The following is a 115,343-nucleotide window of genomic DNA, read 5'->3' on the forward strand; positions in this document are numbered from 1 at the left end:
TTCCACTTACGTGATTTAGGTAATACCGTTATTGTTGTTGAACATGATGAAGATGCGATACGAGAAGCCGACCATGTAATTGATATCGGCCCTGGTGCTGGAGTTCATGGTGGTGAAATCATTGCACAAGGCAGCCCACAAGACATTATGGATGAACCTAATTCGATAACCGGTCAGTATTTGTCGGGGACTAGACAAATTGCCATTCCTCCTGTTAGAACGCCTGTCGATGAGAACAAATGGTTAACACTTAGTGGGGCGACTGGTAATAACCTTAAAGACGTAACACTTAATATACCTTTAGGTTTGATGACCTGTGTCACTGGCGTATCAGGTTCTGGTAAATCTACTTTAATTAATGACACCTTATATGAAATTGCTCATCGTGAATTAAACGGTGCAACTACATCGGAACCTGCACCATACAAAGATATTGTCGGCATGGATATGTTAGACAAAGTTATCGACATTGACCAAAGTCCAATAGGAAGAACGCCACGTTCTAACCCTGCCACTTACACTGGTATATTTACTAATATTCGTGACCTGTTTGCTAGCACCCAAGAATCTAGAGCTCGTGGTTACAAAGCGGGACGTTTTAGTTTTAATGTCAAAGGCGGACGATGTGAAGCTTGTCAGGGTGATGGCTTAATAAAAGTCGAAATGCATTTTTTACCTGATGTATATGTACCTTGTGATGTTTGTAAAAGTAAACGTTATAACCGAGAAACATTGGAGGTTATGTACAAAAACAAAAACATCCATCAAGTGTTGGACATGACAGTTGAAGACGCTCATGAATTTTTTGATGCCATTCCTGCAATTGCTAGAAAACTAAAAACATTAATGGATGTTGGCCTCAGTTATATTCGTTTAGGTCAAAGTGCGACGACCTTATCTGGTGGTGAAGCGCAACGAGTTAAGTTATCTAAAGAGCTCTCTAAACGTGATACTGGTAATACTTTATATATCTTAGATGAACCTACAACTGGTCTTCATTTTTATGATATTGAACAATTACTAGGCGTACTTCATAGACTTAGAGACCAAGGTAATACTTTGGTTATTATTGAACATAATCTTGATGTGATTAAAACCGCAGATTGGATCATTGATTTAGGTCCTGAAGGAGGATCGGGCGGTGGCGAAATTTTAGTAGCGGGTAAGCCTGAAGATATTTGTGATAACGAAAGGTCACACACAGCTAAATACTTAAAACCACTTCTTAGATAACAAGTTAAGGCTGGCGAATAAATAATATTAAAAAGGTGAGTAAATAGTTACTCACCTTTTTTCGTTTAATATAACTTGGATTAAGTAAGGCTAATTACCCGCGGCTAAAAACTTTTCTAACTCATCTGCAGGCATTGGCTTGGCGTGGAAATAACCTTGTACTTCATCACATCCGAGCTTTGCAACAAAGTCGAGTTGAAATTGTGTTTCTATTCCTTCAGCAATCGTTTCTAACCCTAACTTTTGACCTAAATTAATAACAGTTTCAGCTATAATTCCATCTCCGCCTTCGCCTATATCCTTAATAAATTCTCTATCAACTTTAATTCTATCTAAAGGTAATTGATGTAAGTAACTTAACGACGAAAAGCCGGTGCCAAAGTCATCAATGGCAATACTAAATTTATTGGCTTTTAACTGTTTTAACGCTTTGACTACAATTTTTGGATCATCCATCACCACACTTTCTGTGATTTCTAATTCTATTAATTCAGGTTTAACGTCAAACTTTTCTACGGTCGTGATAATACTTTGCACAAAATTACTATTTCTAAATTGTGGCATCGACACATTAATCGCTACTCTTAAATTATCGTAGGAAAGTGACTTTAATCGTTGTAATTCTCGGCAAGATTGTTCAATGACCCAAGCACCTATTTCAACAATTAGACCTGAATATTCAGCTAGTGGAATAAAAGTGATTGGGGGAATATAACCACCATTACCATCAGGCCATCGCAGTAATGACTCCATGCCAATAACTTTGCCTGACTTTACGCACAATTGTGGTTGGTACCAAACTTGGAGCTTGCCATCGTGGAAATCTGCCGTTAATTTTCTGATCATTCCTAAACGCCAGCTCGTTTCATCTTCCATTTCAGGGCGATAAAAACTGTAACGAGAACGAATGTCTTTTTTCGCTCGGTTCAAAGCGATATTCGCGTGTTTCAAAACCACTAAACCAGATTTATCATTTTCTAATTTTCGGCAGTACCCGATAGAAGCGTTAACAGGAATAATGTGTTCTTCAGCTTTAAATGCTGATTCAAAAAGAGCTAACAGTACTTCAGAATCTAGCGTTTCTTCATCACCGATTAAGCCAAATATATCTGCGCCAATTCGACTAACAATCACTGATGGGGCTAAATGCTGCTGTAACCTAGAGGCGACTGATAACAATAAACTATTGCCGACTTCTTGACCTAATCCATCATTAATATCAGAGAAGTGATCTAAGTCGACTAACGCGACTGTGTTACCCGGGATTTTGCCCGCTGTGTATTCATCTAATAACTGAATAAAACGAGTTCTATTAGGTAAGTTAGTTAATCCATCACAATAAGCTATGTTACTTACTCGTTTTAGTAATAACGAATTATCTAAATCCGATGCAACATTAGACACAAACGCTTGCAACAACTGAGGAGGAATATCGCATCTTGCCGAGCAATTAAAATATAAAACTCCAGAGCAGGATTGCGCATTGATATATATAACCAAACCATCATCTTCAATGACATTCACTTTTTCAGTTATAGCGGTTGTAATTTGTTTGATCACTCTACTGTCTAACGACTTTTCATAACGTTGCCCAATGCTCTTAGAAAAACGTTCAGTTCCATAAGCAACCCAATGACCTTTTTCAGACACTTCGTTTTTTTCAATAGGATGGTCAATAAGTAATAAACCACCTTGGCTGAGATCAAATAACGAAGCCGATTTTTTGACTAAACACTCGACAAAGGAAGGTAAGTCGGACTGAGAAAGCAGATCTGTATTTAAACTATTTAAATTATTTAAGAAGTTTCTAGAATGACGTATTTCTACTATTTGTGAGTACGATCGGATTGCTGAAAATATTGAGGTGAGTAATTTGTTTCTAGTAAGTTCTGTTTTGGTTCGATAATCATTTATGTCATATTGCATAATGACTTGTTCTTCAGGCGCATAACCTGGCTGACCGGTACGTAGAATAATTCGCACATCTATCAGTCCTAATTCTTCCCGAATGCGTTGACATGCTATAAGTCCAGAATCATCACTTTCCATTACAACATCAAGCAGTATAACCGCGACATCAGGTTCATTTTTTAGCAGCTCTATGGCTTCACTACCTGAGTATGCATGCAAAAACTCCAACCGTCGGTTTAACAGAATTAAGTTATCTAACGCGAGTTCTGTGACTTTATGGATTTCGGGTTCGTCATCCACGATCAAAACACGCCAAACTCCCTGCGTAGTATCTTGCTCTTCAATATCAAGGTGATTTTCATGCCCTGCAAAGAGATACATATTTTCATCAATCACATTATTCGCCGACATCTAATAATTTTCACCTATTTAGTAAAACCCACTCGTTAATTTATACCAAATTTTAATCTGTTCCCCTAGTTATTAGTTTAGAAAAAAATCAATTTTTTCAACTAAATAGAAAATTTGCTATTACACTTTGACAAAGCTAATAATTTCATTAGTTTAGTTATATTAATAACGGAAATATTATTGCGGCCATGTCAAATTCTATACTGCATCCATCTCGTGACAAGTATCTATCTTTGTTGAAGCAAACAACGAGTATAGATTTTGTTATTGTTACATCTGATGACTTAACAGAGTCAGAGTCTATTGTTCGAGAAGTCGCAAGCGGTGATAAAGTAATTCTCAAAAACAACGAATTTACTAGCTTCCAACGTGCACAGAGACGGAATCAATTAGTCGCCTCCAGACAACAAAATAACCTAGAAAAAATATTTAGCCTTGCATTAGAGTATATTAACCAAGATGCGCAATTCGATAGATTGGATTTAGATTGGATGATGAAATTCACTGAATTGGCTAAAAACTGCTATTCACAAACCATGCATGAATTATGGGCTAGGATTATTGCGGTTGAATTAAGTAAGATCGGAACATTTTCTTATAAAAGTTTAAAGGTATTATCTGAGTTAAGTACCAAAGAGGCATTACTCTTTTATAAAGCCGTTAATCTCACAAGCCGTATTGGCGAAGACAAAAGTGCAAAAATACTGACTGGGGTTTATAAAAAACCAACTTTTATGTCTATATTTTCCAATAACAATAGAAAAACGATTAATTTAAATAAGTTTGGCTTGTCTTACCCGCAGATAATTTCATTAGCTGAGATAGGTTTAATTTACGAACAAGAAATTGAATCGGCCCCTTACTTACACAAAGAATCAATACATTTATCTTATGTCGGAAAAAGTTATCAACTTAGAGTTAAACAAAAAGAGGTAATTCTAACCTATTATAAATTAACTCAAACAGGAAATGAGTTATGTAAACTCATCACCACTGAGTTTAATAAAGGTTATTTAAATAGTTTATTATCCGACTTCAACTCTCTATTAGACATTACATCAAACACAGATTCATTAGTTTAAAAACGAACCTCTACGCCAACAAAAAGCTCTTGCCAATCGAGTTGAGTATATAACCCATCTAAATTTGTGAACTCAAATGTTTGAGTTCTGACGCCTACTTGTAAGTATGTTTTAGCTAATTTTGTGGCGTCAAATTCATAACTTACTCCGGCTTGAAGGTCGTAACTATTTTTATTTACAACACTGGTTTCAATGAATGCGCTTATACTTAATAAAGGTAAGTTTACCTTACCAGCAGCATAAGCTAACACCTCTAAATCAGACACTTTATTGCTAACAGATTCACTTTTATCATTTTGATTGGTCACCTGAGTGTGTATTGAATGTTGCCTAAATGTAATACCGAGATCTAATTCTAATGTTCTATTATCAAATATTTCAAAATAAGTGATCACATCCAGTTGGTCATAATCTGCAGTCACATCTAATGCAGAAGCAACACGAAAAATGGAACCATTGGATACAAAGGTTTTGTCTAATGTACTGCTTGAGTTATTCGAAGTGGCCGTTTTTGAAAGCTTAATATTTGGAGCTAATGGAAAAGGATGTTCTATTGTTAAGTAATAACTTGATTGTACGGCAGATTTTTTATCTAACGTAAGCACTGAGTCAGCGGTCTCCCCAAAGCTGCCATCGGGAGTTGAATTCCAAAACGAAATACCAGCTGACAATTGTAATAAATTGTCAGCTGTTGCAGGAAAGCTACTTAAGCAAACTAAAAGTATATAAAGACAACTTATTTTATGCCGCATTAATAAATAACTACCCCTGAATTAATAACTTGTTTAAGTCGATTATCGCCGCATTTGCTCGTGAAATATAATTAGCCATAACTAAAGAGTGATTGGCTAATAATCCAAAACCACTTCCGTTTAAGATCATAGGACTCCAAACAGACTCTTGCGTTGACTCTAACTCTCTAATAATTTGACGAAGACTCGTTAATGCATTTTTCTTTTGTAATGTGCCAGCAAAGTCAATTTCAATGGCTTTTAAAAAATGTAATAACGCCCAACTAGCACCACGAGCTTCATAAAATACATCGTCAATTTTCCACCAACTGGTTTTAACCATTAAGTTATTTGATGTTGCTGTTGATTGACTAGCTTCAGCATCACCAGATAAATCCGTATTGATCCTATCTTGACCAACACTGGCACTTAATCTCTGACTCAAACTGCCTAAACGCTTTTCAACTTCACCAAGCCAATCTCTTAGATTATCTGCACGAGCATAAAATTGACCATCACCTTGTTTGTTATCGGCTAATGTATCTCGATATTTAATTAATGCTTCAATAGCTTTGTTATATTCTGATTCCGCACTAGGCCAAGCCCATGATTTTGAATCAATATTAAACTGTGGTTGAGCTATTTTTAAATAAGGATTTTCTAACGATTGTGACTGTGAACGACTAAAGTCTTTACGAAGCGTTAGCGCTAAATCACGGATCATTTCCAACGCACCAAATTCAAATGCAGGTATGTTATCTAAGAATACACTTGGAGGCATAATATCATTAGATAAGTAACCGCCAGGTTTATTTAAGATCCTTTGAGTGACTTCAATCAACGTATTTGTAGTCGTAAAACCTGTAACAGGTGCAGAATTCAAGCTTTTCGCTTTTTCAATTGATGACTGCTCTACATCAAAATTATCAGGCATGAAGCTCCAATATTGGGCAATTAAAAATAACAAAACAACAAAACTAATAACGCCGGCACTTAACCACTTATACATTTTTAATTCCTACTCTATTTTAATGGTGGTGATGTTGTTGGTGAATTGATTTGACGTTAAACACGCCTATTTTCTTTGTTCCATCTTGAAAAACAAAAGATACATCAACTGTTTTTGGTAAATCTTTAGATTCATGTAAACCGATGAACATTAAGTGTAATCCACCAGATTCAAAAATTTTTGTTTCGTTTGCTTTAATGGATAAATCATCTAATTTAACCATTTTCATAACACCATCGTTCATGATGTGATTATGTATTTCTACTTTTTCAGAAAAAACAGAACTTGCTGCTATCAGCTTAATATTTTTATCACTCAAATTACTTAATTTCATATAAGCAACGGTATTTTCCATTCCTGGAATTGGTGCTCTTAACTCCCCATCCGTTATTTCTATACTTTGGGCAAAAGTATTTTGACTGAAAAATCCAATTAACATTGTTAATAAAGCTAGCAATTTCATTAGGCGCTCCTTTTTAATTATGCCGCTACAATAACAAAATCAATTAATCACGCCTATTTAATCCTACACTTTTTGACTATTAGGACTTTTTAAAATCCAGTATATCGCCAACCCTGCGAACAATATTGGCCATGAGAATGACATACCAACAACCAATAAGGTAAACGCTACTATAAATATAGTCACTAAAACGGCTCCGATAAGGCTAAATAGCATAATAATTAAACCTAATACTGCCATGATAGATAGCGGAATAAGAACACCTGTAACGACAAATGTTTCTGAAAGATCAACGTTACTTTGGGTGATTACTATCATTTCTGGCAGTGGGCTCAAATTCCATAAACAAACGAAACAGATAAATACAAACAAAACTTTTAAAACTGTATTCACAAGATCTCTCCTTATAACTAATAACGACTAGTAGGCATTAGCAATGTGGCGAGTATGTATGCAAATATCGTTGGCATTGGTAACATAATTCCTAAAATAATTGTCACGGCTCTAACAGCTATGACTGGTGTATTATAATGCTTGGCTATACCAGAACACACACCTGATAATTTTCTATTTAATAAGTCTTTTGTAATAGGGTTACCTATGTATTTTGTTTTCATAATTTTCTCCAATGGCATTGATCAATTAAAATCTTCTGTTATCAACGTAATGTAGTAATACGCCAACAACCTTAAACACAATAAGTATTTACAATCTACATGCCATATATATAAAACCTTAACTCATTGTATTTATTAGCATAAATAACATCTCCTAATAAATAATAAGTTCGTATGGTTAAATCCACCACTATTTTAGTCTACATCACCTATATATGACGATTGTAGGATTGTAGGATTGTAGGATTGCAGGATTGCAGGATTGTAGGATTGTAGGATTGTAGGATTGTAGGATTGTAGGATTGTAGGATTGTAGGATTGTAGGATTGTAGGATTGTAGGTCAATTTAAATTGTACGTATCGAGCAACATTATTTTACACGCTTGGGACTAGGTAACTGCTTAATACCTAATCCGGCTTCGAATGTGACAAATACAGCATATGCGATACCTAAACTAACTACAGGTGATAACGCTAATATGAATAATGTTGCGATACTAAACATCATTATTCTGCAGCCAATTCATAAGAGAAGCTAATTTCTACATCATTACTAGCTGTAGCTATAGCATGTTTAGCTTGATACAAAAATGTATCTTTAGCAGATATGGCAGCATTATTTAATACCGTGTTACTTACTAAACTTACTTGTGTTTGAATATCATTATGTAAATCTTGGGCTGTACTAAAAGTAGTAATTGGTGCAGTTGGTGCTGATAAAAATATACTTGTTGCTAAAATTAATGTTTGCATGACTCTCTCCAAATTTGATTAATTAGTTATTTAATTAATTACTTAGTCGAGTCATATATTACAAAGGTTGTGCCATCAAAGAATTATTTCGTATACTATTGTTTTATAACGACAATTTTAAATGAGTTAGATCGACGTTGATTACAACAGATAGTCGCAAAACTTAATGTTAGTAATTTTAACCACTATTTAGTCAAATTTTCAATGCGGTAAAAACTACTTGCATCGGCTAATAATTGGGCACCAGTTTTATCAGATTTAACACCATTTATACTAAGACTACGGCGCCAGATTTTAGCCCCTGGTAAACCTTGGAATAAACCCATCATATGTCTTAGTACATGCCAAGCACGGCCACCTTCTTTTTCATGCTCGGTGATATAGCTAGCCACTTTATCCATGACTTGAATTCTAGACAGCACTGGATAATCTGTATCTTGGTATATAACTGTGTCGACTTCGGCCAACAAATAAGGGTTACTATATATCTCCCTACCAAGCATCACACCATCAACATGTTTTAAGTGTTCAACACTTTCGTCTAACGTCTTAATCCCGCCATTTATAATTATTTCTAATTCAGGGAACATACGTTTAATTTGATAAACACGATCATAATCAAGTGGAGGAACGTCTCGGTTCTCTTTTGGACTTAAGCCTGTTAACCATGCTTTTCTGGCATGAATGATAAATGTTTCACACCCAGCATCTTTTACTACTGTGATAAATTCAACTAAGAACTCGAAACTATCAAACTCATCTATACCAATACGTGACTTAACCGTTATAGGAATGGAAGTAACTTGTTTCATAGCTCTTACACATTCAGCGACCAACTCAGGTTTAGCCATTAAGCAGGCACCAAACATACCATTTTGTACTCTGTCTGATGGACAACCTACATTTAGATTCACCTCATCATAACCACGTTCTTCAGCAAGTTTAGCGCAATGTGCTAAAGCATCGGGATCGCTCCCACCTAATTGCAAAGCTACAGGCTGTTCTGAGGTATTAAATCTTAGATAATCACCTTTACCGTGGATTATAGCGCCTGTCGTGATCATCTCTGTATAAAGGACAGTATGTTTACTCATTTGGCGGTAAAAATAGCGGCAGTGGCGATCGGTCCAATCAAGCATTGGAGCAACACAGAATCGGCGATCTATTTTTTTGGCTATCATCAAAAAGGTCCTAGCGGTAATTACAGTTGTAAATATATACATTTATCTAACAAAAAATGTACAAAATATATATCAAGACAATAAAAAACCCCACACTCAATGAGCATGGGGTTGGTATGGGAGTCTGGCGGTGAGCTACTCTCGCATGGCGACTGCCACACTACCATCGCCGCAACTGCGTTTCACTTCTGAGTTCGAAATGGATTCAGGTGGTCCCACAGCGCTATTGCCACCAGACAAAAGCGTTATTGCGTATTTAACAATGGAAAGCTTCTTAACCGAGTTATCAGTTAAGTAACGACCTACAAGGATGTAGGAAGTACTGAATATTGTCAGGAACAATATCAGTAAAAATAAAGGAAATTTGTATCAGCGTTCAAGAACACTTAAGCGTTGTATGGTTAAGCCTCACGGGCAATTAGTATTGGTTAGCTTAACGCCTCACAGCGCTTCCACACCCAACCTATCAACGTTGTAGTCTTCAACAACCCTTTAGGACAGTTAAACTGTCAGGGATGACTCATCTCGAGGCTCGCTTCCCGCTTAGATGCTTTCAGCGGTTATCGATTCCGAACGTAGCTACCGGGCAATGCCATTGGCATGACAACCCGAACACCAGCGGTTCGTCCACTCCGGTCCTCTCGTACTAGGAGCAGCCCCTCTCAATCATCCAACGCCCACGGCAGATAGGGACCGAACTGTCTCACGACGTTCTAAACCCAGCTCGCGTACCACTTTAAATGGCGAACAGCCATACCCTTGGGACCGACTTCAGCCCCAGGATGTGATGAGCCGACATCGAGGTGCCAAACACCGCCGTCGATATGAACTCTTGGGCGGTATCAGCCTGTTATCCCCGGAGTACCTTTTATCCGTTGAGCGATGGCCCTTCCATACAGAGCCACCGGATCACTATGACCTACTTTCGTACCTGCTCGACATGTCCGTCTCGCAGTTAAGCTTGCTTCTACCATTACACTAACCGTACGATGTCCGACCGTACTTAGCAAACCTTCGTGCTCCTCCGTTACTCTTTGGGAGGAGACCGCCCCAGTCAAACTACCCACCAGACACTGTCCACAATCCCGATAAGGGACCAATGTTAGAACATCAAACATACAAGGGTGGTATTTCAAGATTGGCTCCACAAGAACTGGCGTCCTCGCTTCAAAGCCTCCCACCTATCCTACACATGTAGGCTCAATGTTCAGTGTCAAGCTGTAGTAAAGGTTCACGGGGTCTTTCCGTCTAGCCGCGGGTACACAGCATCTTCACTGCGATTTCAATTTCACTGAGTCTCGGGTGGAGACAGCGTGGCCATCATTACACCATTCGTGCAGGTCGGAACTTACCCGACAAGGAATTTCGCTACCTTAGGACCGTTATAGTTACGGCCGCCGTTTACCGGGGCTTCGATCATGAGCTTCTCTTGCGATAACCCAATCAATTAACCTTCCGGCACCGGGCAGGTGTCACACCGTATACGTCATCTTTCGATTTAGCACAGTGCTGTGTTTTTAATAAACAGTTGCAGCCACCAGGTCACTGCGACCGGCTTCAGCTTAGGGAGCAAGTCCCATCACCAATGCCGGCGTACCTTCTCCCGAAGTTACGGTACCATTTTGCCTAGTTCCTTCACCCGAGTTCTCTCAAGCGCCTTAGTATTCTCTACCTGACCACCTGTGTCGGTTTAGGGTACGGTTCTTAATCATCTGAAGCTTAGAGGCTTTTCCTGGAAGTATGGCATCAATGACTTCATCACCTTAGTGACTCGTCTCGTGTCTCAGCCTAGTGAATTCCCGGATTTGCCTAAGAATTCAGCCTACACACTTTCACACGGACAACCAACGCCGTGCTCACCTAGCCTTCTCCGTCCCCCCATCGCAATGATTAAAAGTACAGAAATATTAATCTGTTTCCCATCGACTACGCATCTCTGCCTCGCCTTAGGGGCCGACTTACCCTACCCTGATTAGCATGGGATAGGAACCCTTGGTCTTTCGGCGTGGGGGTTTTTCACCCCCATTATCGTTACTCATGTCAACATTCGCACTTCTGATATGTCCAGCAAACTTCTCAATTCACCTTCAACCACTTACAGAACGCTCCCCTACCTAGCGTAATAAATTACGCTACCGCAGCTTCGGTGTTATGTTTAGCCCCGTTACATCTTCCGCGCAGGCCGACTCGACTAGTGAGCTATTACGCTTTCTTTAAAGGGTGGCTGCTTCTAAGCCAACCTCCTAGCTGTCTAAGCCTTCCCACATCGTTTCCCACTTAACATAAACTTTGGGACCTTAGCTGGCGGTCTGGGTTGTTTCCCTCTCCACGACGAACGTTAGCACCCGCCGTGTGTCTCCCGGATATTACTTTACGGTATTCGGAGTTTGCATGGGGTTGGTAAGCCGGGATGGCCCCCTAGCCCAAACAGTGCTCTACCCCCGTAAGTATTCGTCCGAGGCTCTACCTAAATAGATTTCGGGGAGAACCAGCTATCTCCCGGTTTGATTAGCCTTTCACTCCTAGCCACAGGTCATCCCCTAACTTTTCAACGTTAGTGGGTTCGGTCCTCCAGTTGATGTTACTCAACCTTCAACCTGCCCATGGCTAGATCACCGGGTTTCGGGTCTATACCTTGCAACTATTTCGCCCAGTTAAGACTCGGTTTCCCTACGGCTCCCCTATTCGGTTAACCTTGCTACAAAATATAAGTCGTTGACCCATTATACAAAAGGTACGCAGTCACAGAACAAGTCTGCTCCTACTGCTTGTACGTATACGGTTTCAGGTTCTATTTCACTCCCCTCACAGGGGTTCTTTTCGCCTTTCCCTCACGGTACTGGTTCACTATCGGTCAATTGGGAGTATTTAGCCTTAGAGGATGGTCCCCCTATCTTCAGTCAAAGTTTCTCGTGCTCCGACCTACTTAATGTGTCCAATATGCTGCTTCGTGTACGGGGCTATCACCCTTTATTGCGGAACTTTCCAGAACCTTCCACTACAACATACTGAATCGGCTGTTTCCCTTTCGCTCGCCGCTACTCAGGAAATCTCGGTTGATTTCTTTTCCTCCGGGTACTTAGATGTTTCAGTTCTCCGGGTTTGCTTCGCATAGCTATGTATTCACTATGCGATACTGCACAAAATGCAGTGGGTTTCCCCATTCAGAAATTCTGGTCTATAACGGTTTTTATCACCTTAACCAGACTTATCGCAGATTAACACGTCTTTCATCGCCTCCAATTGCCAAGGCATCCACCGTATACGCTTATTCACTTAACCATACAACCTTAAATGCTCTCGCACTAAAGTCGTCGGTTATGCCATTTTGATTGCGCTCGCTAAAAGCAACAATCGACATAAATAACGCTTGAGTTTTCTCTTACAGTGATACAAATTACTTGTTATTCATTCATAAGAATGTCAAACAAGGTTTATACCTTTATTTTTTATTCAGCTTTCCAATTTGTTAAAGAGCAATTGAGTCATTAAAAACTCAAATAAATAAACACTGAAGTTAAACAACTTAATGTATATTTATTTGAGCTCATGTTCATTCGAAGAAGAAGTGGTGGAGCTATGCGGGATCGAACCGCAGACCTCCTGCGTGCAAGGCAGGCGCTCTCCCAGCTGAGCTATAGCCCCATTTATTTCTAAATGGTTCTCATCCGATTAATCAGACAAGTCCAATCTTTTCTTATCAAGGCATTTAATGAGGACGTTTAGTACACTAAACGACGAGTTAAATAACGCAGAGAAGGAATGATTGGTAGGCCTGGGCAGACTTGAACTGCCGACCTCACCCTTATCAGGGGTGCGCTCTAACCAGCTGAGCTACAGGCCTATATTTGTGAGTCACAAGCGCTAACTTATGCCACTTTCCTGTAACTTCTTCTTGCTCACAATTCGTAATTAATTATCTGTGTGGACACGAGTAAATCTCATAACTTTATGTATAAGGAGGTGATCCAGCCCCAGGTTCCCCTAGGGCTACCTTGTTACGACTTCACCCCAGTCATGAACCACAAAGTGGTAAGCGTCCTCCCGAAGGTTAAACTACCTACTTCTTTTGCAGCCCACTCCCATGGTGTGACGGGCGGTGTGTACAAGGCCCGGGAACGTATTCACCGTGGCATTCTGATCCACGATTACTAGCGATTCCGACTTCATGGAGTCGAGTTGCAGACTCCAATCCGGACTACGACAAGCTTTATGGGATCCGCTTACTCTCGCGAGTTCGCAACCCTTTGTACTTGCCATTGTAGCACGTGTGTAGCCCATCTCGTAAGGGCCATGATGACTTGACGTCGTCCCCACCTTCCTCCGGTTTGTCACCGGCAGTCTCCTTAGAGTTCTCAGCATAACCTGCTAGCAACTAAGGATAAGGGTTGCGCTCGTTGCGGGACTTAACCCAACATTTCACAACACGAGCTGACGACAGCCATGCAGCACCTGTCTCAGAGTTCCCGAAGGCACTAAAGCATCTCTGCTAAATTCTCTGGATGTCAAGAGATGGTAAGGTTCTTCGCGTTGCATCGAATTAAACCACATGCTCCACCGCTTGTGCGGGCCCCCGTCAATTCATTTGAGTTTTAACCTTGCGGCCGTACTCCCCAGGCGGTCTACTTATCGCGTTAGCTTCGCAAAACAGCGCTTAAGCGCCAAGCTGCTAGTAGACATCGTTTACGGCGTGGACTACCAGGGTATCTAATCCTGTTTGCTACCCACGCTTTCGTACATGAGCGTCAGTGTCGACCCAGGTGGCTGCCTTCGCCATTGGTATTCCTTCAGATCTCTACGCATTTCACCGCTACACCTGAAATTCTACCACCCTCTGTCGCACTCTAGCCATCCAGTTTCAAATGCAGTTCCCAGGTTGAGCCCGGGGCTTTCACATCTGACTTAAATGGCCGCCTGCGTACGCTTTACGCCCAGTAATTCCGATTAACGCTCGGACCCTCCGTATTACCGCGGCTGCTGGCACGGAGTTAGCCGGTCCTTCTTCTGCGAGTAACGTCACATCTGATGGGTATTAACCACCAAACTTTCCTCCTCGCTGAAAGTGCTTTACAACCCGAAGGCCTTCTTCACACACGCGGCATGGCTGCATCAGGCTTGCGCCCATTGTGCAATATTCCCCACTGCTGCCTCCCGTAGGAGTCTGGACCGTGTCTCAGTTCCAGTGTGGCTGATCATCCTCTCAGACCAGCTAGGGATCGTTGACTTGGTGAGCCTTTACCTCACCAACTATCTAATCCCACTTGGGCTTCTCTAAAGGCGAGAGCCGAAGCCCCCTTTAAGCCGTAGCTATTATGCGGTATTAGCAGTCGTTTCCAACTGTTGTCCCCCACCTAAAGGCAAATTCCCAAGCATTACTCACCCGTCCGCCACTCGTCATCAAACTAGCAAGCTAGTTTATGTTACCGTTCGACTTGCATGTGTTAGGCCTGCCGCCAGCGTTCAATCTGAGCCATGATCAAACTCTTCACTTTAAAGTGTTTCATTTAATCGCTACTCATTAAATACTGTTCAAATAAATAAATTTGTTTGTACAGACACTTAAGAATAGTAAATCTTAATTTGTTACTATCACTTACAAGTGCCCACACAGATAATTAATTACAAGTTGTTAAAGAACATTTCGAACCCCGAAGGTTCTGGTTAAGACTGACTATCAATTTAGTCGCTCAGGGCTGTCTCAACCGGGATGCGCATTCTACACTTCCCAAACTCCCTGTCAACACTATTTTGAAATCTTTTTCTTAAAAGTTTTTACAAACTTCTCTAAGATTTCTTGCTCCAAACCCTAATTCAAACTTGTTGTTTTAGCGGCTTGGTGTCTTCCTGACAACGTGGGGCGCATTATAGGGATCTTTATTTAACGCGCAAGATCTTTTTTAACTTTTTTGTTTGTTTGGTTAAATAACATGCAAAACTAGGTAGATTAATGCTTTAAAGGTACTTTTTGATGAAATATTGAACGGGTTTAACAAATAAACAGCTTAGTTTTAAACTTTACTAGCTGTACGCTAAATAGAAGTTATGTATGTATATAGGAGGAGATATATAAAAGAAGATGTATTGTTATAAACATTTTAATCGTAAAAAAGAAAAAAGCCGGGTAAACCCGGCTTTTCTTTATTCTTCAGTAGCTTCAACTACTTCAGCATCTGCATCAAGTTCTGGTCTTTCAACCAGTTCAATGTAGGCCATTGGTGCTTTATCACCAGTACGGTAGCCGCACTTAATGATACGTGTGTATCCACCTGGGCGTTCATTGTAACGTTGACCTAATTCACTAAATAACTTACCAACTACTTCAGCGTCTCTCGTACGAGCAAACGCTAAGCGGCGGTTAGCTACGCTGTCTTGTTTAGCCATTGTGATCAATGGTTCAACAACACGACGTAATTCTTTAGCTTTTGGCAAAGTTGTTTTGATGATTTCATGCTTCACCAAAGAACCCGCCATATTACGGAACATCGCTTGACGATGACTGCTGTTGCGGTTTAATTGACGACCACTCTTACGATGGCGCATGAGCTTTTCCTTCTAACTAATTCGTTTAACCGTAATTCGGTTTAGTCATTTTCTAACAGACTAGCTGGCGGCCAATTTTCTAGACGCATGCCTAGTGACAACCCGCGAGACGCTAACACGTCTTTTATTTCTGTTAGAGACTTTTTACCGAGGTTAGGAGTTTTAAGTAACTCAACCTCGGTTCTTTGAACCAAATCGCCGATGTATTGTACTTGTTCAGCTTTCAAACAGTTAGCTGAACGAACAGTCAACTCTAGATCGTCCACTGGACGTAATAGAATTGGATCAAATTCTGGTTTCTCTTCTTCTTGCTGCACTTCAGTAACATCACGTAAATCTACGAACGCTTCTAATTGCTCTGCTAAAATAGTAGATGAACGACGGATAGCCTCTTCAGGATCCAATGTGCCGTTCGTTTCCATATCAATGATCAATTTGTCTAAATCAGTACGTTGTTCTACACGAGCACTTTCAACATTATAAGCTATACGCTCAACAGGGCTGAATGAAGCATCAAGTAAAAGACGACCGATTGGACGATCCTCATCGTCAGAGGACACACGCGCAGATGCAGGAACATAGCCACGGCCACGCTGCACTGTAACACGCATTGAAATTTCAGAACTTGCGCTCGTTAAATTACAAATAACGTGTTCAGGGTTGATAATTTCTACATCACCATCGTGCTGAAAATCACCAGCTGTAACAGGGCCGTTACCTGACTTAGTTAAAGTCAAAGTTACTTCGTCTTTCCCTTCTACGCTAACTGCTAAACCTTTAAGGTTTAACAATATTTCAATCACATCTTCCTGTACGCCTTCTTTTGCACTGTATTCGTGCTGAACACCGTCGATTTCTACTTCGGTCACTGCACAACCAGGCATAGAAGACAACAAAATTCTGCGCAACGCATTACCTAAAGTATGACCAAACCCACGTTCTAGTGGCTCTAGTGTTACTTTAGCGCGAGTTGGACTCACCTGTTCTATATCTACAAGCCTTGGCTTAAGGAATTCAGTTACAGACCCCTGCATTATATATCCTCTTATGTTTCAACTTTACTTAGAGTAAAGTTCAACAATTAACTGTTCGTTAATCTCTGCAGATAAATCAGTACGTTCTGGGTTTGATTTATAAACACCAGACATAGCTTTATTATCTACTTCAATCCAAGTAGGTTTTTCACGTTGTTCAGCTAACTCAAGAGCTGCAACAATACGTCCTTGCTTCTTCGATTTTTCACGAATAGCAACAACATCTTCTGCAGACACTTTGTAGGAAGGAACGTTCACTACGCTACCGTTAACAACAATTGCTTTGTGGCTAACTAGTTGACGAGCTTCTGCACGAGTAGTTGCATAACCCATGCGATAAACAACGTTATCTAAACGGCTTTCTAAAAGTTGCAACAGGTTTTCACCAGTATTACCTTTAATACGAGCCGCTTGTTTATAATAGTTACGGAATTGTTTTTCTAAAATACCGTAAATACGACGTACTTTTTGTTTTTCACGAAGCTGCAAACCATAATCAGACAAACGAGGCTTACGAGCTCCGTGTTGACCTGGTGCAGTATCGATTTTACATTTAGATTCTATAGCACGTACGCCACTCTTAAGGAACAAATCTGTTCCTTCGCGACGACTAAGCTTTAGCTTTGGACCCAAATATCTAGCCATGTTCTTTCTCCACTAACAGTCGTTATACACGACGTTTTTTAGGCGGACGACAACCGTTATGAGGAATAGGTGTCACGTCAGTAATGTTAGTGATCTTGAAACCAACGCCATTTAATGCGCGGATTGCAGATTCACGACCAGGACCAGGGCCCTTGACGAAAACTTCAATATTCTTCAAACCGTACTCTTTTGCTGCTTCGCCTGCGCGTTCAGCCGCTACCTGTGCAGCGAATGGTGTTGATTTACGTGAACCACGGAAACCTGAACCACCTGCCGTAGCCCAAGACAATGCATTGCCTTGACGGTCGGTTAATGTAACGATTGTGTTGTTGAAAGACGCATGGATATGAGCCATACCATCAGCAACCTGCTTTTTTACCTTTTTACGTGAACGAGTTGGAGCTTTTGCCATTTCTTGCTACCTCCGCCTTATTTTGAAATAGGTTTACGTGGACCTTTACGGGTACGCGCATTAGTTTTAGTGCGCTGACCGCGTAGAGGAAGACTGCGACGGTGACGTATGCCACGGAAACAACCTAGATCCATTAAACGCTTAATATTCAATGTTACTTCACGGCGAAGATCACCTTCTACAGTGTACTTGCCTACTTCTTCACGTAATTTATCCAAATCTTCTTCAGATAAAGTTCCGATTTTCGTATCTTCTGCGATACCGGTTGCTACACAAATAGCTTGTGAGCGTGTTTTACCGATGCCGTAAATCGCTGTAAGTGCGATTACAGAATGTTTACGATCGGAAATGTTAATGCCAGCGATACGGGCCACTAACACATCTCCTATAGTTATGGGTCAGTCGAAAAGCCCGTTAGGATACTCGACCTCTGACCGATTGTAAATAAGGGCGAGAAATATTCTCGCCCATCAAGTTTATGTCGTATTAACCCTGACGCTGTTTATGCTTAGGGTCTGTACAAATTACGCGAACAACACCTGAACGCTTAATTACTTTACAGTTACGACAAATCTTCTTAACGGAAGCACGTACTTTCATTGCTTATACTCCGCAATTTTAGCGGCTATAACCTTTCAGGTTAGCTTTATCTAAAGCGTTTCCTGCTAGGTTTGCCTTTTTAAGAACAGATTCATATTGATGAGACATCAATAACGTTTGAACCTGAGCCATAAAATCCATGACAACAACAACGATGATTAACAACGATGTGCCACCAAAATAAAATTGGACGTTCCAAGCTATCATCATAAATTCTGGTACAAGACAAACAAATGTGATGTACATAGCACCAGCTAGTGTCAAACGTGTCATTACTTTATCTACGTATCTCGACGTTTGTTCACCAGGTCTGATACCCGGAATAAATGCACCTGAGCGCTTTAAGTTATCAGCTGTTTCTCTCGGGTTGAAAACCAACGCCGTATAGAAAAAACAGAAGAATATTATAGCAGCCGCATACAACATTACATATAGGGGTTGCCCTGGAGATAGAGTTAAAGACATTTGCTGCAAGAAATCTGCAACAGCACCTTCACCTGTACCGAACCATGCCGCTATTGTACTTGGAAACATGATAATACTACCAGCAAAAATTGGTGGTATTACGCCAGCCATATTTACCTTAAGCGGTAAATGTGAGCTTTGTGCTTGAAACACTTGGCGGCCTTGTTGACGTTTAGCGTAGTTAACGACGATACGACGTTGTCCACGTTCAACAAATACAACAAAGTATGTAACTGCAAAAACAATAACTGCAATCAACATTAGAACTAACAAATGAATTTCGCCCTGACGAGCTTGTTCTGCTGTTTGTCCTATTGCTGAAGGTAACCCTGCAACGATACCAGTAAAGATCAATATTGAAATACCGTTACCAATACCACGTTCTGTAATTTGTTCGCCTAACCACATTAAAAACATGGTTCCAGTTACTAAACTTACAACAGCAGTAAAATAAAAACCTGGCCCAGCATTAATTACTAGTCCCGGCATCATAGTTGGTAAACTGGTAGCAATACCAAACGACTGGAATGTCGCTAGCACCAGCGTAAAATAGCGCGTGTACTGACTGATTTTCTTACGACCAGACTCACCCTCTTTCTTTAGCTCAGCTAAAGAAGGGTGCATTACCGTTAACAACTGCATAATAATAGAGGCAGTTATATACGGCATGATACCTAACGCTAATACTGAAGCACGCTCAAGCGCACCACCGGAGAACATATTGAACATTTCTACGATGGTACCCTTTTGCTGCTCGAATAAATCAGCTAGTACTGCGGCGTCAATCCCAGGAATTGGAACAAATGAACCCAATCGAAATACAACGATTGCAATCAATACAAACCATAAGCGTTGTTTCAACTCGGCAAAGCCGGTTTGTCCGCTTTGTAGGTCTAATCCTGGTTTAGCCATAATGTACTTATCCTTATTCTACTTTTCCGCCAGCTGCAACGATAGCTTCTAACGCACCTTTAGTAACACGTAGACCAGCTACAGTTACAGCACGAGAGACAACACCAGACATTACAACTTTTACGAAAAGTACGTCTTTCTTCACTAAACCTGCCGCTTTTAGCGACTCAAGGCTAACTACGTCACCCTCAACTTTAGCGATTTCAGACAATGTTACTTCATCAGTAACCAACGATTTACGAGAAGTGAAACCGAATTTCGGTAGACGACGTTGTAAAGGCATTTGACCGCCTTCAAAACCAGGTCTTACACTTCCGCCAGTACGAGATTTCTGACCTTTGTGTCCACGACCACCAGTTTTACCTAAACCAGAACCGATACCGCGACCTACGCGTTTCTTATCTGTTTTAGCACCTGGAGCTGGAGATAGAGTATTCAAACGCATCGATTACCCCTCCACTTTAATCATGTATTGAACTTGGTTTACCATACCACGTACACAAGCAGTGTCTTCCAACTCTACTGTGTGGTTGATACGGCGTAAGCCCAAGCCACGTAATGTAGCTTTATGCTTCGGTAAACGACCGATAGAGCTACGTATTTGTGTTACTTTAATCGTTTTCTTAGCCATGGTTTATTACCCCAAGATTTCGCCAACGTTAAGACCACGTTTAGCAGCTACTTGTGCAGGAGATTTCATTCCAGCAAGAGCATCTACTGTAGCGCGAACTACGTTGATTGGGTTAGTAGAACCGTAACATTTTGAAAATACGTTATATACACCTGCTACTTCAAGGACGGCACGCATTGCGCCACCGGCGATGATACCTGTACCTTCAGAAGCTGGTTGCATGTAAACTTTAGATCCAGAGTGACGACCCTTAATTGGGTGTTGCAATGTACCATTAGTTAACTCTACATTTACCATGTTACGACGCGCTTTTTCCATTGCTTTTTGAATAGCAGCTGGAACTTCACGCGCTTTACCATAACCAAAACCTACACGGCCGTTTTTGTCACCAACAACAGTTAAAGCAGTGAACGAGAATATACGACCACCCTTAACTACTTTTGATACACGGTTAACCGCGATAAGCTTTTCTTCGAATTCTGTTTGTTTTGTATCTACATTAGACATGAGCTACTCCTAGAACTGAAGACCGGCTTCGCGAGCAGCGTCTGCTAACGCTTTCACACGGCCGTGATATTTAAAACCGCTACGGTCAAATGACACTTTCTCAACGCCATTTTTAACCGCACGTTCTGCAATTGCTTTACCAACAGCAGCCGCAGCTTCAACGTTACCTGTAGAAGAAACCGCTGAGCGGATATCTTTTTCTACAGTAGACGCCGCCGCTAACACTTTACCTTCAGGAGAAATTACCTGAGCATAAGCGTGGCGTGGCGTACGGTGCATTACTAAACGAGTAACACCGTTTTCAATAAACGTTCTGCGAGTGCGTTTGGCACGACGTAAACGAGCTGTTTTCTTATCCATCGTCTTACCCTACTTTTTCTTAGCCTCTTTGCGACGAATGATTTCATCACTGTATCGGATACCCTTGCCTTTATAAGGCTCTGGCTCACGATAAGCGCGAATATTCGCTGCAGTTTGACCAATTAGATGTTTGCTAGCACCCTTAACCAAGATTTCTGTCTGGGTAGGTACTTCGATAGTTACGCCTGCTGGCACTTCGAAATCAACTGGGTGAGAGAAACCAAGTGATAAGTTAAGTACGTTGCCTTTTAAGGCTGCACGATAACCAACACCGTTTAAAATAAGTTTCTTTTCAAAACCAGCACTAACACCAACAACCATGTTGTTAATATTAGCTCGAGCAGTGCCCGCCTGTGCCCATGCGTCAGAAAAACCTTCGCGTGGAACAGTGGTAACTACGTTGTCAACAACAACCACTTCAACAGCAGGGTTAACACTTATAGCTAACTCGCCTACTTTACCTTTAACTTGTACGTCCTGACCATTAACGGCGATTTCTACACCGGCAGGAACATTAATAGGTGCTTTTGCTACACGAGACATTATGACTCTCCTATTAAGCTACGTAGCCGATGATTTCTCCGCCGATGCCCGCTTTACGAGCAGCACGGTCAGTCATCAAACCTTTCGATGTTGATACGATAGCTACGCCAAGTCCACCCATTACTTTAGGTAGATCACCAGTCTTCTTATATATACGAAGACCAGGGCGGCTAACGCGTTTAATTGTTTCTATTACTGGATTACCTTCAAAGTATTTCAAAGTAACGTTTAGCTCACGCTTAACATCACCAGAAACTTCGTAATCAGCAATAAAACCTTCGCTCTTCAAAAGTTCAGCTAACGCTGTTTTCAACTTTGATGAAGGCATAGTAACGGCAACCTTGTTAGACATTTGGCCGTTACGAACGCGGGTGAACATATCCGCGATAGGATCTTGCATGCTCATCTTTCAATACTCCCAGATTCTTACCAAGAAGCCTTTTTAAGGCCTGGAACTTCACCACGCATAGCTGCTTCACGAAGTTTAATACGGCTTAAGCCGAACTTACGTAAAAAGCCATGAGGACGACCGGTCACGTTACAACGATTACGTTGACGTGAAGGACTTGAATCACGAGGAAGCTCTTGAAGTTTAAGCACTGCTGCCCAACGGTCTTCATCAGACGTGTTAACGTCATTGATAGTAGCCTTTAAGTCGGCACGTTTAGCAGCGAATTTAGCAACTAATTTGGCACGTTTTACATCACGTGCTTTCATTGATTGTTTAGCCATAACTCTACACCTTATCCTTTAAATGGGAAGTTGAAAGCAGCTAACAAAGCGTGACCTTCCTCATTTGATTTTGCTGAAGTAGTAATAGTGATATCTAAACCACGTATCTTATCTACTTTATCATAATCAATTTCAGGAAAGATAATTTGCTCGCGTACGCCCATACTATAGTTACCACGACCGTCAAATGATTTCGGGTTTAAACCACGAAAGTCACGAACACGAGGAAGTGCTATTGTAATTAGACGCTCTAAAAAGTCCCACATACGCTCACCGCGTAGAGTTACCTTGGCACCGATCGGGTATCCTTCACGGATTTTGAAACCAGCAACTGATTTACGAGCTTTAGTTACAACAGGCTTTTGACCAGCAATAGATTGCATGTCAGAAGTTGCTGCTTCTAAAACTTTCTTGTCAGCTAGGGCTTCACCCAGACCCATGTTCAGGGTAATTTTCTCAAGTCGAGGGACTTGCATGACAGATGTGTAGCCGAACTGTTTCATCAATTCAGGCACTACGCTGTCTCTATAAGTATCATGCAGTTTCGCCATCGTATACTCCAAGATTAGATAGTTTTACCATTAGATTTGAAGAAACGAACTTTTTTCCCATCTTCAAATTTAAAACCTACACGATCTGCTTTCCCAGTTTCTGGGTTAACAATCGCAACATTTGATACGTTGATTGACGCTTCTTTCTCAATAATTCCACCAGGCTGCTGTAGTTGTGGTACAGGCTTAGTGTGTTTCTTGATCAAGTTGATCCCTTCAACGATTACTCGTTCAGTACCAGCGATAACTTTTAAAACTTTAGCAGTTTTACCTTTATCTTTGCCGGCAATTACGATGACTTCATCATCACGACGAATTTTGCTTGCCATGTTTAGCTCCTTAAATTACTTCAGGTGCCAAGGACACGATTTTCATGAACTTGTCGTTACGTAATTCACGTGTAACAGGTCCAAAAATACGAGTACCAATTGGCTGCAAGTTGGCGTTCAATATAACAGCTGCATTGCTGTCGAAACGGATGGATTGACCATCTGGACGACGTACGGCTGCTTTAGTGCGAACTACCACCGCGTTAAGAACATCACCTTTTTTAACTTTACCGCGAGGAATTGCTTCCTTAACAGTAACTTTAATGATGTCGCCTACACGGGCATAACGTCGGTGAGAGCCACCTAGAACCTTAATACACTGTACGCGACGTGCACCGCTGTTGTCAGCCACATCAAGCGTAGTTTGCATTTGGATCATGTTTAGTGCTCCACTATTAATTTACTTCTACTGCCCTTTCGGACAAAGCTACGTTCCAAACCTTTACAAGGTTACCCTCAAAAAGGGCGCGCAAGTGTAACTGAACCTCCTAACGAATTCAACCTAAGTTTTGGAATTTGTTTTAGATTTGTATTCAATTACGATTTAAAACCACACTATTGACCGACTGGTCGCGAAGTAAGGGTTAAAATACAGATTCATTATTACTCTGTATTTGTATAAAAAAAACCGGAGCTAAGCTCCGGTTTTCATTAAGAAGTTCTTTAATCAGATTAAAGAAGCTTTTGCTTTTTCTATTACGTCTACTAACGTCCAAGATTTATTCTTAGATAGTGGACGACATTCACGGATTGTTACCGTGTCGCCAGTTCCACATTGGTTAGTTTCGTCATGTGCGTGCAACTTGGTTGTACGCTTAACAGTTGCCGTAAATAGGGTGTTTTACCTTGCGTTCCGATAGCAACAACAATAGACTTGTCCATTTTGTCGCTAACTACGCGGCCTTGTAATGTACGGATTTCGCTCATTACGCACCTGCCTTAGTTTGTGCAATTACTGTTTTAACACGTGCAATGTTGCGACGTACTATTTTCAGTAAATGTGATTGAGCTAGTTGACCCGAAGCATGTTGCATGCGCAAATTGAGTTGCTCACGTAACAAACTTAGTAGTTCAGCATTTAGCTCTTCTACAGATTTATCTTTAAGTTCGCTAGCTTTCATTACATCACCGTTCTAGTTACAAAAGTGGTTTTGAATGGTAATTTACGTGCTGCAAGTTTAAATGCATCACGTGCTAGTTCTTCACTAACACCATCCATCTCGTAGAGTACTTTACCAGGTTGAATTTCAGCAACCCAATATTCTACATTACCTTTACCTTTACCTTGACGAACTTCTAACGGTTTTGCCGTAATTGGTTTGTCAGGGAAAACGCGGATCCAAATTTGACCTTGACGCTTTACTGCACGAGTCATAGCACGACGAGCTGCTTCGATTTGACGAGCAGTCATACGGCCACGGCCAGTAGCCTTAAGACCGAAAGTACCAAAGCTAACTTTGTTACCGTTTTGTGCTAATCCACGGTTGCGGCCTTTATCGCTGCTTACGGAATTTTGTACGTTTTGGTTGTAACATAGTCTACTCCCTACTTAGCTTTCTGGCTACGACGCTTCTTCGCTGGCTTTGGTTGCTTTGGCTCTTCAACTTGAACAGAACCGAAACCACCTAGTACTTCACCTTTAAAGATCCATACTTTCACACCGATGATGCCGTAAGTAGTTAATGCTTCAGAAGTAGCATAGTCGATATCAGCACGTAAAGTGTGTAGAGGTACACGGCCTTCACGATACCATTCTGAACGTGCAATTTCTGCTCCGCCCAAACGACCACTAACTTCAACTTTGATACCCTTCGCACCAATACGCATAGCGTTTTGTACCGCGCGCTTCATAGCACGACGGAACATAACACGACGTTCAAGCTGGCTAGAAATGCTGTCAGCTACTAGCTGTGCATCTAACTCAGGCTTACGAACTTCTGCGATGTTGATTTGAGCAGGTACACCTGTCAATTTAGCAACAACATTACGAAGTTTTTCAACGTCTGCGCCTTTCTTACCAATAACAACACCTGGACGAGCCGTGTGTATTGTTACTTTGATAGATTTAGCAGGACGTTCAATCGTAATCTTTGATACTGAAGCGTTCTTTAATTCTTTAGTCAAAAATTGGCGGACTTTTATATCGCCATTTAAGTGACTCGCATATTCTTTAGTATTCGCGTACCAGGTAGAAACCCATGGTTTAGTGATACCTAGGCGAATACCCGTAGGATGTACTTTTTGACCCATTAGTTAATCTCCTAATCCGCTACTACAACAGTTATGTGTGAAGAGCGCTTAAGTACGCGATCAGCACGGCCTTTTGCACGAGTCTTGATGCGTTTCATTGTAGGACCTGCGTCCACAAAGATTTTCGCAACACTAAGTTCATCGATATCTGCACCGTCGTTATGCTCAGCATTGGCGATTGCAGATTCTAAAACTTTCTTCACTAACACAGCTGCTTTCTTGTTGCTGTATGTCAATACTTCTAACGCTTTGTCCACTGGTAGACCACGAATCTGGTCAGCTACCAAGCGAGCCTTCTGTGGAGAAGTACGGGCAAAACGATGTTTAGCTAAAGCTTCCATTTTCTACTCCTACTTCTTCTTAGCTTTCTTGTCAGCCGCGTGACCGCGGTACGTACGAGTTGGTGAAAATTCACCTAACTTGTGTCCAACCATTTCGTCAGAAACATATACTGGAACGTGTTGACGACCATTATGGACAGCGATGGTCAATCCAATCATATCAGGAATGATCATTGAGCGACGAGACCAAGTTTTAATTGGTTTCTTGTTCCCGCTTTCCAAGGCTGCTTCAACCTTCTTCAGCAAGTGTAGGTCTATAAAAGGACCTTTCTTGAGAGAACGTGGCATGGTATTACCTCACTAATTATTTATTACGACGACGAACAATAAACTTGTCCGTTGACTTATTCTTACGAGTCTTAGCACCTTTAGTCGGTTTACCCCAAGGAGTAACCGGGTGACGACCACCAGAAGTACGACCTTCACCACCACCATGTGGGTGATCTACCGGGTTCATTACAACACCACGGACAGTAGGACGTACACCGCGCCAACGGCTTGCACCAGCTTTACCAAGCTTGCGAAGCATATGTTCAGCGTTACCAACTTCACCTAACGTCGCACGACAATCAGCAAGTACTTTACGCATTTCGCCAGAGCGAAGACGTACTGTTACATATTGACCATCAAATGCTAAGATTTGTACGTAAGCACCTGCAGAACGAGCAAGCTGTGCACCTTTACCAGGTTTCAACTCAACGTTATGTACTGTGCTACCTACAGGCATGTTACGCATAGGCATAGCATTACCAGGTTTAATCGGGGCATCGATACCAGACATTACTGGATCACCTGCTTTTAGACCTTTAGGCGCGATGATGTACTTACGTTCACCGTCTGCATAAAGAACTAATGCAATGTTTGCACTACGATTTGGATCATACTCAAGACGTTCTACTTTCGCAGGAATTCCGTCTTTATTACGCTTAAAGTCTACAACACGGTAATGTTGTTTATGACCGCCACCAATGTGACGAACAGTAATACGACCGTTATTGTTACGACCACCTGATTTAGATTTTTTCTCTAAAAGAGGAGCGTATGGTGCGCCTTTATGTAACTCAGCATTAACTACTTTCGTTACGTGACGGCGACCAGGAGAAGTTGGTTTACATTTTACTAAAGCCATTTTTTAGTCTCCTATTACTCGGCTGCGCCGTCTTCAAGATCAAGAGAAGCACCTTCAGCAAGTGTCACGTAAGCTTTTTTCCAATTCTTACGACGACCCATGCGTGCACCAGTACGTTTCGCTTTACCTTTCACATTAAGTGAATTTACTTTCGTAACTTCAACTTCGAAAAGTTTTTCAACAGCAGCTTTAATTTCTGCTTTTGTAGCGTCTACAGCAACTTTGAATACTAACGTGTTGTTAGCTTCATTTGCCAATGTGCTCTTTTCAGAAACATGTGGAGCTACTAATACTTTTAACAAACGTTCTTCGCTTATCATGCTAGCATCTCCTCAATTTGTTTCACGGCACCAGCAGTTACTACAACTTTATCAAACGCGATTAAACTAACCGGGTCGATTGTTGCAACGTCACGTACATCAACTTTATATAAGTTGCGTGCTGATAAGAATAAGTTCTCAGATACTTCTTCAGTTATGATAAGTACATCTTTCAAGCTCATTTCGTTTAATTTAGCAGCTAGTGCTTTAGTTTTAGGCGTTTCTAATTCGAAACTTTCTACAACTACGAAACGTTCTTGACGAACTAATTCAGATAGGATGCTTTGGATAGCACCACGATACATTTTTTTATTCACTTTTTGTGAATGGTCTTGTGGTTTTGCAGCAAATGTAACACCACCAGAACGCCATATTGGAGAACGAATAGTACCCGCACGAGCACGACCTGTTCCCTTTTGACGCCATGGTTTTATACCACCACCGCTAACTTCTGAGCGAGTTTTTTGAGCTTTAGAACCCTGACGAGCGCCTGCAGCGTATGCAGTTACTACTTGGTGAACTAATGCTTCGTTGAACTCACGACCGAAGGTAGCTTCAGAAACTTCAACAGCGCCCTTAGCGCCAGCAAAATCTAATTTCATCACTATTCTCCGGATTACGCTTTAACAGCAGGTTTAACAATGACGTCGCCGCCAATTGAACCAGGTACAGCGCCTTTAACTAATAGTAAGTTACGCTCTGCATCTACACGTACAACTTCAAGATTCTGAGTTGTTGTACGTACGTTACCCATTTGGCCAGCCATTTTCTTACCTTTAAATACACGACCTGGAGTTTGGTTTTGGCCAATTGAACCCGGTGCGCGGTGAGAAAGTGAGTTACCGTGAGTTGCGTCTTGCATGCTGAAATTCCAGCGCTTAACACCACCTTGGAAACCTTTACCTTTTGACGTGCCAGTAACGTCTACTAATTTAGCGTCATTAAATACTTCTACAGTAATTTCGCTACCAATTACGATATCGTCGCCTTCACCTGCAGCTAAGCGGAATTCCCACATACCACGACCAGCTTCAACACCTGCTTTCGCAAAATGTCCTGCTTGTGCCTTAGTAACGCGGTTCGCTTTTTTAGTGCCAGCAGTAACTTGCAATGCGCGATAACCATCGGTTTCTTCGTTACGGATTTGAGTAACACGGTTAGGTGTCGCTTCAATAACCGTAACAGGAATTGATACACCATCTTCAGTGAAGATACGTGTCATTCCTACTTTACGTCCGACTAGACCTATAGTCATTTTGAAACCCCTTTAATCTCTCGATTAACCCAGACTGATCTGAACATCTACACCAGCAGCAAGATCTAAACGCATTAATGCATCAACAGTTTTTTCTGTTGGCTCAACAATGTCGATTAAACGCTTGTGCGTACGAATTTCATATTGGTCACGTGCATCTTTATTTACATGCGGAGAAACCAATATAGTGAAGCGTTCTTTACGAGTTGGCAGTGGAATAGGACCACGAACCTGCGCGCCTGTACGCTTAGCCGTTTCTACGATTTCTTGTGTTGACACATCGATTAAACGATGGTCGAACGCTTTCAATCGGATACGAATACGTTGACTGTTCATTACTTACCTCAAAAGAGCATTTTAGAAAGAGCATAAAAAAACATCGCATTAGCCTTCTTCATCAGAAATCTAAGCGGTGTAAATTTATCTATTTAGTTGGATTCCCAATCGGAACCCCTGTACTGATTAACATATCGCTAATCTTTCAAACCAATGAAAAGAACATTTTTAATTATTGGTTTGCCCATATGCCTGCAACTAGTACAGACGGGAGAGCGCATTTTATAGATCTTGACTATAAATGCAACAGTTTATTTGTATAAATTGTATTTTAATCGGAGTCCATGCATTCCAGCATTACGCATACGTATGGCTGTTTCATCAAGGCAAGTTTTCAGACACTCTTAGATGCATTAATTACATCATTCAATGGACGTTATGATTAAGTTATTCAAATCAATTACATTAATAGCCACACTAGTCCTTTGGAGTCATGCCGCACTTTCAGCCTCGGTTAACGTTATGGGTCCTTTATGGTTAGACACTCAAGAACAATGGCATTACTTTCGTGACGATCTAAAAACCGCCAAACAAATGGGCGTCGAAGCAGTCACTGTTGACGTTTGGTGGGGAGCCGTTGAAAAGAATGGAGATCAGTTGTTCGACTGGTCTTATTACGACAAAGTTTTTGCGGCTATTTTAGAAGCAAAACTACGAATAGTCCCCATAATGTCTTTTCATCAATGTGGAGGTAACGTTGGTGATGTCTGCAACATTCCTCTTCCCAACTGGATTTGGCACCACTTTAATAACAAAGGTACACCTCCAGCGTTGAATACGAGTGAGTCAAATGTCCAAGCTTATGACCTCATGTACAAAAGTGAACAAGGTAATTACTCCAACGAATATGTTTCGCTTTGGGCGGACAAATTTGTGATCCCACAATACATAGAGTTTATGTCTGCTTTTGAATCTCACTTTAGTCGTATGGCTCCAAACTTTGATGAATTAAACATAAGTATGGGGCCCGCGGGAGAGTTGAGATACCCTTCTTATAATAGCCACGACAACAACACTGGATATCCAACACGTGGTGCGTTTCAATCTTTTGGTCGTTTGGCCATTATTGACTTTCAACAATCTATGCTTAGAAAATATCAACAATTAACTAAAATTAATGAAGCATGGAAAACCTCATATTCATCACTTAAGCAACTCGCGTTGCCAAAAAATATGGTGGAATTTGTAATAACTGGCCAACACCTTAATACAACATATGGTTTAGATATATTAGATTGGTATCATAAAGCTTTGATGCAACATGGTGAACGAATGCTATCCGCAGCTTCAAATGGTTTCTCAACAGCCTTTAAGCATATTGATTTAGGTTATAAAGTGCCAGGTATACACTGGTTAATGTCAGCACCTTTGCCTTTAATGCGAGCAGCAGAGTTAGCTTCAGGTGTGATTTCACCCGGCTTTAATTCGAGTAAAATGCAAGTTGAAGGTCATGGATATCGTGCAGCTATTGCTTTAGCAGCCAAATATACAACTGATGAACGCCAAGTTATTTTGCATTTCACCTGTTTAGAAATGTCAGATCAGCCAGTTGCTCCTGCTTTTTCATTGGCAAATACACTTGTCGCTTGGGTTGGTAAAGAAGCAAAAGACAAGGGGTTACTGTTAAAGGCGAAAATGCTCTTTCAGCTGGCACTTCGTCACTAACAGGTTGGCACAATATAACGGATGCACTACTTAATGATGGGTATGACGGGATAACGATCCTCAGGTTAAACCACGTGACTCAAGACCTTGGAAGAACTCAATACCCAGAACTTATTAAGAAACTTAATAATTGATTATAGTTTGATTAGACGCCAGAGAATAAGACAACTTCTGTCGGCTTTGTCCTAACTTACATATCCTTATGGTGTCGGCATTGTTTCCTGATTGACCTTCCGGCCACATCCATGTAGCCGTTTATCAGGCAATTAAAGGCGTTTTGTTGACGCTAAATAATCTAATTTTTATGAAGTTAATTATTATTGCTAGAAATCTTCGACATTGTGTGTGAACAACATATCTGCACCGGACTCTATTTGTAATTTCAAACTCATTATCTTCGGTAATATTCTGGCAAAATAATATTTACCCGTTTTTATTTTAGATTGTGATAAAGCTTTATCTTCAACATTTTTAGCGGCTACCATCATTTTCGCCCACATATAACCAAACAAGACATAACCAAATAGATGTAAGTACTCAACTGAAGCGGCACCAAGTTCACTTGGATTACTTGATGCTTTCTTTAATACGTCTACAGTTACCGCTGATAATAAGTCTACCGCTGCTATAAGCTGATTCAGCTCGTCTGGAAATTCCGCTTCATGATCTTTGGCAAATTGAATAACTTCTTTAGCTAATACATTTGCAGTATTACCATTGTCCATTGCTACTTTTCGACCGATTAAATCAAGTGCTTGAACGCCATTAGTGCCTTCGTATATTTGCGTAATACGACAATCCCTAACTAATTGCTCTTGTCCCCATTCACGAATATAACCGTGCCCACCAAAGACCTGTTGACCGGCAACACATGAATCAAAACCCATATCAGTGACAAATGCTTTGGCGATCGGTGTTAATAGTTGGCCTTTTAAATATGCAGCTTTTGCAACTTCCGAATCGTCGGAGAACTTAGCAATGTCTAATTGCATAGCAACATATGTATTAAATGCCCTTGCCCCTTCATTTAATGCCTTCATGTTTAATAACATTCTTCGAACATCTGGGTGCACAATAATAGATTCTGGCTTTTTATCCGCCGTTTTTACCGAACCCTTACCTTGTTTTCTATCTATAGCGTATTCCAGTGCATTTTGATAAGAACGCTCTGATGCGCCTAATCCTTGAATACCTACAAACAAACGCTCATAGTTCATCATTGTGAACATACAGGCTAAACCTTTGTTTTCTTCGCCTACTAGATACCCTTTAGCTCCGTCAAAATTCATGACACAAGTTGAGCTACCATGTATACCCATCTTATGTTCTATTGAACCACAACCTAATGCGTTGTGTTCACCTAATGTTCCGTCCTCATTTACGTTATATTTTGGAACAATAAATAAAGAGATCCCTCTTGAACCTTCTGGAGCTCCAGGTAATTTTGCTAATACTAAATGAATGATATTTTCAGTTAAATCATGTTCACCACCAGTGATGAATATTTTACTGCCTGTGATGTTATAACTGCCTTCTTCATTTTTTTCGGCTTTCGTTTTGATTAACCCTAGATCTGTACCCGCATGTGCTTCTGTTAAACACATGCTGCCTGCCCATGTTCCTGCATACATATTAGGTAAGAAGGTTTCTTTTAATTGATCCGAAGCGTGGGCATTAATAGAAACACATGCACCGGCAGTTAGCCCTGAATATAAAGAGAAGCCAAGATCCGCGCCGCACATCATTTCTTCATGCATAGCCGATAACATTTTGGGCATACCCATACCGCCATATTCAGGGTCGCCAGCTAAACCTACCCAACCGCCTTCTGCAACTACATTATAAGCCTCTTTAAACCCTTTAGGTGTTGTGACAAGGCCATCATTCCAAGTGACACCTTCTTCATCCGCATTTCGGCTATTGGGGGCAATTACACTCTCTGTAACTTTTGCACTTTCTTGTAAAATTGCATTCGCCGTTTCACGATCAATATTTTCTGCCAATGTGGCATTTGATTGCCAAAATTGGTCTGCCTTAAATACGTCAAATAATAAAAAGTTCATGTCATTTACTGGGGCAGAATATTTACTCATTTTCTTCACTCATTGATCAAAAGTTAACAAACTATACATCAAGAACAAATTAAAACAAACGTTTGAATTTATTTTTAATGCCCTAACAATACCCACAAAATATAGACCATGCTTATCATCTTTCTCATTTTTTATTTGATAAAGAGATAGATAAATCATTAAAAATAAAACAAAATTAATACTGACCGACATGATCAAAGATGAATGACTATAACTATGACAATTTGGATAGATGCAGACGCTTGCCCATTACCAGCAAAAGAGATTTTATTTAAAGCGGCTGAGCGCACGAAAACGCAGCTAATATTGATAGCCAATCAATATATCAATATTCCACCTTCTAGGTTCATTAAAATGATCCAAGTACCAAGCGGATTTGATGTTGCAGATGATGAAATTGTCAAACGTGTACAACAAGATGATCTCGTTATCACTTCGGACATTCCACTTGCATCGGAAGTCATTGATAAAGGCGCCTTAGCATTAAACCCACGAGGTGAGCTTTATACCAGTCAAAACATTAAACAAATACTGAACATGCGTGACTTTATGGATACGATGCGCTCAAGCGGAATAAACAGTTCTGGCCAGGCGAAATATGGTGATAAAGATAAACAACAATTTGCCAACCAACTAGATCAGTGGTTAGCAAAGGCTGTTAAGTAATATAAGCCTGCAATTGCTATTAATTGACTAATCTGTTTTTTTGGCATCACCACATATTGACCAACAAATTTAGCGACAGGCGTCATATCATCTAACACTTCTACTTGAACGGTTATACGCGCCTTTTTGTTTTCTTCTAATGGTAAAAAGTCACCTTCTATATTTTCAAAGTTTGCAATGGAACGAGGGAGCTCAGTCACCGGTTTATGATAATGAATATCGGCATCAGCTAAAACGATATCACCTTCGATTTTTTGCTCCTTCATCATCAAATGTACAAGTCCCCACCCCGTTAATGTTGCAAGAGAGTAGATACTGCCAGCGAACATAGTGCCATGAAGGTTCATATTAGGATTTAACGCTGCTCTTGTTTCAAACGTTGTGCCCGTATATTGATAAACACGTATTCCCATAAGTTGAGTTATTGGGATCTGTTGGTGCCAAATATTTTGTAGATCCAAGCACCATTGAGGGTTACGGATGATGACTTCAACTTCATCTAATGGTTTACACATTTGTACATGAGGGATCTGTCCAAAAATCTCAGGGGCGTCACCGGTAACTTGGTAACCTAGATTTTCGTAAAAGTTAGTTGCGCTGGTTCTGGCATTTAATATGACTCGTTTTACACTTTCTTGACGCGCAATGGCCTCTAAAGACTCAAGCATTACCGTCGCTAATCCTTTGCGTCTATGCTGTTCAATCACAGCCATATATCTTATCTGGCCTTCATCGGTACTAACCAGATGTAATCTTGCGACCCCTACTACATTACCTTGTTCGTCTATTACCATTCGATGCCAAGCGTGTTGCTCATATTCATCTTTTTCTGAGCCACGAGGTTGTTGCAATGGCGCTCTTAAAACTTGCCAGCGGATCTCATAGTAGTGTTCCCACTCTTGCTCTGTTTGTGGTGCAACCACTTGGTACATATTTTTCCCCTCAATAACAATAACGCATTAATGTTTTATCTATATTTTTCTTATTATTTACGTTACAAATAACTATTGTTTCAACCATTTAAGACTATTCATGAACTTAGCGCAAACACTATCTCCAGATACAGAAGCTAAAATAATATATATGAATAGTTCTGAAAATGGTCGAATAATTATATATAAAAACGAAAAGTATACTTGGTTGGTGGTGGATGACGTCATTCAAAGTGCCATAGAAAATACACTGCCTTACCGTCCTGTATTATCATATTGTTTTGTCATGTTATTACCGATTATTCACCACAAAGTACCTGATTCGATTCTAGAGTTAGGGGCAGGTGGTCTATCTATTCAGCGTTATCTCAGCCATGCTTACCCATCTATTAAGATGACCAGTATAGAAAATAATCAAGAAGTATTATCGGTTGTTGATGAGAATTTTCCAGCCATAAACAACCCATCCGTGATTAAACAAAACGCTTTTAACTTTATTGAATCCGCGCTTGCCAACACAGAAAAATTTGATTGGATTATGTGTGATTTATTTCAAGGTGATCAGTCACCAGTATTAATCAAAAGCCAAACATTATATAAGCAACTGTTTGAATTAATTAATCCGAATGGTTGGTTAATCATTAACTGTTTAACCCAGATCGATGAAGAGATTGAGCAACTAGGTACGTTTTTAAAACACACATTTAACAATAAACATTACGTGTTTTCCGTGCCAGAAATGATGAACAAAGTGTTAATGGTGAATAAAATAAACCACTTTTCTTTTCCCGAAGGCATAGAAGAATGCAATGAAGCTAAATAACACCTACAACCAATAAACACTGATTACTCATCACAACAGCACTATTTACCTGCAATAACACTTACTTGTTTTTTAGCTCTTCAACCACTTGTTCAAGTTGATCTAACTTAGCACGAGTTCTAGCTAACACTTGGGTTTGCACATCAAATTCTTCTCGGCTAACAACATCCAGTTGAGTTAATTTAGCTTGTAACACCGCTTTCACTTTATCTTCAATATTGTCGGCCATGTTTTTTACACTTGGCGGAATAACATTGGTTATTTGTTCGGCCAACTGTTCTATTTTTTTAGCATTGATCATTTATCTATTTCCTTTTGTTAGCTACAAATACGATTATTATAAATTTTGAATTATATTACACAATTACCATGTGATCATAGTTTGAAAACCAGCACCAACTCTATCTTTTGCCGCTTGCAAACCTAAATCAAATTGAACTGGGCCTAAATAAAGTCCAGCACCTAATGTGAGGGTATCTGCGTTATTTGAGGATGAATTAGATCCTAAGACGTCACTGGCTCTAATTAAGTTATGGCGATAACCCACTCTTAACTCAACAACATCCCATGCATTAATGACCGCGCCTACACTAGCAAATTGGGAACCCTGAAAAAACTCAGAGCCATCAGCGAATTGTGGTCCTTTAGACTCAGTGACATCTATATCAGCAGAAACTCGAAACCAAGTTGCGTTATAACTCGTTCCTAATCTGAATTGGGGTTCAACTTTAAAAAATAAAGACGCTTGCTCTTCATCCAAACGCACCGGATTACTTTCTATTTCAGTGCCCATAATATTTTTAACACTAATACCAACACGCCATCTGTTCGCTCTATCTAAGCTTAAAATCATACCTAAATCTGCAGTAAAAAAGTCTTTAGAATTTCGGTAATCATCACCATCTATCTTATCTTCGTCAAAAGCCGTCGCTGACGCTTGATAATCATAAAACTCTAAATGAACTGATTTTAATGTGGTGCCGACACTTAGTGTTCGACCACTTTTATATTTCCAATTACTGCCAATTGTCATACTAGCTTCAAACCAACCGATGGCAGCAAAGCGTGCATTAGACTTTAAATCATCACTATCGAACTGCACACTGTTGGTATCAAAATCGAAAATATCACCATATTCTTGGTATAATTTTTCTTCAGTAGACTTGGCTTGGTCGACTAATAACAATGCCTCATCATATGCAACTTGCGCATTAGTCGCAGTAGCTTGAGCGGCATCAAGGTCGGCTTGTGATACGCTATCAGGGTCAGTTTCAACTAATTGTTTAAACTCTTCTAATTCAGCAGCAGCAAGTGTTAAGTCGCCTTCTAATCTATTTTTATCATCAAATAATGGGCGAACATCATCTAACAAAAATTGTCCCAAATGACTAAAACGTCGAATTAAGTTAGTGTCCGCTGGGTCAACTATTGCTGTACCACCAAAGCTAAACTGAGAATTTAATTGAAATGAAACGGCAAAACGGTCAAAAGCCATACCTATTCCAGCATTGCCACCTAAGTCTATGTTGGCACCAATTCCATTTAACTTATCCACCGCATCAGCAATAGCATTAACGGTATTAATATTGTTTTGTAATAAATTAATATCGCCTTCTAACAAATCTTCATTAGAGAACTCATCGAATTGTTCAGTCTCTTGCACAAAGTCATCTAACGTTTTGACTGTGTTATCTTGATCCACGGCTTGACCACGAATATTAAAAACTAAGAAAAAATCATTTGATGTTCCCGCCGCAGTGCCAATTAAGGCAGGGTTATAACTTCCCGCTGCTGACCAATGAGCAGAACTAGTACCGGCACTGCCATATCCCAGTGACCTGCCAGTTTGAAAAAAATGATCATATGCCAATGCCGACGTACTTGTTAGCCCCAGTATTGTTGCAATAGTTATCAACGACTTGTACATGAATTTCCTTTGAATAAACCAACGTTTTACTGATGTGATTGTTGATAAGTCCGAAACTTAGAATTTTATAGTAAAAAATTAACTTGTGTTGATTTAAAGTTATTTTTTATTGTCACCCATATTTGTTAATATCCCGCCCCTAATCAAAAGGGTGCCACGTGAAATTAAATCCAGAACAAGAATTAGCCGTAACATACGTTGACGGTCCATGTTTAGTACTAGCTGGAGCCGGTTCAGGCAAAACCAGAGTTATTATCAATAAGATTGGGCACCTGATTGAAAATTGTAATGTTCCTGCCAATAAAATCGCAGCCGTGACTTTCACCAATAAAGCGGCACGAGAAATGAAAGAGCGGGTAAAACAATCAATTGATAAAGATAAGGTGAAAGGACTAAAAATCTCTACTTTTCACACCTTAGGTTTAGATATCATAAAAAAGGAAATTAAGATCCTTGGTTATAAATCAAACTTTTCGTTATTTGATGATCAAGATTGTTTTGCGTTATTAAAAGAACTAACCGAAACGGAACTAGGCGAAGATAAAGAAAGCATTTACCAACTGATAAATAAGATATCTAGTTGGAAAAATGAATTAATGTTGCCACAAGCTGCCATCAGCCAAGCCACCGACCCAGAAACCGCACTTCTTGCTGAATTATACCAAAGATATCAATCACAAATGCGTGCCTACAATGCCCTTGATTTTGACGATTTGATATTAATACCCACGTTATTATTCAGAAACTACCCTGAAGTTATTGAGCGTTGGCAAGACAAAATCCACTATCTATTAGTGGATGAATATCAAGATACCAATACTAGCCAATATGAATTGGTTAAGATGTTGGTGGGTAAACGTGCGCAATTTACTGTTGTTGGTGACGACGACCAATCCATTTATTCTTGGCGTGGCGCTAAACCACAGAACTTAGTTTTATTAAGTAAGGACTTTCCTAATCTTAATCTGATTAAACTAGAACAAAATTATCGTTCTGTAGGCTGTGTATTGCATGCAGCTAATGTATTGATTGATAAAAATCCACACGTGTTTGATAAAAAATTAAAAACCAACATGGAATATGGTAATCCAATACGCGTCATTCAAACTAAAAATGAAGACAATGAAGCTGAACGTGTAATCGCTGAAATTATCGGTCACCGATTTACCAATAAAACCCACTATGGTGATTACGCGATTTTATACCGGGGCAATCATCAAAGTCGTATTTTTGAAAAATTACTAACCACCAATAGGATCCCTTATAAAATCAGTGGTGGTACGTCATTTTTTTCTCGCTCTGAAATTAAAGATATTATGGCGTATTTACGTCTTGTGGTTAACCAAGATGACGACAACGCCTTTTTACGTATTGTAAATACTCCCCGCCGACAAATCGGACCGACAACATTAGAAAAACTTGGTCATTTAGCGAATGACAAACACATTAGTTTATTTGAAGCTGCATTTGATAGTGCATTTATTGGTATGGTTACCGGACAAGCTAAATCGGCCATGCAATATTTCACGCGTTGGATTGTTGAAATAAGCGATCAAGTATTACGTAGTGAACCGTTAGATGCGGTAAAAGAATTACTAAAAGGCATTCACTACGAAGATTGGTTATTCGAAACAAGTTCTAGTCCTAAAGCCGCCGAAATGAGAATGAAAAACGTCAGTGAGTTATACAAGTGGGTTACTCAAATGTTGCAAGGCGACAGTGAACACGAGCCGTTAACATTAGCGGAAGTTGTAAACAAACTGACATTACGTGACATGATGGAACGTAATGAAGACGAAGATGAAGGTAACAACCAAGTTCAATTAATGACAATGCATGCGTCCAAAGGTTTAGAATTTCCTTACGTATTTATGGTTGGTATGGAAGAAGGCTTTCTACCACATCAATCAAGCATTGACGAAAACAACATTGAAGAAGAACGACGCCTTGCTTATGTAGGTATCACTCGAGCACAAAAAGAGTTGGTATTAACTTACACCAAAGAAAGAAGACAATACGGTGAAACCGTCATGAGTGAACCATCTCGATTTATTGAAGAACTTGATCAAAAAGATCTTAGATGGGAGAAAAGCGGACAAGCGGTACCAGAAGCGCAACGAAAAGAAAAAAACAAAACTAATATAGCAAATTTAAGAGCCATGCTTAAAAAGTAAATTTACGGCTTTTTTATTATTAAGATATTAAATCAGAACGTAAATTATATAGATGAGATGAGATATTATTAACCTTTCTCCTTATAAAACTAAGTGCAACTAAGTAGACTAAAAGTAAATTCATTGAGCCTCCACTACTTTTCTTTATGATTGTAGCTTGCTGTATTATAGAATCCTTGGCGGCATCATTATCGATAACGGTAAGGGTCACTTCATAATCACCTGAATCCGAAAACTCATGCCATACTTGGTTACCTGAAGTGCTTGAGCTCCCAGTAAAAACCCACTGATAATCGACAATTGAACCATCACTATCGGTTGAGGCTCTCGCATCAAACCGACATTTTAGCTCAATACATGAATAGGTAAATTTAGCTTCAGGTGCAACGTTAGGGGGAGGTCTCCTTCATCTGGGTTTACTCTCGCATAATATCCCTGCCAATCCCAATTTATACCAGGATCTGTGTGAGTTTGATCTGGATAATGTTGATGCCCTTTTACCGATATTTCGTACTCCAAAGTAACAACATTATGGTGCGCTTGCTCTTGATAAGCCTTGGAACAATCAATGTTTTTTCGACTACATAAATCGAGCGAAAGATCAGCCGAAGATTGATACATAGCCTCGGTATACCAACTGGCATTATCAACCCAACCTTCATGTTCAATACCAATACTATATGGATTCGCTGTCCTTGCGTGCCATGCTTTATCATTTTCTCTGACCATTTGAGTAACTTGCCCATCAGAGCTTCGGATTATGTAATGTGCTGACACTTGTGAGGCGGGATTAATTAACCAATTAATTGAACCTGAATACGAACCTTGGGTCGTGTGAATTACGATATGACTTATTTGACTACCACTACGAGAACTTTTGTTTGGACTTTCTTTCCAAATTGCACCTTCATAATCGACAACTACTGAGCTAGTTTGATACTTATTATCTGATGTTTTGCTAGATTTATTAAATGATTGATTCTCTGGCTCTTGTTCTTGTTTAATTGATTCTTCAATAAAATCTTCTGACTGCCTAACTCTAATACTCTTTTTACTGGCATCTAAAATCATATGTGGCGCTTGTAACTGCTGTAATTCTTTTTTATTAAAAGCAAGTGACCAATCAATAGCTTGTGCTTTGATCATAATGCCATCTTTTAGAATACCGGTATTGGCGATTAATAAAGCGTCATAAGCATAACTTTCTCGGGCATAGTTATTAATTTGAGTTGAAGCGCTTATCCCCGACATGTGTTCTAACACTTTGCGAGTACTAGCCAGTCCTTTACCTATACTTTTTGAAGACTGTAATTTGTGAGCTAAAAAAGAAGCCGTAGCAAAAATATGTTCTTCAACATTATCGATTAGACGTTGCTCATCTACTCCGCTATGTTTGGCTACTTGAGATAGAGTATTTACAAATCCAAAGTTATTTGTGTTGTACAAACCAAAAAGACCAATGGATTGCGGACGCATATCATGAATAATAGAATCAGAAGGTATTCGATGCTGCCAACGACTTGCGGTATAAGCCAAACTCTCCAATATACCATCAGGCAAATTAGGATAACGCGTATAAGCTAAGTCAAAGTAGTATTTATATTCAGCTCTGTCTTGAATTAACTCACTTTGAAAGTTCTGATTTTCCAGATGTTCAACACCTAATGTAGAAGCCAATACATTAGAACCGCAGCAAAGCAATATTATGAAACAACCAATTTTTCCCAACCTATCCATTTTAGTTTTCCTTTATGACAGTGATACTTTTAACCAAAACACGTCCCTTTAAATAGGTTTAAACACTCAAACATTGTATGTTTTTCACCCACTGGGAATATTTTACCAACACTAAAGATAGGGGTAGGAATATAATATTCCCTATTTGGGTGTTTTTCTAAAGATTGACTAAATGATTAGCTATTGAACCTAGTAAAAAGACTAAGTCGAAGAAGGTAAGGTATTTTAATATTTTGGTTTAAATATCCGCTCTATTGAATATATAAACATTAACTTAAGAGAGTTGTAGATAAGGTTTAGGGGAACTGTTCATTAATTGTTAAAGCTGTAAATTCCTATAGTTTAAATTGTGTATATCCGTGCTCTTGGCCATAAAAACAAAATTTTTAGTCGGCCAGCAATCAATTTATAGCAATCCGTCCATGTTATCCGCATCAGGCCTGTTTAAATGCATCCATAGATCGCAGTCTGTGGTATACAGTGATCTTGAGAGTCAAAAAATAAGTAATAAAAAAGGGCAATAAATGCCCTTTTTTATCAATTGAATTAATTCAATTATTTTAACATAAACTCAATAGCTGCTTTAATTTCATCATTTGAACAAGCCATACATGTTCCTTTTGGCGGCATTGCATTAAAACCGTTAATAGCATGATCTAACAATGTGCTCATACCTTTCGCTTCTCTTGGTCCCCATGCTGCAGCATCGCCTTTTTTAGGTGCACCCATAGCGCCAGTACCATGACAAGCGAAACAGGATTGTTGATAAACGTCTGCACCAGATTTAGGTCCTGCAGGTTCTGCTGGCTTTGCAGGTTCTGCTCCAGCAAGATACACTTGTCCAACTGGCTGAATTCTTTTCTCAACATCATTTTTAGTTGGTTCAGTTGCAAGAACTGATGTTATAGACAGAACAGTTAAAAGTGTTACAAGTATTTTTCTCATTGTGAGCTCACCTATTATTTAAGATACAAACGTATTGTACCTTGTAATTTCTATCGATTGAATATCCACTGCGATATTATGGGTTTATAACCCCTACCAAATCAAGTAAATGCCTATATTTATTTATTTTTTTATATGGAATTAACTACTTAGACTGTAGTCAGCTGTGTTTAAATATTATTATTGTAAAATAATATAAAAAAGAGCTAGATCCAACTCAATTTTATGTGTAAGTTATCTGTCCTGTTTTTCACAAACAGGACAAAAAGTGACCCGTTAGAGGTTCACCAATGGAATATAATAATAACAATATCGGAGCCGTCATAGACGCTTATATACAATTAATACATCTTTATATATTTAAAACATTTGCTTAACTAAGTAGATTTTTATTCACCTACTTATCCACAAGTTTAAAATGTTATTCACAAATTTAATATCATGTTGAACGCTATGCCTATAGCGGTTTTCGACATTTTATGTCATTCTTATTCACTAATTTATTCAAAGTAATCTGGAAATAATCCACATGACTACTGATCGCATTTCAGACCCTAATTTGCCTTTAATTTTAGTTGATGGTTCTTCGTACTTATTTCGTGCTTATCATTCACCTCCACATTTAACTAATTCTCGTGGCGAATCAACCGGTGCTATCTATGGCGTGATCAACATGCTTAAAAGTTTAGTTAGACAGTACTCACCTCAACAAATGATAGTTATATTTGATGCTAAAGGTCCAACATTTAGAAATGATATGTATGCTGAATACAAAGCAAACAGACCGCCAATGCCTGATGATCTTAGATATCAAATAGAACCTTTACATAAAATAATTGAAGCTATGGGGTTACCCATTATCGCTATCGAAGGCGTTGAAGCCGATGACGTCATTGGAACCATTGCTCACGAACAATCTCAATTAGGCAATAAAGTATTGATCAGTACGGGCGACAAGGACATGGCACAACTTGTTAACGAACATGTCACGCTTATTAATACCATGACAAATACAATCTTGACCCCTGAAGGGGTTGAGACCAAATTTGGTGTTAAACCAGAATTAATCATAGATTACTTGGCATTAATGGGTGATAAGGTAGACAACATCCCGGGGATTCCTGGCGTTGGTGAAAAAACTGCCGTGGCCCTTATCCAAGGATTAGGCAGTATCAAAAACATCTATCAGCATATCGATGATGTCGCTGCATTAGGGTTCCGGGGCTCAAAGACAATGCCGACTAAGCTTATTGATAATAAAGAGCAACTAGAGCTTTCTTATCAACTTGCCACCATTAAACTCGATGTTGATCACGGTATTTCTGCTGACAACATGTTTATACAGTCGCCAAATAAAGAAAAACTAGCTGAGTTATATAAAGAGTGTGAATTCAAGCGTTGGTTAGCCGAAGTTCTTGCTGGTAATGATAACTCTGAGCCACCTTTGGTTGGTTCTATTAAAAAACCTGAACCAAGTGAACAAGACGCACCTCAAATCAATGCCCCAACGATTGATAAAAGTTTATACCAAACCATTTTCACTTTGCCTCAATGGCAATCCATCCTAGATGAAGTTAGTCAGGCTAAATTAATAGCTTTTGATACCGAAACCACATCTATAGATTACATGGACGCCGAACTTGTTGGTCTATCAATAGCTTATGAATTCAACGATGATATCAAAGCGGTTTATGTCCCCCTAGCACATGACTATGAAGGCGCGCCTTCACAAATAACGTTAGAAGAGATCACGCCTAGTTTACAAACATTATTGGCAAATGATTCCATCCATAAAGTAGGTCAAAACCTTAAATATGATATCAACGTTCTCGCAAAATATAACTTAGTTATTAATGGCGTAGTCGGTGACACTATGTTGCAGTCTTATGTGTTTAATAGTACCGCGACAAAACATAATATGGACAGCTTAGCGTTAAAGTATCTTGGCCATAGTTGCATTTCTTTTGAAGATATTGCTGGCAAAGGAGCCAAGCAATTAACCTTTAATCAAATTCCCATTGAAACTGCCGCTCCATATGCCGCAGAAGATGCGGATATAACGTTAAGGTTATTCAAATTCTTTAATGAAAAACTCCAACACATTTCGCCTTTGAATGAGTTAATGAAAAACATTGAATTACCTTTAATGCCAATTTTATCTCATATCGAACACAACGGTGTATTAATTGATGCAGACCAAATGCATGCATTAAGCAGTGAGTTTTCACTAAAACTAGAACAGTTAGAACAAAAAGCACATGAAATTGCAGGTGAAGCGTTTAACTTAGCTTCACCAAAACAACTGCAAGTTATTCTATTTGAAAAGTTAGAGCTGCCAGTTATTAAGAAAACACCAAAAGGTGCACCTTCCACAGCTGAAGAAGTGTTATTGGAACTTTCTCATGATTACGACTTGCCAAAAGTTATTATGGAATTTAGAGGGTTAAGTAAACTCAAATCAACATATACCGACAAATTACCATTAATGATAAAACCAGCTACAGGCCGTGTACATACGTCTTATCATCAAGCTATTGCGGCAACGGGTAGACTTAGTTCAACTGATCCTAATTTACAAAATATACCGATTAGAAATGAAAACGGCCGTCGTATTAGAGAAGCTTTTGTTGCCCCAGCAAATACCAAAATCGTTGCGATTGATTACTCTCAAATTGAACTGAGGATCATGGCGCATCTAAGCAACGACCAAGGCCTATTAACGGCGTTTGCTAATAACTTAGATATTCACAAAACGACCGCTTCAGAAGTGTTTTCAACACCATTTGATGACGTCACAACTGAACAACGACGAGCAGCTAAAGCCGTTAACTTTGGCTTAATTTACGGAATGTCTGCTTTTGGTTTAGCACGCCAATTAGGTATTAAACGTGGTGAAGCACAATCATACATAGATAAATACTTTGAAAAATTCCCTGGTGTATTAACGTATATGGAAACCACTCGGGTTAATGCTGAAAAACAAGGATATGTAGAAACTTTGTTTGGTCGACGTTTATATTTACCAGATATCACAGCTCGTAACGTGCCTCGTAGAAAAGCTGCGGAACGTGCAGCAATTAATGCGCCTATGCAAGGTACCGCAGCAGACATCATAAAAATGGCTATGATTAACGTTTATCAATGGTTAACGACTAATAATATTGCCGGGGTGAAACTTGTCATGCAAGTTCACGATGAATTAGTTTTTGAAATTAATCAGGATCTAGTAGAACAATATTTGCCAATCTTAACAGACCTAATGCAAAACGCAGCAAGTTTGAATGTGCCATTAATTGCAGACTCAGGTATTGGAGATAATTGGGACCAAGCACATTAATTAAAATAAAATTACATTTAAACAAGCGGTTTTGTAATTTAATTACAAGACCGTTTTTTTTGCCTCATCCACTAAACATAATCATATACAAATAAATTTTTGTGAATATATCACTGATTAATGTCAAAAATTTCTACGATTTATCGAACAAACTATTAGAGTAAATTATTTAATTATTTAAATTTAATTTAACTAATAATTATCATACCCCTTTAAAATAGAGGCGTTGATCAAGGTATAAAAACTCGATTTTTTTAGAGTAAAGACTTTACTTTTAAATTTAAAGCGTTATTATGTCTACAGTCTCTCTAACGAGTTGACCCTGTTGATATTTGACGAGAATTTATAGCCTCTCCCCAATTTGCTATGACCGACGCCTTTAAAGCGTCGGTTTTTTTTTGCTTTTTATTTGGTTTTAAAACTATTTTGTAATTTGATTACAGCCATTAACTTATTATTAATAGCTGTAAGTGTTGCCAATGGAAATTAAAGCTCAGAATCTTCAGGTACAGGAGGGATTAACTCTTCAGCATCAAACCAAATGTCTAACTTTTTAGATAACTGTGGGATCCCCAGCTTTTTCAAAGAAGAAAAAGTTTCAACGGATACATCACCATTGAACTCTTTTGCCATCTCTTTAATTCGTAATAACTCAGATTTACGTTTGCCCGATTTGTATTTATCCGCTTTCGTCAATAAAGCCAAAACAGGTAGATCAACTTCAACCGCCCAATGGATAAGGTCTTTGTCCAAGTCTTTCATCGGATGGCGAATATCCATTAAAACAATTAACCCTTTTAAACAGTTACGTTTTTGTAGGTATTCAGTAAGGGATTTTTGCCATTTTAATTTCATCGCTAATGGCACTTTAGCAAAGCCATATCCTGGTAAATCTATCAAACGACGTTCATTGCCCACATCAAACACATTAATTAATTGTGTTCGCCCAGGCGTTTTACTGGTTCTGGCTAATCCAGTTTGATCGGTTAATGTATTTAACGCACTTGATTTGCCCGCATTTGATCGACCAGCAAACGCAACTTCGTATCCTGAATCGATAGGCAAGCGGCGAATATCAGGCGCCGACGTTAAAAAAGACGCTTTGGTATAGTTAATAATTGATTTAGACACCGCATTTCCTCTATATATTTGTTATCTAACTTTAATAATTCAACAACTTGAGTTAAATATACTCTCTAAGAATGTTTCACATTCTCACATTTGGTGTAGAATATCCTTAATTATACTCTTTGCGTGAACTGCTTCATAGACAAAGGATTTGAGATAACTTAAATAATAGAGACAATACTATGAGAAATATTGCATTTACACTTACCATGTTAGTTGGACTCATTGGTTCAGCTCAAGCAACTGAAGGAAATGCCGAAGCCGGTAAAACAAAATCTGCTACTTGTGCTGCTTGTCATGGCGCCGACGGTAATGCAGCTGTCGCTATTTATCCCAAAATTGCTGGCCAACATGCCGGATACATATATAAGCAGTTAAAAGAATTTAAATTAGGCATGACCTCTAGTGGTAAAGAAGGACGTTATGACCCTGTCATGAGCGGAATGGCAGCACCTTTGTCAGATCAAGATATGAAAGATGTGGCTGCTTACTTTGCATCTCAAACTATGAGCTCAGGTAGTACACCAGAAGATGTCGTAGAAGTTGGTCAAGACTTATACCGCGGCGGCGATATGGAGCGTGGAATTCCAGCTTGTTTAGCATGTCATGGTCCTAGAGGTGTTGGACACAGCCTTGCGGGCTTTCCAAAAATTTCTTTTCAACACCCTGACTATATTAAAGCTCAACTTGAAAAATTCAGAGATGGCACTAGAACTAACGACATGAATGGTATGATGCGTGACATTGCTGTTAAATTAACAGATAAAGACATTGAGATATTATCTAAATACATGTCTGGACTTCACTAGTCTGTTTGATCAAATTGTTTAATTAAAAAAAGCGTCCTTTTGACGCTTTTTTTATATCGATTAATTGTAATCCATTAACCAATACATTTTGTGAGATATTAACCATTACTTTATGTAAGTCATTGCTGATAAAAATAATCGTATATTAATTAACCTTATGTAAAACAACAATATTTTGTATTTTTTATGATCAAGGTGTAAAAAAAGTAAATATTTACTTGTGACTTTTATCAATAAGAGTACATTAACCCCCGTTACCACGTAGCAAATAAAAATATGGATGCGACTCAAGGAAGTGGGTGTGGATACTAACTAGCGGAGTATTGTATGGGCTCCCAAGGAAGAACTAATAAAGTGTCAAGATGACCAATAATTAATAAAGACATATACGGATATTAAATAAAAATAAAACGGATTATTAAATGAGTGACTAGACAAGGTTGTCATGCGTTCGGAAGGAATAATCGAAGTTAAATAGAAGAGGTGTCAAACTCAGTTTGAACACAATCACAAATTCAAGGCGATAGTTGTCACACTGTCGCCTTTTTTATTGCCTGTTATTCCATAAATACAATTTCTTCAGTAAACTCACATTAACTAAATACCCATATGTCGGATAAATAATGACACGCCAGAAAAAAAGCAGAAAAGTAGCTGAGATAAGAGTTAAGAGTAAAGATACTCGCTCTGAAAAGCCTACTCAAAATCGTCGTAAAAAAACACCCAAAGGCCAAAAATCAGGAACTAGAAATAGTCTAGTTGAAGAAAGTAAAGTTCATATTGCCGGCACTACGACTAAAAAAGATCCAAAGCACGGCAGCAAAAAACCAATACCGCTTACAGGTGAAGTAAAAAAAGATCTTGTTGAAAAAGAAATCAAGCATTCGACAAATCAACCTTCTGCAAAATTAAACAAAGCAAAAATGGATGTTATACCACCGGATGTTGAATTAACGGATATTGAATCTGATGGAGTGTTAATCGGTTTAGTTGAACGAGTTGAAGACGGTGAATTACTGACAGGAAAAGAAGCTAAATACTTTAATAAGCTAATGGATCGTCATGCTGAATTACTTAAAATTCTTGGTGTTGAAGACGACGAAAGTGATTTTGACGAAGACGTAGATCCAATTGAAGGCCTTAAGTCTAATCAATGGGATGACTTACTTGACGACAAATAGGTAATCAACTTTGTATATTATTATTACATTAGCTGTTGTGATCATTGCCGGTCTTTCTTACTACGCAGGTACTTTGATTTGGCAAGTGAAACAACAAAAGAAAACAGCAGCGGCAGAAAAAACAAAACGACTTAGTTATATCACAGACAGCATTTTCCATATTGCTAAAGCAATGCAAGCTGAACAATGCGAGCCGTCTGAGGGTGTGTTAAGAATTTGGGTATTGTTAGAGCATTATAATAATGACCAGCCAGAACCTAAGTACTATCAAGAAGTGTATCCGGGTTATTGGTCGTTATATTCTGAGATAAAAGATATGCCTACCCATGACGCTAGAAAGAAGTTTAATAAAAAAGAAATATTAAAATTAGATCTAGAGCGAATGGAAGCGGAACAAAAATACGCTGAACAAATCGTAGTAGATACTAATCACTTATTAACCGAGTTTGATATTAAAAGTAATTAAGCTTGGGCTACAAAGCAAAAAGGGAAAAACTATGTTTTTTCCCTTTTTTAATTCTACAAAAGCCTAATACTAATTATTGGTTTTGCGCTTGTAGTTTCAATTGCTCAAGTGTTTTCTCTTTTTGTTGCCACAACCCCGACACCCAATTATGAATATATTTTTTATATTCTTTATCAGTAGAATAATCACCTATTAACTCTTTGTTAATGTCATGGATGTCTACATGCATGAATACTTCTTTTACTTGGCCTGACAAGAAGTTATAAAAAGTTGGAATTTTATTGGGGTAATATATCGTTACATCCACGACTTTATGTAACTGCTCCCCCATCACTGTTAATACAAAACCGACTCCACCTGATTTTGGTTTTAATAAACCTTTAAACGGACTGTTTTGCATGTCATGTTTTTCATCCGTATATCGAGTACCTTCCATAAAGTTCATTATCGATACTGGTGTATGTTTAAACTTCTCGCACGATTTTTTTGTCGTTTCTAAGTCTTTGCCTTTTAGATGTGGATTTTTTGCTAAAAATGATTTGCTATAACGCTTCATAAACGGAAAATCTAACGCCCACCACGCTAAACCCAATAATGGTACATAAATTAACTGGTGTTTTAAGAAGAACTTTAGAAATGGTAATTTACGATTAAATACACGCTGTAAAACAACAATATCAACCCACGATTGATGGTTAGCCACGACAAGGTACCAATCTTTATTGGATAATTCATAATTACCTGACACGTTTACATTCATCCGACTGAATATGCGTTGGATAAAATAGTTTACCGTTACCCAACCGGTGGCACAGGTATCTAATACTCTTCCGATACTTGCTCGTAACCAAGTAATAGGTATTAACTTAAAAACAGACAGTACAAATATAGGAATGCACCAAAATATAGTATTCAATATATAGAAACTTAAAGAAATTATGGCTATAAATAATCCAGCTAGATTTTTTAACAGGTTCTGCACGTTGTTACTCTTCACTTCTTAATTTAAAAATAGACGTTGAATTTGGTAAGTCGATATCGATGACTGTGTTGTGTTACTTGAGTATTTTACTTAACTCGCTATTGCTTTAGAAGTGAAAATAAAACATTTGTTTAAAAGTCAGTTTCAATCCAAATTGAACCTGTGTAATGCTCAAACTGTAAAATGAATTGATGTTGGCCTTTACGGTATCTTACCTGGTGTCTATCCATACCTATATCCTGTGCTATCAAGGTTGCACTTTCATGATCAATAAATAACTCGACAAATTGATCAAACTCTTCCCAATCAGGATGAGGTGTCACTACCACATTGGTGACCTCACCTTCTTTCACTAATTTATATGTATATTCTTGTTTCACATTTATTTCTTATTAATTTGTGATGGTCTTGACCATATAAAGGAAAATACCAAAAACATAATTCCAGCAATTATTAACTTAACGGTATTATTCATATCTACAAAATAGAATGAAATAGTAAGCATAATAATAACACTACAAGTTGCTGTGATTTTGGCTCTTAAAGTGATAACCCCATACTTTTCCCAATTTTGGATCATATTGCCAAAAACTGAATGAGATAATAACCACTGATGAAATCGAGGTGAGCTTTTAGAAAAACTAAAAGCGGCGAGCAGTACAAATGGCGTGGTTGGTAATAACGGCAAAATAACTCCGACGATGCCTATTATTAGACTTGTCCAAGCTAATACAAAATACCCTATTTTATTCAACGAATACATCTGCTAGACCAATTAATATTCCGCATTGGCATATTATGCTACGATTCATGGACTATGTCAGAATAATTAAAGGAAGCACAATGGATTTAAATGATTTGGTCAAGCAGATTGATGCACTCGAATCTTCTCCTCCATTTGAGTTATGGAATCCACCAAATTGTGGCGACATCGACATGGTTATTAAGTCAGATGGCAGTTGGTGGTATATGGGCACACCGATAACCAGAGAGAAGTTAGTGAAACTGTTTTCTACCGTTCTGATCAACGAAAATGCTAATTATTTTCTTAAGACCCCAGCTGAGAAAATCGGAATAAAAGTAGAAGATGCACCTTTTATCATTACTGATTGGCAAACCTTAAAAACCAACAAAGAAGATGCAATACAAGTTATATCAAATCTTGGCCATAAGGCTATTTTGTCATCAACGCATCCATTAACAATTCATAACGAAGAGTCACAACAAGCCAAGCTTTATGTTGAATTACACCGTGGTTTAAAGGCAAAAGTGCATAGAAATGTATATTACCAGTGGATTAATACGGCTCAGGAAAAAACAATTGAGGGGGTCACTCATTTAGGTATATTCAGTGGTGGAACCTTTTTCTCAATGGGAGCGATTGACTAAATTAAACGAGCTATTTTTTCATATATTTTAGCGGCTTGGACCGGAGATAAATTTCCTCGTATATCACTTTGTCCTGTCGTGGAGCTCACTCTCACTTGTTCCGATTCTATCTGTGGTTCTTGTGGTAAATTACCGGAGATATGTACATTTTGACTATTTTGTCTTGTTAACTCTGCCGCTGTTGGGATCTGACTTACCTTATCGATGATTTCCGCTTGTTTAGTGCGTACCGCAACACGAGAGGCAACTTTAGTTTGCTCTACTCCTGCAGTGACAGAATAATTAGAAATCGACACGGTTCACTCGCTAACACAAATATTTAAGGCAGTTATAATTATAGTTCAAATTACTGGGTTCACCGTCCAATATCAAATATTTCAAACACAAAAAAACCGAGCCTTAGCTCGGTTTTTAATAATAGATTTACAACAAAGTAACTTCTATTTCTGCATACCCAATTTTTTCTAAATAGTGAATGTTTGTTCCACCATTTTGGAAATGCTCATCATCCATAATGCGTTGCTGTAAAGGGACATTAGTTTTAATGCCTTCAATCAACAGCTCGTTTAATGCATGTTCCATACGCTTAATAGCTATGCCACGGTTTTCACCGTAAGTAATAAGTTTACCAACCATTGAATCATAGTTTGGCGGCACTTTATAATTGGTATAAATATGAGAATCCCAACGAACACCTAAACCACCTGGTGAATGGAAACGAGTAATTTCCCCAGCACATGGAATAAATGACTCCGGATCTTCAGCATTAATACGACATTCAATAGCGTGACCACGGATCACGATATCGTCTTGTGTAAGCGATAACGGCTGACCTGCAGCAATGCGTAATTGTTCTTTTATTAAATCAACACCTGTTACCATTTCCGTAACTGGATGTTCAACCTGAATACGCGTATTCATTTCAATAAAGTAGAATTCGCCATTTTCGTATAAAAATTCAAAAGTACCCGCACCACGATAACCAAGTTCAATACAAGCTCTAACACAACGATCACCAATGTATTTTCGCAAGTCAGCAGTGATACCTGGCGCAGGCGCTTCTTCTACTACTTTTTGATGACGACGTTGCATTGAACAGTCACGCTCACCTAAATGAACGGCGTTGCCTTGACCGTCGGCTAATACTTGAATTTCAATATGACGAGGATTTTCAAGGAATTTTTCCATGTAAACCACATCATTATTAAATGCAGCACCGGCTTCTTGTTTAGTTAACGCTATTGAGTCAATTAGTTCTGCTTCGCTTCTTACCACGCGCATACCACGACCACCACCGCCACCAGCCGCTTTTACGATCAATGGATAACCAATGCGTTTAGCAATTGATTTATTAACTGCTGGATCATCACCAAGTTCACCATCTGAACCAGGAACACAAGGAACGCCTGCTTTTTTCATGGCTTCAATTGCAGATACTTTATCACCCATCAAACGAATGGTATCGCCTGTTGGCCCGATAAAAATCAAACCGCTTTTTTCAACTTGATCAGCAAAATCGGCGTTTTCAGCTAAAAATCCATAACCAGGATGTATCGCCACCGCATCTGTTACTTCTGCAGCTGCAATAATACGTGGAATATTTAAATAGCTGTCTTGAGCTGATGCTTTACCAATACAAATAGTTTCATCTGCAAGTAATACGTGTTTTAGGTTTTTATCGACAACAGAATGAACTGCAACAGTCTTAATCCCTAGCTCTTTACATGCGCGCAAAATACGAAGTGCTATTTCACCTCGGTTTGCAATAACGACTTTATCTATCATGTGAAGCCCCTACTTATTCAATTATGAATAAAGGTTGATCAAATTCTACTGGGTCTTCGTTTTCAACAAGAATAGCTTTAATAACACCAGCCTTGTCAGATTCGATTTGATTCATCATTTTCATCGCTTCGATGATACACAATACATCACCAACTTGAACAGATTGACCAACTTCAGCAAATGCAGGAGAAGAAGGAGAAGAAGCTCTGTAGAAAGAACCAACCATTGGTGATTTAACTTGATGACCAGATGCTACAGCAGGAGCTGCATCAGCAACTGGAGCGGCAGGTGCTGGTGCTGGCGCAGCGGCTTGTTGTGCAGGAGCAGCAACAATTGGTGCAGCTTGCATTACTGGAGCTGGCGCTGCAGCAGAAATACGTATTGACTCTTCGCCTTCAGTGATTTCAATTTCACCAACGCCAGATTCAATAACCATATCAACTAATGTTCTTATTTTACGAATATCCATCTTAATTACCTACTTATAAAAAGCTAATTTATTAAATACTATTTTGATAAATGGTTCATCGCATGCACTAATGCGTAGCGGTAACCATCTGTCCCAAGTCCACAAATCACGCCCTGAGCAATGTCAGATAAAAACGATTTATGGCGAAATTTTTCTCTGGCGTGAACATTTGAAATATGTACTTCAATAAACGGAATGTTCACTCCCAACAATGCATCACGTAATGCAACGCTTGTGTGTGTAAAAGCAGCGGGATTAAAAATAATAAAATTTATCTTTCCCATCGCTTGATGGATAGCATCTATCAACTCAGCTTCCGAGTTGGATTGTTTATGGAACAGTTGTACATTATTAGATGACGCTTGCTCTTTAAGTTCTGCAACTAACTCATCTAACGTGCGCGCGCCATATATTTCAGGCTCACGTTTGCCCAACAAATTTAAATTTGGCCCATTTAACAATAAAACGCTGCTATTTGTAGTCATCTACCCACCTTTTTCTCTTATCATGCATTTTTATTTATTTTTTGTTATTCCACCTCAATACTGACTGGAAAACAAGCATGTAAAGAAATTAACTAGGTATTATAGAGAAATCAACACAATTAGCAGCAAAATACTGGTCTAATGACACGGAGTGGGAGTTGAGGCGGTTAAAACCACAGGATTAAAGTCGAATGCCTCACCATTTTGGCATCGTTTTGTTTGTCAGAACCTAATTTTAGGCTCAACCATGACTCTCTAGTTTATTAATTAAGTCGATAAACCAGAGAGTGTCTTTGAAGTATTGAAGTGGAAGAGCCGAAGGATAAACGGTCTATTTTTCAGTAATCACTTTTAAGTGCTGGTTAAATAAAGTTGCATTCATAAAACCTGTCACTCGGTTGTTCGTTAACTCACCTTTTAAAGGGTCAAAAAACATAATAGTAGGCAAACCTAGAATATTATAATACTCGAGTATTTCTAAATCTTGATCTGTATTTTCAGTCATATCAACTTGTAGCAATACAAAGTCAGCCATCTTAGCTTTTACGTCAGTATCAGAGAATGTATAAGCTTCAAACTCTTTACATGCCACACACCAATCCGCATAAAAATCTAACATAACTATTTTATTCATTGCGGAGGCTTGAGCAACTTGCTGCTGTATTTCTTGTAAACTAGTTAGTTGAATAAAAGTATCTGTATGTGTTTCCGTAGTTTGTGCATTACCGGCATAAGTGAGGTTACCCATCCAAGGTTTTGCCACTAAAACAAGTCCACTTAGCAACAGTGTGATTGAAAGCGTCCAAAAAATACTTTTAGCCTGATTACTGCCATTGTTTAAATATTGGAATCTTAAGTAAGCAGCTAAAATAACTAACAGCACACCTGCTAACTGAAGCACAACCGACAACTCAACAATACGTTCTAATAATATAAGCGGAATAGACAATAAGATAAATCCAAAGATAACCTTAACCATATCCATCCATGCGCCCGCTTTTGGCAGTAACTTCCCGCCAGATGCACCAATAACCAATAATGGTAATCCCATACCAAGACTTAAGACATATAAGGTAATAAAACCAATAAACAAATCACCGGTTTGCGCTACGTATAATAACGCACCGGTCAAAGGTGCAGTGGTACAAGGCGAAGCAATAAGACCACTTAATAAGCCCATGGCAAATACGCCAAACACATTGCCTGACTTTTGTTTGTTGCTTACTTCTGTGAGTTTCGAAGTCCAAGACGCTGGGAGTTGTAAATTAATCCAACCAAACATAGCACACGCTAACAGCACAAAAATGATACTGGTGGCAATCAATACCGATGGGTGTTGGAGATAAGCTTGGAACTGCACTCCCATACTTGCAACAACTAAGCCTAATAAAGAGTAAGTTAACGCCATCCCCTGTACATATATAAAGGCTAGGTATAATCCTTTTTTTATTGTCAGGTTTTGTTGGCCAGCAATAATGCCTGATAAAATAGGAAACATTGGAAAGACACATGGAGTGAAAGCCAAGCCAACACCTAACCCAAAGAAGATCAATAAACTAACCAGAAAACTGCCACTGTTTAAACTCTCCGCTAATTGGTTTTGCTGAGAGCTTGAATTAGCCGCTGTGGAGTCACTATTTGTTGATGCGGCGGCATTGTCCACGGTGTCTAGATCTACCACCTTAGTCACAGGGTTGTAACACAAGCCTGCATTGGCACAACCTTGGTAACGAATCTTAATTTGCGCACCCGGTTCAATGTTATCTAATTCAAGTTCAATGATAGCTTCAAAAAAGTAAACTTCTGTGGCACCAAAGAACTCGTCTTCAATTTGACTGCCTTCTGGTTGGCTTTGTTTAATGATAGTTGCGTTTTCTGCTGCAAATTTAAACTTATCTTTATATAAGTAGTAGTCCGTTGCGATAACCCAAGACAAAGTTAACTTTGTGCCTTTTTGTTCAAAATTGAATAAGAAAGCTTCATCAACCTCTAAAAAACTTTGTTGTGATGCAAAGATATCTTTTAAAGGATCTTTATCTGGACTTGGAATTGCGATTGATGCTGTAGCGAACATCAATGTCATCAATAATAGAATTGGGTTGAATTTGTTAACCAAAGTTCGAAACATCTTTATTCGCCTTGTTGTAAATTTTGTTGCATCCAAGATAAATACTCTGAACTGCCATTTGATATATCTAATTGAATTATTTCTGGAACATCATAAGGATGGTGAGTGTTAATATAAGACTCTACTTTTGGCCAATTAATTTCATTGGTTTTAATAAATAATTGGCATTCCGCAGCTTGCTCTACTTTCCCTTGCCATTTATAAATCGACACCATATTTGGCAAGATGTTAACACATGCCGCAATTTCCTGTTTAACCAGTTCTTCGGCTATGGAATGTGCACTCGTTAAATCTGGGCAGGTTGTTAATATTAATTTGTACGTCATTTTGTTTAATTTACGTTTAGTTACTTATTAATTAGGTTTAATTATAAGATGCTTTAATTACTTTACTTGATAACCGCTTATATGTCCCATATAAATAGAGCTCATATTTTTAAAAAGTGAAGTTATTATGCCGTTATTTTTAGTTTTTATTATCGTGCCGTTAATCGAATTAATGTTACTCATAGAAGTCGGTGGCATCATAGGCTCAGGTTGGACGTTTTTGATCATTATCGCCACGGCTATAATAGGTACTAAATTAGTTAAGCAACAGGGACTTCAAACTTGGAGTAAAATTCAACAAGAAATGGCAACTGGGCAATTGCCCGCCCAATCCTTGTTTGACGGTATTTGCATATTAATCTCAGGAATATTATTGATAACCCCTGGATTAATTACTGACGTGATAGGTATGTTATTACTAACGCCTGCATTTAGAACCCTTGCTTATACGCAGCTTGGCAGTAAAATTAAATTTAAAGCGGCTTCGTCTGCTCATTTTCATCAACAAAATCATTCCACCTATGATGGTGAGTTTTCTCATACAGATCAGAGTCAAAACAAAAATTTATCTGACCATCAACCCAATACTCTTGATGGCGAGTTTGAGCGTAAAGATTAATTACGCCTTAACGTTTAAAACGCACCACTAAAGAAACACGCTAATCATATTGCTTGATTAAGCGTGTTTATTTTTATCTGCGTAAGGTTCAAAAAATGACGTTTAACTTAATATACGGACCATGTATCAAGTCTTGTCGCTGGTAATTAATGATCCAACCATCCTCTTCACCTTCCTCTGAATCTTCGGGATCTTGGCTGATATATTCATATTGAAATTTATAACCAGCAAGAATAGAGAGTCCAAGGCCTTTTAAAGACTTAATCCGACGTTGCCATATATAACCTGCATCCAACACCGCCTTTATATCAATGCTGTTTTTACCATGAACATCACCTTCTGCAGTCCCCACGGCATCTAACAAAGCTGCTTTACCCGAATGCAAACGTACGACGCCTAAGCCAAACTCACCGCTGACATACCAACGGTTATAATCTGTTTCATAACGACTCGCATACCAGCCCTCGTCATAACCAATGACCATACCCAACTTAGACAGCTTAAAGTTTTTATCAAATGCCGCTCCAGCAAAACGACGATTGTTATCAGCAAAACCAACCATACTTGGCGAAGCATAAGTAGAATAATATCCTCCCCAGTAAATCCCCCTTTCAGCCATGACTAAAGCTTGGTAAACCACTCTTTTACTATTAAATACATATTGAGACTGTTCTTGTTCGCCTAGTTGATACTTTGCCGTGCCACCAGCATTTAATGACCCGTATACTAACCTTAGGGTATTAGCTCCGGAGAAAAGACCGTGATAGTCATACTGTACAACAAACTCTTTAACCACTTCTTGCAACACATCATTTTCGAGTGTGTTATCAACTGTTTTTCTGGCCTTATTCTGCAATAAACTGACAGCCAATTGACTGTCACCCCATCGTCCCTGCATATAATACGATGTTAAAACATTGGTATTCATATCGTACTCAGTTACCGCTTTTTTCTGCTCTGACGCCTCTACTTTTTGATTTACATGCCAAAACGCAGGTTGGAACCCAGCACCAATCATAAACTCTATCCAACTCGCATTGGCAAACTCGTGTTGCTCATATTGCATTTGAGCTAACTCAATATTGGCGTATCTAAATTTTTCACGTGTACCACTTGTACTATTTAAGGCACTAAAGGTGACGTCTTTTTTTGTCATTTCCACATTAGGTTCAAAACCGAAATTGTGTAATTCACTGTCATTAACTTTGCCCACATTGGCTATACCACTGGCCGAAAAGTTATAAGCTACTAGCGCTTTATTGTATGCGTTTACCCATTCGTAAAGAGCAGCAGAGAACTGACGATCACCTCTGGAGTTCACGCCTAAAATATTTCCAAAATCACTGTTTTTATGTAAATTAGTTTGAGCCGTTAACCAGCTCGAATCTGATGATTTAAGACTATTCAAATCGTTTACATGTAACTGATATTCTAATAGTTCTTCATCATACTTATTGGCATGTTCACTTATGTAGGCAAAATTTATCACTCCGCCTTGATAGTGATCTATCACCGCGACCTTTACATTGGGGATTAATGAAAATTGGTGATTTTGATTACCAGAGAAACGACCCAATACATCAATTGAATTCTCTTTAATGCAAACGACTTCCCCTAGTACCGATATGTCTCTATCTAACCCCGAGCACATTTTAGTTGTGCTAAATTTTTTCCGATTCTTTGAACTGTGTAGATAATAATGTGTGACTGTTTTTTTCCCGCGCGAAACCGGTAAAGAGACCAATGCCCATTCAATATCAGAATAAATAGCACCAATTTGTAATCTTGCTTTGTGGTTATAGTAAAACCGTTGTTCACCTACAATTAACGTCTGTGAACAATCTTTTTTACAATCCTTGTTACGCTTTTTTAATTCCACCTTGGCAGTGCTAAAGCTTGATATTGTCATTAACCACAACGTGATGAATAGATAAATCCAGTGCTTCAAAATCATTCCTTTTTATATTTAACCTTCTTGGCATGTGCATTAAATAATATTGTCAGCTGCAATCACAACATTTTTTACTTTTATCACTTGGAATTGAAGTAAACACCCCCACTATAGTTGCAACTTAAAGAATGCCTTAGAGCATAATATAAACCCTAAATCTGGAGATTATGATAAATGACTATTCGTCCTCTACATGACCGTTTAATTGTTAAACGTAATGAACAAGAAACTAAATCAGCTGGCGGAATCGTATTAACAGGTTCAGCAGCAGAAAAATCAACTCGCGGTGAAGTAATTGCAGTAGGCAATGGCCGTATTTTAGAAAACGGAGACGTGCGAGCGTTAGACGTTAAAGTTGGTGATACGGTTATATTTAGTGAAGGTTATGGCGTTAAAACTGAAAAGTTAGACGGTGAAGAAGTTTTGATCATGTCAGAATCTGACATCTTAGCAATTGTAGAATAATTAATTCATTGTAGTGAGCCCTATAAGTAAACGCTTACTACTCTATTTATTATTAACTAGCTTTAATAAATAAAAAGCAAAGAATACATAGGAAATAAAAATGGCAGCTAAAGACGTAAAATTCGGTAACGACGCACGCATCAAAATGTTAGCAGGCGTAAACGTACTTGCAGACGCAGTAAAAGTAACATTAGGTCCTAAAGGCCGTAACGTGGTTTTAGACAAATCTTTTGGTGGCCCAGCGATCACTAAAGACGGTGTATCTGTTGCAAAAGAAATCGAACTTGCAGACAAGTTTGAAAACATGGGCGCTCAAATGGTGAAAGAAGTTGCTTCTAAAGCCAATGATGAAGCGGGCGACGGAACAACTACAGCAACAGTATTAGCACAAGCTATTATTAGTGAAGGCATCAAAGCCGTTGCTGCAGATATGAATCCAATGGATTTAAAACGTGGTATCGACAAAGCGGTTAAAGCAGCAATTGAAGAATTAAAAGAATTATCAGTTCCATGTTCAGACAGCAAAGCAATTGCCCAAGTAGGTACTATCTCAGCTAACTCTGACACTGAAATTGGTGACATCATTGCTAAAGCAATGGAAAAAGTAGGTAAAGAAGGCGTTATCACTGTTGAAGAAGGTCAAGCGTTAGAAACAGAGCTTGACGTTGTTGAAGGTATGCAGTTTGACCGTGGTTACTTATCACCTTACTTCATGACTAATCAAGAAAATGGCTCAGTTGAATTAGACTCTCCATTTATTTTATTAGTAGACAAAAAAATCTCTAACATCCGTGAATTACTTCCGACATTAGAAGGCGTAGCCAAAGCGGGTAAGCCATTAGTTATTGTTGCCGAAGATGTTGAAGGCGAAGCATTAGCGACTCTAGTTGTAAATAACATGCGCGGTATCGTTAAAGTTGCAGCGGTTAAAGCACCTGGTTTTGGTGACCGTCGTAAAGCCATGTTACAAGACATCGCTGTATTAACTGGTGGTACTGTTATTTCTGAAGAAATCGGTATGGAACTAGAAAAAGCACAACTTGAAGACCTAGGTACTGCTAAACGTGTTGTTATCACTAAAGACGATACAACTATTATTGATGGTGCTGGTGAACAAGATGGTATTGATGGCCGCGTTGCTCAAATTAAAGCTCAAATTGAAGAATCAACATCTGATTACGACAAAGAAAAACTACAAGAGCGTTTAGCTAAGCTTTCTGGTGGTGTTGCCGTAATTAAAGTTGGTGCATCAACTGAAATGGAAATGAAAGAGAAGAAAGACCGTGTTGACGACGCGCTTCACGCGACTCGCGCAGCGGTAGAAGAAGGTATTGTTGCCGGTGGTGGTACTGCACTTGTACGTGTTGCAGCTAAATTAGCTGGTTTAACAGGTGACAACGAAGACCAAACTCACGGTATAAAAATTGCCCTACGTGCAATGGAAGCACCTTTACGCCAAATCGCATTCAACTCTGGCGATGAAGCTTCAGTTGTTGTTAATAAAGTTAAAGAAGGTGAAGGTAACTACGGTTACAACGCAGCAAACAACACATTTGCTGACTTAGTAGACTTAGGTATTCTTGACCCAACTAAAGTAACTCGTAGTGCGTTACAGTTCGCAGCATCCGTTGCTGGTCTTATGATCACAACAGAAGCGATGATCACTGACACACCACAAGAATCTGCTCCTGCTATGCCTGACATGGGTGGCATGGGCGGAATGGGTGGAATGGGCGGCATGATGTAAACAACATCACACCGTTTCATAGAAACTCAATAAATATTAAATGATATAAAATAGCCCAAACAGCAATGTTTGGGCTTTTTAGTTTATATTCAGCTGTTTAATCACCCAGCTTTTATACTGTGCAACTAAAAGTAGTAATGTAAACGTTTTTTACCTCGGTTATTCGGAGCTGCTTAATCTAGTAATGCGGCTATTTCTATTGAGCCATAAGGTATAAAAATACGTTTACACCCTAAAATATTTACTTCGTTATTGTCTTCTTCATCAGCGTTATCATCATTTGGATTTGATGGCTCAGGCCTAAATATAATAAACTTGTCTGTATAAATCTCAGTAATTCCAACCATAGTTAAACCACTTTTGGTTCGTAATATGAGCTCTTCTTCACGAAATTCATCTTCCATCAATTTTTTAGTAAACATCTCGAACCTTAAATGATAAATAATTGAAAAATCTTAACTATCGAAGATAGCTAAGGCTTAATTTAACGCAAGTAAAACTTTATATCTAAAGGAACAAACAGTGAAGTTCTGAATTCCGTCATCGTGAACTTTACTATTGATTTGAGCAAAAGTTAATGTTGTTGATTTTACCTTAAAGTATATAACCAATTTATTTATAACCTTGTTATTGTTTAATTGAATAGTCAAACGCCACATTTGTTTGGTATCTTAAAATAGATAATTAAAATTAACTTCGTTTCACACGTATGGCATAAATGTTACGTAACATTACTTACATAGTACTGAGCTGTTCATTATTTTTCACGTCTTGCATTCAAGCTAAGAGCTTAAACATTGCGTCAGATATTTGGTGCCCTTATATTTGCAACGATAAAAACTTACCTGGCATTTTAATTGAAGTTTTAACTGAAATAGCCAAAGTTAAAAATATTCCAATGAATTTTAATATCATACCGTTATCACGATCGCTTATTATGGCCAAACGTTCGGAAATTGATATTGTACTAGCCATTACAAAGTCACATATTCAAGAATATAAATTACAAAAAAGTGTTTTGTATTATGGTGGTTGGTATAATGATTTTTATATAAATAGCCAAGATAAATGGATGTTAAATAATCCGCAAGATATTGATAACTTTCTTAAATCTGGCCAAGTTTTAGGATTAATAAAAGGTTATGATTATGGTCGAACTATCAATAATTTCATCATTAAATATCCTAATAGTATTTATCAAGCCACAGGTAACTCACCATTAATAACCTCTATTAAAATGTTACAAAAAGGACGTATTGCAGCGCTACTAGACTCTAGATTTAATGTTGAATATGAAATGAATAAATTTAATATTGTGGACATAAGACATGCTGGTAGTGAAGGTGACTTTGTCCCCTTATTCCTAGGTTATTCCCCAAAAGTTGGTATAGATATAATAGAAGATGTTGATGATGGTTTTTTGTTTATTACTAACAATGGTACTTTTGATCAAATTCTAAAAAAATACGGTGTTTCAAATTGGCACGCCCAAGGCCCACTAAAATAGTAATTTTATATTATTTTCAGCAATACACACCGATAGCTTAGTTATGAAAAAGTGGGGTTTTACTATATATTAATTATGCAGTTTATTTTCGATTGATTTTACCGTACTAATGACTTATTAAATGCTAAAGCAACTTGATGTAATGGAATTCAATACTTTGATTAACCTACTAAAATACTTATGCTTTCTGATCTTCTTCCAGATAATTCCCCCCTATATGCTTTTGCCTCTGAGTCATCTATACGATTTGAACAAATATCAATCGAGCATGGATTACCACAAAGTAGCGCTAAAGCCATTTTACAGGATCGACTGGGGTTTATTTGGGTAGGTATGGAAGAAGGGTTGGCTCGTTATGATGGTTATGAATTTAAAGTGTTTAAAAAATTAAACGACACGCAATCCATTTCAAATAATTATGTAACCACCATTATTGAAGGCAAAAACGGGTATATTTGGGTTGGGACTCGAGCCGGTGGATTAAACCGTTTTAACCCAGCTACTGAAAAATTTACTCGTTACCAATACCAAGAAAACAATCACAATAGTATTAGTAGCAATAACATTCATGCTATTGCTCAAGACGACGCTGGCAATATTTGGATAGGTACTGATGGTGCAGGACTCAACCAATTTAATCCAGATACTGAAAGATTTACCCATTTCCGTCACCAAGTGGATAACACTAATAGCATTAGTAGTGATGCGATAAGTGACGTTTTTATCGAAAAAGAAGGACATATATGGATCGGAACCTGGGGGGCCGGTCTTAACCGATTTAATCCGGATACTGGAAAATTTAGCCTTTTTCAACATGACAACAATGACCCATCTAGTATCAGCAACAACACCGTTAGGGATATTATTGAAGATGAAAAAGGAAATCTATGGTTGGCAACTAAGGGAGGCGGGCTAAACTATTATAATAAAACCAGTCAAACATTTACTCACTATCGACAAAATGCCACAACCCCTAATTGGTTAAGTAATGATGAAGTTGAAACACTTCTTGAAGATCCTCAAGGAAATATTTGGATAGGAACGTTAGGTGGTGGACTCAATCACTTTAACCTAAGTAATAATCATTTTACCCAATATCGTCATCAGCCAACAAACCTGAATAGTTTGGGAAGTGATAGCGTCAGATCAATAATATATGACCAACAAGGAAACTTATGGGTTGGTACTGACGGTGGTGGGTTAAATAGGTTAAATTCTCTAACTCAGCACTTCACCCATTATCAGCATCAAAATAACAACCCAAACAGTTTAAGTCAGAATATTATCCGTGCCATTACTGAAAACAGTAATGGCATACTTTGGGTCGGTACTTGGGGGGAGGTCTGAACCGTTTTAACCCAGAAACTAATCAGTTCAATCATTACCGTCATGACCCTAATCAACCTAATAGCTTAAGTGATGACAAAGTCTATGTGATCACTGAAGATAAAAACAATAACCTTTGGATAGGCACGGATAAGAATGGTTTAAATCTATTTAATCCAAACACAGAACGATTTAAACATTACCGCCATGATCCATCCGACCAAAACAGTTTAAGTGACAATCCTGTCAGTGCAATAACTGAAGATAAACAAGGAAATATTTGGATAGGGACATGGAAAGGACTCAATCAATACAACCCTAAAACTGAAAAGTTCACCCATTACCGACATGACAAGACAAACCCAAATAGTTTAAGTAATGATAGTGTTCGAGTGATAACAGAAGACCGTCATGGCGATCTGTGGATAGGAACTTGGGGCGGTCTTAATCAGTTAAATCCAAACACAAAAAAGTTTACCCATTTTAAACATCTTGCCGATGACCCTGACAGCTTAAGTGATAACACAGTTTATGGAATTACAGAAGATTCACAAGGCAACTTGTGGGTAGGTACGGCAAGTGGTTTAAATTTATTAAATAGAAAGACTGGGAAATTCACTCATTTTTTTGAAAAAGATGGGCTAATAAATAATGTTGTTTATCGTATTGAAGAAGCGAACGACGGCACTATTTGGCTAAGTACAAACCAAGGCTTATCTAACTTTAACCTTAAAACCAATAGGTTCATAAATTATAATATGGGTGATGGTTTACAAAGTAATGAGTTTAACGCCGACGCATCAGGAAGTAATGCCAAAGGGGAGCTATTTTTTGGCGGCATTAATGGGTTTAATCGGTTTATTCCTAATGACATCAAAGCCAATACACAGCAACCCACTGTCGTATTTACCGATATGTTATTGTCGAATCAATCCGTTCCTATTTTTAATGATTTAGATGAGATTCGGTACGATCAAACTCAGATAATTAAGAGTGCATTGAATAATAATTACGCATTGACAAAGGCAATTCATTCTTCCTCAGATATCATATTGACCCATTTACAAAACTTGGTCACTTTTGAATTTAGTGCTTTGCATTACTCCAACCCAACAAAAAACCAATTTGCATACAAAATGGATGGATTTGACGAGCAATGGATTAAAACAGATCATAAAAATAGGCGTGCTACTTATACTAACTTGCCAACAGGCGATTACGTATTACGAGTTAAAGCCAGTAATCCGTATGGCATTTGGAACGACGAAGGCGCATCGTTGAACATAACGGTATTACCTCCCCCTTGGTTTTCATGGTGGGCATATAGCTTGTATTTTATTATCTTTGTTATCATTATTTGGCTAATTATACGAGCTCAACGCAAAAAAATAGAATTTGTGCAAAAGCTCAATGAAACACTAGAAATGAAAGTTACCGAGCGAACGCTAGGGCTGCAAAAAGCCAATGAAGAATTAGCCAAAATAAGTGTGACTGATGAACTCACAGGGTTAAAAAATCGACGTTTCATCACAAATAATTTAAAGAATGATATTGATCTCATTTTACGCCGTCAGCGAACCGTAAAACAAAACAATATGCCTCAAGAACAAAATGAATCAGACTTAGTTTTCTTCTTATTAGATATAGATGACTTTAAACAAGTGAACGATAAGTATGGGCACTCAGCAGGTGACGCCGTATTAATGCAAATAAAACCAATTTTGAGCGCTGTTTTCAGAGAGACGGATTATTTTGTGCGCTGGGGCGGTGAAGAGTTTTTAGTTATTGCTCGCTTTTCTGACCGAAGTAATGCGAGTTATCTTGCTGAAAAATTAAGAAGAGCCGTTGAAGTGTTTGACTTTGAAATTGACGAGCACTGTACAATTAACAAAACTTGCTCTATAGGTTTTGCCAGTTTCCCATTTATTATTTCACATCCAGAAGCGTTAAGTTGGGAACGTGTGGTTGATATTGCTGATCACTGTTTATATGCAGCAAAAAAATCCAATAAGAATACTTGGGTCGGCTTAGACAATATAAGTTGTACGGATATTAATATATTGGCATTAATGCCAAAAAATACCGAAACATTAATAGCGGCAAATATATTAGAAGTGAGTAGTTCCTTATCTAACAAAAGCGATATTAAGTGGGATTAACTCATGCAAGGTTCATGATGATTAAACGAATAACACCTCATTTAACGTGGTACTAATGGATATGCAAATGCCAGTACTTGATGGAATAGAAGCAACTAAAATATTACGCACTAAAGCCAAGTTTAAAGATCTACCAATTATCGCGTTAACTGCAAATGTAAGTAAAGAAGACATCGACATTTGTAACGCGGCAGGTATGAACGATTACGCTTCTAAACCTATTGAAGCCGATAAGTTAGCTAAGCTAATTTTGCAACATCATATTCAGTAAATGTTAGACAAATTCAGCTTGATCACCAACGTACACCATGTGACCAATCGCATTTTTACTGTTTGGTGCTAATACCGCATTTTGACCAAAAAAAGCGCCTTTTTGTTCTACATGTGTCATGTTAAACAAAGTTTTTGATGGCTGTTGTGGAGTAGTGACTTGACCAGAAAGTTGATCAATTCCTGGTACATTGCAACGTTCACAGGGATTACAACAATCAATAACACAGGTTTGTCTATTATCTTGTCCGGTAATAATTAAACTACTGCTTTGATGCTCCACAAATGCCGTCATTCCATCAATGATGATATTTCCTCGAAAACGATTCATTGGGATCGCTGGAAGTTGCTGCGATAACAATTGACTATTTAGCACGTCGAGTGACGCTGTATTTGTGAGTAAAAACGGATATCCATCTGCAAAGTGTGTGGTGTTTTTATTACCTTGACTGTGTTTTACACTGACTTGACGCTCAAAACTGGGATTCATTCTTACCAAACTGAGTGTTTGTCCGCGCCATAAACCAAGCACATTAACTAACCAGTCTGATGCCTTTTTTCCTTCATCTAAAACCTGACATTCGCTTTTCCACACCGTTGCGGTTTTCTGTTCAGTTAAGTCAGAATTTAATGCAATTTCTAAAGGTGTATGATCTGGGTGGGTTAATACTAAATGAGTTTCGGTTATCGCCGTATGTATTGTCGCCATTTTTGCACAACTACGTTGTGTTAAAAACAATCCATCTTCATTAACAACCATCCAATGTCGATCCCACTGAAGCCCTTTCTCTGTTAGTAAGCTTTGTGTCAAACTGATCCCTTGTAACGATTTTACCGGGTAAATCACCAACTCTGAAATAACACCAGGTACCATAGTATGAACTTCCAATTTTTATTGAAGAAAATGTAATGCCGAAAAGCGAGTGTACTTATTTATTATAATGACTTAATTAAATAACCAAAAATATGATCCACCAAATAAGTTATGGGTGGTGACTTTCACCAATGGTGAGGACGAATATTTGGCCGCGCTTATATCACTGTGTGCAAAAAATAAACTTACAATTTGATTGTCCTTTTGCCAACGTAAACCAGTATTAAATCTAAAACCAGCGTAACCACCAAAAGCCGTATATTGTTCACGAGTTGCCGTCGCAAAAATTGGATCTACCCCATAAAACGTTTGTGCATATTTGTCTGAGACAAACTCAAATTTAAACGAACCAGATATACTGACATGTCCTAAAAAATAATCTTTATCTAAGCGTTTTCTAAATACTATGCTTGGACTAGAACTGAAGTTTAGCGATTCATTTTTGAACGTCCTAGCTTCTCTGAAGTTAATATCAATAAATAATGCATTATTTTTGGTATCACCTCCTTTCAGAAAATATTTAAAACTGGGACCGTATTCTATAACGCCATCAATATCATCCATCCCCTTTCTGGCTTTATTTTTATCACTGTTTACTGGAATTGCACCTGAAAGGCTTAATGATACATACAGATTCTCACTGTTAAATAATTTGCCATTAATTCCGCTTTGGCTAATTTTCATTTTGGGGCCGTTATAATAAATATATGGTACTGGCAGTAATAACGCTCTGCTTTCATCGGAGCCAATATACTCTGGTACACCATTTACTGAAGCTATTCCCACCCCAAAAATCCACTTACCCTTTTCGGGGGTTAAATTTGCTTGGTTTTTGTCGCAATCTATTACTTCTAGGATTTCACAACTGCCTGCTCCAACTTCAGCTATCGCATATGAAGGGACATTAATGACTAAAAGAATAATGATAGAACGAAAGATTAATTGAATATTCAAACGGCAGCCAATCAGATTAATTAAGTTATATCGTTTGTTTTATCGAAATTTAACGAAAAAACGTACAGTTATTTGTTGATTTTAAATATGAAAATTAAACGTTAATATAATGACATATATATTACTTAGGTAGAAAAATTGATTAAATCAACGTTTAAAGTTTTCTCGTATATGATTATTTTATTAATCATAGGCTTTTTACTCAAACCTATGCCCAACTTTGAACACTCATCACCGAGGGAGTTACCTTGGGCATTACCAGATATTAACCAAGCATATACAAATTATCAGTATTTAGATAATGGTCAAATATTGATTGAAATAACGCATGTCCCACTTATCAATATAACACCTAAAATGTTAGCCTGGTTTTATCAAAACTTACCGATTTCAACAGTACAAATTGATCAAACAACTTTACCTTGGTACCACATATTTCATCCCTCTGAACATGGTGTTATAAGTGTTGTAGAACCCGCTACTAATAACCTGCCTGGCATGGGTATTGGTGCTCTAATTCAAAGAAAAGAGTGGTTTGGTGATTTCAACAGCCAAGGAGCTGGCCGCATAATTAACTTTTCAGAACAAGGCATGACTATTAAACCTGAGTTAGCTGGATTGTACTTTGGTCAGATTGAACACTCGTTTATTCAAACGAATAAAGGCAGCCAATACACAGTAAAAAGTCTAATTGGTTCAGATCTGCCCGTTTTAGGCCCTATTATTAACTTAGTCATTCGTTATAAAATGTTCCCTGAGCCTATGATCAAACAATGGCTTAGGCATCAAGTCGAAGAAGTAGGTAGTCTGAACTCATTTTTACCTCAACTGTACGGTGCTAAGCATAACGAACACCATTACCGACTCCAGTTATCAACACAAGCTGAACTCAATTAATCTTGTTGCATAGCCCACATTTTTGCGTAGCGGCCATTCGCTAACAATAACTCTTGATGGTTACCGGTTTCAACAATTTCGCCTTGGTGCATTACTATGATTTTATCTGCATCAACTATGGTGGATAACCTATGAGCAATAACCAATGAAGTATGACCTTTGGCTATTTCTTGTAATGCAGCCAAAATAGCTTGTTCAGAACCTGAGTCTAAGGAAGACGTCGCTTCATCAAAAATTAGTATTGGTGGACGTTTTAATATGGTTCTCGCAATAGCAACACGTTGTTTCTCTCCACCTGATAATTTTAATCCACGTTCTCCAACCACAGTTTGTTCTTTTTTAGGCAAGTCTTGAACAAAATCATACAAGTGTGCGTGTTTAATGGCTTGCCAAACTTGACCATCATCAGCATTCGGGTTGCCATACCGTATGTTTTCAAAAATAGAATCATTAAATAACACGGTATCTTGAGGCACGATACCCATATGTTTTCTTAACGATTGTTGGGTTATCGTTTTTATGTTCACCGAGTCTATTTCGATTGAACCTGAAGTCACGTCATAAAAGCGGAACAACAACTTAACTAGGGTTGATTTGCCAGAGCCACTTTCCCCAACCACTGCCAATTTTTCACCGCTGTTTATCGTAAAGTTAATGCCTTTCAAAATTGGCCGACTTGGGTCGTATTTAAACCTGACATCATTAAAGCTGATTGTGCCATCACCAATGTTAAGTTCCTTGGCTTGTTTTTCATCGGTAACTTTTGGTACACGTTCTAATAACTCAAACATTTTTTCAATATTCGCTAACGAGCCTTTAATTTCGCGATAAACAAATCCTAAAAAGTTTAACGGCATAAACAGTTGCATCATAAATGCGTTAATTAATACAAAGTCACCTAAAGTCATCTCTTTTGCTACCACACCATTGGCGGCCAATAACAACATTGAAGTCATCGCCGACGCTATGATCAGGGCTTGCCCACTATTTAGACCAAATAGGGTTAATCGGTTTTTCCTGCGAGCGGTTTCCCACAAAGCCAATTCTTCATCGTAACGTTGTGATTCGTATTGTTCATTGTTGAAATATTTAACGGTTTCGTAATTTAATAAGCTGTCGATAGCTCGGGAGTTGCTGGACGAATCGGCTTGATTAGCTTCGCGAATATATTTAGTACGCCATTCTGTGGCATAAGCGGTAAACCCGATATACAACAAAATGGAACCTAACGTGATTAACGCAAAATTTAAGCCGTATTGATAAAAGAAAATAGCGACAACAAACAAAATTTCTAACAAAGTAGGGACAATATTAAACACCATAAAACGCATTAAAAAACTAATGCCAGACGTCCCACGCTCCATATCTCTTGATAAACCACCCGTTTGACGATTTAAATGAAAATCCAAATCCAAATTATGTAAGTGATCAAATAACTTTAATCCCACTCGACGCATTGCTCTTTCAGTTACGCGACCAAATAACGTATCTCTGATCTCACCTAAAATAACATTAAAGAACCTAAGTAATCCGTACAATAAAACTAAGGTAACAGGCACCGCAATAATACTGGTTAATCCATCGTTTACTTGCTCCAAGGAATCAACGATTTCTTTTAATATAAAAGGTAAACCGACAATGGCGACTTTAGCTAAAACCAAACAAAGTAAGGCTAAAATTATCCTAGGCTTATGTTCCATTAAATACGGAATTAAAGACTTAACCGAACGCCAACTAAATTCAACAGGGGTATTGTCTTGGTGATGTCTGTTTTTTCTCAATTTGTGCCCTTAATAATTTCACTTATCAATATAAAGATGTTCTTTCAACATGAAATTAATTAAAATAAACCATTAATTCTTCACATTGGGAGGCTCTATTCGTGGTATTTATCGTTACATGTATTTTAAGCGTGATCTTTGTATTTATAATCGGCCTCACTTTACTACAAATGCGTACTGCATGGCTCACTGAAATGAAAAACAAATCATTAAATCAGCAGTTTAGAGAGATTCAATCTGACTTTAGAGAGCTTGTTTTACCACTGTATACCGACAATATAATTAATGTCATGACAAAACAAAGACTAACAACGATTGCTACTAACTTTTTTGTTTTTCAGCCCATTAGCGAACCTAATATAGAGCGTTTGCTGCTAACCGTAGAGTCATGTCGTTCTGCATTTTCTCAATGCCGTTTAGCTAATGCTCAATACCCTGAACAATTTCCGCCCTTGTTTGAACAGTTCGTGAATTCTATCCCTACGAGCGCACGTGATTTTAATGCGCACTTTTATAATATTACTTTACCCAGTGTGTTAGAAAAATTTACACATTCATTAGACGCCTTATCTGAAGTCATAGAACAAGAAGATGATATGAATGAAGAGCTTGATCATAATGAAGTGCAAGAACTCGCCATGCCTACTTTTGAACCCTTTGTAGATACCTCCTATGACTACGAACAAAAGCAACAGAACATACTTTAATTTAAGTTACTTTCCCCCGTTTTTGCTTTTCACTGAATAAATATTCCCACATTAGGTGATATTCTTGAGTTCATTAAAGAATTACGTTTTAGCCACCTGATAAATAATCTATAATTTGGTCATATTTCGTAATTGGAAAAATAGATGAGCACAAAAAAATTTATTACTTCACAAGAGCTTCTAGAAGATTCATTTAGACTGGCTCATCAAGTATTTGAAGACGGTTTCCGTCCCGACTTTATCATTGGTATCTGGCGTGGCGGCGCACCAATAGGGATTGCAGTTCAAGAGTTCTTTGATTTTAAAAAAGTAGAAACGGATCACATCGCGGTACGTACTTCGTCTTATTATGGTATTGGTTTGCAATCAAAAGAAATTAAAGTGCATGGACTTCATTACCTCATCGAAAATGCCAACGCCTCAGATACATTACTCATTGTTGACGATGTGTTTGACTCTGGACGTAGTATTGATGCCTTAATTAAACAAATAAAGACTTTATCTCGTCTTAATACACCAAAAGATATTCGTATCGCTTGCCCTTGGTATAAACCAACCAACAACCAAGTGGATATTAAACCAGATTATTTCGTACATGAAAGTGCAGAATGGTTAGTTTTCCCACATGAGTTGTCTGGCTTAACAACAGAAGAGTTGATTGAGGGTAAAACGGAATTAGCTAATATCAAACATTTGTTAGTTTAATATTGCCAGTGACCAAAAATATGCCAGTTAATAAACTGGCATTTTTTGTTTTGGCTTAAGTGGGCATAAGTTAAAGTACTTTTTCCCAGAACATGGCTTTACCCATTTCAGGATCTAGTTCATAACCTGCAAAACCAAACTTAATATATGCATTTTTTGCAACCGCATTACCTTCTAGGACTTCTAAAGTCAGCTTGCATACACCACGTTCTTTAGCAATGGATTCAACTTTTTCCATCATCTTCATGCTTAAGCCTAATCCTCTAAATTCACTGTTTACCGTAACATCATGAATATTCAGGATAGGTTTACATTTAAAAGTCGAAAAGCCCTGAAAGCAGTTGATCAAACCTGCGGGTTTTCCATCAACATAACATAAGACAGAAACCGCGTTAGGGGTATTGATTAGTGCTGTCACTAAGTTCTGTTGCGTATATTCAGATAATGCTTGTCCGCCGCCCATTGGGTCTAATGCATAACCATTAAGCAGAGTAACAAGATCTTCGGCATGTTGTGGATTGGTGTAATCGGCTTGTAAAATTTCAACTGACATAAATAAGGCTCTAAATTAATGTTAAAGCCTAGTCTATTGGATCCAGCTGTTTAGTTCAGCATCAATTTAATATTATTGTACTTTTGCAAATACCGTTTTGATTTTCGCTAATAGCTGTTCACCATTTGGTCTCGTTGTATGGTCGGTTGACGCATACATCCAAACAACCTCTGACTCAGCTATTGAGTCAGCCTGTTTTAACAAGTAAACCGCTGGGTGGGGTAAGCTTTTTTCAGATGCAATTCCGTACGCTTTAGTTACTTCTAATTTACTATCACTTAAAAATGTATAACCTTGTCCAAACTGACGTTTAGTATTTTTTGCTGCACTCACTTCATCAGGACTCACAGCTAGCAATTTGACATTGTAATCTTTTAGCTCTGGCAACACGGATTGGATCGTACTAAATTGATCAATACAATACGGGCACCAGTCACCGCGATAAAATATTAATAATATATTTTGTGTTTGTAATGTTTGCTCAAGATTCACTTGCTGGCCTGAACTATCACTCAAGGTAAAGTCTTTTGGCGCATTGCCTGTCATTATAGAAGATACGGCTAGGTCCGAATAGGATTGCTCTAAATGACTATCATCCGCTGCGGTAATTCCGATAAGCCCACAAGCAAATAGTGACAATGCAGTCATCACCGCGACTAATGGTTTTGTTAAAACGTTGTTGTTCATTATTCTTCCTTCAGTAATAAAAAAGGTCTTAATTTATGTAATAAACTAAGACCTTGAGTTACTTTATTTTATTTCATTAACCATTAAATATATGCAAAAGCGTCTGCAAAAATACGTTCTTTAATCGCACCTTGATTAATAAAGTCTTCACGCGCGATACCCGCCATTTTGAAAGGTCCCGCTAAGTAGATGTCATATGGGGCTAAATCTTTAATATCGTTCATTACCGCTTGGTGTACATAGCCTGTTTTACCTTGCCATTGAGTTGATGGGTTTTCGACAACCGGTATAAATTCAAAGTGACTGTGTGAAGCTGCCCACGTTTCCATTTCAGCTCTGGCGTATAAAGCAGACTCTTCTTTTACACCCCAATACAAAATAACGGGAGTGGTTGCCTTGATACTAGTTAAGTGATCTGCGATGGATTTAGTATACGAAAAACCAGTTCCGCCAGCCATCAAGATAATTGGACGATCAGAGCTAGTTTGTATATGAGCATTACCCAATCCTACTTCTAAAATAACTTCGCGATTAACTGACATGTGATCGAGCGCACCACGAGGATAAGAGTCATCAGGTCCAGCACCGATATGCAACTCTATGGCTTCAGCGTCTGGCGCCGAGGCTATCGAAAAAATACGTTTGTCTTCTTCCGATAATACAATTTGCAAATATTGGCCAGCTTGAAACTCTGCCGGTATTAGTGGTTTTAGTTTTACAATATTAACAAAGTTGGTAGCCGCTTCGATTGATAAAACTTCGGCTAAAATAGTTTGTGGCATTTGAATTTCTCTTTTTGTTTTACTCAACAATTAAAGTATTTATTTAATAAACGGATGATGTAATGTCATATCCGTGATTGGGTAACCAATACAAGCATAAGTGAACTTTTGTTCATTATCGGCTTGAGTTAACAATGTGGACTCATCTCTGCCCCCATAACTAACTTCGCCATTTACTGTTTTACATACACACGCGGTGCAAACCCCTTGGCGACAGCGAAATGGAAAACTAATATCATTACGTTCTGCTGCTTCAAGTATCGTCTCGCCTTCCTTAACGGAAAACTGAATACCACTTGGATTGATGGTAATTGTTGTCACAGTTTTGCCTTTGGTTCTTCAGTTAACGGTATACCTAGTTCATCCCAAATTTCATCAACTCGGCTTTTCACTTCTTCTGTCATGACGATAGGTTCACCCCATTCACGATCAGTCTCGCCCGGCCATTTGTTAGTGGCATCCATCCCCATTTTTGATCCTAAACCAGAAACAGGAGAAGCAAAGTCCAAGTAATCAATAGGTGTGTTTTCGATTAACACTGTGTCGCGAGCAGGATCCATACGAGTAGTGATTGCCCACATCACATCTTCCCAATTACGAGCATCAACATCGTCATCACAAACAATAACAAATTTAGTGTACATAAACTGCCTTAAGAACGACCAAACTCCCATCATCACCCGTTTAGCATGACCTGGATATTGTTTTTTCATGGTTACGACGGCCATGCGGTACGAACACCCTTCAGGCGGTAAGTAAAAGTCGACAATTTCTGGATATTGTTTTTGAATTAATGGCACAAATACTTCGTTTAACGCCACACCCAAAATAGCAGGTTCATCTGGTGGACGCCCGGTATATGTGCTGTGATAAATAGGATCTTTTCTGTGCGTTAAATGAGTTACGGTAAATACAGGAAACTCTTCAACTTCATTGTAATAACCCGTGTGGTCGCCATAAGGGCCTTCAGGTGCCGTTTCATTTGGGTCTAAATACCCTTCTAATACAAACTCCGCAGAGGCAGGAACTTGTAGATCATTCGAAATACATTTTACGACTTCGGTTTTATCACCACGTAATAAGCCAGCAAAGCCATACTCTGACAATGTGTCCGGAACAGGAGTAACCGCGCCTAATATAGTGGCAGGATCGGCACCTAATGCGACGGCAACTGGATACTTTTCACCTGGGTTCGACTTTTTAAATTCAGCAAAGTCTAATGCTCCGCCGCGATGGGATAACCAACGCATGATCAATTTATTACGAGACAATAACTGCTGACGATAAATACCTAAGTTTTGGCGTGGTTTATTAGGACCTTTGGTGACGGTTAATCCCCAAGTCACTAATGGAGCTACATCACCTGGCCAACAATGCATAATTGGTAACTTAGTTAAATCGACATCATCGCCTTCTAACACGACTTTTTGGCAAGGTGCTTTTTTTACTTCTTTTGGTGACAAGTTTAATACTTGCTTAAATATAGGTAGTTTTGAAAACGCGTCTTTAAAGCCCGCTGGGGGTTCTGGTTCTTTTAAAAATGCTAACGTTTCACCTACGCCACGTAAGGCAGACACATCTTCTTGACCCATCCCCATAGCAACACGTTTAGGTGTACCAAATAAATTAGCTAATACTGGGATATCAAACCCTTTTGGGTTTTCGAATAACAAGGCAGGACCTTTACCGCGTAATGTTCGGTCGGCAATTTCCGTCATTTCAAGGTGGGTATCCACCTCTTTTGTAACCCGAACTAGTTCGCCTTGTTTTTCAAGCTGATCGATGAAATCTCTTAAATCTTTATATTTCATTTACACACTTCTTTTAACTACCCAAATAGTAAAAAACCCCAAAGCTAAGTTGGGGTTTAATCATTTAACCTAACAAAGCGTTTAACTTTTTTGGCGTTTCATCGCCTCAAAGAATTCATCGTTAGTTTTGGTCATTCCTAATTTATCAATTAAGAACTCCATAGCTTCTACTTCTTGCATTGGATTAACAATCTTACGAAGTATCCACATTTTTTGTAATTCATCTTTAGAAGTCATTAACTCTTCACGACGAGTACCAGAACGATTGAAGTCTATGGCTGGGAATACACGGCGCTCTGCAATCTTACGATTTAAGTGCAATTCCATGTTACCTGTACCTTTAAATTCTTCGTAGATTACTTCGTCCATCTTAGAACCTGTATCTACCAAAGCAGTTGCTATGATAGTTAAACTACCACCTTCTTCAACGTTACGAGCCGCACCAAAGAAACGTTTTGGTTTATGTAGTGCATTGGCATCAACACCACCAGTAAGAACCTTACCAGATGACGGGATAACCGTATTATAAGCACGAGCTAAACGCGTGATGGAGTCTAGCAAGATCACGACGTCTTTTTTGTGTTCTACTAAACGTTTGGCTTTCTCGATAACCATTTCCGCCACTTGTACGTGACGGCTAGCTGGTTCGTCAAATGTTGAAGCAATAACTTCACCTTTTACTAAGCGTTGCATCTCTGTAACTTCTTCTGGACGTTCGTCAATTAGAAGTACCATTAATTCAGCTTCAGGGTGATTAGCCGCAATTGAAGTTGCAATGTTTTGCATCAACATTGTTTTACCAGCTTTAGGTGGAGCGACAATCAGACCACGTTGACCGCGTCCAATTGGTGATGCTAAATCTAAAACACGAGCAGTAATATCTTCCGTAGAACCATTACCACGTTCCATAGTAAAACGAGATGTTGCATGTAATGGAGTTAAGTTTTCAAATAAGATTTTGTTGCGGGAGATTTCTGGTTTGTCGTGGTTTACTTGTTCTATTTTTAATAATGCGAAATAACGTTCTGAATCTTTCGGGGGGCGAATCACTCCCGATATAGAATCACCTGTACGTAAATTAAAACGTCGTATTTGGCTTGGTGATACGTATATATCATCAGGCCCTGCTAAATACGATGAGTCAGCTGAACGTAAAAAGCCAAATCCATCTTGCAATATCTCTAATACGCCATCGCCATAGATAGATTCACCACTTTTGGCGTGTTTCTTTAAAATGGAAAAAATTATGTCTTGCTTGCGCAGACGGGCCATGTTTTCTAGACCCATAGTCTCAGCTAATTTGACCAATTCGCTAATAGGCTTACTTTTTAGTTCTCTTAAATACATAGATGTGTCTTTGTTTTGATGTGGACTTCAGGAGTTAGTGGTTAGAATTTGGACAGGAACGCTCCAAACTTGTCACATAAGTTAGCAGCATTTTTAACCAGGGTAAAGGTGATATGTAAACAAATACTAAATTAAATTAAATTTTTTCAAAATTGAATCAAATTATGATGATAAATAGTCACCTTCAAAGATAATTATCTAACTCATATCAATTGCGTATCGATCTCGTTAGCGTAATCAGTTAGAGTAAAATTAAAGTATTTATTCAAATTTCTCACTAAAGAACATTCAAGGTATGAACACTCAAGATTGGACCGGCTGGCAACGAGCCGTTATAAAAATTGGCAGCGCATTAATCGCGCCAAATGGCTGTGAAGTGAGTGGTCAATTTATTTTGCCAATCGCTAAGTTTATCAATGATGCTAGAGCACAAGGTAAAGAAGTTATATTAGTTTCTTCAGGTTCAGTCGCAGCGGGGAGAAATGAAATAAAATGCCACAACCAAGGTGTGACTATTGCTGAAAAGCAAGCAATGGCCGCCATTGGTCAAACTAAAATGATGGCTAACTGGCAACGTTTTTTTGATGTCAGTTGTGCCCAACTGCTCATTACTCATGGTGATTTAAGAGACCGAAGACGTTACGTTAACATCAAAAATACGATTCGAGAGTTACTCGCCAACAATATTATCCCAATTATTAATGAAAACGATACCGTTGCCACAGAAGAACTTAAAGTCGGTGACAACGATAACTTGGCGGCATTAGTTGCCTTAATATGTGATGCAGATATTTTATTTATTTGTAGTGATATTAATGGCTTATATAACGCCGATCCGAAAACGACTCCTAGTGCTGAACTGTTGCCAATTGTTGACGAAATTAACGCTGCAATATACGCATTAGCCGGTGACACCCAGAATAAAATTGCTACAGGTGGTATGATAACCAAGTTACAAGCCGCCGAAAAAACCACAAACAATGGTATTCACACTTTTATTGTTAACGGTAAAACAGAAAATACATTCTCTAAGTTGTCGGATAAAGAACATGTCGGCACTTGGTTTAAAGCGGTACACAATAAAGATACCGCCAAAAAACAATGGCTAAAATATACCCTGCACGCCAGTGGTAAAATAGTCATTGATGAGGGAGCAAAAACAGCTTTATTAGGCAATGGTGCCTCGCTGTTAGCAAAAGGAGTCGTATCTACACAAGGAAATTTTATCCGTGGAGAAGCGATAGATATTGAGTACAACAATGAAATAATTGCCCGAGGATTAAGCCAATATTCAAAATCTGAATTGGATTTAATTGCAGGCAAAGACAGTGCGAAATTTGAGTCCATATTAGGTTTTAAGCACAAAGAAGAGATCATCCATAGGGATGATTTGGTATTATTTAACAGCTAGATGAGGAAACACAGAATGACTTTTTCTATTCAGAACATGGCTTCACAGGCTAAACAGGCAGCAAATGTAGTGGCATCACTGAGCACCGAAACTAAAAATCGGGTTTTAATGACTATCTCTGCCAACTTACAAGCTCACACCACAAAAATTTTAGCTGCAAATCAATTAGACATGAAAGCTGCAAAAGAAAATGGTTTATCCGAATCTATGGTAGATAGATTGTTATTAACTGAAGAACGTATTATTGATATTGCCAAAGCGGTAGAACACATTGCTAGTTTACCTGACCCTGTGGGTCTAGTGACTAAAACCTCACGTTTACCAAACGGTCTAAATGTATCGAAACAACGTATACCTCTAGGTGTTATTGCCATGATTTATGAATCACGCCCTAACGTTACCGTTGATGCTGCCTCTTTATGTTTTAAAGCAGGTAATGCCGTCGTACTTCGTGGTGGTAAAGAAGCGCTTCATAGTAACTTAGCGTTAGCCGATTCAATTCACCAAGCACTTGAGCAGTTTGATATCCCATTGCACGCAATTTCACTAGTTCCAGATCCAGATCGTGAGATCATGAATGAGCTATTAACCTTAAACGAAGAGATTGATCTATTAATACCTCGTGGCGGTGAAAACTTAATTAGACATGTAAGTCAAAACAGTCGAATTCCAGTAATCCAACATTATAAAGGCGTGTGCCATTTATACGTTGATCAATTTGGTGACTTAACGAAAGCGTTAAACATTTTAATAAACGGTAAAACCCAACGCCCTGGTGTGTGTAATGCCTTAGAAACCTTATTAGTGCACAAAGACGTTGTTAAGCAGTTTTTACCTGTAGTGGCTGCAACATTCGCAGAGAAGAAGGTTCGTGTACATGCATGTGAACAGGCGATTGAATACTTTGATAATGCCGATTTAGCAACGGATTTAGATTACGATGCAGAATATTTAGCATTAGAGATCGCGATCAAAGTTGTAGATTCATACGACGAAGCCGTTTCGCATATCCAACGCTTTAGTTCAGGCCATACAGAAGTAATCATTACTCAAGACATTAGCTTAGCCAACCAATTTATCAGACAGATTAACTCTGCTGTGGTTATGGTTAACGCATCATCTCGTTTCAGTGATGGTGGCGAGCTGGGTTTAGGTGCTGAAATTGGTATATCTACTAGTAAACTACACGCATATGGTCCTATGGGATTAGAGTCGTTAACAACAGAAAAATTTGTTGTGTTAGGTGACGGGCATACCCGAGTTTAACCTTGATTTAAATACGATTTACAATTCATAAATTTAAAAGACTGCATTAGTGCAGTCTTTTTTATGTTTATAAATCAAAGCTTGTATTGAACATGTAAATACTTAAACTGGGTACATTAGAAAACATCCGACCAGTTATGATTATGTTTCAACAATCGCTTTATTTATCTCAAAACAACCATACTTTACACATCCGCAACATAAATACCTCAACCAATGGTATACCCGTATTAATGTTTCATGGCTCCATTGAAAACGGAAAGATTTTCTACACCGAGTCTGGTAAAGGTTTTGCCTGTTATCTCGCTGAACAAGGCTTTGATGTGTATGTCGTTGACTTCCGTGGGCGAGGTGCAAGTACTCCTGTCATAAACGGTGATTCAAATTTTGGTCAACATGAAACCATAGTGCAAGATATTCCAGCTTTGATTGAATATGTTTATGGATTAACTAAACAACCAATGCATGTAGTTTGTCATTCTTGGGGAGGTGTTTTATTTGGCAGCGCATTAGCCAGGTTCCCTGCTTTATTGCCTCATATTCGAGCACAAGTCTGCTTTGGTACAAAACGACGTGTAACCGTATGGAACATGGAGCGATTTCTTAAAGTGAGTTTAGTGTGGAGCTTGTTTACTCCTTTGGTCACTAAAAGAACTGGATATTTAAATGCAGTTAAGTTTGGTATCGGTTCAGACAATGAAACACACCAGTCGATACTTGAATCACTTGACTGGATTAAATCATCTAAGTGGATTGACCCTATAGATAACTTCGATTATGGACAAGCAGCAAAAGAAATAGAATGGCCACAAAGCTGGCATATAACTGGCGTAAAAGACTTCGCGTTAGGTCATGCTCAAGATGTAAAACTGTTTATTAATGAAAGTTGTAAACATGCGGCGCGTTTCAGTAATTTATCTAAAAAGGCTGGTTACAAAGTCGATTATGACCATATTAATATCTTAACCCATCCTGATGCACCAAAAGACCATTTTCCAGAAATAGTCGATTGGTTAAAACAACATTAATATATATGCTAACTGAGCGCTAACCAAAGCGCCACGGCCATCATTAATGACCCAGATATCTTGTTTAGTTTTTTAACGTTATTTTGCTGGGTTAGAGCTTTGCCAATGGTTTTACCGCCTGTTGCATATAACATCATGCAAATAAACTCAGAACAAGAGATCACTAGGACTAACACGGTTAACTGTCCCAACAGTGATAAATTTGGATTTATAAAGGGCGGTAATAAAGAGATCATAAATGCCCAACCTTTAGGGTTGGCAATGGCCGTTAAAAAACCTTGATTAAACAAAGTTAGCTTACTAATACGAGTTGATTCAGATGGGGTATCAGATAACGCTAATTTCCCTTTTGAGCGCCACATATTGACGCCTACCCATAATAAGTATAACGCCCCTGCTATTTTCAAGAAGCTAAAAATCAAAGGATATTGCAGCATTACCGCAGAAACACCAACCACCGCTGTTATCGCAACGGTCGCAACGCCTAATAATTCCCCCCACATCATCCACATGGTTTTACGTACACCAATTGACATACCTAAAGTCATTGCCAACGTCATGCACATGCCAGGCGTAATACTGACAATAAAAAAAGTAGGAATAAATATCGCTAAAAGGGTGAAGTCGACCAAGGTGAGTGACCTAAAAATTCAATAAGCAGCTGTAGTGAATGGATTGTACTGCAAATATATATTTTGTCATTACCTACATCAAACGATGAACAAACAAATCACAGGCAATAAAAAAGCCTCAATAAATGAGGCTTTCTAAGTGTTTATAAAACTAATTAATTAAGCTGATTTTAATAATGGTTCTTTCACATCAATATTTGTGATGAGTTCCAAGTCAAACGTGTATTCATCAACTGCGATAGCTAATTTACGTTTAACGTCATAAGCGCTTAATCTATCTTTCTCTTCTGCTGTTAGTACATCAGCAGCGGTTGCTACATCCACTAATTCAGAAAACGTTAATTGTTTCTTGATAGTACCGGCACGTACGGCTGATTTCATTTTGTCTAACAAAGGTAATACATCCAGTTTCGCTTTGTACGCATCTTCCAATACAGTAAAGCCATCACGACCAACCATACGAACTAGAGATGTTAATGATTTTTTAGCATCATCATCTTTTAATGTTGCTTCTGCCAAATCAGTGATCATTTTATCAGACACTTTTGAACGTTTGATGAACGGCATACCTAATTTCGCACTTAATAAACCAGAAACTAATCTATTTGGGAAGTTATCTGAGTAAGCAAACAATGCATCTTCAGCTTGTTTTAATGCCCAAGTAGTACCGTAGTTAAAGTAAGGCGTGATTTGTTCACGACAGTCACTTTGTAAATAAAATTTAATGTTAGCCATTGCCATAAATAAGTAACTCATAACGTCACCTAAACGTGCAGATAACATCTCTTTACGTTTTAAGTCGCCGCCTAATACTAACAATGCAAAATCAGATTGAACTGCTAATGCTGAAGACAAACGATTAATTTGTTTTTCAAATTTCTTAACCATAGGGTCGGCATTTTTACCGCTGCCAAATCCAGGTAAATAAGCTGTTGCAACGCCGCGAAGGAAATTCTTAGTGCTGTAACCAATCGTTTTTCTCATTAACTTGTTAAATTCTTTATCCGCGCCTTTTTCTTCAGAGTGAATAACAGAAATTAAGTCTTGTACATGTGGATGACAACGAGTGGCACCCTGACCAAATATCATTAAGTTACGAGTTAAGATATTTGCACCTTCAACCGTAATACCAATTGGCGTAGCAAAATATGCGCTAGCTAATACATTGTTAGGACCCATTTGAATTGCTTTACCTGCTTGAACATCCATAGCCGCTTGTAGACAAGTACGACCCATTTCAGTCATGTGGTATTTAGCCATCGCAGTTATCACAGACGGTTTTAAACCTGCATCTAATGAATTTAATACTAAGTGACGCATTGCTTCTAAGTTGTAAGTCAAACCACCTATTAATGCTAATTGCTCTTGGATGCCTTCAAACTTTCCGATTGGCATACCGAATTGCTCACGAATTGCAGCATATTCAGAAGTTGATTTAAGTGAAGCATGTCCTGTTGCACAACCATTTGCTGGTAACGAAACACCACGACCTGCACCTAAACAAGATACAAGCATTTGCCAACCTTTGCCTATGTTCTTCGCTCCACCGATAACAAATTCCATAGGAACAAATACATCAGTACCACGAGTCGTACCATTGTAGAATTTAACGCCTAATGGATTATGACGATTGCCAATTTCAACACCTTCATAATCTGTCGGTAATAATAGACAAGTAATACCTAAGTCTTCTTCATTACCAATTAAGTTTTCTGGATCGAATACTTTTACTGCAAGGCCAAGTACTGTTGAAATAGGCGCTAACGTTATATAACGTTTGTCCCACGTACAACGTAAACCTACAACTTCTTCACCGTTATACATGCCTTTAGTCACAATTGCTCTGTCTGGAATACCACCAGCATCAGAACCAGCTTCAGGGCTAGTTAATGCAAAACATGGGATTTCTAAACCATCAGACAAACGTGGTAAGTAATGTTGCTTTTGCTCATCAGTACCAAAATGCGCTAATAATTCACCAGGCCCTAAGGAGTTAGGAACCATAACGGTTGTCGCAATTGGGTTACTCTTTGTAGAGATTGACGCCACAATAGTAGAACTTGCGTATGCGCTAAACTCTAATCCGCCAAATTCTTGAGGGATAATGAAAGAGAAAAATTTATTATCTTTTAAATGCTGTAACACTCGTGGTGGGATATGTGTGCTGTTATGCACTTCAACATCATCTAACATTTCTAATAATTCTGCTAACGGGCCATCAATAAAGGCTTGCTCACGCTCCGTTAATTTTGAAGGGGCAGTCTGTAACAAAGTATTAAAGTCTGGTTTACCTTGATAAATAGAAGCTTCAATCCACGTATCTCCAGCGTCTAATGCTTCTTGTTCAGTGCGAGAAATTTCAGGTAAGATTTTTCTAAATGACGTTCTTAGGCTCATAATTTGCCCCTCTTTATTCTGTTTTATGGTTGTCCAAGTGTTAATACTTGGTGCCAGACCTAGTAAATATAGTACAACTATACACTTAACTGGTCTGATGTCTTACCAGTGAGTGTATTAACTTTTTATCCAAAATGAAAGAGATCAATTCAATTATTTTTAAATATCTTTGTTCAAATAAGAAACAATATTGAACATTCCTAGTTTCAAACTATATTTTGTTCTTATAATAGGGAAATTGGAATTTGTAATGTCATTTGCAACTGTTTACAGCCGAGCCAGAGTAGGTATTAATGCCCCATTAGTGACGATTGAAGTCCATATATCCAACGGTCTCCCCTCTTTTCAAATCGTTGGGTTACCCGATGCTAGCGTAAGAGAATCAAGAGATAGAGTTCGTAGTGCGTTAGTAAATAGTGACTTTCAATTTCCACAAACAAGATTAACCGTAAACTTATCCCCTGCTGATATTCCAAAAGAAGGTGCACGATTTGACCTTGCCATTGCGGTTGGTATTCTTGCCGCATCGGCTCAGGTGCCAGTGGATAAACTCATACAATATGAATTTTATGGCGAGTTAGGATTAAATGGCGATGTACGTGGCATTATTGGTGAAATACCCACAACTATGGCTTGTGGCAAAGCCCAACGTATTTGTATATTGCCTAAAGAAAATATCAGCCAAGCTGGTTTAGTAGAAAACACTGAAATCCTAGAAGCATCAACATTAATGGAAGTTTTCCACCATTTAACCGGACAGCAAAACTTAGCCTTTCATCCTCCCAATAAAAATTCAGATAACACCCACATGGTTAGTGGTCATGACTTAAATGATGTGATTGGGCAAACAATGGCTAAACGCGCCTTAGAAATTGCCGCGGCGGGTCAGCATAACCTGCTGTTTTTAGGTCCACCAGGCACTGGCAAATCAATGTTAGCGTCACGCCTTGCCAGCATATTACCGGAAATGTCTATTGAACAAGCGTTACAAACTGCAGCTATTCATTCAGTTAGTGGCAAACCATTTGATTTTACCAAATGGCGAACCAGACCATTTAGAAATCCGCACCACACAGCTTCTGGCGTTGCCTTAGTTGGAGGCGGTAGTGTGCCTAAACCCGGAGAAATCTCTCTTTCACATAATGGTGTTTTATTCTTAGACGAATTACCTGAGTTTGACCGTAAAGTATTAGATGTATTAAGAGAACCCATGGAAACCGGTGTGATCACAATATCGCGAGCCACCCAACAAGCAGACTTCCCAGCCAGATTCCAATTTGTAGGTGCGTTAAATCCTAGCCCAACAGGACATTATAACGATGGTCGTAGTACGTCCGATCAGGTATTACGGTATTTAAACAAAATATCAGGGCCTTTATTAGACCGCATAGATATACAAATAGATGTGCCTGCATTACCAAAAGGTGCGTTAACGGGAAATAATCATACTGGGGAAACATCTGCCGTAGTTAAACAACGAGTGAATCAAGCTCGAGAAATTATGTTAGCCAGAGCCGGAAAACCCAATGCGTTATTATCCAGTAAAGAAGTAGCCAAATATTGTATCTTACTCAAAGATGATCAACTATTTCTTGAAAACACGATCCATCACTTAAATATGTCGATACGCGCCTATCATAAAATTTTAAAGGTGGCCCGCACCATAGCTGACTTACAACAAACTAAAGACATTAATAGAGGCCATCTCACTGAAGCATTAAATTACCGCGCGATGGATCGTCTGTTAGCCCATTTAAGCCAATAAATGACTTAAGCTAAATTACATACTTAGAGTAGTCGTTCCGATTTCATCCATTTGTAACAATCTTCTAACATCACATCGATGGAAATATTATCGACATAACCTAATTCTGTAACCGCCTTATTACTTGATGCGACAACACGTTTGGATACCATAGTGGCTTTTTCAGGTGTCATTGTTGGTTCTTTGTTGGTAACTAATGACCACCAATAAGATACATATCCAACAATTTTTAACGCCAACTTAGGCACGGTTTTATCTGCCGTTGGCTGATTTACTAATTTACCAATTTTTGTCACCACTTCTAAAAAGGCGCAATCTGTGCCTGCCAATATATAGTTCTCACCATTTTTGCCTTTTTCAAACGCAGTTATATGTGCCGCAGCCACTTCTTTTACATGACAATATGATCCTTCTCCTGGTGGTACGCCGGGTAAACTGCCGTTTTGGATCATAGTGAATAATTGTGACCAGTTATGTCTGTCATAAGGACCAATAATCGCACAAGGATTTAACACAACCGCATTTAACCCTCTTAGTTTGACCGCATCTTTAACTACTTTTTCACCCAAGAATTTAGTCTTTAAATAATTAACGCCACTTTGCATTGCCTTACTGGTATCTTGTTCTGTGATTATTGAATCATGGAAACCATAGGCTGATATTGATGAGGTGTGAATAAATCGGCCTACTTTATTTTCTAACGCCACTTCTACTAAGTTTTGAGTACTTACAACATTGGCTTGGAACTGCCTTTCGTTATTGCGACTCCACATATTGGTATCACCCGCTATATGAAATATTGCATCCAAATCCTTTGGCACTATTTTCTGTAATGAGGTGATATCGGTCAAACTCCCTTCAACTAAAGTCACGTCCAAATTAGCTAAATCACTAATATTTGAATTCGGTCGGTGCAGAGCAATTACTTGCCAACCTTTCTCAAGTAACTGTTGAATTACATTTAGTCCTAAAAACCCCGTTCCACCTGTCACAAATGCTTTCATAAAACGCTCTCTAATTATTTTTATTATCTGTTACTTTGGGAAATAAAATCTTAAACGCCTGTGGTAAACGTTTAGCCCAATCGGCTTCTGAATGACGGCCATCAACATCTTGCACCCAAGTAAACTGTTCAAACTTATGCTGTTTTGTGAGTACCTGTAACATCTCATCTATACCAGGCTGTAATTTTTGCTCTAATCCTATACCGCCGTTATCAATATAAAAATACACAGGGGTTGATGGTATATTTGAGTTTTGCACCACAGAAACATAATCGATATGGTCAACTTTAAGAGCAGGAGACATAACAATAGCTTTACTGAAAATTTGAGGATATTGCCACACCATAGCAAACGACATTATGCCGCCCATAGAAGACCCACCAACCGCTGTATATTCGGCCTTTGGTTTAGTGCGGTAATTGCTATCAATAAAAGGTTTAATAATGTTGATCACAAAGTCCATATACTGCTGACCTTGTTTTAGCGTGGGATCTAATTCAGTGCTTCTATCTTTACTGTTATTAATCCCAACTATAATGATTTTTTCCATCTCATTATTGTTCATCATATCCGTGGATGTTTCATCCATCTGCCAATCCACACCAAATGAAGAGGTAGCTGGATCAATAATATTCTGGCCATCATGCATATATAAAACTGGATATGACTGTTGCATGTCTTTGTTATAACCAGGTGGCAACCAGACTATGATGTCCCTCTCTAAAATGTCTTCACTACTGAAGTGTTGATGATATTCAACTGTGCCTGTGATTTGTCCTGATAACGTATTTTGAGATTTACTTGTCCACTGTTCCGCTTTAATCACAATGGTTTTATCTTTATCCGCAAGACCCACAAAATTTGGCAGCACACTTCCGTTTTTGTCTGCTATTTCAACGGACCAATCTCCTTGAGTAAACTTAAATTCAAACGACTCATTTATATTAAATGGCAAAGTGATCTGCCACGTGTCTTCTCTTAAATAACTAAGTGGTACTGAATCAGGTTGCCAGTTACCTAACACTTGGTTTGAACCAGTAATGTATATGTCGGCATTGGGTGTTAAGGTGGGGGAATGTAACTCAAAGGTAATGTTATGAGAGGTTTGCTTTTGGCTTTGAGACTGAAATGGGGATTGGGATTGGCCGCAACCTGTTAGCAGAGTTAAAAAACTAACTGTTAATAACATAAACGTAAGTACTTCAAACTTCTTCATTCAGCCGATCTTAATTATAAATATTTTAGATAAGCTAACTGGTTATAAATGAAAAAGCCAATAATCTGAGATGTTAAGAGAGTAATCTTACATTACTCTCTTAACAACGAACAGACTAATACAACATCACGAATAACATTAAGTTCGTCATCTATTTCACAATGTGCTTGTAATACTTTCACGCCGTCGGATTGTTTGGTAATTGTAAAAAACTCACGCCCCCGCTCTTGATCCAAACGTTCAGGCTTTTTACTGGTGTATTGCACTGTGCCGCGTATTGTTCTGTGTTTCATGGTCTGCCTTAAAATCTACTTAACTTCCATCAATAGGACTTTATGTATTTTTCAGTCGTTGACCTTTGTCAAATTAACTCTTGTAGAGTCATCTTGTGTATGAAGAGGCGAAAATTTGGTAATAAAAAAGCTCCTGTTTAGGAGCTTCTTTGATAACCATTGATTAAACCTTAGTTAGCTCGGTTTAATTCGCCAGGTTTAATAAAATGCTTGTAGACCCGTTTGAGCACGGCCTAATATTAAACCATGAACGTCATAGGTACCTTCATAGGTATTAACCGTTTCTAAGTTAATCATGTGGCGTATTACATGGAATTCATCAGCAATACCATTACCACCGTGCATGTCACGCGCCATACGAGCTATATCTAGCGACTTGCCACAGTTATTACGTTTCACTAATGAAATCATAGTTGGATCCCAATCACCTGAGTCGATGATTTGACCTACACGTAACGACCCTTGTAAACCTAAAGTAATTTCAGTCTGCATGTTGGCTAACTTAGTTTGGAATAACTGAGTTTGTGCTAATGGCTTATCAAATTGTTTACGGTCTAACCCGTATTGACGAGCTGCATGCCAACAGAATTCAGCAGCACCTAGCGCGCCAAATGAAATACCGTAACGTGCCATATTTAGACAACTAAATGGACCTTTTAAACCGCGTACTTCTGGGAACATATTCTGTTCTGGTACAAATACGTTATCCATCACGATTTCACCTGTGATTGAAGAACGTAAAGAGAGTTTACCTTCAATCTTTGGTGCAGATAGTCCCGCCATTCCTTTTTCTAACACAAAACCACAGATCTTATTATCTTCAGCTTCATTTTTAGCCCAAACAACAAATACATCCGCGATTGGTGAGTTTGTTATCCACATTTTAGATCCCGTTAAACGATATCCACCGTCTACTTTTTTAGCACGGGTTTTCATGCTGGCTGGATCTGAACCTGAATCTGGTTCTGTTAACCCAAAACAACCTATGTATTCACCCGTTGCTAGTTTTGGCAGATATTTTTCTTTGGTTTCTTCATTACCAAACTTATATATAGGGTGCATAACTAAAGAAGATTGCACACTCATAGCGCTACGGTAACCCGAGTCAACACGTTCAACTTCACGAGCCACTAAACCGTAGCTCACATAGTCAACGCCTGAACAGTTATAACCATTAATGGTTGCGCCTAATAAACCTACTTCACCAAATTTACGCATAATATTTGGATCAAAGTTTTCTTCACGATTAGCCATTAATATGCCAGGCATCAACTCTTGCTGACAAAAGTCATGAGACATGTCGCGGATCATTCGTTGGTCTTCAGATAACTGATCATTCAATAATAATATGTCATCCCAATTGCTTAATTCATTGCTCATAAATTTGTCTCATTGTCTGTAATGCCGTCATGCTTTTCCCCTAGGAACATATATTCTTTTTATTTGTCCGGACAAATTTAGTAACTGAGGTGCAAGAAGTCAATCGCAAGAACTAGCAGTAACTAGACGATTTGATATATGGCAAATAGGGGTGCGTAAATAGTCTTGATTACAGGACAAATCTGAACTTAATTGGAATAAAACTATGGTTTAAATTTATTATTAAAGGGACTTTATTGTATTTATTGGTATTTAGGGGAGGTTGGCGCTCTCGGCAGGAATCGAACCTGCGACTCATCCTCCGGAGGGACGCGTGAGATCCACTTCACCACGAGAGCGCACTGCATTAGGCTTGACCTAAAGCGCGAGCATTCTAATCAATTAAATAAGAATTGGCTAGTTTATAAAGGATTAACTTCATACTGATCGGCAATTAATAACACCACAAATTGCCCTCTACCTGTACCTATATTTACTAATATATGGTTTAATTTGGCGATTAATACTTCAAGTTTTATATTTATTGTGATTTTTACTTTTCAAAAGTAATGGATTTGGCTTAGTATAAAAGTAATTTAAACTAGTAATTTCAGTGTTTTTAGCTTTAATTACAAATTATCTTATTTTTCTTTGGAGAAGATATATGTCACTAATGACAATTGATGAAGTTGCTGAATTCCTAGGTGTGAAAGATGTTCGTGTTATTCGTTTAGAGCGTGAGCATTTGTTAAATGCGGCAGATAGAGATGCGGATGACAAACCATTATTCGACAAAGCCGATGTTGAAAAATATAAAGAAATCGCTTTACGTTTGGGCGGTCTTTAATACTCCAAATTCTGTAGAAATCGTATATACCTGTTTGTTTCTTGGTTATTTTTTTGAGCCCATGACAAACAGGTTAATGCGTATATCACTGACCAACTTTGTGCTACTGAAGTAAAACTTTTTTCCTTTAAATCTCTCTGTTTTAAATACACCTCGCATAACCCTGAAAATTCCTTGGCATTTAATTCAAATTCCACCGCTAATGTAGCTAAGTCCCAACGACCATCTCGTACCGTTGCATATTCCCAGTCGACTAACCCAATAGTTAAATCACTGGCTAAGATATTTCCGTCTGACAGATCCCCATGAATAAAGCTTAATATAGCCACGTTGTTTTTTATATTATCTTTGGCTTGTTGAAATACGTTTTTATAAGCTGGAGCGACATCGTTAATATCACAGGGTAATTCATAATTTAACGATTGCACTATGATATTAGGTAAATGCGTTACTTCTATCAGTCGATGAATATATACCAACACTTTACAAACCAATGGTAATTGTTCCAATAAACTCAGCTTAGTGAGATGGAAACCATCGAGTTTTGATGTCACCAGTAAATCGGTTCTTGAGTGAATAAACTCTGGCTGCGGGAGTTGTAACTCTAAAGGGGGTTGCGCTTTTTCCAATCGCTCTGATGTTAACGTTTCTGTTTTAGATTGCAGTTGCTCTAACCAAGAAAGCACTGCATATTCTTTTTGTTGAACATGCTCAGGTACTTGTTTAATAAATCTAATTTTGTCTTTATACGTCAGAAAGGCCGACGGGTGTCGACCTAAATCTATGATTGAGAATGATAAATAATCAGCATACTGCTCTGGCAAATAATTTAACCAAAACTCAGCCGTTATTAAGTCATGATTCATAATGTATTGCTTGATTAACCGGCAGTTGTTTACGCCAAATTAAATACCCTTGCCATGCAAGCCCAGTGTATAAAACAAATAATATTGCCGTAGGGTAGTAGTTCATTTCTACGTATAAAAATATCGATGCCAGATCGATGACTATCCAATACAACCAGTTTTCCAATACTTTTTGCGTCACCATGTAGGTTGTCATCACCGCAAACACCGTGGTGAATGAGTCTAGATAAGCCATTTTTGCGTGGGTGTGTTCATCCATAACGTAGCCTAATACAACAGAGATGACCGTAGCTGCAGCAATCCATTTTATATGTGTTGTAGCCGCCCAACTTACTATACTGGAACTGTCTGTCGCGCTAGCCGTTTTATCGGCTTTACGCCACTGCCACCAGCCATAAATGGCCATTAACAAATAATAGAAGCTTAACAAACTCTCCATTAACAATGCGCCTTGCCAGAATAAAATGGTATAAATTAAGGTTGAGATAAAGGCTGCCGGCCAACACCATAAACTTTCTTTCATTACTAGAATCAGATAGGCAAGCCCTAGAAACACCCCAACATATTCCCAACCTGACATAGCTTCAAAGCCAGCTAATATTTGCTCAAACATATTTATTCCTAAGCACAGTTAACTTGCGTATTTTTGGTACAAGTTACCTGGGATAAATTTACAAGCAAATACGGTGGTACCGTATAATTCAAAACTGGTTTTTAACTCTTGAGTTAATGCCTTCATAACCACATCGTAATCACCAAAAAGCTGAGTACTCATCACATTCGTGACGATAGTAATATCTTGATGTGTGTTGATGCGATCGATGAAATTTTGTATTGCGGCGACGTAATCTACCTCAGCTAAAGGGTACTTACTTATTTCTACACTTAATTGCATTTTTTGTCCTTGTTGCGCTCACATTAGAGAAACCTAATGTGAGTACTGTTTTAAGGTTATGTTGATAACTTATTAACGTTGAATGTACAGGCATTAAAATAGGTAATCGAGTCTAATGCCGATAACTCTTGGTTCACCAAATTGCTCGTAGTTTTTCGCAACCCAGCCATCTCTAGGATCATTGCCAAAATAGAAACCTCGTACACCATATTCTTCATCAGTTAAGTTACGCCCCCATAATGTGACATCAATAACGTCACCTTTATAAGTTAAGCTGGCATTAGCTAAGACGACGGAATCGGCCGTTTCATCATGACTATATGAATAATAAAATTCGTCTTTGCCAGTGAAAGATACATTAGCAATGATATTATCCGTCAGTTGCCAGTCGGCACCCAAGTTAAACTGATATTTTGGCGCGTGGGCTTGCTCTCTACCACTTATATTTACAGACACATCTTCGCCAGTGACAGGATCTTCTTCAAGGCGGTCAATATTGTCTATTTCCGTTTCTAGTAACGATAATCCAGCAAATACCTTGATGCTCTTGGTTAATTTATAATTAACGCTGGTTTCAACACCGTAATTTGAACCGGTAGGGACATTCGACAAATAACCAACAAACACAGGTACAACACTGTTATCCGTTAACCATTGTTTAATTTGCATGTCGTCACGTGTTGAGTAAAACAAGGTCGCCACGGCATTTAACTTATTGTCGTTTGAGTTATATTTTAAACCTAACTCAACATTAGTTAGTGTTTCAGGTTTAAAGCTCGCATGTTCTCTTAATTCAAAATAAAACTGCTGTAAGTTCGCATCATTAAGTTTGCTTAATGCTTCGCCATTTACGCCACCGGCTTTGAAACCTTGACTGACCCTAAAATAAGCTAAAAATGCATCATCGTATTGTTTGCTCGCAGTGAAATGTCCGCCCCACATAGTGTCATCAGTCGAACTTACCGTGCCGTTACTATCGGCATAATCACCTTGATAATTTTCAACTCTTAAGCCGGCCGTAATGTTAATACTGTCCGACAAAGCAAAACGTTTTTCACCATATAACGCGATATTCGCGACGTCATAATCACTTAAAAAGTCAGAGTCGTTCCAAGTATATTGACGGGTTAAATCTGCATTTTTTTGTTGGTTATATAGGCCAACCACCCAATCTTTGTCTTTGCTTGTTAAACGTAAATCAAGTTGATCTGCAGTACGTTTTCTAAAGTAATAATCGGTACTTGAATACCCGTCTGGATGGATTCCAGTAAATGACCAATCGTCGTTGTATTGACCGTAAGCCCAGTCTTCATCAAAACCATAATCTAGATCCGAATTCGAGTGGCTAATAAATAATTCTGCATCTGCAAATGAAAAGCCTTGGTATTTATTTGTCAGTGCTATTGCAGTGGTATCTTGTCTATCAAAACCAGGTTCATCAGACAAAGTAGTGCGATTTAAATCTAATGAAAATGAATCATATCCGTTATTAATATCAAACTTATGTAAAACCGCTTTCATTGTCCATTCTTGGCTCATTTCCACATCTAACATAGCGCGAACAGACAACTCATCAATACCATTGGTGTCTTTACGGCCTAAGTAGGTATTTTCAATATAACCGTCACCGTCTACTTTATTAACGGAGACTCGATATTCTGCTTTGTTATTTATGTCACCACCATACGCTGCAGCCAATTGCTGAAAACCGTAATTTCCCATAGAAACTCTAACTTTGCCTTCTTGACCAGACCCCGTTTCGGTACTCGCTAAGTTTATAAACCCAGCCATGGCATTTGCACCAACGCTGGTGCCTTGAGGCCCTTTGAAAACTTCTACTTGGTCAATATCGAATAAAGTAGCGGCATTAGCGATTTCTGAATAATCGATACGGTCAATAGCCACACCGACTGAAGGGTTAACCGGATCAACAAATTGGCTACGTTCACCGATACCACGAATTTGAAAAAAGCGCGCTCTTGAACTGCCTGACGAATAATTAATATTACCAACTTGTTGTAAAACATCTTGAATATGGTCTGCGCCGCTTTTTTCTAATGCAGCTTTGTTTATTACGTCGATTGAATTAGCGGCATTTTTAGCTGAGGTTGGTAATAACTCACCTTTAACTACAATTTTTTCGATTTCTTTTTTTGAATTTTCATCTGCAATAACAGGCAAAGCCATTGCTAAGCTGACAACAATTAAAGATGGTGCATATGTTTTCATTTGGTTCTCTTGTTTGTTCTATTTGAAAGACAAAAGAGCCGGTCGTAAGCGAGGATAAATTGATGTGTTTTTTAATGCATAACATTGAACGTGTTATGCCTCCATCCCTACGCCGGTACAAGCCGGATCAGGTTCTAAGGATTTGCTTGCGCATCTCAGTCCAAACTCGCCATTGAGTTTGAACACTCCTTGGTATTCGTAGGGAAGTGTAATTATCTATAGGTTAAATTACTAGGGTTATTTGTTGGTCAGACGTCTCATTGCTATATGAGGGATGCCATCTTCTAAGTACATGTCTGAAATTTGCTCAAAACCTAACGTATTATAAAATTTAGTTAAGTGCTGTTGGGCAGAAATGTGACAAGCGTGCTGCGGCCATAAGGTGTCCGCATGCGATAACGCTTCGCGCATCAGTTCATACCCTAAACTTTGTCCTCTGAATTTGTCAGATACAAGCACTCGACCAATGGCTGATTCATTTTTATAAACCACATCGGGGGCTAAAATTCGGCAGTAACTTGTAAGGTTATCTTGTTGATAATTAAACACATGTAATGTTTGTGGATCTCTGTCAATTTCATCTAAATCTGGGTAATAACATTCTTGTTCAACAACAAACACATCAATGCGTAATTTTAATATGTCATATAGTTCATCGGTCGTGAGTTGATCAAACCGTTTAACATGCCAATCTAAGTTTTTTTTCATATTAAATTTTAGCCAAGAAATGATGACTACAATTTAACGCGGTTTAATTAAATTGCCAACGTATAACTTGGCTTTAATCACTTCGCGCTGTATTCTACCCCCATATTTAGCCTTCTAATTGGTCACGTATTATGTTTTTACGAGTTCTGTACTGTGTTATTGCTATTTGTCTAATTGTTACGCCTCTAGTTAATGCAGATCCTATCCCCAAAGAATTAGAATGGTCAGATTTAGTGCCTAAAGGTTTTGATGCTGGCACTCCTGATATTGAACATATAGGCCAAGCGATGGCAGGACCGCAGACAATTAATGCACCTGTAGTAAAAGAATTAGATGGTCAACTTATTAAAATACCAGGTTTTGTTGTGCCGCTTGAAGGTGATGACAACAAAGTAACTGAGTTTCTACTTGTTCCTTATTTTGGCGCATGTGTTCATGTCCCCCCGCCGCCATCAAACCAACTAATCTATGTTACTTTTCCTGAAGGCGCACCTGCCGAAGCGATGTACGATCCAATATGGGTAATCGGTACATTGAGCACTGAAGAATGGAAAGGCGAATTAGCGCAAGTTGGTTACACTATGGTGGGTACTAAAGTTGCTCCTTATGACGACTTTTAGTTACCTAAACTAGAGCTAGATCAAGTCTTTCAGCAATAAATTAGTATAAAGTAATATACTTAATCTTATTAACTCATCATCTTTTGAGTTGTATTTTATTTTTATAAATCTGGATCATCCCATGAGTGATAAAATAGACATAAAAAATATCCCAAGTGACGTAAAAGTCTACCGCCCTGAAGCTGAGAAAGTACAACAGTACAATTTACGAAGCCGAATCTATGTAAGAGCAGTGAAAGGGTTACATCAGATGCTTAGACGCAGAATTGGCATCATATCTTTAGGACTGTTTGCATTATTACCATGGATTCAGTACGGCGACAGTCAAGCAATCTTATTTGATATTGCCAACCAAGAATTTAATATTTTTGGTCTTACTTTATGGCCTCAAGACCTGACTTTATTTGCCACGTTAATTATCATATCTGCTTATTTATTGTTTTTTGTTACTACTTTTTATGGGCGAGTATGGTGCGGATATATGTGTCCACAAACCGTTTGGACCTTTATGTTTATATGGTTCGAAGAGAAAATTGAGGGGACGGCAAATAAACGTAAACGCCTAGACTCTTTGCCTTTGAGCTTCGAAAAAGTATGGAAAAAAGGCCTTAAACACACATCTTGGGTCATAGTGTCGTTATTAACATCACTCACCTTCATTGGTTACTTTGTGCCAATCGATCAATTATTTGTAGAGTTTTTCACATTACAAAGCTCAGGTCTTATTGTGGGCTGGACTTTATTTTTTGCTGGCTGTACCTACGCAAATGCTGGTTGGATGCGTGAAATAATGTGTTTACACATTTGTCCTTACGCGCGTTTTCAATCGTCTATGTTTGATAAAGACACATTTACGGTTACTTATGATGAAAAACGTGGTGAAAAACGTGGCCCAAGATCGCGCAAAAAAGATCACAAAGAGTTGGGGTTAGGTGACTGTATTGACTGTAACTTGTGTGTTCAAGTTTGTCCTACCGGTATTGATATCCGTAATGGCTTGCAATACGAATGTATAAATTGTGGTGCTTGTATCGATGCCTGTGACGAAACCATGGATAAAATGAATTATGAAAGAGGACTGATCTCCTACACCACTGAACATAGTTTAGAAGGTAAAAAAACTCATATTCTTAGACCTAAATTATTTGGTTACTTGCTCGTTATTATTATTATGACGGTGGCTTTTGTTTGGCAAATCACCTCTCGACAACCTTTAGAGTTAAATATAGACAGAGATCGCACCGCACTGTATCGAGAAAATAGTGATGGGTTAATCGAAAATACGTTCACGTTATTAATTTTAAATAAGAGCCAACAAGACAATACTTATACGGTAAACATCGAAGGGTTGGATAATTTTAAATATTTCGGTGATAAAGAAGTGAATGTTTTAGCTGGGGAAGCTTATACTCTGCCTATTAGTTTGGCCGTTGACCCATACGATTTAGACAAACCAGTTACTAACATAGTAATCACGGTGACCTCTAAAGATGGTGAAGTGAAAGTGTATGAAGAGTCTCGATTCTTCAAAGGACGTTAATGAGCAATTTTGATTTTTCAAATCTTGGCCCAGATCTTATTTTAGATGCCATTGAATCTGTCGGTATTTATCCTGAATCTGGGCTGTTGCCCCTTAACAGTTATGAAAATCGTGTCTATCAATTTAAAGCCGACGATAGTCAGCGTTATGTTGTTAAATTTTACCGTCCAGAACGATGGAGTGATGACACGATTTTAGAGGAACACACGTTCTGTGATGAGTTATTAGCTCATGATGTGCCACTAGCCGCTCCCATCAAAATCGACGGGAAAACTTTATTTGAATTTAACGACTTCCGCTTTTGCATATTCAAAAGTGTTGGTGGTCGCATGTTTGAATTAGACAACTTAGACCAACTTGAATGGTTGGGACGTTTATTGGGTAAATTACATAAGGCCAGTTCTAACAGCTTGTTTCAATCCAGAGATACCATCAATATTGAGCAAGAACTGAAAGCCTCGACTGAGGTAATTAAACAAGTAAACTTTATTCCTCCATATTTACAAAATACTTTTTTTAGTGATTTAGCCTTATTAACTGAACGTACTTTAGAGCATAACAATACTAATTATAGAACGATCAAGTTACATGGCGATTGCCATGCTGGGAATATTTTGTGGCAATCTCATGATGCGAAAAGTGATGCCATTTTGGTTGATTTTGATGACTGTTTAAATGGCCCAGCTATCCAAGATATATGGATGATGTTAAATGGTGATCGACAAGAGAAATTGATGCAACTAGATGTACTTATCAATGCGTATGAAGAGTTCCATGATTTTAACCACGCTGAGTTTTCATTAATAGAGCCATTACGTGCTCGAAGAATGGTAAATTATATGGCATGGATTTCTAATCGATGGTCAGATCCTGCTTTTCCTCGTAACTTTTCTTGGTTTGCTACTGATAAATACTGGGAACAACAAATTTTAGCGATGAAAGAACAAATTGCAGCGTTAAACGAAGCAACTTTAAAGCTATTCCCATAGTCAGAAGAACGACATATCAAATAACTTAACCAAGGTTGTAATGTGATATTACAAAAGTAATAATTCGTTAACGATTCAATTTTAAATACAACACAGTTTTTTCAAATAGGAAATACATTCGATGAAAAATTTAATCACATTAGTTATGGCAATATTTATGGTTGCCACTGCATCATCTGCTGAAGAAATAAAAGAGGGTGTGCATTATGAAGTTATTGCCACCACTACAACTGCAACTCCAGAAGTAAAAGAATTTTTTTCCTATTACTGCCCACATTGTCATAACTTTGAACCTCTAGCTGATAGCCTTAAAAAAGCCGCGAAAACGGATAACTTTAAATTTGTAAAAAGCCACGTAGATTTTTTACCAGCAGCAGGACCGGACATTCAAATGATGTTAACTAAAGCTTTGGTTACTTCTGAGGTATTAAATGTTCCAGCGGCTTCTAAAGCAATTTTTGAATATATACATAATCAACGTGGTGTATTCACTAAAGAAAAAGACATTCGTGATCTGTTTTTAATTCACAATGTTGATGGTGAAAAATTTGATAAAGCCTTTAACAGCTTTGCCGTTAAAGCAGCAGCGAATAAAATGAAAAAAGAACAAGACTCTTTATCTCGTCGTCGTGTTCTTACCGGTGTTCCAACATTTATTGTTAACGGTAAATATAAGATTTTAAATAGCGGATTCAAAAATGCAAAAACGTATGATGAATACTTTGCACAAATCCAAGCTGCAGCAATAGAATTAACAAAGAAAAAATAACGATTGTTAGATTTACTTAAACGAACGTTTACTTCTCCTTCAAGTATCTCACCCGAGTTAGTTGAAGGAGAACATCAACTTTATTTACCCACTGAAAACAAGACGATTACTTATCAACTTAAACTAAGTAAACGCCGAACCTCGTTAAGCATAGAAATCAAACAACACCAAATCCAAGTCAAAGCCCCATATTGGAGTGATCTCAACGTTATCGAGTCTTTCTTAATTAAAAAGCAAAGTTGGATAATAGAAAAACAACAGCAACAACGTATTTTCCCAGTCAATCAAAATACCTATCAAACAGGTTCCAAGCTTTTATTGTTTGGTCATTGGTTAACATTAACGGTTAATCATGGTTCTAAATTCCAACTGTCACTTACTAACGATAAACGACTGTTGATAATGACGATTCCTCGTCATATCAAAAAACCACAACAGTATGTTCGCAGTAAACTTGTCCAGTTTTACATTCAACAAGCACAACAATATGTCAGTCCAAAGTTGCAGCAACTCCAACAGGAAATGAATCTGCAAGCAAAGGCATTAGAGTTTAAAGTATATAAACGTCGTTGGGGTTGTTGTTACGCCTCTGGACTCATCCGAATTAATCCTATGCTTATGGGCGCACCACATTGGGTGATAGATTGCGTGTTAATCCATGAGTTGAGTCATTTAACTCATATGGATCATTCAAGCGCTTTTTGGCAATTAAATAAACAATATTGTGAACATTGTGATCTAAGTAAAAAATGGTTATTTGAACATAGCCTTGCTTTGACGTTACTTTAACTATTGAGGTTGGTATCTTCTGCTAGGTGACTTTAATTAAGCGACCGCGCTAAAACCTTGTTCATGTGGGATGGTAGCGGTTGCATATCTATTTGAAATAACTTGAGCCGTTTTACTTTCAAATACCTGGCTTTGTTGAATTTGTTCAGCGTCTTTAGCTAATGCCATTTTATTTGGGTATTCAGCATTGTCATCAACCGACGTGATCGACACAAAATCTAAATCTGATTGGTCAAAATCACCTTCTACGGCCCCAGTTTCAGACGCTGGTAAACTTCCTAATTGAACAGAACTTGGGCTTGTTGAACCCTCTTTTTCAGTACTGACAGACGCATTTTGTTGAACCATTTCTGCTCTAGCGTCGGCTATGTTTCTTGCTGCTTGGGCCGCTACTTTACGATCTTGAGAAGATGGCTCTGCAGGTGCCAATGCAGCAGCTTGCACCGTTTGCATTTTTCGTATTGTCGCTTCAGGCGTTGCTTCTTTTGAAACATCGATAGAAACTTCACCACCAACAGCATATTTTTGGCCATTAGGACCTGTTTGGTACTCATAGCTTGGTGTTCCAGCATACGTCCCCCCAATTGCAGCATGAGCTTGTTCATGCGCTTTTACTTCATTATCTCTTTGCTGTAACTGTTGGATCTGCTGTTGTTCTTGCTGTTGTTGCTTTTGTGCTTGTTCATCCGACGCGTTGTCGCCTGAACCAGCATTATTAATTGACGTAGATTGTGACGAGTTAGATTCATCGTCAGATGCACCTGTAGAGCCTTGATTAGCTTGTTCAGACCCTTTTTCTGGTGAATCTTGTTCTTGGTCTGATGCTTGTTCACCTTGTGACTGTTCATCACTCTCAGGAATAACTTGAGAGTCATAACGATTTGATTGAATATTTTCGTAGGTTGAAACCGAAGGTTGGTTTATTGGAGGACGAACATCTTGCTCTCTAGACTTTTGCGGAACGATGGCAGCTGGTTTTACTGCTGGAGGCACAACCTCTCTCAACGCATTAGCTTTTGCTAATGACTCCGTAGCAGGCGCTGCTGAATTAACAACGACCTGTGGAATATGAGGAGGAATATTCATCGACATAACAAATTAAACCTTTGTATCGATTAATGTACCGATCATGTCATCGGCCGTTCTAATAGATTTAGTATTCGCTTTTGCTAAATGTTCATTAACAGCTAATTTAACAACTTCTTCGGTTAATGACGGTTGAGGTTGTGAGTCTGCCATCGCAAGCTTTTCTTTATTATCAACTTTGACACTTTGAACTTGATCTTGTTCGGTGTTTAAGCGATTAATTTGTACTGCAGCTTCTTCTACACCTTGTTCCGCTTTTTTAATTCCATTTAAACCAGAATTAAACGCGGTTGGCATTTGATCAATTTGCATAATAATCTCAACTTATATCTACTACTACCTTATGTATAATTATTAACCAATACGGTAAATATATAAAGTTTTAATTTGGTTAATCGTTAAAAACATAACAATTAATGCCGTTATGCGGCAATAACATCCAATAACCAAGTTTTAAACTTAATTTTGTCTGAGATAAAAGGCGCATGTGAGCATTTTTCAAAACGTGTTGTTTGAATGTTTGGGTTTAACATTAGGACTTCTTGCTCAACTGAAATCGGTACCAAAGAATCTAATTTGCCAAACAAAGCAAAAACTGGACAAGCGAGTTGCTTAAGTTGTTCTCTTAAATCTACCTTTTGCAAAATATTCAGCCCTTTTTTTAATGCAGTTTGTTCTGGTGGTAATACGCTTAAAACAACATTTTTTAGGGCCGTTATATCTTGTCTTGCCGAATCACTGCCCATGGCTTGAATTGCTAAAAAACGCTCTACCGTCTTAACATGGTCTTGGCTTAATTGGCTCAGAAACAGAGTTAACACATCGGGTTTTATTCCTGGCCAAGTTTCATCTTGCATAAACCTAGGACTAGTCGAGACCAAGCCAATTTTGCTAACTTTATCCGGATAATGAAATGCTAAGTTTTGCGCAATTAACCCACCTAAAGACCAGCCAATAACAACACTTGGTTCATTTATTTGAGCAGCTAACCAATCGGTTAATGAGCATAGGTCATATTCAGCTAATTCAACTCTATTATCACCATACCCAGGTAGATCTAGACACCTAATTCGTTGCTGAATTTCAACGGGTAATAAAGTGTATAACTCCCCCAAATCTGCCTATTCATTCCCCAACCATGCAATAAAATAATTGGTGTTTCTTCAGTGCTTAAATTATAACTAATTGGAGTAGACATGTGATTTATCATAAGGGCAAAAATACATTCTACGATGACAACCCATTTGCTTCAAAAAATAAGGATGTTTTTTTGCAATATATCACCCACAATTTTATTAATGACTGCTTATTATGTGACGGAATCACTCAACAACCGTCCCAGTTAATTTGTAATATATGTTTATCCGATTTAGAGTTATTTCCTCTTGGTTGTGATTTATTAATGTCTTATCCCAATATCTGTGATCATTTAAAACACGATGCTTTATCTGGTCTTGCCGTGGTCAGTAATTACCAATGGCCATTTGAGCAATGGATACCACAAGTAAAATTCCACAACCAAATTAATAGCGCAAAAGTCATGGGTGAATTGTTAAACCAACATCTCAAACACACACAGTGGATAACACCTGATTTATTGTGCCCTATGCCAATTCACCATAAACGGTTGCAAGAACGTGGGTACAACCAAGCCGATTTACTCTGCCAGTTTATTGATTATTCATCAGGGTTAACCATATGTACCGGTTTAACAAGAACCAAATACACCCAAGCACAAACCGAACTTAATAAAACTCAGCGGAAAATGAATATGAAACAAGCCTTCAGTTGTGACGAATCGGTTAAGGGAAAAAGGGTTTTATTGGTGGATGATGTGATTACAACCGGACACACTGCAAACGCCGCAGCTCAAGCTTTGTTAGATGCAGGCGCAACCGCTGTATATTTAGCAGCGATTGCCATCAGAAAATATACTTAGTTTTTATTTGGCTTCTATTGCTTTGCCTAAAAACAGGGCATTAAACATCAATTTGTTAGTGCCATACATAATTGAACGGAAGTTAGGGTTGTCTGTCATGCCAATCACCACGCCTTTGCCATATTTATGTGCGACTAACCCGCTAGCATTAGCAATTTCATTTACATTTGTTTCATCAGCATATCCAGCGATTAAAGGCGCATCAGTATATTTGGCAACGTTAGTAAAAGGGTTGGTCCCCTCAACTAATAGGTCTGTGCGGTTTTTGAATACAGGTAACATTGGCTTGTTATACCCAAATGCCAAAGGATGAGATAAATCTAACTTAAGATTGAAAAAAGCACCGGCAATTCTTTGTTTTCCTGCAATAGATTCCATGTCTGAATAATTTAATTGAGTTTTATCAAATCGTTCATTCATTTCTTTTTGCGTTAACGTCTCTGACTTCAACACGCCATTTTTAGCTAACCATAATGCGGTGCGTTTTTGTGACCATAAAACGCCCCCCGCTTTGGTCCACACTTTTAGTTTATCTATCAGACTGTCATCATCTTTGCTGTAACTACCGTCTGTCATAATAATATGAGTATATTTGTCTAAATCTGTTTTAGATAACCAACGTTTTTCAATAATCGTTGGAGAAAAACCTAATTGTTTATCAAACAAATACCATGTCTCACCCACTTCATATGAGTTGGTGCCAAACCCACCGACAACTAATACATTAGGTTTATAAACCGGCATCATATTGCGACTGCCTAAATCTATACCCGTTGGCGTCAAGCCACTCGTTATTGCAGATACCGGTACTGAAAACTGTTTTACTATATGATTAAACATGGTCACCCAATCGCCATGTTGCAAACCTGCGTTAATTAACATGGTCCCTGCGGCAAACTGTTTAACGCCATTTGGTGTTTTCGCTGTAAATGGTTTTAACGCAGCTCTAACTTTAAAATTAGCATTTAATAACGCGTAGGTTAACGCAGGTGCATGGTAGTCAGCCCAATCAATCGCATAACTATAATTGGCCAATATGTTCGCATGAGCTTTACGCTCTGGTCTTTGCCACTCTTGATCCACCAGCTTAACTTTACGTTTCGACTCTACCTTGTCAAAAGTGATGTTAAACGCCATCGCTAAGTTCCAACTAGATACATCATAAAACGTATTGTCATTGAAACTTTTACGAGTCGAAAATACAGATTGAATAATTCTAATTTGCGGTTGTTTCAGTGGAATATAAACGGAATTTTGTTGGTTATATTGCCGTCCATTTATTTCGGTATTTTTACTTAACGGATACACTTCAATATCGTGTTGCTGTAATAAACTCAATAAAGAATAAAAACGCGTTTTATCATCTTGCTCTGACAATATATACCCGTCGAAATCTATCTCTTTAGCTAGCTCTTTATACTGTTGTGAAAATTCATATTGGAAATCCAACAAGTCATTTTTATTTACAAGACTGCCCTTTAACGTTGATAAAGAAGCCATCACTTGATGTTTGATGGTTGTAGGAAAATCTAACAAACCATTGATTGATTCTTGCAAATGACCACGACTAGACGCTTGCTCAAACAAGATACCAATCGTTCCATGCAAATCCGGGTAAGTAGAACCTTTTCCTGCATAAAAATCATCAAATGACTCTTCGGTAAAATACAATTTATTTTGCTCATCAAAAGCATCAGCATGGAATGTAGCAAGACGTTTAGTTAACTCCACATTTTTATCTGGTGTTAACGGATTTTTTCTAGAACTAATACCTGGTTGAAAGAAAAACGTGCTGTGTGGGCCCATTTCATGATGGTCAGTTAACACATTTGGACGCCATTGATGATATTGTGCGATACGTGCTTGAGATTCAGGGTGTTGTAATAGTAACCAGTCTCGGTTTAAATCAAACCAATAGTGATTAACTCGACCTCTGATCCAATCTTGCACATGTTCACGATTATTTGGATCGGCATTTAAGTTGTGACCTTTGTGTTGATTAGCCCACTGAGCAAAACGACTCAAGCCATCAGGATTTAAACTTGGATCTAATAAGATGACCATTTTATCCAAATACTTTAGCACTTCTGGGTTATTTGAAGCCGCCAAATAATAGGCCACTAACAAAGACGCATTACTTCCCGATGACTCATCCCCGTGCACACTGTAGTTAAGGTTAACCACTAAAGGTAAAGTATCCGAGTTCGGTTTTTTTGAACTCGACAGTCGAGCGATATGCTGTTGCTGAATTGAGTCCAACTTATTATGGTTTGCACTAGAAGTTATCGTAACTTGTAACAATTCACGCTGTTCATGTGACTTACCAATCACTTTAAGTGACACTCGATCTGAATGTTGAGCTAAAACCTTAAAGTACATGACCAGTTGGTCATGTCTTACATGCCAATCTCCTACTTGGTAACCCAGAACCGACTCAGGAGTTGGAATGTTTTCATTTAACTTTTCTTTTGGTAAATAAAAATTCAACTCCACCGCAGTGGCCGCAAAAACACTCAAAATTAGTGAGATAGTGATAAAACATTTGGTAGTAAAACGTAACATGAAGATGAACACCCTTTTTATAGTTGCGTAACCCTACCAACTATCTAGGTTAAATCGCAAATTTATAACTAATTAATTAGTCGATCCACTTGGCTCAAGCGACGAATAAACGTATCATAGTTATACCCTAGTAATTTAGTCAGTTATTTGTATGATCACTATTTCAGAATCAGCTCAAGAACACTTTGTTAAACTTTTGGATAAACAAGCGCCTAAGACACGAATTCGTGTTTTTGTTGTGAATCCTGGCACTCGTACCGCAGAATGTGGTGTATCTTATTGCCCTGAAGAATCAGTAGAAAAAGACGATACCATTTTGGAATTCAACGGCTTTGAAGCTGTTTTAGACCATGAAAGCACTCCATTTTTGGAAGACGCTGAAATTGATTTTGTTACTGATCAAATGGGTTCTCAATTAACGTTAAAAGCACCAAATGCTAAAGCTCGAAAAGTATCCGACGATTCACCTTTACGTGAACGTGTTCAGTACTTTATTGAATCAGAAGTAAATCCTGGTCTAGCGAGTCATGGCGGTAATGTACAAATTGTAGAGATCACTGAAGACGGTTTAGTGATATTGCAATTTGGTGGTGGCTGTAATGGTTGCTCAATGGTTGATGTGACGCTTAAAGAAGGCATCGAAAAACAAATGTTAGCCGAATTTGAAGGCGAAATCACCGGTGTTAAAGATACAACAGAACACCAAGCTGGTGAACATTCCTATTATTAATACCCTTTAAGGCAAAACTCTGTTTTGCCTTTTTTATTTGCCATTACTCCAAAGTGTTAATCTTGTTATGCCAACCGATAAATTACAAAAGTTTTTAGTTAAACAAGGCTCTAATCCACAACAAAGTGTTCAGCATTTTCTGATTGGTTTAGTGTTATTTTTGATTGGCGTGGGTTTAATTTACCTTGGCATTGATCAACCTACATTTGTGCAAATTTTAGGTTTAACGGTTATATGTATTTCATTTGTATTTGCAGTTAGAGGTTACATTGGCATTGTTGCAAATCGCATCGCGTTTTTTCGACACCAAGCCAAACTTAACAAAGACAAATATAAGAACATTAAATAAAGCTGGTTTTTTTACCATGAACAACTGCGATAACCCACGTGCTAACATAAAGCTACAAAATGCCAACCACAGCGCATGATTGCCTAACTCTTTGGTTAAGTAGAACACCACAAAAAAAGTAATTGCAGCAATAAGCATACTTTTAAACATCTTGTAGCTATACGCTAATCCTACGAAAACACCATCTAAGATAAAACTCATGTAACTTACTAATGGTAATAAGATTATCCAACCATAGTAACTCTCTAGTGCTGACTGTAAGGTATCTATATTCGTTAACATATAAACAATATATTCACCCAACAGCCAATACGCTAGACAATAAACGATCGCCCCAAAAGTAGCTAAACGTAACCCCGTTCTAATAAACAGTGTCACTTTAACCTTTTGCTTTTTACCGTATGCTTGACCAACTAAAGACTCTAACGCAAAGGCTATTCCGTCCATCGTAAACGAAATAAACATAAAAAATTGCATGACTATCGCGTTTGTCGCGACGGCAACTTCACCATAACGAGTGGCATAAATAGTAATAAACGATAAGCATAGCTGTAACAACATAGAGCGAATAAAAAGCAGTCCGTTTAATGACAGTAACTGCTGACTGCCTAGAAAGATGGACAGGTTAATCGTCATGTATTGAATTATTTGTGGGTATACATGGCTCAACAAAAAGACAAATAGAGTCACTTCTGCCAAGACACTGGCATAAGCCACACCAGACACATTTAACCCCAGCACAGGTACCATAATAATATCAGCAATTAAATTGACTAGGTTACAAACTAATAAGGCATAGAGCACCGTTTTAGTTTGACCTTTACCAATTAAGAAACCGGTTAAAACAAGATTGATTAAACTGACGGGTGCTGACCAAACCCTAATTGAAAAATAGGTTTGTGCAGCCTGAATAGACTCAGACAAATCAACATCGGTAGATAACAATGAAACAAAATAACTGAATAAATGGTTTTGATTAATTAATATTACCGCACTCAAAACAAGAGCGATGAACACACCTTGTAACACCACAATGGCTTCTTGATGTGGATTATTATCACCAAAAGCTTGTGCAACTAAGCCTGTCGTGGACATTCGTAAAAAGCCTAATAACCAAAATAACACCATGATCACTAAGCTACCTAAGGTCGTGCCAGCCAAAAAAGACGGTGAAGGTAAATGCCCTATTACTGCGACATCAACAAATCCTAACAGTGGTACGCTAATATTTGCTAAGATCATAGGCCATGCAAGCAACCAGATCTTTCTTGCGCTCATTGTATTTAAACTAAATATTTGAAAAGTTGAAGTTATCATTATGAACCAAAGTGTCATTCAGAAAGCGTTAATTGCTATTATTGTTGGATCTTGTTTGTTATTTAAAACACACGCAGCCACCGTATTAATTTACCATCATGTCAGTGATCAAACACCTAAATCTACCAGTGTTACGACTGAACAGTTCCAACAACATTTAGAGTTAATTAAAGAACTCAAACTAACGGTAGTTCCGTTAACGACCATTACTAATGCCATTAAAAATAATACCCCTGTCGATAATAACTGGGTCGCCATAACATTTGATGATGGTTATCACAGTGTATATGACAATGCCCTACCATTATTACAACAGTATAACTTTCCATTTACTGTATTTGTAAATCCAAAAATGGTTGGCCCAAGTAAATTATACTTAGATTGGGACCAATTAGCTGAGCTAAGTAAACACCAAGGCTTAATTGCTAACCATACGATGGCTCACGAAAACCTAGTACAAGATGGCTTAACCGACGAGCAAATGATTGAAAATATTCAACAAGCTGAACAAATGATCTTAGAAAAGTTGAATCAATCACATAAGTTATTGGCATATCCGTATGGTGAATATGATGACAAAATCAAAAAAGACTTACACAAATTAGGTTATGTTGGATTTGCCCAGCACTCAGGTGCGATAAACGAAACCAGTGAGCTTACTGCCTTATCTCGTTTTCCTGCCAATGGCATATATGCCAACCCTAAAACCCTAAAGGCAAAGTTAAACAGTATACCGTTTAATATTAAGTCTATCTCACCAAGTGATACTAAACCTATGAGTAACAGACCTTTATTAGAAGTAAGCTTGGTAAACCGAGACTTTTATCAATCTCAATTAGCCTGTTTTATTAGTGGGTCAAGTCAACCACAGAAACCAGAGTGGGTGTCTGATCTTGAGTTTAAAATAGCCTCTGACAATGATATTCCAAAAGGCCGAGTTAAATATAACTGTACAGCCCCTTCAATCACGCACAGTGGACGTTTTTATTGGATGTCTAAACTGTTTATTAACCTATAAATAAATCAATGCACGGCTTTTAATATTACGCTTGTCCAGCCTCATTTATTGGATAAGCGTTTTAAAATCTGCATTAATAATTGCAGTATCAATCGTCGGTACTTGGCCTAATTTTATCTCAGGTTTGAAAATAGCGGCCGTGTTGCCATTAGGGTCAATTAATACCACTGATGCACTATGATCGACAAAGTAATCTTGTGCGTCATTATCTGGAACTGAGTACATTAACCCTAAGTTTCTTACAAACGGAAATAAGTCTACGTGTTCCGCCCCTAACCCTAGAATATCTGGATTAAAGTAATCAACGTATTGTTTGCGTTTTTCCGCGCTATCTCGTTTTGGATCTACTGACACAAATAATACCTGTACAGGTACTGGAGAGATTTCGTTTAATTCAGGTAATAGTCGGCTTAATTTTGCCATGGTCATCGGGCAAATATCAGGACAAGATAGGTAACCTAAAAAAACCAGATTCCATTTCCCTGCAATACTTTCATTATTGACCAAGTTGTTATTTTGGTCGTATAACTTGAATGGGTTTATCGCTCTAGGTTGTTGATAGACTAATGTCGTTTCTGAGTATTGTTTTTGTTGATTAGTCTGATAGTAAAATTGCCCCGCAAACAATGCGATAGCGGCGACGAATAATAACCCGAGTTTTTCTTGAAGTTTCATTTACAACCTTAAAATTTAAAAAAGTGGTCTACTAATAAGGCAACAAATAATACAAGTAAATGCCAAATTGAAAATCTAAATGTTTCCATCGCTAATGTTTTATCTTCGCTGGTTTTAAGTAACCAGGCATAACGTAAAAACATTAAGTTTAATACCAAAGATGATACCAAGTAGATTAACCCAGTCATACCCACCAAATACGGTAATAAACACACTAATAACAACAGTACTGTATATAACACTATCGTCATCTTAGTAAATTGGGAGCCGTGGGTCACAGGTAACATAGGGATATTTACCCGGGCGTAATCTTCTTTACGGTGTATCGCTAACGCCCAAAAATGAGGTGGTGTCCAAGTGAATATTATCATGACTAAAAAGTAGGCGTGTGGGTGTAACTCACCGGTAATAGATGTCCAACCCAATAACGGCGGCATTGCTCCTGCTAACCCACCAATCACAATATTTTGAGGGGTCAAACGTTTTAACACGAGCGTGTATACCACCGCATAACCAAACAAACTGGCTAACGTCAGCCAAGCGGTAAGCGGATTAACTTCAAAATATAAAAGTACAAAACCACTTACCGCGAGCAAAAGAGAAAAGAAAATAGCCTGGGAGTTATTGATACGACCTTTCGCTAATGGCCGATTATATGTGCGCGCCATTTGCGAATCTATTTTCTGATCAACAATATGGTTTAATGCCGCAGCAGCAGCAGATAATAATCCAATACCTAACGATGCCATGGCCATTAACCATAAATTAGGCAAGGTATCTTGTGATAACACCATTCCTACTATGGCCGTGATCACTAACATGGCAACCACTTTTGGTTTAGTTATTTCGTATAAATCGGCAAACACTTGCAACACAGCGTCTATAAATGGAATTTGAAATGATTTTGAGCTACTCATGATATTCACCCTTTTATCCAAGTATTAAAGGATGCCTGTTGGCGCCCTTGTGAACTTAAGTTAAACATTAGTGTAATTAAGCTGGCGAGCAAACATAAAGCGACAAAATTGTGACTCACAGCAATAAATAGTGGTAATTGGAATACCACGTTACTGACCCCTAATAAAAACTGGGTAGATACCAACAAAGTTAATATCATGCCAAATCGTTTTAGCTCAGTGCTTTTAGACTTCATTAAATTAAACGCTAGCGCAATAAACACAAACAATACCAATATGGCGCCAAATCGGTGCAAGACATGAATAGACATTCTGGCCTCGTAATGCATCACTCCATATTCATAATCATCATGCCCAGTAGGAATGGTTAACGCTTCTTTAATATCAAATTTTTCCGTCCAGTTCCCCTCACAGATAGGTAACTCAGTACATGCCACGGCGGCATAATTGGATGCTGTCCAGCCACCTAATGCTATTTGAATAACTAAACAGATAAACGCGAGTTGAGACAGCCGATATAATCGGTGACATAAAGAAGAAGGCGATGAGGCAATATGACCAGCGTTAATTTGCCGACTGAGCGTTAAAGCTGAAATGACTAATAAACAGAAGGTAGTAAACCCGCCTAATAAATGTCCCATGACCACTAACGGCATTAAATTCATTGTCACCGTCCACATGCCCAATAATGCTTGAAAACAAACGGTCAGTAATAATATGGTGGGTAATGCCATTCTCTGTTTTGTTTTTAAACTCAGTAAAAACATGATGAGGATTAGAAAGCCTAATGAACCAGCAAAATAGCGGTGGATCATTTCGTTCCAAGCTTTCGCATGTTCGACAGGTCTATCAGGAAATGCACCTTCTGCATGTGCGATATCAGCAGCATGAGTTGGTACTGACAAAAAGCCATAACAGCCAGGCCAATCAGGACAACCCAAACCGGCATCCGTTAAACGAGTATAGGCCCCCAAAATGACCACAACCGCTGCAACCAATATTGCAATTAAATTAAGTTTATATAATGTTCGTACCATCGAAATTGCTCCTTGTTATTCTTATTTTGAGCATGACAATCTATTATTAACCGACTCGGGCATAATTTAATAGTTTTTTCACATCTGCCAAAATATCTTTACTGGTTTTAATGGTTTGTTCACGTTTTGTACTACCGGCATACTTGATGATCACCTTACCAAACGGGTCCACTAAGTAGATATGGCCAACGTCTAACTCTGCATTTCTTGCTTTATGGTGTTTGAGTAAAGGGTATTCAGTTAACGCTATGGATTCATTTAGCACCACTGCATTCACTCTTTTTTGTAATTTTCCTAACGCAATGTAAGTTTGATTTAATCCATACAATTGCTCTTCACAAGTTTGGTCACAATCCTTCTCACTTGGCTGGAATACTAAATTCCAAATAGGTTTCTCCGCCATATCTTTTAAATCAAGGGTAATTTCAGACTCAACAAACTGACCCTTTGCGGTTGCTCCAGGAGTAAACCAGCCAAATTTTAAAACCATAAAGGCTAAAACTAAAGGTACTGCAGCCATGACGGCAAAAATGCTAAAAAACGACTTAGATTTCATTATTTTCCTCTAACTATAGTTTTGATGTTTGCTGAACACGTTTGCCATTTTTGTAACTAGCAAAGATGAAAACAACCACACTCGCCAATGCCAATAAAAACCATTGAACGGCATAGGCCTGATGTTTTTCAGGGGGCATCACGACAGGTTTATACGTTTGCGGATAGTTGATACCTTCAAGCGTATCTGCGTATATAACGACAGGCAATACGCTAGTGCTATCTAATGACACAAGAATACTCGACACCGATTGCACACGTTTTGGCCAGCCACTTTCATGAGGGACTTGTTGTAACGTGAATTGCTCAAAGTCAGTGGTCCTTATTATCCCAGTCAAATTTATCTTTTCTGGTAATTGCACATTAGGAAGTTCAGTGCGGTATTTACCAGCTTGAATCCAACCCCAATTGACCAATAACCTTTGCTGGTTACCGGTTAAGACTACGGGTGTGATAACGCTATAACCTACTTTGCCTTGATAAGTTTGGTTATCTAACAACCACACTTTATCAGTCAAGATACGACCGGTTAAATTAACCGTTCGACCGTTTAGGGCGGTGATTTGTGACGATGAGAGTTGAGTGAACGCCTTGTTGGTTATTTCCCCTTGCTGAGAAAACAATTGGATTTGTTGTCTCTTTTGGTCGGCCCTTTCTAGTTGCCAGAAACCTAACTTGCACATTACAACAAAAGCGGCCAAAGTAACCACTAAAGGGAAAAATGATACAGAAAAGCGACGAAACATTATCAAAATACTACAACCCAAAAACTGACATATAGGTAATTATATAAATGGATCTCATCATCAAAATTGTTATCGGATTAATATTAATTTCTATTGTCTTTAATTTATTTAAAGCAATGAAATCAATGTTAAAACAAGAACCAGATCAAAAACCTATGTCACATTTTATTGGCAGAAGGTTAATGTACTCTGGACTGTTGATTGTTATTTTGTTGATTTGTTTAGCGACCGGCGTAATACAACCCAATCCTAGACCTTATTAATATAAATCTGATACACAAAGAAACCCTGCCTAACATTCGTAAGCAGGGTTTGCCACACTACATAATATAAACAAAGATAAACAAGCAGACCCAAACTACATCGACAAAATGCCAATACCAACTCGCCGCTTGGAAACCAAAGTGATTTTCTGGCGTGAAGTGATCTTTAATCACGATTCGCAAGAACATGATAAACAACATGATAGTACCCAATGTCACATGTAACCCATGAAAACCGGTTAACAAGTAAAAGGTATTGCCGTACATACCACTGGATAACATCAGTCCCATTTCTTGATAAGCGTGAGTATATTCTTCTACTTGTAAGAATAAAAAGATCACACCCAACAGAACGGTGATCCCTAAACCCCATTTAAGTTGTTTACGCTTATCTTGCTCCAAACCTACATGAGCAAAATGGCAGGTAACTGAAGAGATTAATAAAATAATAGTGTTAATTAAAGGTAAGCCGTTCCAGCCCATCGCTTCGGTTACTTGACCACTAGGCGTAGTCGTTAACGGCCAAATGGCTTCAAATGCAGGCCACAAAACCTCATGGGTCATAGCATTATTACTCGCCCCGCCTAACCAAGGTATGGAGAACACTCGCGCGTATAATAGTGCGCCAAAAAAAGCACAGAAAAACATGACCTCAGAAAAGATAAACCAACTCATCCCTTGTCGAAACGATCTATCTAATTGTTTGCTATACATGCCCGCCATTGATTCATCAATAACGTTTCTGAACCATCCCACCAACATAAAAATAATAATGGCGATACCAGCGAGTAATAAATAGCCGCCAAAACCTGTCACTTCATTTTTTACATCATTAACATAATTACCTGCACCAAATGCTATGCAAAATAGTCCAATAGCGCCCACAATCGGCCATGGACTTTGTGCTGGTACATAATACTTTTCATATTCATTGTTATTCATAACTGCCCTCTCAAAATGAGCATTAGTTTTTGTTATCAGCAAACAGTTTTGTAAATTCGTCTTGTTCTATATTTTTACTAATATCGAACAAGGTATAAGACAAAGTAACCGTTGTGTATTCAGGCGGTATGTCTTTGTCGATATAAAACTGTAACCCTAAATCAGCCGCTTGCCCTTGCTCTAAGGGCTGCTGATTAAAGCAAAAACATTCAATCTTATTAAAATATGCAGCTGCAATACCTGGGCTTACAGAAGGCACTGCCTGAACCACCATATTGTCAACTGAGTTATTTTTTACTAAAAAATTAAGCTGATGCATTTCCCCAGGGTGAACATTCATTTTTTTAACTTCTGGTTTGAATATCCAAGGTAAATTACCCTGTGTACGTGCAATAAATTCAACACTTATGATTCTTGTTTTATCCACAGAATCTGACTGTACAGCAGCCACATTGCTGGTTTTGCCATTTAATCCGGTGATATCACAAAACACGTCATATAACGGAACCAAAGCAAAACCAAAACCAAACATAAAAAACACAGTTAACACTAATTTCTTAACGAGTTTTTTTGTATCTTGTTGTGTTGTCTGTTTGTCTGTCATCTAAAACTCAAACCATTAAATGTTAAATTATTAAACTTTATTTGATATCTGGCGGCGTTTCGAACGTATGATACGGCGCTGGAGATGGAACTTCCCACTCCAAACCTT

The 115,343-nt window shown here is 38.4% G+C and carries 121 protein-coding genes, 3 tRNA genes, 3 rRNA genes, 3 pseudogenes and 1 riboswitch (2 of these 131 cut by a window edge); of the genes and pseudogenes, 35 read left to right on the forward strand and 95 right to left on the reverse strand.

Annotated features, from left to right (window positions below):
- Positions 1 to 1,233, forward strand: partial view of an excinuclease ABC subunit UvrA gene (uvrA, locus tag RT723_RS03325; RefSeq protein WP_315945894.1) — the end only. The gene continues 1,590 nt to the left of window position 1, outside the view; only the last 1,233 of its 2,823 coding nucleotides appear in the window; the start codon falls outside the window, past its left edge; the stop codon is at positions 1,231 to 1,233.
- Between the two features lie 90 nt (positions 1,234 to 1,323).
- Here the strand turns inward: uvrA and RT723_RS03330 are convergent, their stop codons facing one another.
- Positions 1,324 to 3,555, reverse strand: coding sequence for a bifunctional diguanylate cyclase/phosphodiesterase (locus RT723_RS03330; protein WP_315945895.1), 2,232 nt, complete (start codon positions 3,553 to 3,555; stop codon positions 1,324 to 1,326).
- A 188-nt stretch (positions 3,556 to 3,743) separates the two neighbouring features.
- Here RT723_RS03330 and RT723_RS03335 point away from each other — a divergent pair, with 188 nt between their 5' ends.
- A complete protein-coding gene (locus tag RT723_RS03335; RefSeq protein WP_315945896.1) occupies positions 3,744 to 4,637 on the forward strand; it encodes a TIGR03899 family protein in 894 nt (297 codons plus the stop codon).
- Here RT723_RS03335 and RT723_RS03340 read toward each other — a convergent pair.
- The 41 genes and pseudogenes from RT723_RS03340 to rpsJ all read right to left on the reverse strand — a co-directional run bounded on the left by RT723_RS03340 (position 4,634) and on the right by rpsJ (position 29,283).
- On the reverse strand, positions 4,634 to 5,389 hold the full coding sequence (locus RT723_RS03340; protein WP_315945897.1) for a TIGR04219 family outer membrane beta-barrel protein: 756 nt from the start codon (positions 5,387 to 5,389) through the stop codon (positions 4,634 to 4,636). The two genes, RT723_RS03335 and RT723_RS03340, sit on opposite strands and share 4 nt — an antisense overlap.
- A gap of 10 nt (positions 5,390 to 5,399) precedes the next feature.
- Entirely contained in the window at positions 5,400 to 6,377 is a 978-nt protein-coding gene (locus tag RT723_RS03345) for a DUF2333 family protein (protein WP_315945898.1), read from the reverse strand.
- 19 nt (positions 6,378 to 6,396) lie between these two features.
- The gene (locus RT723_RS03350) at positions 6,397 to 6,840 is read right to left on the reverse strand and encodes a copper chaperone PCu(A)C (protein WP_216056088.1); all 444 of its coding nucleotides are present in this window, start codon (positions 6,838 to 6,840) and stop codon (positions 6,397 to 6,399) included.
- Positions 6,841 to 6,903: 63 nt separating this feature from the next.
- Positions 6,904 to 7,233, reverse strand: a complete 330-nt coding sequence (locus RT723_RS03355) for a hypothetical protein (protein ID WP_216056089.1) — start codon at positions 7,231 to 7,233, stop codon at positions 6,904 to 6,906.
- A gap of 17 nt (positions 7,234 to 7,250) precedes the next feature.
- Positions 7,251 to 7,457 (reverse strand): PspC domain-containing protein, encoded by a 207-nt coding sequence (locus RT723_RS03360; RefSeq protein WP_315945899.1) that lies wholly within the window; start codon positions 7,455 to 7,457, stop codon positions 7,251 to 7,253.
- A gap of 370 nt (positions 7,458 to 7,827) precedes the next feature.
- On the reverse strand, positions 7,828 to 7,965 hold the full coding sequence (locus tag RT723_RS03365; RefSeq protein ID WP_216056091.1) for a hypothetical protein: 138 nt from the start codon (positions 7,963 to 7,965) through the stop codon (positions 7,828 to 7,830).
- Entirely contained in the window at positions 7,965 to 8,210 is a 246-nt protein-coding gene (locus tag RT723_RS03370) for a hypothetical protein (RefSeq protein WP_315945900.1), read from the reverse strand. Before RT723_RS03370 ends, RT723_RS03365 begins: the two co-directional genes overlap by 1 nt.
- Positions 8,211 to 8,395: 185 nt before the next feature.
- A complete protein-coding gene (gene dusA / locus RT723_RS03375; protein ID WP_315945901.1) occupies positions 8,396 to 9,391 on the reverse strand; it encodes a tRNA dihydrouridine(20/20a) synthase DusA in 996 nt (331 codons plus the stop codon).
- A gap of 122 nt (positions 9,392 to 9,513) precedes the next feature.
- Positions 9,514 to 9,628: ribosomal RNA gene (gene rrf, locus RT723_RS03380) — 5S ribosomal RNA — on the reverse strand.
- A 160-nt stretch (positions 9,629 to 9,788) separates the two neighbouring features.
- Positions 9,789 to 12,673: ribosomal RNA gene (locus RT723_RS03385) — 23S ribosomal RNA — on the reverse strand.
- Positions 12,674 to 12,960: 287 nt separating this feature from the next.
- A tRNA-Ala gene (locus RT723_RS03390) sits at positions 12,961 to 13,036 on the reverse strand.
- A gap of 122 nt (positions 13,037 to 13,158) precedes the next feature.
- Positions 13,159 to 13,235: transfer RNA gene (locus RT723_RS03395), tRNA-Ile, on the reverse strand.
- A 112-nt stretch (positions 13,236 to 13,347) separates the two neighbouring features.
- Positions 13,348 to 14,883: ribosomal RNA gene (locus RT723_RS03400) — 16S ribosomal RNA — on the reverse strand.
- The 16S, 23S and 5S rRNA genes sit together here with 2 tRNA genes alongside, the layout of an rRNA operon.
- Positions 14,884 to 15,529: 646 nt before the next feature.
- Positions 15,530 to 15,931, reverse strand: coding sequence for a 50S ribosomal protein L17 (gene rplQ, locus RT723_RS03405; RefSeq protein ID WP_216056510.1), 402 nt, complete (start codon positions 15,929 to 15,931; stop codon positions 15,530 to 15,532).
- Positions 15,932 to 15,972: 41 nt separating this feature from the next.
- The gene (locus tag RT723_RS03410; RefSeq protein WP_216056511.1) at positions 15,973 to 16,965 is read right to left on the reverse strand and encodes a DNA-directed RNA polymerase subunit alpha; all 993 of its coding nucleotides are present in this window, start codon (positions 16,963 to 16,965) and stop codon (positions 15,973 to 15,975) included.
- Positions 16,966 to 16,989: 24 nt separating this feature from the next.
- Entirely contained in the window at positions 16,990 to 17,610 is a 621-nt protein-coding gene (gene rpsD / locus RT723_RS03415; protein ID WP_216056512.1) for a 30S ribosomal protein S4, read from the reverse strand.
- Between the two features lie 22 nt (positions 17,611 to 17,632).
- On the reverse strand, positions 17,633 to 18,022 hold the full coding sequence (rpsK, locus tag RT723_RS03420) for a 30S ribosomal protein S11 (RefSeq protein WP_105051511.1): 390 nt from the start codon (positions 18,020 to 18,022) through the stop codon (positions 17,633 to 17,635).
- A 17-nt stretch (positions 18,023 to 18,039) separates the two neighbouring features.
- Positions 18,040 to 18,396, reverse strand: coding sequence for a 30S ribosomal protein S13 (gene rpsM, locus RT723_RS03425; RefSeq protein WP_315945902.1), 357 nt, complete (start codon positions 18,394 to 18,396; stop codon positions 18,040 to 18,042).
- A 112-nt stretch (positions 18,397 to 18,508) separates the two neighbouring features.
- The gene (gene rpmJ, locus RT723_RS03430) at positions 18,509 to 18,622 is read right to left on the reverse strand and encodes a 50S ribosomal protein L36 (protein ID WP_105051509.1); all 114 of its coding nucleotides are present in this window, start codon (positions 18,620 to 18,622) and stop codon (positions 18,509 to 18,511) included.
- Between the two features lie 18 nt (positions 18,623 to 18,640).
- A complete protein-coding gene (secY, locus tag RT723_RS03435; protein WP_216056514.1) occupies positions 18,641 to 19,999 on the reverse strand; it encodes a preprotein translocase subunit SecY in 1,359 nt (452 codons plus the stop codon).
- Between the two features lie 13 nt (positions 20,000 to 20,012).
- Entirely contained in the window at positions 20,013 to 20,444 is a 432-nt protein-coding gene (gene rplO, locus RT723_RS03440) for a 50S ribosomal protein L15 (RefSeq protein WP_216056515.1), read from the reverse strand.
- A gap of 3 nt (positions 20,445 to 20,447) precedes the next feature.
- The gene (gene rpmD / locus RT723_RS03445) at positions 20,448 to 20,630 is read right to left on the reverse strand and encodes a 50S ribosomal protein L30 (RefSeq protein WP_216056516.1); all 183 of its coding nucleotides are present in this window, start codon (positions 20,628 to 20,630) and stop codon (positions 20,448 to 20,450) included.
- Positions 20,631 to 20,636: 6 nt separating this feature from the next.
- Positions 20,637 to 21,137 carry a 30S ribosomal protein S5 gene (rpsE, locus tag RT723_RS03450; RefSeq protein ID WP_315945903.1) on the reverse strand — a complete coding sequence of 167 codons (501 nt, stop codon included), beginning with the start codon at positions 21,135 to 21,137 and terminating at the stop codon, positions 20,637 to 20,639.
- Positions 21,138 to 21,146: 9 nt separating this feature from the next.
- Positions 21,147 to 21,497 (reverse strand): 50S ribosomal protein L18, encoded by a 351-nt coding sequence (gene rplR, locus RT723_RS03455; RefSeq protein WP_216056517.1) that lies wholly within the window; start codon positions 21,495 to 21,497, stop codon positions 21,147 to 21,149.
- Positions 21,498 to 21,506: 9 nt separating this feature from the next.
- A complete protein-coding gene (gene rplF, locus RT723_RS03460; protein ID WP_216056518.1) occupies positions 21,507 to 22,040 on the reverse strand; it encodes a 50S ribosomal protein L6 in 534 nt (177 codons plus the stop codon).
- Positions 22,041 to 22,053: 13 nt separating this feature from the next.
- A complete protein-coding gene (gene rpsH / locus RT723_RS03465; RefSeq protein ID WP_216056519.1) occupies positions 22,054 to 22,446 on the reverse strand; it encodes a 30S ribosomal protein S8 in 393 nt (130 codons plus the stop codon).
- Between the two features lie 20 nt (positions 22,447 to 22,466).
- On the reverse strand, positions 22,467 to 22,772 hold the full coding sequence (gene rpsN / locus RT723_RS03470; protein WP_216056520.1) for a 30S ribosomal protein S14: 306 nt from the start codon (positions 22,770 to 22,772) through the stop codon (positions 22,467 to 22,469).
- A gap of 11 nt (positions 22,773 to 22,783) precedes the next feature.
- Positions 22,784 to 23,323, reverse strand: a complete 540-nt coding sequence (gene rplE / locus RT723_RS03475; RefSeq protein WP_216056521.1) for a 50S ribosomal protein L5 — start codon at positions 23,321 to 23,323, stop codon at positions 22,784 to 22,786.
- A 14-nt stretch (positions 23,324 to 23,337) separates the two neighbouring features.
- Positions 23,338 to 23,652 carry a 50S ribosomal protein L24 gene (gene rplX / locus RT723_RS03480; RefSeq protein WP_216056522.1) on the reverse strand — a complete coding sequence of 105 codons (315 nt, stop codon included), beginning with the start codon at positions 23,650 to 23,652 and terminating at the stop codon, positions 23,338 to 23,340.
- 10 nt (positions 23,653 to 23,662) lie between these two features.
- The gene (rplN, locus tag RT723_RS03485) at positions 23,663 to 24,031 is read right to left on the reverse strand and encodes a 50S ribosomal protein L14 (protein WP_216056523.1); all 369 of its coding nucleotides are present in this window, start codon (positions 24,029 to 24,031) and stop codon (positions 23,663 to 23,665) included.
- A 288-nt stretch (positions 24,032 to 24,319) separates the two neighbouring features.
- Positions 24,320 to 24,579, reverse strand: a pseudogene (rpsQ, locus tag RT723_RS03490) (30S ribosomal protein S17).
- Positions 24,579 to 24,773 (reverse strand): 50S ribosomal protein L29, encoded by a 195-nt coding sequence (gene rpmC, locus RT723_RS03495; RefSeq protein WP_315945904.1) that lies wholly within the window; start codon positions 24,771 to 24,773, stop codon positions 24,579 to 24,581. Before rpmC ends, rpsQ begins: the two are co-directional and overlap by 1 nt.
- Positions 24,773 to 25,187 (reverse strand): annotated as a pseudogene (gene rplP, locus RT723_RS03500) (50S ribosomal protein L16). The gene rpmC and the pseudogene rplP overlap by 1 nt, the downstream one beginning before the upstream one ends.
- Positions 25,188 to 25,197: 10 nt before the next feature.
- Complete coding sequence (rpsC, locus tag RT723_RS03505; RefSeq protein WP_216056527.1) at positions 25,198 to 25,902, reverse strand: 30S ribosomal protein S3; 705 nt, start codon at positions 25,900 to 25,902, stop codon at positions 25,198 to 25,200.
- 11 nt (positions 25,903 to 25,913) lie between these two features.
- Positions 25,914 to 26,243, reverse strand: a complete 330-nt coding sequence (rplV, locus tag RT723_RS03510) for a 50S ribosomal protein L22 (RefSeq protein WP_216056528.1) — start codon at positions 26,241 to 26,243, stop codon at positions 25,914 to 25,916.
- 9 nt (positions 26,244 to 26,252) lie between these two features.
- Positions 26,253 to 26,531, reverse strand: a complete 279-nt coding sequence (gene rpsS / locus RT723_RS03515) for a 30S ribosomal protein S19 (protein WP_105051492.1) — start codon at positions 26,529 to 26,531, stop codon at positions 26,253 to 26,255.
- A gap of 16 nt (positions 26,532 to 26,547) precedes the next feature.
- Positions 26,548 to 27,372 carry a 50S ribosomal protein L2 gene (gene rplB, locus RT723_RS03520; protein ID WP_216056529.1) on the reverse strand — a complete coding sequence of 275 codons (825 nt, stop codon included), beginning with the start codon at positions 27,370 to 27,372 and terminating at the stop codon, positions 26,548 to 26,550.
- Positions 27,373 to 27,386: 14 nt separating this feature from the next.
- Positions 27,387 to 27,692 carry a 50S ribosomal protein L23 gene (rplW, locus tag RT723_RS03525; RefSeq protein ID WP_105051490.1) on the reverse strand — a complete coding sequence of 102 codons (306 nt, stop codon included), beginning with the start codon at positions 27,690 to 27,692 and terminating at the stop codon, positions 27,387 to 27,389.
- Complete coding sequence (rplD, locus tag RT723_RS03530; protein WP_216056530.1) at positions 27,689 to 28,294, reverse strand: 50S ribosomal protein L4; 606 nt, start codon at positions 28,292 to 28,294, stop codon at positions 27,689 to 27,691. Before rplD ends, rplW begins: the two co-directional genes overlap by 4 nt.
- Before the next feature lie 14 nt (positions 28,295 to 28,308).
- Positions 28,309 to 28,947 carry a 50S ribosomal protein L3 gene (gene rplC / locus RT723_RS03535; protein ID WP_216056531.1) on the reverse strand — a complete coding sequence of 213 codons (639 nt, stop codon included), beginning with the start codon at positions 28,945 to 28,947 and terminating at the stop codon, positions 28,309 to 28,311.
- Positions 28,948 to 28,971: 24 nt separating this feature from the next.
- Positions 28,972 to 29,283 carry a 30S ribosomal protein S10 gene (gene rpsJ / locus RT723_RS03540; protein ID WP_216056532.1) on the reverse strand — a complete coding sequence of 104 codons (312 nt, stop codon included), beginning with the start codon at positions 29,281 to 29,283 and terminating at the stop codon, positions 28,972 to 28,974.
- Positions 29,284 to 29,661: 378 nt separating this feature from the next.
- Here rpsJ and RT723_RS03545 point away from each other — a divergent pair, with 378 nt between their 5' ends.
- Positions 29,662 to 30,948: a family 14 glycosylhydrolase gene (locus RT723_RS03545; RefSeq protein ID WP_315945905.1), complete on the forward strand. Its 1,287-nt coding sequence runs from the start codon at positions 29,662 to 29,664 to the stop codon at positions 30,946 to 30,948.
- Between the two features lie 323 nt (positions 30,949 to 31,271).
- Here the strand turns inward: RT723_RS03545 and RT723_RS03550 are convergent, their stop codons facing one another.
- The gene (locus RT723_RS03550; RefSeq protein ID WP_216056534.1) at positions 31,272 to 33,041 is read right to left on the reverse strand and encodes an acyl-CoA dehydrogenase C-terminal domain-containing protein; all 1,770 of its coding nucleotides are present in this window, start codon (positions 33,039 to 33,041) and stop codon (positions 31,272 to 31,274) included.
- Positions 33,042 to 33,257: 216 nt separating this feature from the next.
- On the opposite strand from RT723_RS03550, the gene RT723_RS03555 reads away from it, so the two are divergent.
- Positions 33,258 to 33,707 (forward strand): YaiI/YqxD family protein, encoded by a 450-nt coding sequence (locus RT723_RS03555; protein WP_315945906.1) that lies wholly within the window; start codon positions 33,258 to 33,260, stop codon positions 33,705 to 33,707.
- On the opposite strand, the gene RT723_RS03560 is transcribed toward RT723_RS03555, so the two are convergent.
- Entirely contained in the window at positions 33,680 to 34,639 is a 960-nt protein-coding gene (locus RT723_RS03560; RefSeq protein WP_315945907.1) for a bifunctional GNAT family N-acetyltransferase/hotdog fold thioesterase, read from the reverse strand. The two genes, RT723_RS03555 and RT723_RS03560, sit on opposite strands and share 28 nt — an antisense overlap.
- Before the next feature lie 100 nt (positions 34,640 to 34,739).
- On the opposite strand from RT723_RS03560, the gene RT723_RS03565 reads away from it, so the two are divergent.
- Positions 34,740 to 35,462 carry a spermidine synthase gene (locus tag RT723_RS03565; protein WP_315945908.1) on the forward strand — a complete coding sequence of 241 codons (723 nt, stop codon included), beginning with the start codon at positions 34,740 to 34,742 and terminating at the stop codon, positions 35,460 to 35,462.
- A 61-nt stretch (positions 35,463 to 35,523) separates the two neighbouring features.
- Here the strand turns inward: RT723_RS03565 and ubiK are convergent, their stop codons facing one another.
- Together ubiK and traF are read right to left on the reverse strand one after the other, a co-directional pair.
- Positions 35,524 to 35,763 carry a ubiquinone biosynthesis accessory factor UbiK gene (ubiK, locus tag RT723_RS03570; RefSeq protein ID WP_216056538.1) on the reverse strand — a complete coding sequence of 80 codons (240 nt, stop codon included), beginning with the start codon at positions 35,761 to 35,763 and terminating at the stop codon, positions 35,524 to 35,526.
- Between the two features lie 63 nt (positions 35,764 to 35,826).
- A complete protein-coding gene (gene traF / locus RT723_RS03575; protein WP_315945909.1) occupies positions 35,827 to 37,389 on the reverse strand; it encodes a conjugal transfer protein TraF in 1,563 nt (520 codons plus the stop codon).
- A gap of 158 nt (positions 37,390 to 37,547) precedes the next feature.
- Here traF and rep point away from each other — a divergent pair, with 158 nt between their 5' ends.
- Positions 37,548 to 39,563 (forward strand): DNA helicase Rep, encoded by a 2,016-nt coding sequence (rep, locus tag RT723_RS03580; protein WP_216056540.1) that lies wholly within the window; start codon positions 37,548 to 37,550, stop codon positions 39,561 to 39,563.
- 19 nt (positions 39,564 to 39,582) lie between these two features.
- Here the strand turns inward: rep and RT723_RS18070 are convergent, their stop codons facing one another.
- The 3 genes from RT723_RS18070 to RT723_RS03590 form a co-directional block, all read right to left on the reverse strand.
- Positions 39,583 to 39,918 (reverse strand): PKD domain-containing protein, encoded by a 336-nt coding sequence (locus RT723_RS18070; protein WP_428983599.1) that lies wholly within the window; start codon positions 39,916 to 39,918, stop codon positions 39,583 to 39,585.
- Positions 39,909 to 41,300: an N-acetylmuramoyl-L-alanine amidase gene (locus RT723_RS03585; protein WP_315945910.1), complete on the reverse strand. Its 1,392-nt coding sequence runs from the start codon at positions 41,298 to 41,300 to the stop codon at positions 39,909 to 39,911. Before RT723_RS03585 ends, RT723_RS18070 begins: the two co-directional genes overlap by 10 nt.
- A gap of 555 nt (positions 41,301 to 41,855) precedes the next feature.
- Entirely contained in the window at positions 41,856 to 42,245 is a 390-nt protein-coding gene (locus tag RT723_RS03590) for a c-type cytochrome (RefSeq protein WP_216056542.1), read from the reverse strand.
- Positions 42,246 to 42,774: 529 nt separating this feature from the next.
- Between RT723_RS03590 and polA the strand changes: the two genes are divergently transcribed.
- Positions 42,775 to 45,582, forward strand: coding sequence for a DNA polymerase I (gene polA, locus RT723_RS03595; RefSeq protein WP_315945911.1), 2,808 nt, complete (start codon positions 42,775 to 42,777; stop codon positions 45,580 to 45,582).
- A 486-nt stretch (positions 45,583 to 46,068) separates the two neighbouring features.
- Here the strand turns inward: polA and yihA are convergent, their stop codons facing one another.
- Positions 46,069 to 46,701, reverse strand: coding sequence for a ribosome biogenesis GTP-binding protein YihA/YsxC (gene yihA / locus RT723_RS03600; RefSeq protein WP_315946302.1), 633 nt, complete (start codon positions 46,699 to 46,701; stop codon positions 46,069 to 46,071).
- 191 nt (positions 46,702 to 46,892) lie between these two features.
- Between yihA and RT723_RS03605 the strand changes: the two genes are divergently transcribed.
- The 3 genes from RT723_RS03605 (at position 46,893) to RT723_RS03615 (ending at position 49,166) form a co-directional block, all read left to right on the forward strand.
- Positions 46,893 to 47,519 (forward strand): c-type cytochrome, encoded by a 627-nt coding sequence (locus RT723_RS03605; RefSeq protein WP_216056544.1) that lies wholly within the window; start codon positions 46,893 to 46,895, stop codon positions 47,517 to 47,519.
- Positions 47,520 to 48,142: 623 nt separating this feature from the next.
- Positions 48,143 to 48,700, forward strand: a complete 558-nt coding sequence (gene yihI, locus RT723_RS03610; RefSeq protein WP_315945912.1) for a Der GTPase-activating protein YihI — start codon at positions 48,143 to 48,145, stop codon at positions 48,698 to 48,700.
- Positions 48,701 to 48,710: 10 nt separating this feature from the next.
- Positions 48,711 to 49,166, forward strand: a complete 456-nt coding sequence (locus RT723_RS03615; protein ID WP_315945913.1) for a DUF2489 domain-containing protein — start codon at positions 48,711 to 48,713, stop codon at positions 49,164 to 49,166.
- A gap of 73 nt (positions 49,167 to 49,239) precedes the next feature.
- Here the strand turns inward: RT723_RS03615 and yihG are convergent, their stop codons facing one another.
- From yihG to RT723_RS03630, 3 genes are all read right to left on the reverse strand, one after another.
- The gene (gene yihG, locus RT723_RS03620; protein ID WP_216056685.1) at positions 49,240 to 50,139 is read right to left on the reverse strand and encodes a 1-acylglycerol-3-phosphate O-acyltransferase, YihG family; all 900 of its coding nucleotides are present in this window, start codon (positions 50,137 to 50,139) and stop codon (positions 49,240 to 49,242) included.
- A gap of 140 nt (positions 50,140 to 50,279) precedes the next feature.
- Positions 50,280 to 50,528, reverse strand: a complete 249-nt coding sequence (locus RT723_RS03625) for a DUF3630 family protein (protein WP_315945914.1) — start codon at positions 50,526 to 50,528, stop codon at positions 50,280 to 50,282.
- Positions 50,529 to 50,530: 2 nt separating this feature from the next.
- Entirely contained in the window at positions 50,531 to 50,911 is a 381-nt protein-coding gene (locus tag RT723_RS03630) for a YbaN family protein (RefSeq protein ID WP_315945915.1), read from the reverse strand.
- Between the two features lie 80 nt (positions 50,912 to 50,991).
- On the opposite strand from RT723_RS03630, the gene RT723_RS03635 reads away from it, so the two are divergent.
- The gene (locus tag RT723_RS03635) at positions 50,992 to 51,537 is read left to right on the forward strand and encodes a DUF1285 domain-containing protein (protein WP_315945916.1); all 546 of its coding nucleotides are present in this window, start codon (positions 50,992 to 50,994) and stop codon (positions 51,535 to 51,537) included.
- Here RT723_RS03635 and RT723_RS03640 read toward each other — a convergent pair.
- The 6 genes from RT723_RS03640 to cutA form a co-directional block, all read right to left on the reverse strand.
- Positions 51,534 to 51,833, reverse strand: a complete 300-nt coding sequence (locus RT723_RS03640; RefSeq protein ID WP_315945917.1) for a hypothetical protein — start codon at positions 51,831 to 51,833, stop codon at positions 51,534 to 51,536. The two genes, RT723_RS03635 and RT723_RS03640, sit on opposite strands and share 4 nt — an antisense overlap.
- 127 nt (positions 51,834 to 51,960) lie before the next feature.
- Positions 51,961 to 53,322 carry an acetyl-CoA carboxylase biotin carboxylase subunit gene (accC, locus tag RT723_RS03645; RefSeq protein WP_315945918.1) on the reverse strand — a complete coding sequence of 454 codons (1,362 nt, stop codon included), beginning with the start codon at positions 53,320 to 53,322 and terminating at the stop codon, positions 51,961 to 51,963.
- A 13-nt stretch (positions 53,323 to 53,335) separates the two neighbouring features.
- Positions 53,336 to 53,791, reverse strand: a complete 456-nt coding sequence (accB, locus tag RT723_RS03650; RefSeq protein ID WP_315945919.1) for an acetyl-CoA carboxylase biotin carboxyl carrier protein — start codon at positions 53,789 to 53,791, stop codon at positions 53,336 to 53,338.
- Positions 53,792 to 53,829: 38 nt separating this feature from the next.
- On the reverse strand, positions 53,830 to 54,276 hold the full coding sequence (gene aroQ, locus RT723_RS03655; protein ID WP_315945920.1) for a type II 3-dehydroquinate dehydratase: 447 nt from the start codon (positions 54,274 to 54,276) through the stop codon (positions 53,830 to 53,832).
- A 331-nt stretch (positions 54,277 to 54,607) separates the two neighbouring features.
- Positions 54,608 to 56,404, reverse strand: coding sequence for a protein-disulfide reductase DsbD (locus RT723_RS03660; RefSeq protein WP_315945921.1), 1,797 nt, complete (start codon positions 56,402 to 56,404; stop codon positions 54,608 to 54,610).
- A gap of 2 nt (positions 56,405 to 56,406) precedes the next feature.
- Positions 56,407 to 56,730 carry a divalent-cation tolerance protein CutA gene (cutA, locus tag RT723_RS03665; RefSeq protein ID WP_216056555.1) on the reverse strand — a complete coding sequence of 108 codons (324 nt, stop codon included), beginning with the start codon at positions 56,728 to 56,730 and terminating at the stop codon, positions 56,407 to 56,409.
- A gap of 127 nt (positions 56,731 to 56,857) precedes the next feature.
- Between cutA and RT723_RS03670 the strand changes: the two genes are divergently transcribed.
- Positions 56,858 to 57,349, forward strand: a complete 492-nt coding sequence (locus RT723_RS03670) for an FxsA family protein (protein ID WP_216056556.1) — start codon at positions 56,858 to 56,860, stop codon at positions 57,347 to 57,349.
- Positions 57,350 to 57,437: 88 nt separating this feature from the next.
- Here RT723_RS03670 and RT723_RS03675 read toward each other — a convergent pair whose 3' ends face one another.
- Positions 57,438 to 59,297 carry a hypothetical protein gene (locus tag RT723_RS03675; RefSeq protein ID WP_315945922.1) on the reverse strand — a complete coding sequence of 620 codons (1,860 nt, stop codon included), beginning with the start codon at positions 59,295 to 59,297 and terminating at the stop codon, positions 57,438 to 57,440.
- Between the two features lie 177 nt (positions 59,298 to 59,474).
- On the opposite strand from RT723_RS03675, the gene RT723_RS03680 reads away from it, so the two are divergent.
- Both RT723_RS03680 and groL read left to right on the forward strand, forming a co-directional pair.
- The gene (locus tag RT723_RS03680) at positions 59,475 to 59,765 is read left to right on the forward strand and encodes a co-chaperone GroES (RefSeq protein ID WP_105051466.1); all 291 of its coding nucleotides are present in this window, start codon (positions 59,475 to 59,477) and stop codon (positions 59,763 to 59,765) included.
- Between the two features lie 100 nt (positions 59,766 to 59,865).
- A complete protein-coding gene (groL, locus tag RT723_RS03685) occupies positions 59,866 to 61,512 on the forward strand; it encodes a chaperonin GroEL (RefSeq protein WP_216056558.1) in 1,647 nt (548 codons plus the stop codon).
- A 173-nt stretch (positions 61,513 to 61,685) separates the two neighbouring features.
- Here groL and RT723_RS03690 read toward each other — a convergent pair whose 3' ends face one another.
- On the reverse strand, positions 61,686 to 61,916 hold the full coding sequence (locus tag RT723_RS03690) for a hypothetical protein (RefSeq protein ID WP_315945923.1): 231 nt from the start codon (positions 61,914 to 61,916) through the stop codon (positions 61,686 to 61,688).
- A 314-nt stretch (positions 61,917 to 62,230) separates the two neighbouring features.
- Here RT723_RS03690 and RT723_RS03695 point away from each other — a divergent pair, with 314 nt between their 5' ends.
- The 4 genes and pseudogenes from RT723_RS03695 to RT723_RS03710 all read left to right on the forward strand — a co-directional run.
- Complete coding sequence (locus tag RT723_RS03695; RefSeq protein ID WP_315945924.1) at positions 62,231 to 63,019, forward strand: substrate-binding periplasmic protein; 789 nt, start codon at positions 62,231 to 62,233, stop codon at positions 63,017 to 63,019.
- Positions 63,020 to 63,199: 180 nt separating this feature from the next.
- On the forward strand, positions 63,200 to 64,366 hold the full coding sequence (locus RT723_RS03700) for a ligand-binding sensor domain-containing protein (protein ID WP_315945925.1): 1,167 nt from the start codon (positions 63,200 to 63,202) through the stop codon (positions 64,364 to 64,366).
- A complete protein-coding gene (locus RT723_RS03705; RefSeq protein ID WP_315945926.1) occupies positions 64,351 to 66,504 on the forward strand; it encodes a ligand-binding sensor domain-containing diguanylate cyclase in 2,154 nt (717 codons plus the stop codon). Before RT723_RS03700 ends, RT723_RS03705 begins: the two co-directional genes overlap by 16 nt.
- Before the next feature lie 43 nt (positions 66,505 to 66,547).
- A pseudogene (locus RT723_RS03710) lies at positions 66,548 to 66,775 on the forward strand (response regulator); the annotation flags it as partial.
- Between the two features lie 3 nt (positions 66,776 to 66,778).
- Here RT723_RS03710 and RT723_RS03715 read toward each other — a convergent pair.
- Both RT723_RS03715 and RT723_RS03720 read right to left on the reverse strand, forming a co-directional pair.
- Positions 66,779 to 67,648 carry an MOSC domain-containing protein gene (locus tag RT723_RS03715; RefSeq protein ID WP_315945927.1) on the reverse strand — a complete coding sequence of 290 codons (870 nt, stop codon included), beginning with the start codon at positions 67,646 to 67,648 and terminating at the stop codon, positions 66,779 to 66,781.
- A 72-nt stretch (positions 67,649 to 67,720) separates the two neighbouring features.
- Positions 67,721 to 68,602 carry a MipA/OmpV family protein gene (locus RT723_RS03720; RefSeq protein ID WP_315945928.1) on the reverse strand — a complete coding sequence of 294 codons (882 nt, stop codon included), beginning with the start codon at positions 68,600 to 68,602 and terminating at the stop codon, positions 67,721 to 67,723.
- A gap of 171 nt (positions 68,603 to 68,773) precedes the next feature.
- On the opposite strand from RT723_RS03720, the gene RT723_RS03725 reads away from it, so the two are divergent.
- Positions 68,774 to 69,499: a hypothetical protein gene (locus RT723_RS03725; RefSeq protein ID WP_315945929.1), complete on the forward strand. Its 726-nt coding sequence runs from the start codon at positions 68,774 to 68,776 to the stop codon at positions 69,497 to 69,499.
- On the opposite strand, the gene RT723_RS03730 is transcribed toward RT723_RS03725, so the two are convergent.
- Positions 69,496 to 71,280, reverse strand: coding sequence for an ABCB family ABC transporter ATP-binding protein/permease (locus RT723_RS03730; protein ID WP_315945930.1), 1,785 nt, complete (start codon positions 71,278 to 71,280; stop codon positions 69,496 to 69,498). The two genes, RT723_RS03725 and RT723_RS03730, sit on opposite strands and share 4 nt — an antisense overlap.
- Before the next feature lie 194 nt (positions 71,281 to 71,474).
- Here RT723_RS03730 and RT723_RS03735 point away from each other — a divergent pair, with 194 nt between their 5' ends.
- Together RT723_RS03735 and RT723_RS03740 are read left to right on the forward strand one after the other, a co-directional pair.
- On the forward strand, positions 71,475 to 71,987 hold the full coding sequence (locus RT723_RS03735) for a hypothetical protein (RefSeq protein ID WP_315945931.1): 513 nt from the start codon (positions 71,475 to 71,477) through the stop codon (positions 71,985 to 71,987).
- 144 nt (positions 71,988 to 72,131) lie between these two features.
- Positions 72,132 to 72,692 carry a phosphoribosyltransferase gene (locus tag RT723_RS03740; protein WP_315945932.1) on the forward strand — a complete coding sequence of 187 codons (561 nt, stop codon included), beginning with the start codon at positions 72,132 to 72,134 and terminating at the stop codon, positions 72,690 to 72,692.
- A 70-nt stretch (positions 72,693 to 72,762) separates the two neighbouring features.
- On the opposite strand, the gene RT723_RS03745 is transcribed toward RT723_RS03740, so the two are convergent.
- The 6 genes from RT723_RS03745 to rho form a co-directional block, all read right to left on the reverse strand.
- On the reverse strand, positions 72,763 to 73,245 hold the full coding sequence (locus RT723_RS03745; RefSeq protein ID WP_315945933.1) for a GNAT family N-acetyltransferase: 483 nt from the start codon (positions 73,243 to 73,245) through the stop codon (positions 72,763 to 72,765).
- A 72-nt stretch (positions 73,246 to 73,317) separates the two neighbouring features.
- Positions 73,318 to 73,932, reverse strand: a complete 615-nt coding sequence (locus tag RT723_RS03750) for a peroxiredoxin family protein (protein WP_315945934.1) — start codon at positions 73,930 to 73,932, stop codon at positions 73,318 to 73,320.
- A gap of 83 nt (positions 73,933 to 74,015) precedes the next feature.
- Positions 74,016 to 74,714, reverse strand: a complete 699-nt coding sequence (gene fre / locus RT723_RS03755) for an NAD(P)H-flavin reductase (RefSeq protein WP_315945935.1) — start codon at positions 74,712 to 74,714, stop codon at positions 74,016 to 74,018.
- A gap of 39 nt (positions 74,715 to 74,753) precedes the next feature.
- Complete coding sequence (locus RT723_RS03760; protein WP_216056573.1) at positions 74,754 to 75,035, reverse strand: 2Fe-2S iron-sulfur cluster-binding protein; 282 nt, start codon at positions 75,033 to 75,035, stop codon at positions 74,754 to 74,756.
- On the reverse strand, positions 75,032 to 76,525 hold the full coding sequence (ubiD, locus tag RT723_RS03765; protein ID WP_216056574.1) for a 4-hydroxy-3-polyprenylbenzoate decarboxylase: 1,494 nt from the start codon (positions 76,523 to 76,525) through the stop codon (positions 75,032 to 75,034). Before ubiD ends, RT723_RS03760 begins: the two co-directional genes overlap by 4 nt.
- 81 nt (positions 76,526 to 76,606) lie before the next feature.
- The gene (rho, locus tag RT723_RS03770; RefSeq protein ID WP_216056575.1) at positions 76,607 to 77,872 is read right to left on the reverse strand and encodes a transcription termination factor Rho; all 1,266 of its coding nucleotides are present in this window, start codon (positions 77,870 to 77,872) and stop codon (positions 76,607 to 76,609) included.
- 295 nt (positions 77,873 to 78,167) lie between these two features.
- Between rho and proB the strand changes: the two genes are divergently transcribed.
- From proB to RT723_RS03785, 3 genes are all read left to right on the forward strand, one after another.
- The gene (gene proB / locus RT723_RS03775; protein WP_315945936.1) at positions 78,168 to 79,283 is read left to right on the forward strand and encodes a glutamate 5-kinase; all 1,116 of its coding nucleotides are present in this window, start codon (positions 78,168 to 78,170) and stop codon (positions 79,281 to 79,283) included.
- A gap of 15 nt (positions 79,284 to 79,298) precedes the next feature.
- On the forward strand, positions 79,299 to 80,549 hold the full coding sequence (locus RT723_RS03780) for a glutamate-5-semialdehyde dehydrogenase (protein WP_315945937.1): 1,251 nt from the start codon (positions 79,299 to 79,301) through the stop codon (positions 80,547 to 80,549).
- 143 nt (positions 80,550 to 80,692) lie between these two features.
- Positions 80,693 to 81,577: an alpha/beta fold hydrolase gene (locus RT723_RS03785; protein WP_315945938.1), complete on the forward strand. Its 885-nt coding sequence runs from the start codon at positions 80,693 to 80,695 to the stop codon at positions 81,575 to 81,577.
- Positions 81,578 to 81,585: 8 nt separating this feature from the next.
- Here RT723_RS03785 and RT723_RS03790 read toward each other — a convergent pair whose 3' ends face one another.
- Entirely contained in the window at positions 81,586 to 82,209 is a 624-nt protein-coding gene (locus RT723_RS03790; protein WP_315945939.1) for a LysE family translocator, read from the reverse strand.
- A 159-nt stretch (positions 82,210 to 82,368) separates the two neighbouring features.
- Entirely contained in the window at positions 82,369 to 84,606 is a 2,238-nt protein-coding gene (locus RT723_RS03795) for an acyl-CoA dehydrogenase (protein WP_315945940.1), read from the reverse strand.
- 250 nt (positions 84,607 to 84,856) lie between these two features.
- Here RT723_RS03795 and RT723_RS03800 point away from each other — a divergent pair, with 250 nt between their 5' ends.
- Entirely contained in the window at positions 84,857 to 86,371 is a 1,515-nt protein-coding gene (locus RT723_RS03800; protein WP_216056581.1) for a YifB family Mg chelatase-like AAA ATPase, read from the forward strand.
- Positions 86,372 to 86,394: 23 nt separating this feature from the next.
- Here RT723_RS03800 and RT723_RS03805 read toward each other — a convergent pair whose 3' ends face one another.
- The 5 genes from RT723_RS03805 to RT723_RS03825 all read right to left on the reverse strand — a co-directional run bounded on the left by RT723_RS03805 (position 86,395) and on the right by RT723_RS03825 (position 90,602).
- Positions 86,395 to 87,375, reverse strand: a complete 981-nt coding sequence (locus tag RT723_RS03805) for an NAD-dependent epimerase/dehydratase family protein (RefSeq protein ID WP_315945941.1) — start codon at positions 87,373 to 87,375, stop codon at positions 86,395 to 86,397.
- 10 nt (positions 87,376 to 87,385) lie between these two features.
- Positions 87,386 to 88,591 carry an alpha/beta hydrolase-fold protein gene (locus tag RT723_RS03810; protein ID WP_315945942.1) on the reverse strand — a complete coding sequence of 402 codons (1,206 nt, stop codon included), beginning with the start codon at positions 88,589 to 88,591 and terminating at the stop codon, positions 87,386 to 87,388.
- A gap of 92 nt (positions 88,592 to 88,683) precedes the next feature.
- A complete protein-coding gene (locus RT723_RS03815; RefSeq protein WP_315945943.1) occupies positions 88,684 to 88,884 on the reverse strand; it encodes a hypothetical protein in 201 nt (66 codons plus the stop codon).
- A gap of 198 nt (positions 88,885 to 89,082) precedes the next feature.
- Complete coding sequence (locus RT723_RS03820) at positions 89,083 to 90,264, reverse strand: acyl-CoA dehydrogenase (protein ID WP_216056590.1); 1,182 nt, start codon at positions 90,262 to 90,264, stop codon at positions 89,083 to 89,085.
- 263 nt (positions 90,265 to 90,527) lie between these two features.
- A tRNA-Arg gene (locus RT723_RS03825) sits at positions 90,528 to 90,602 on the reverse strand.
- Between the two features lie 305 nt (positions 90,603 to 90,907).
- Between RT723_RS03825 and RT723_RS03830 the strand changes: the two genes are divergently transcribed.
- Positions 90,908 to 91,090, forward strand: a complete 183-nt coding sequence (locus RT723_RS03830) for a MerR family transcriptional regulator (RefSeq protein WP_216056635.1) — start codon at positions 90,908 to 90,910, stop codon at positions 91,088 to 91,090.
- Here the strand turns inward: RT723_RS03830 and RT723_RS03835 are convergent.
- From RT723_RS03835 to RT723_RS03855, 5 genes are all read right to left on the reverse strand, one after another.
- A complete protein-coding gene (locus RT723_RS03835) occupies positions 91,087 to 91,956 on the reverse strand; it encodes a phosphotransferase family protein (protein ID WP_315945944.1) in 870 nt (289 codons plus the stop codon). The genes RT723_RS03830 and RT723_RS03835 overlap by 4 nt on opposite strands.
- Positions 91,946 to 92,575 carry a nicotinamide riboside transporter PnuC gene (gene pnuC / locus RT723_RS03840; protein WP_216056692.1) on the reverse strand — a complete coding sequence of 210 codons (630 nt, stop codon included), beginning with the start codon at positions 92,573 to 92,575 and terminating at the stop codon, positions 91,946 to 91,948. The genes RT723_RS03835 and pnuC overlap by 11 nt, the downstream gene beginning before the upstream one ends.
- 12 nt (positions 92,576 to 92,587) lie before the next feature.
- Complete coding sequence (locus tag RT723_RS03845; RefSeq protein ID WP_315945945.1) at positions 92,588 to 92,851, reverse strand: YkoF family thiamine/hydroxymethylpyrimidine-binding protein; 264 nt, start codon at positions 92,849 to 92,851, stop codon at positions 92,588 to 92,590.
- A gap of 93 nt (positions 92,852 to 92,944) precedes the next feature.
- On the reverse strand, positions 92,945 to 95,080 hold the full coding sequence (locus tag RT723_RS03850; RefSeq protein WP_315945946.1) for a TonB-dependent receptor: 2,136 nt from the start codon (positions 95,078 to 95,080) through the stop codon (positions 92,945 to 92,947).
- A gap of 87 nt (positions 95,081 to 95,167) precedes the next feature.
- Positions 95,168 to 95,280, reverse strand: a riboswitch (TPP riboswitch).
- A gap of 37 nt (positions 95,281 to 95,317) precedes the next feature.
- A complete protein-coding gene (locus tag RT723_RS03855) occupies positions 95,318 to 95,788 on the reverse strand; it encodes a GNAT family N-acetyltransferase (RefSeq protein WP_216056639.1) in 471 nt (156 codons plus the stop codon).
- 131 nt (positions 95,789 to 95,919) lie between these two features.
- Here RT723_RS03855 and RT723_RS03860 point away from each other — a divergent pair, with 131 nt between their 5' ends.
- From RT723_RS03860 to RT723_RS03880, 5 genes are all read left to right on the forward strand, one after another.
- A complete protein-coding gene (locus RT723_RS03860) occupies positions 95,920 to 96,408 on the forward strand; it encodes a DUF3299 domain-containing protein (RefSeq protein WP_428983591.1) in 489 nt (162 codons plus the stop codon).
- A 121-nt stretch (positions 96,409 to 96,529) separates the two neighbouring features.
- The gene (gene ccoG / locus RT723_RS03865) at positions 96,530 to 97,948 is read left to right on the forward strand and encodes a cytochrome c oxidase accessory protein CcoG (RefSeq protein WP_315945947.1); all 1,419 of its coding nucleotides are present in this window, start codon (positions 96,530 to 96,532) and stop codon (positions 97,946 to 97,948) included.
- Positions 97,948 to 98,937: a serine/threonine protein kinase gene (locus tag RT723_RS03870; RefSeq protein ID WP_315945948.1), complete on the forward strand. Its 990-nt coding sequence runs from the start codon at positions 97,948 to 97,950 to the stop codon at positions 98,935 to 98,937. The genes ccoG and RT723_RS03870 overlap by 1 nt, the downstream gene beginning before the upstream one ends.
- A 121-nt stretch (positions 98,938 to 99,058) precedes the next feature.
- Positions 99,059 to 99,706: a thiol:disulfide interchange protein DsbA/DsbL gene (locus RT723_RS03875; RefSeq protein WP_315945949.1), complete on the forward strand. Its 648-nt coding sequence runs from the start codon at positions 99,059 to 99,061 to the stop codon at positions 99,704 to 99,706.
- A gap of 3 nt (positions 99,707 to 99,709) precedes the next feature.
- Positions 99,710 to 100,495 carry a M48 family metallopeptidase gene (locus tag RT723_RS03880; RefSeq protein ID WP_315945950.1) on the forward strand — a complete coding sequence of 262 codons (786 nt, stop codon included), beginning with the start codon at positions 99,710 to 99,712 and terminating at the stop codon, positions 100,493 to 100,495.
- A 36-nt stretch (positions 100,496 to 100,531) separates the two neighbouring features.
- Here RT723_RS03880 and RT723_RS03885 read toward each other — a convergent pair whose 3' ends face one another.
- The 3 genes from RT723_RS03885 to bioH form a co-directional block, all read right to left on the reverse strand.
- A complete protein-coding gene (locus RT723_RS03885) occupies positions 100,532 to 101,587 on the reverse strand; it encodes a putative metalloprotease CJM1_0395 family protein (protein WP_315945951.1) in 1,056 nt (351 codons plus the stop codon).
- Positions 101,588 to 101,593: 6 nt separating this feature from the next.
- Positions 101,594 to 101,893 (reverse strand): hypothetical protein, encoded by a 300-nt coding sequence (locus RT723_RS03890; RefSeq protein ID WP_216056646.1) that lies wholly within the window; start codon positions 101,891 to 101,893, stop codon positions 101,594 to 101,596.
- Between the two features lie 110 nt (positions 101,894 to 102,003).
- Positions 102,004 to 102,696: a pimeloyl-ACP methyl ester esterase BioH gene (gene bioH / locus RT723_RS03895; RefSeq protein ID WP_315945952.1), complete on the reverse strand. Its 693-nt coding sequence runs from the start codon at positions 102,694 to 102,696 to the stop codon at positions 102,004 to 102,006.
- Positions 102,697 to 102,779: 83 nt separating this feature from the next.
- Between bioH and RT723_RS03900 the strand changes: the two genes are divergently transcribed.
- Positions 102,780 to 103,520, forward strand: a complete 741-nt coding sequence (locus RT723_RS03900; protein WP_315945953.1) for a ComF family protein — start codon at positions 102,780 to 102,782, stop codon at positions 103,518 to 103,520.
- Between the two features lie 3 nt (positions 103,521 to 103,523).
- On the opposite strand, the gene RT723_RS03905 is transcribed toward RT723_RS03900, so the two are convergent.
- On the reverse strand, positions 103,524 to 106,082 hold the full coding sequence (locus RT723_RS03905) for a M14 metallopeptidase family protein (protein ID WP_315945954.1): 2,559 nt from the start codon (positions 106,080 to 106,082) through the stop codon (positions 103,524 to 103,526).
- Between the two features lie 151 nt (positions 106,083 to 106,233).
- Between RT723_RS03905 and nfuA the strand changes: the two genes are divergently transcribed.
- The gene (gene nfuA / locus RT723_RS03910; RefSeq protein WP_315945955.1) at positions 106,234 to 106,812 is read left to right on the forward strand and encodes a Fe-S biogenesis protein NfuA; all 579 of its coding nucleotides are present in this window, start codon (positions 106,234 to 106,236) and stop codon (positions 106,810 to 106,812) included.
- Positions 106,813 to 107,053: 241 nt separating this feature from the next.
- On the opposite strand, the gene RT723_RS03915 is transcribed toward nfuA, so the two are convergent.
- Entirely contained in the window at positions 107,054 to 108,439 is a 1,386-nt protein-coding gene (locus tag RT723_RS03915; protein WP_315945956.1) for an MATE family efflux transporter, read from the reverse strand.
- A 40-nt stretch (positions 108,440 to 108,479) separates the two neighbouring features.
- Between RT723_RS03915 and RT723_RS03920 the strand changes: the two genes are divergently transcribed.
- Positions 108,480 to 109,496: a polysaccharide deacetylase family protein gene (locus RT723_RS03920; RefSeq protein WP_315945957.1), complete on the forward strand. Its 1,017-nt coding sequence runs from the start codon at positions 108,480 to 108,482 to the stop codon at positions 109,494 to 109,496.
- Positions 109,497 to 109,541: 45 nt separating this feature from the next.
- On the opposite strand, the gene RT723_RS03925 is transcribed toward RT723_RS03920, so the two are convergent.
- Genes RT723_RS03925 through RT723_RS03945 form a run of 5 tightly spaced genes read right to left on the reverse strand, consistent with a single transcriptional unit; the run spans position 109,542 to position 113,426 of the window.
- The gene (locus RT723_RS03925; RefSeq protein ID WP_315945958.1) at positions 109,542 to 110,171 is read right to left on the reverse strand and encodes an SCO family protein; all 630 of its coding nucleotides are present in this window, start codon (positions 110,169 to 110,171) and stop codon (positions 109,542 to 109,544) included.
- Positions 110,172 to 110,179: 8 nt separating this feature from the next.
- Positions 110,180 to 111,109 (reverse strand): heme o synthase, encoded by a 930-nt coding sequence (cyoE, locus tag RT723_RS03930; RefSeq protein ID WP_216056655.1) that lies wholly within the window; start codon positions 111,107 to 111,109, stop codon positions 110,180 to 110,182.
- Entirely contained in the window at positions 111,094 to 112,125 is a 1,032-nt protein-coding gene (locus tag RT723_RS03935) for a COX15/CtaA family protein (protein ID WP_315945959.1), read from the reverse strand. The genes cyoE and RT723_RS03935 overlap by 16 nt, the downstream gene beginning before the upstream one ends.
- Before the next feature lie 46 nt (positions 112,126 to 112,171).
- The gene (locus RT723_RS03940; protein WP_315945960.1) at positions 112,172 to 112,681 is read right to left on the reverse strand and encodes a hypothetical protein; all 510 of its coding nucleotides are present in this window, start codon (positions 112,679 to 112,681) and stop codon (positions 112,172 to 112,174) included.
- A gap of 13 nt (positions 112,682 to 112,694) precedes the next feature.
- Positions 112,695 to 113,426 carry an SURF1 family protein gene (locus RT723_RS03945; RefSeq protein WP_315946304.1) on the reverse strand — a complete coding sequence of 244 codons (732 nt, stop codon included), beginning with the start codon at positions 113,424 to 113,426 and terminating at the stop codon, positions 112,695 to 112,697.
- Positions 113,427 to 113,473: 47 nt separating this feature from the next.
- Between RT723_RS03945 and RT723_RS03950 the strand changes: the two genes are divergently transcribed.
- Positions 113,474 to 113,689: a DUF2909 domain-containing protein gene (locus tag RT723_RS03950; RefSeq protein ID WP_216056659.1), complete on the forward strand. Its 216-nt coding sequence runs from the start codon at positions 113,474 to 113,476 to the stop codon at positions 113,687 to 113,689.
- Between the two features lie 57 nt (positions 113,690 to 113,746).
- On the opposite strand, the gene RT723_RS03955 is transcribed toward RT723_RS03950, so the two are convergent.
- The 3 genes in view from RT723_RS03955 to ctaD are tightly spaced (at most 37 nt apart) and all read right to left on the reverse strand, a layout consistent with a single transcriptional unit that may run on beyond the window.
- A complete protein-coding gene (locus RT723_RS03955; RefSeq protein ID WP_315945961.1) occupies positions 113,747 to 114,631 on the reverse strand; it encodes a cytochrome c oxidase subunit 3 in 885 nt (294 codons plus the stop codon).
- A 22-nt stretch (positions 114,632 to 114,653) separates the two neighbouring features.
- Complete coding sequence (locus tag RT723_RS03960) at positions 114,654 to 115,235, reverse strand: cytochrome c oxidase assembly protein (RefSeq protein WP_315945962.1); 582 nt, start codon at positions 115,233 to 115,235, stop codon at positions 114,654 to 114,656.
- A 37-nt stretch (positions 115,236 to 115,272) separates the two neighbouring features.
- A protein-coding gene (gene ctaD / locus RT723_RS03965; RefSeq protein WP_216056662.1) for a cytochrome c oxidase subunit I crosses the window boundary here: on the reverse strand, positions 115,273 to 115,343 show its end. 1,519 nt of this gene lie beyond the right edge of the window; only the last 71 of its 1,590 coding nucleotides appear in the window; the start codon falls outside the window, past its right edge — the gene reads right to left on this strand; it ends in the stop codon at positions 115,273 to 115,275.

This window comes from Psychrosphaera aquimarina, from assembly GCF_032461525.1.
Lineage (GTDB): Bacteria > Pseudomonadota > Gammaproteobacteria > Enterobacterales > Alteromonadaceae > Psychrosphaera > Psychrosphaera aquimarina.

Excerpts from the sequence above, each read along its gene's own strand:
- RT723_RS03330 (WP_315945895.1), bottom strand. The coding sequence starts at position 3,555 with ATGTCGGCGAATAATGTGATTGATGAAAATATGTATCTCTTTGCAGGG.
- RT723_RS03335 (WP_315945896.1), top strand. The coding sequence starts at position 3,744 with ATGTCAAATTCTATACTGCATCCATCTCGTGACAAGTATCTATCTTTG.
- RT723_RS03340 (WP_315945897.1), bottom strand. The coding sequence starts at position 5,389 with ATGCGGCATAAAATAAGTTGTCTTTATATACTTTTAGTTTGCTTAAGT.
- RT723_RS03345 (WP_315945898.1), bottom strand. The coding sequence starts at position 6,377 with ATGTATAAGTGGTTAAGTGCCGGCGTTATTAGTTTTGTTGTTTTGTTA.
- RT723_RS03350 (WP_216056088.1), bottom strand. The coding sequence starts at position 6,840 with ATGAAATTGCTAGCTTTATTAACAATGTTAATTGGATTTTTCAGTCAA.
- RT723_RS03360 (WP_315945899.1), bottom strand. The coding sequence starts at position 7,457 with ATGAAAACAAAATACATAGGTAACCCTATTACAAAAGACTTATTAAAT.
- RT723_RS03365 (WP_216056091.1), bottom strand. The coding sequence starts at position 7,965 with ATGATGTTTAGTATCGCAACATTATTCATATTAGCGTTATCACCTGTA.
- RT723_RS03370 (WP_315945900.1), bottom strand. The coding sequence starts at position 8,210 with ATGCAAACATTAATTTTAGCAACAAGTATATTTTTATCAGCACCAACT.
- dusA (WP_315945901.1), bottom strand. The coding sequence starts at position 9,391 with ATGATAGCCAAAAAAATAGATCGCCGATTCTGTGTTGCTCCAATGCTT.
- rplQ (WP_216056510.1), bottom strand. The coding sequence starts at position 15,931 with ATGCGCCATCGTAAGAGTGGTCGTCAATTAAACCGCAACAGCAGTCAT.
- RT723_RS03410 (WP_216056511.1), bottom strand. The coding sequence starts at position 16,965 with ATGCAGGGGTCTGTAACTGAATTCCTTAAGCCAAGGCTTGTAGATATA.
- rpsD (WP_216056512.1), bottom strand. The coding sequence starts at position 17,610 with ATGGCTAGATATTTGGGTCCAAAGCTAAAGCTTAGTCGTCGCGAAGGA.
- rpsK (WP_105051511.1), bottom strand. The coding sequence starts at position 18,022 with ATGGCAAAAGCTCCAACTCGTTCACGTAAAAAGGTAAAAAAGCAGGTT.
- rpmJ (WP_105051509.1), bottom strand. The coding sequence starts at position 18,622 with ATGAAAGTACGTGCTTCCGTTAAGAAGATTTGTCGTAACTGTAAAGTA.
- secY (WP_216056514.1), bottom strand. The coding sequence starts at position 19,999 with ATGGCTAAACCAGGATTAGACCTACAAAGCGGACAAACCGGCTTTGCC.
- rplO (WP_216056515.1), bottom strand. The coding sequence starts at position 20,444 with ATGCGTTTGAATACTCTATCTCCAGCTCCAGGTGCTAAAACAGATAAG.
- rpmD (WP_216056516.1), bottom strand. The coding sequence starts at position 20,630 with ATGGCTAAGAAAACGATTAAAGTAACACAAATACGTAGCTCTATCGGT.
- rpsE (WP_315945903.1), bottom strand. The coding sequence starts at position 21,137 with ATGTCTAATGTAGATACAAAACAAACAGAATTCGAAGAAAAGCTTATC.
- rplR (WP_216056517.1), bottom strand. The coding sequence starts at position 21,497 with ATGGATAAGAAAACAGCTCGTTTACGTCGTGCCAAACGCACTCGCAGA.
- rplF (WP_216056518.1), bottom strand. The coding sequence starts at position 22,040 with ATGTCTCGTGTAGCAAAAGCACCTATTAATGTTCCTGCCGGTGTAGAA.
- rpsH (WP_216056519.1), bottom strand. The coding sequence starts at position 22,446 with ATGAGCATGCAAGATCCTATCGCGGATATGTTCACCCGCGTTCGTAAC.
- rpsN (WP_216056520.1), bottom strand. The coding sequence starts at position 22,772 with ATGGCTAAACAATCAATGAAAGCACGTGATGTAAAACGTGCCAAATTA.
- rplE (WP_216056521.1), bottom strand. The coding sequence starts at position 23,323 with ATGGCGAAACTGCATGATACTTATAGAGACAGCGTAGTGCCTGAATTG.
- rplX (WP_216056522.1), bottom strand. The coding sequence starts at position 23,652 with ATGGCAAGCAAAATTCGTCGTGATGATGAAGTCATCGTAATTGCCGGC.
- rplN (WP_216056523.1), bottom strand. The coding sequence starts at position 24,031 with ATGATCCAAATGCAAACTACGCTTGATGTGGCTGACAACAGCGGTGCA.
- rpmC (WP_315945904.1), bottom strand. The coding sequence starts at position 24,773 with ATGAAAGCTAGCGAACTTAAAGATAAATCTGTAGAAGAGCTAAATGCT.
- rpsC (WP_216056527.1), bottom strand. The coding sequence starts at position 25,902 with ATGGGTCAAAAAGTACATCCTACGGGTATTCGCCTAGGTATCACTAAA.
- rplV (WP_216056528.1), bottom strand. The coding sequence starts at position 26,243 with ATGGAAGCTTTAGCTAAACATCGTTTTGCCCGTACTTCTCCACAGAAG.
- rpsS (WP_105051492.1), bottom strand. The coding sequence starts at position 26,531 with ATGCCACGTTCTCTCAAGAAAGGTCCTTTTATAGACCTACACTTGCTG.
- rplB (WP_216056529.1), bottom strand. The coding sequence starts at position 27,372 with ATGGCTTTAGTAAAATGTAAACCAACTTCTCCTGGTCGCCGTCACGTA.
- rplW (WP_105051490.1), bottom strand. The coding sequence starts at position 27,692 with ATGATAAGCGAAGAACGTTTGTTAAAAGTATTAGTAGCTCCACATGTT.
- rplD (WP_216056530.1), bottom strand. The coding sequence starts at position 28,294 with ATGAAATTAGATTTTGCTGGCGCTAAGGGCGCTGTTGAAGTTTCTGAA.
- rplC (WP_216056531.1), bottom strand. The coding sequence starts at position 28,947 with ATGACTATAGGTCTAGTCGGACGTAAAGTAGGAATGACACGTATCTTC.
- rpsJ (WP_216056532.1), bottom strand. The coding sequence starts at position 29,283 with ATGAACAGTCAACGTATTCGTATCCGATTGAAAGCGTTCGACCATCGT.
- RT723_RS03545 (WP_315945905.1), top strand. The coding sequence starts at position 29,662 with ATGATTAAGTTATTCAAATCAATTACATTAATAGCCACACTAGTCCTT.
- RT723_RS03550 (WP_216056534.1), bottom strand. The coding sequence starts at position 33,041 with ATGAGTAAATATTCTGCCCCAGTAAATGACATGAACTTTTTATTATTT.
- RT723_RS03555 (WP_315945906.1), top strand. The coding sequence starts at position 33,258 with ATGACAATTTGGATAGATGCAGACGCTTGCCCATTACCAGCAAAAGAG.
- RT723_RS03560 (WP_315945907.1), bottom strand. The coding sequence starts at position 34,639 with ATGTACCAAGTGGTTGCACCACAAACAGAGCAAGAGTGGGAACACTAC.
- RT723_RS03565 (WP_315945908.1), top strand. The coding sequence starts at position 34,740 with ATGAACTTAGCGCAAACACTATCTCCAGATACAGAAGCTAAAATAATA.
- ubiK (WP_216056538.1), bottom strand. The coding sequence starts at position 35,763 with ATGATCAATGCTAAAAAAATAGAACAGTTGGCCGAACAAATAACCAAT.
- traF (WP_315945909.1), bottom strand. The coding sequence starts at position 37,389 with ATGTACAAGTCGTTGATAACTATTGCAACAATACTGGGGCTAACAAGT.
- RT723_RS03585 (WP_315945910.1), bottom strand. The coding sequence starts at position 41,300 with ATGGATAGGTTGGGAAAAATTGGTTGTTTCATAATATTGCTTTGCTGC.
- RT723_RS03590 (WP_216056542.1), bottom strand. The coding sequence starts at position 42,245 with ATGAGAAAAATACTTGTAACACTTTTAACTGTTCTGTCTATAACATCA.
- polA (WP_315945911.1), top strand. The coding sequence starts at position 42,775 with ATGACTACTGATCGCATTTCAGACCCTAATTTGCCTTTAATTTTAGTT.
- RT723_RS03605 (WP_216056544.1), top strand. The coding sequence starts at position 46,893 with ATGAGAAATATTGCATTTACACTTACCATGTTAGTTGGACTCATTGGT.
- yihI (WP_315945912.1), top strand. The coding sequence starts at position 48,143 with ATGACACGCCAGAAAAAAAGCAGAAAAGTAGCTGAGATAAGAGTTAAG.
- RT723_RS03630 (WP_315945915.1), bottom strand. The coding sequence starts at position 50,911 with ATGTATTCGTTGAATAAAATAGGGTATTTTGTATTAGCTTGGACAAGT.
- RT723_RS03635 (WP_315945916.1), top strand. The coding sequence starts at position 50,992 with ATGGATTTAAATGATTTGGTCAAGCAGATTGATGCACTCGAATCTTCT.
- accC (WP_315945918.1), bottom strand. The coding sequence starts at position 53,322 with ATGATAGATAAAGTCGTTATTGCAAACCGAGGTGAAATAGCACTTCGT.
- accB (WP_315945919.1), bottom strand. The coding sequence starts at position 53,791 with ATGGATATTCGTAAAATAAGAACATTAGTTGATATGGTTATTGAATCT.
- aroQ (WP_315945920.1), bottom strand. The coding sequence starts at position 54,276 with ATGACTACAAATAGCAGCGTTTTATTGTTAAATGGGCCAAATTTAAAT.
- RT723_RS03660 (WP_315945921.1), bottom strand. The coding sequence starts at position 56,404 with ATGTTTCGAACTTTGGTTAACAAATTCAACCCAATTCTATTATTGATG.
- cutA (WP_216056555.1), bottom strand. The coding sequence starts at position 56,730 with ATGACGTACAAATTAATATTAACAACCTGCCCAGATTTAACGAGTGCA.
- RT723_RS03670 (WP_216056556.1), top strand. The coding sequence starts at position 56,858 with ATGCCGTTATTTTTAGTTTTTATTATCGTGCCGTTAATCGAATTAATG.
- RT723_RS03680 (WP_105051466.1), top strand. The coding sequence starts at position 59,475 with ATGACTATTCGTCCTCTACATGACCGTTTAATTGTTAAACGTAATGAA.
- groL (WP_216056558.1), top strand. The coding sequence starts at position 59,866 with ATGGCAGCTAAAGACGTAAAATTCGGTAACGACGCACGCATCAAAATG.
- RT723_RS03690 (WP_315945923.1), bottom strand. The coding sequence starts at position 61,916 with ATGGAAGATGAATTTCGTGAAGAAGAGCTCATATTACGAACCAAAAGT.
- RT723_RS03695 (WP_315945924.1), top strand. The coding sequence starts at position 62,231 with ATGTTACGTAACATTACTTACATAGTACTGAGCTGTTCATTATTTTTC.
- RT723_RS03700 (WP_315945925.1), top strand. The coding sequence starts at position 63,200 with ATGCTTTCTGATCTTCTTCCAGATAATTCCCCCCTATATGCTTTTGCC.
- RT723_RS03715 (WP_315945927.1), bottom strand. The coding sequence starts at position 67,648 with ATGGTACCTGGTGTTATTTCAGAGTTGGTGATTTACCCGGTAAAATCG.
- RT723_RS03725 (WP_315945929.1), top strand. The coding sequence starts at position 68,774 with ATGATTATTTTATTAATCATAGGCTTTTTACTCAAACCTATGCCCAAC.
- RT723_RS03735 (WP_315945931.1), top strand. The coding sequence starts at position 71,475 with ATGAAAAACAAATCATTAAATCAGCAGTTTAGAGAGATTCAATCTGAC.
- RT723_RS03740 (WP_315945932.1), top strand. The coding sequence starts at position 72,132 with ATGAGCACAAAAAAATTTATTACTTCACAAGAGCTTCTAGAAGATTCA.
- RT723_RS03745 (WP_315945933.1), bottom strand. The coding sequence starts at position 73,245 with ATGTCAGTTGAAATTTTACAAGCCGATTACACCAATCCACAACATGCC.
- RT723_RS03750 (WP_315945934.1), bottom strand. The coding sequence starts at position 73,932 with ATGAACAACAACGTTTTAACAAAACCATTAGTCGCGGTGATGACTGCA.
- fre (WP_315945935.1), bottom strand. The coding sequence starts at position 74,714 with ATGCCACAAACTATTTTAGCCGAAGTTTTATCAATCGAAGCGGCTACC.
- ubiD (WP_216056574.1), bottom strand. The coding sequence starts at position 76,525 with ATGAAATATAAAGATTTAAGAGATTTCATCGATCAGCTTGAAAAACAA.
- rho (WP_216056575.1), bottom strand. The coding sequence starts at position 77,872 with ATGTATTTAAGAGAACTAAAAAGTAAGCCTATTAGCGAATTGGTCAAA.
- proB (WP_315945936.1), top strand. The coding sequence starts at position 78,168 with ATGAACACTCAAGATTGGACCGGCTGGCAACGAGCCGTTATAAAAATT.
- RT723_RS03780 (WP_315945937.1), top strand. The coding sequence starts at position 79,299 with ATGACTTTTTCTATTCAGAACATGGCTTCACAGGCTAAACAGGCAGCA.
- RT723_RS03785 (WP_315945938.1), top strand. The coding sequence starts at position 80,693 with ATGTTTCAACAATCGCTTTATTTATCTCAAAACAACCATACTTTACAC.
- RT723_RS03795 (WP_315945940.1), bottom strand. The coding sequence starts at position 84,606 with ATGAGCCTAAGAACGTCATTTAGAAAAATCTTACCTGAAATTTCTCGC.
- RT723_RS03800 (WP_216056581.1), top strand. The coding sequence starts at position 84,857 with ATGTCATTTGCAACTGTTTACAGCCGAGCCAGAGTAGGTATTAATGCC.
- RT723_RS03805 (WP_315945941.1), bottom strand. The coding sequence starts at position 87,375 with ATGAAAGCATTTGTGACAGGTGGAACGGGGTTTTTAGGACTAAATGTA.
- RT723_RS03810 (WP_315945942.1), bottom strand. The coding sequence starts at position 88,591 with ATGAAGAAGTTTGAAGTACTTACGTTTATGTTATTAACAGTTAGTTTT.
- RT723_RS03815 (WP_315945943.1), bottom strand. The coding sequence starts at position 88,884 with ATGAAACACAGAACAATACGCGGCACAGTGCAATACACCAGTAAAAAG.
- RT723_RS03820 (WP_216056590.1), bottom strand. The coding sequence starts at position 90,264 with ATGAGCAATGAATTAAGCAATTGGGATGACATATTATTATTGAATGAT.
- RT723_RS03830 (WP_216056635.1), top strand. The coding sequence starts at position 90,908 with ATGTCACTAATGACAATTGATGAAGTTGCTGAATTCCTAGGTGTGAAA.
- RT723_RS03835 (WP_315945944.1), bottom strand. The coding sequence starts at position 91,956 with ATGAATCATGACTTAATAACGGCTGAGTTTTGGTTAAATTATTTGCCA.
- RT723_RS03845 (WP_315945945.1), bottom strand. The coding sequence starts at position 92,851 with ATGCAATTAAGTGTAGAAATAAGTAAGTACCCTTTAGCTGAGGTAGAT.
- RT723_RS03850 (WP_315945946.1), bottom strand. The coding sequence starts at position 95,080 with ATGAAAACATATGCACCATCTTTAATTGTTGTCAGCTTAGCAATGGCT.
- RT723_RS03855 (WP_216056639.1), bottom strand. The coding sequence starts at position 95,788 with ATGAAAAAAAACTTAGATTGGCATGTTAAACGGTTTGATCAACTCACG.
- RT723_RS03860 (WP_428983591.1), top strand. The coding sequence starts at position 95,920 with ATGTTTTTACGAGTTCTGTACTGTGTTATTGCTATTTGTCTAATTGTT.
- ccoG (WP_315945947.1), top strand. The coding sequence starts at position 96,530 with ATGAGTGATAAAATAGACATAAAAAATATCCCAAGTGACGTAAAAGTC.
- RT723_RS03870 (WP_315945948.1), top strand. The coding sequence starts at position 97,948 with ATGAGCAATTTTGATTTTTCAAATCTTGGCCCAGATCTTATTTTAGAT.
- RT723_RS03875 (WP_315945949.1), top strand. The coding sequence starts at position 99,059 with ATGAAAAATTTAATCACATTAGTTATGGCAATATTTATGGTTGCCACT.
- RT723_RS03885 (WP_315945951.1), bottom strand. The coding sequence starts at position 101,587 with ATGTCGATGAATATTCCTCCTCATATTCCACAGGTCGTTGTTAATTCA.
- RT723_RS03890 (WP_216056646.1), bottom strand. The coding sequence starts at position 101,893 with ATGCAAATTGATCAAATGCCAACCGCGTTTAATTCTGGTTTAAATGGA.
- RT723_RS03905 (WP_315945954.1), bottom strand. The coding sequence starts at position 106,082 with ATGTTACGTTTTACTACCAAATGTTTTATCACTATCTCACTAATTTTG.
- nfuA (WP_315945955.1), top strand. The coding sequence starts at position 106,234 with ATGATCACTATTTCAGAATCAGCTCAAGAACACTTTGTTAAACTTTTG.
- RT723_RS03915 (WP_315945956.1), bottom strand. The coding sequence starts at position 108,439 with ATGAGCGCAAGAAAGATCTGGTTGCTTGCATGGCCTATGATCTTAGCA.
- RT723_RS03920 (WP_315945957.1), top strand. The coding sequence starts at position 108,480 with ATGAACCAAAGTGTCATTCAGAAAGCGTTAATTGCTATTATTGTTGGA.
- RT723_RS03925 (WP_315945958.1), bottom strand. The coding sequence starts at position 110,171 with ATGAAACTTCAAGAAAAACTCGGGTTATTATTCGTCGCCGCTATCGCA.
- RT723_RS03935 (WP_315945959.1), bottom strand. The coding sequence starts at position 112,125 with ATGGTACGAACATTATATAAACTTAATTTAATTGCAATATTGGTTGCA.
- RT723_RS03940 (WP_315945960.1), bottom strand. The coding sequence starts at position 112,681 with ATGAAATCTAAGTCGTTTTTTAGCATTTTTGCCGTCATGGCTGCAGTA.
- RT723_RS03945 (WP_315946304.1), bottom strand. The coding sequence starts at position 113,426 with ATGTTTCGTCGCTTTTCTGTATCATTTTTCCCTTTAGTGGTTACTTTG.
- RT723_RS03950 (WP_216056659.1), top strand. The coding sequence starts at position 113,474 with ATGGATCTCATCATCAAAATTGTTATCGGATTAATATTAATTTCTATT.
- RT723_RS03955 (WP_315945961.1), bottom strand. The coding sequence starts at position 114,631 with ATGAATAACAATGAATATGAAAAGTATTATGTACCAGCACAAAGTCCA.
- RT723_RS03960 (WP_315945962.1), bottom strand. The coding sequence starts at position 115,235 with ATGACAGACAAACAGACAACACAACAAGATACAAAAAAACTCGTTAAG.